The organism is Thalassococcus halodurans, assembly GCF_900108225.1.
GTDB classification, from domain to species: Bacteria; Pseudomonadota; Alphaproteobacteria; order Rhodobacterales; family Rhodobacteraceae; genus Thalassococcus; species Thalassococcus halodurans.
On record NZ_FNUZ01000002.1, the window covers coordinates 231,854 to 345,615 of the forward strand.

Here is a 113,762-nt window from a genome sequence, read left to right on the forward strand (position 1 = left end):
GTCTGATGCTGCGTGCGGGCATGATCAAACAGTCGTCCGCGGGGATCTATTCGTGGCTGCCGTTGGGCTACAAGGTTCTGAAGAACATCGAAAAGATCGTTCATGAAGAGCAGGTCAAAGCAGGGCACATCCCGATGCTGATGCCGACGCTGCAATCGGCTGATCTGTGGCGCGAAAGCGGACGTTATGATGACTACGGTCAGGAAATGCTGCGCATCAAGGATCGTCATGATCGCGACATGTTGTACGGTCCGACCAACGAAGAACTGATCACAGATATCTTCCGCAGCCACGTGAACAGCTACAAAGACCTGCCGCTGACGCTCTATCACATCCAGTGGAAGTTCCGCGACGAAGTACGCCCGCGTTTCGGTGTGATGCGTGGCCGCGAATTCCTTATGAAGGACGGGTATAACTTTGACCTGACCAAGGAAGATGCTCTGCACGCCTACAACCGCCATCTGGTGACCTACCTGCGCACGTACGAGCGCATGGGCCTACAAGCGATCCCGATGCGTGCGGATGGGGGCCCGATTGGCGGCGACTACACACACGAATTCCTTGTTCTGGCGGAAACCGGTGAATCCGAGGTCTTCTATGACAGCGAAATCACCGACCTGAAGTTCGGCAGCCGTGACATCGATTTCGACAGCGTCGAAGAGTGTCAGGCAGTGCTGGAAGAGTTCACGTCGCGCTATGCCCGCACGGATGAAACCCACGACGAAGCGGTGTTTAACGAAGTGCCCGAGGAACGTCGCCGCACCGCACGCGGTATCGAGGTTGGCCAAATTTTCTACTTCGGCACCAAGTACTCCGAAGCCATGAACGCAACCGTCGTGGACAACGAAGGCAATAAAGTGCCTGTTCACATGGGCTCGCACGGTATCGGTGTGTCCCGCCTGTTGGGCGCGATCATCGAAGCGTCCCATGACGAAAACGGCATTATCTGGCCGGAAGGCGTGACGCCGTTCCACTGTGGCATCGTGAACCTGAAGCAGGGCGATGCCGAAGCGGACGCAGCCTGTGATGCGCTTTATAAATCGCTGACAGCACTTGGTCTTGAGCCGCTCTATGACGATCGCAACGAACGCGCTGGCGGCAAGTTCGCAACGATGGACCTGATCGGTCTGCCGTGGCGCATTACTGTTGGTCCTCGTGGTCTGAAAAACGGTGTCGTCGAATTGACCTCGCGCCGCACGGGCGAAAGCGAAGAGCTACCGCCGGAACAGGCCGTCGAAAAGATCGCCCAGATTTACGCATCGCTGTAAGAGGCGGCTCTGGACGATCCCAAAATCAGCCGATCAACGTGATCCGGCAATGGCCTGACGCCTGACGCAATGCGTGGGTGTCGGCCAGTTCCGGATCATTGATCCAACCCAGTGCGGCCTCGCGATCCGGAAACGACAGCAATACGGCACGCCCCGGTGCATCGCCCGGACCCTCTAACAGGGTTGGCTCGGTCGACATAGCTGCCGGTTTGGCCCCGTATTTTGCCAATGCCTCGCCAGCCTTTTCACCGTATTTGGCAAAGCTGTCCGGATTGGTGACGGTTAATTCTACAAACGCGTAAATCATTGGAAGTCCTCTGCTTGTGTGTGACCGCAAGCTAGTTTGGCACGTGGTGCGAGAAAATGTGTGCTTTCGCGTTTGCCTTATGCGAAAACGTGCAGATGGACGCACATTGGGATGATCTGAAAACCGCATTGGCGTTGGTTCGCCACGGCACGCTCAGCGGGGCTGCTGATGCTTTGGGCGTGACATACACAACCGTTTCGCGTCGCATTTCCAGACTGGAAGAGTCGCTGGGGCAGGTGTTGTTCGAACGTCTGGCTGACGGCTATCGCCCGACAGATGCTGCCCAACTGATCGCTGCGAAAGCCGCGGAAATGGAAGTGTCGCAGGACAGCCTGTTCCGCCAACTATCGGCACAAGACGGGCGGTTAAGCGGCAAACTGACCGTCACTGCGCCCCAGCTGTTGATCGCCCATGTTATTGCACCGGCCTTGCGCATCTTTCGTGAAAAATACCCATTGATCGATCTGCATGTTCTGGCAACCAATGACCGCCTTGATTTGTCTCGGCGCGAGGCTGATGTGGCCATCCGTGTCAGCAACGCGCCCGGCGATAGCCTGAAGGGGTTGCGCCTGACCGGTCAGGACTCGGCCAGTTTTGCCACTCAGGAATGGGCGGACCGGATCGCGGAAGGGCCCGACGCGCCGCTTGATTGGATCTTGTTTTCCGGGCACTCGGACCTGCCAAAAACGGTGCGCGAAGGTTGGCCGAATTCCAAGGTGTGCTACCGCTTTGACGATATGATCGCCATTGGCGGTGCCGCGCAAGAAGGGCTGGGAATCGCGCGTATGCCTATGTTTTTAGGCCGTAAATTGCAGGGTCTGGTTCAAGTGCCGTGCATCCCGCCGCAGACTTACGCAGACCTGTGGTTGGTGGCCCATGCCGATGTCTGGGCAGGATCGCGCGTATCCGCGTTTCGCGATGTGATTGTCCCCTACCTGCGCGAACACAGGGCGCTTTTTGTGGCCTAATCTCTAGATTGATGCGGCTCGCGCTTGGCTGTGCTAAACTTCCCTCAAAACAAGATCGAGGTTGGGCATGATAGCGCGCACATTGGTGTTGGTCGCGGGGTTCGGCGGTGCCGTCGGGTTTTCGCAATTTCCCGAGTTTTCACAGCAGTACACGCAGCGTCTGGGTGGAACGGTGGATGAATTACAGCGCGTCGTGGCGGAATTCGATGCGGACGCCGCCAAACTGAACCTGACACGGGATGAAGCGATTGATCAATTGTCGCAAGGTGGCGCGTTCGGTGCGGCCCGTGCCGACAGCATGAGCGCGAATTTCCAAAGGTTGTCAGACCTGTCGGCTGACCTGAATGCATTGCAAGGGGCAGGGCCCTTTACCCGCGCAAGCCTGCTGCCACATCTCACGGACCCTGTTCTGATGGAACGGACATGGGACAGTTATAAACCGGCGGTGCCGGTAACCTTCGAAGGCGGTACATTCGCCGCTCTAGGTTTTGGGATAGGGGCCTTTATGCTGGCCATCCTCAACGGGTTTTCCCGTCGGATAGGGCGGCTCTTTCGCCGCCCCAAACCTGCTTAAGCTGCTGAAGACGCGATTTCAGCGACAATCCCGTCGACCACCTGTTCCAGCAACCCTTCGTCTTCGCATTCCGCCATCACGCGGATCAGGGGCTCGGTTCCGGATTTGCGGATCAACAAACGGCCTTTGCCGGTCAGCTGAGCCTCTGCCTCGGCGATCGAGGCTTTGACCGCCGCAACTTCAAGCGGGGTCTGGCCGGTTTCAAACCGAACGTTTTTCAAAAGCTGAGGCACGGGCTCAAAGCTTTGCGTCAGTTCCGAGGCCTTGCTGTTTGTCCGGACCATTTCCGCAAGGAATTGCAGACCCGCCATCAGCCCGTCACCCGTGGTCGCATAGTCGGTCATCACGATGTGACCCGACTGTTCGCCACCCAGATTGAAGCCATTTTTACGCATAGATTCAACAACATAGCGGTCGCCTACGCCGGTGCGTACCAGATTCAATCCGCGTCCCTGAAGGAACCGTTCCAAACCAAGGTTCGACATGACAGTGGCCACCAATGTGCCTTTGGCCAAGCGGTCTTCTTCCGCCCAACGGGCGGCCATCAGCGCCATGATCTGATCACCGTCAGCGACTTTGCCGGTCTCATCGATGATGATGACGCGGTCCGCGTCGCCGTCCAGGCAGATGCCAAGATCCGCGCCATGGGCGACCACAGTTTCCGCCGCAGATTGGGGTTTGGTCGAGCCACAGTTGTCGTTGATGTTCTTGCCGTTGGGCGTCACGCCCACAGCGATCACTTCTGCGCCAAGCTCCCAAAGAACCTCGGGGGCTGCGCGATAGGCCGCACCATTGGCGCAGTCGATCACGATCTTCATCCCGTCCAGACGCATTCCTGTGGGGAACGATCCTTTGACCCGTTCCTGATACCGGAAACGGCCATCGTCAATCCGTTGCGCACGGCCGATATTGCCAGCGTCGGCCGGCCGGACGCCTTCTTCGATCAGGGCTTCGATTTCTGCTTCTGCATCGTCCGACAATTTAAAGCCGTCGGGGCCAAAGAATTTGATGCCGTTGTCGTCAGCCGGATTGTGCGAGGCTGAAATCATGATGCCCAGATCGGCGCGCATCGACGGGGTTAGAAGGCCCACGGCTGGCGTAGGAACAGGGCCAAGCAGCAAAACATTCATGCCGGTGGACGTCAGACCAGCGGTCAACGCGTTTTCGAACATGTAGCCGGACAGCCGCGTATCCTTGCCAATGACCACACGGTGCACTCCACCGTGTTCGTTGCGGAAATAGCGTCCGGCCGCTGCGCCGATCATCACGGCCATTTCCACCGTCATCGGGAAAATATTTGCCGTACCACGGACGCCATCCGTGCCAAAAAGTTTACGCGACATCAAAATGTCCTCTCGTCACTGCCAGGTGCAGGTCTAATGCCTGTTTGGTTTCACTTACATCATGGACGCGCAGGATTTGAATACCCTGAGCCACCGCCGCCAACGCGACAGCAATAGATCCAGGAGCGCGTTTGTCCGCCTCGGGGGCATTGCCGATAGTTCCGATGAACCGCTTGCGCGAAACGCCCAGAAGAATTGGGCACCCCAAGCCATGAAAAATGCTGATGTTTTGCAAAAGCGCAAGGTTGTGGGCCTGCGTCTTGCCAAAGCCGATACCGGGATCGACGATAATCTTACCGCGGTCGAGGCCGAGGTTGACCAGTCGATCCACCTTGCTTTCAAGTGCGTCATACACATCCAGCACGACATCACTGTAGCGAGGGTCGTTTTGCATGGTTTCCGGTGTGCCCTGCGCGTGCATTACACAGATAGGCAGATCGAATTCAACGCAAAGGTCTGCCATGGCCGGATCGAAATCCAGACCGGATACATCATTCAGTACTGTCGCCCCGTCCAGAATGGCAGCGCGCGCCACCATGGATTTACGGGTGTCGATGGAAATCGCAGACAGCCCTTCTGCGGTCAGGCGGGCGATCACAGGGGCCGTGCGGCGGATTTCTTCTTCGTCTGGCACAAATTCTGCGCCGGGGCGGGTGGACTCGCCCCCGATATCCAGAAAATCGGCGCCTTCTGCCGACAACAACTGCGCATGCGCCACTGCGCGCTCGGCATCGTTGTGGCGACCGCCATCGGAAAAGCTGTCAGGTGTGACGTTCACGATGCCCATGATCGACGGCACGTCCATAGAAACGCCGGCAACGGGCGGGCGGCGGGCTGTCAGGCGGTGCAATACGTCAGCAGGAACGTCCTTCGCCGCGACAATGGCGCGATCGCCATCGCGTGAAAGCCGTTCTGCACGATCAAACCATAGGTATTCACTTCCCGCGACGGGGGCGGCTTCTGCCGGTTTGGCAGGGTCGTGTGAAACGATGGGACGATAGTAGACTGTCATGGCCTGTGATTGCGCCATGACGGCCATTTACGCAAGACTTCAGATAACGCTATCGCCCAATGCGACATGTCTGAGCGGCACTGAAGCCTGTTCTGGCGGTGTTTCGCCGATCACGACCAATTCGACCGCAGTCATTTCACCGGCAAACCAAGCCGCCAGCGCGACCGAGTCTCGTGGCTGCGATTGTGGGCCTTGCGTGGCATCCAGCACGATCTTGGACGGTGCCCAGACGCAAATCTGGCCGTTCTTCATCGCCCAATCCAGTTCAGTCCGTGTCGCCACCACTTTGCAGCGATCATCCCGCGCGGCGAGAACCCAACCGTTTTGTTCAATCGCCAAAAGGTCGATCCGGCGCTGCACCATTTTGTGCGGAGATTGCGGGCGGGGGGCCGGAATATCCGGTGCACCCACGCAGAAAATCAACGGGGCTTTACGGGACTGCAATTCGTCCAGCCAACCTGTCAGGCGCGGGTCTGCAATCGCTTCATTGCTCAGGTAAACGACACGCGGGTGAGGGCGCTCTTGCGCGACTTCGCCAAGGCGTTCGCCCAATTCCTTGCGCGAACGCACGATTTCGACGCCCAAAGCCCCCGGACCGCGATCCAGCTTTTCGATCCGTACAAACACGCGTAACGCTTGTGGTTCCAGAAGGATGCGTTCGGCAACACGCTCGGCCAGCGTTTCCAGCAGGTTCAGACGTTCCGCGGCCAGTTCTGCTGCGATGGCTTCGGTCACGCGGTCGTAGGACAGAATACGATCCACATCGTCATCCAGCGGGCCGGTGAAGGGCGTCACCTCAACCACAACATTGAAACAGATGCGCTGTGTCGTGCCGCGTTCCGCCTGAAAGGCACCGATTTCAACCTCGACGATATGATCGCGCAGGGAAATGCGGTCGCGCGGGTCATCGCCGGAGGTGGCAATGGCGCGTTCCGAGGGGTGCGAAAAGGCAAGACGGATTTCAGACGCCATGGTTTTTCCCGATCCGGTAATTGTCAGGGCCCCTGAATAACAAGAGCCCTGCGTTCATAGCCATAGCAACAGCGCCGTTTGGCAGCAAAAAGCGACCTATGTCTTAGTTTTGCGAAACGCGTACAGGCTGGCGGTAGAAGACATGCACGCCAATCTTTGCTGTCTTGGGGAAGACACGCGCCCAACGGGGGCTGACTGCAGTTGTGTGGTAGTGCGTTGCCCCATCGGTCAGGTTGCGCGGCGCACCGGACAGCATCAGTTTTGCAACCTTGCCCACACGACGATACGCGGCGGGTTCGGAAATGGTTTCCGGAATGCCGTCGCACGTGAAGGTGAACTGGCAAGCATACTTGCGGCCAGTGCCCTGATGGATCACGCCGCAGACCGAGTCAGGATAGCGGGCGCTGTCCACACGGTTCATGATGACCTCGGCCACAGCAAACTGGCCTTTGACCGTTTCACCGCGTGCTTCGAAATAAAGCGCCTCGGCCAGACACTGCCATTCTTTACCACCGGACGCGGTAGGTTGCGACGACAACCAATCTGCATCGTATTTGATAGAAGTGCTTGCGATGGCGGGTGCTTTTACCATACGCTTAAGATGATCTTCGGCAGCGGAATTCAGGTTGCGTTGCTCTTGCCGCATCAGTTCGCCCAGCTTTGAGGCGTTCAGTTCGGCGTGCAGGGGCGTCGCGGTTAACAGGGCCAAAGCGATACATGTAAGTGTGCGCTTCATGTTGCTTTCCTCGTACAATCACATCAAACGCCCTTCTGGGCATCCGCGCCGTTTAGAGAAAAAAGCGCTCGGCGTCCACCTACCCGAAAACACAGGTTTGTAATCCCAACGCTCGGCGGCTGGTTTTGGCCTACATATATGGGCTGATCAGCTTAACTGGTCGCTATCTTGAGGCGAATGGCCTCTTGGGCTGCGGCTAAACGTGCCACCGGTACCCGGAAGGGTGAACAGCTGACATAGTTGAATCCAAGGCCCCGACAGAAGGCGATTGATTCGGGGTTGCCACCATGTTCGCCACAAATCGACATCACCACATCGGGATTGGCAGCACGGGCGCGTTCGAAACCCACTGTCAGCAATTCGCCCACGCCGTCCACATCCAGAATATGGAACGGGTCTTCTTTATAGACGGACTGGTTGACATAGGCCGACATGAAGCGGCCCGCATCGTCGCGCGACAGGCCGTAGGTCATCTGTGTTAGGTCGTTGGTCCCGAAGCTCAGGAAATCGACGCTGCTTGCGATCTTGTCGGCCATCAGGCAGGCGCGGGGCGTTTCGACCATCACGCCAAGCCGGTAATCAAAGTCGCGACCATGTTCATTTCGAACTGCCGCGGCTACCGCATCAATGCGCGTTCGCACGATTTCCACCTCGCGCGGGGCCGAAACCAGCGGGATCATGATTTCCGGTACGACAGGATCGCCTTCTTTGCTGGCGGTCAGGGTGGCCTCGAAAATCGCACGCACCTGCATTTCGTAGATTTCAGGTACGGTCAGCCCCAAGCGCACGCCACGAAGACCCAGCATCGGATTGTGTTCTTCCATGCTTTGAACGCGTCGGGTGACGTCGGAAACGGGCAGGTCCAGCGCCTCGGCCAGATCGCGCAGACCTGCGCGGTCTGAGGGCAGGAATTCGTGCAGGGGCGGATCGAACAGGCGGATACACACGGGCTGGCCGTGCATGATGCGGAACAATTCGGTGAAGTCCGCGATCTGCATCGGCAGCAACTGATCCAGTGCAGCACGGCGGTCTTCCGGTGCATCGGCGAAGATCATTTCCTGCATCACGGTCAAACGACCCGGATCAAAGAACATATGCTCGGTCCGGCACAGGCCAATCCCGTGCGCATTAAAGCCTCGTGCAATGGCGGCGTCGGCAGGGGTGTCCGCGTTGGCGCGGATATCGATTTCACCTTCGGCGTCAGCCCAATCCATCAGCGTCTGGAAGCTATCATCCAGCCGTGCCTCAAGCATTTCAGGCGCACCCGAAAGAACCTCTCCGTTGGTGCCGTCGACGGTGATGATGTCGCCTTCTTGGAAAACACGGCCATCGCGGGCGATGATTTGGGCGCGCTTCGGATGGATACGGATACAGGCTGCGCCCACAACGCTGGGCAGGCCCAAACCACGGCCAATCACCGCAGCGTGGCTGGTCATGCCGCCCCGTTCGGTCAGAACGGCGACCGAGGCGTGCATGCCGCGCACATCCTCGGGCGAGGTTTCGCGGCGGACGAGGATACATGGCTCACCACGCGCGGCGCTTGCCTGCGCATCAGCGGCGGAAAATACGATCCGTCCGGTCGCAGCGCCGGGACTGGCGGCGATGCCGTTGGCGATTACGTCGCGCACGGCGTCCGGATCGACCTGACGGTGCAACAATTCCACAAGCGCACGGGGTTCGACCCGCATCAGCGCCTCTTGCCGCGTGATGATGCCGTCTTCGACCAAGCGCACGACAATCCGAACGTTCCCGCGTGCGCTCCGATCCACGCGGACGCCGTCCAGAATATGGACGCGACCGTTTTCAATGGTGAATTCGATCTGCATCTCGGCGCGCAGGCGCCGACGCATCAGTGCGGCGTGTTCTTTCAGTTCTTCAAAGGCTTGCGGTGCCAAGTCCTGCAAGGACGGCCCACGGTCATCTTGTTCCAGAAATAGCGATTTGGCACCAGCGGCCAGCGCCTCGCGGCCTTGGCTTTGGCTTAGATAGCGGCCCGTGATCTGTGGAAGGCCCGTATCTGAATTGACCAGCTGTAATACACCAGACCCGCATTCGCCGTGGCCCAGACCCAGCGCCATTTCCTGCACTACAAGGCCAAGGCCTGCATCTACTGGTGCGCCTTTTGCTTGGCGAAGCAATCGCGCCGAAGTGCCTTCCCAAGCGCGCGCCATCGACCGCAGAACCTCGGCCAGTTGCACGGCGGGTGACTGTGGAAAGGGCTCTTCTGCCTCCTCTTCATAGGCCATCAACGCGTCGGACAGACCTTGCTGACCTTGCGCGTCAATCTCTTCGAACACATCGGGATCAAGGCGCGCGACGTGGATTGCGTATGTCTGAACAAAGCGTTGGTAGATCGATGCGGCGGCCTCGGCGCCAAGCTTGTCGGACAGTTCCACGAAGCTGGCGTCATTCATGCCCACATTCAGGATCGCACCGGGGCCACCCCAGTCAGGATCCTGCGAAGAGGGCCGCACACAGAGCAGGGCAACGGGCTGAAACTGCGACAAAAGCTGATCAAGGTCCGGCATTTCGCCGTTGGCGATGTCGTGGACGGTGCCAAAAGAAAGGGCAACGGTGCGCGGCACCGGCAAGTCCAAACGAACCAGTCTTTGCAAACACTTAGCACGCCCGCCGTGGGTGGACGGCTGGATCGGCGCGGTGGGTGTTACAAGCGTAACAAAGGGTTCGTCTGGATTGAATTTCTGCACTGCAGCACCTTTTGACTGAGTGCAGAATACAAAGGACGCGCCGCGTGACAAGAAATCTTTACAAACGGCGCGTCTTTATCTGTTCAGCCTTCAAGCTGGGTCAGGTCTGCAACCTGCAAACAGATGCTGCGGATGCTGGACAGCATGTTCAGACGGTTGCGGCGCAAGATGTCGCTGTCGGCATTGACCTGCACGGCCTCAAAGAAACCATCGACCGCACCACGCATGGTGGCCATGGCCTGCATGGCGGCAGCGAAGTCTTCGCGCTCCATCGCAGGTTTGATCTGTTCCTCAGCCGCGTCAAAAGCCGCAAACAGCGCTTTTTCTTCGGGCGTGTCGGCAAATTTGGGATCAGCGCCAAAGCTGTATTCAACGCCGTCTTTCTCTTCTGCCTGCGTCAGAATGTTGTTCGCACGCTTGAAGCCCTGAACCATGTTTTCACCGTCTTCGGTTTTCAGAACGTCGGAGAGGGCGCGGGCGCGTTTGACCAGCAGGGTGATGTCGTCGTTGCCGGGCATTGCAAGGCAAGCGTCGATCACGTCATGGCGGATGCCATCGTCACGCAGGAAAACCTTCAGGCGATCATGGAAGAAGGACAGCAGATCAGTGGACCATTCCGCATCGCCAAAGACCTCGGACAGTGACATGCGGATGTCGTTGGTCAGAAGCAGGCGGATGACACCAAGGGCCGCACGACGCAGGGCGAAGGGGTCTTTGGACCCTGTGGGCTTTTCGTCGATGGCCCAGAAGCCGGTCAGAACATCCAACTTATCGGCCAGCGCGACAGTCACAGAAACGGGCGCTGTGGGTACATCATCGGACGGACCCAGAGGCGAGTAGTGTTCTTCGCAGGCATTGGCGATCTCAGCGGGCAGGCCGGCAGCCTCGCTATAGTAGCGACCCATAAGTCCTTGAAGTTCAGGGAATTCAAAGACCATCTCAGACGACAGGTCTGCCTTAACCACTAGCGCGGCCTTGGCCGACAGGTCGGCATCTGCACCGACGGAGGGCGCGATCTTGCGCGCCAGTTCCGCGATGCGGTCGATCCGGTCTTTCTGGCTGCCCAGTTTGTTGTGGAAGGTCACATTAGACAGCTTTGCGGTCCATGCCTCAAGGCCTTCGGATTTCGCGACGCGCAGGTCGTTTTCCCAGAAGAATTTGGCATCAGCCAGACGGGCAGACAAAACCTTAAGGTTACCGGCCAGAATGGTCGCGCCATTATCCGATGTTTCGCGGTTGGCCACGGTGATGAAACGTTCGATCCGGCCATTCGACGGATTTTTCACCGAGAAGAATTTCTGATGTTCTTTCATCGAGGTTTGCAGAACCTCGGGCGGCAGCGACAGATATTCGTCCGCAATCGCGCCCATCAACGTCACAGGCCATTCGACCAGACCTGCGTTTTCTGCCAGAAGACCGCGATCTTCGACGACCTCAAGGCCATTCGCGAAAGCGGCATTTGTGGCGTCGTTCCAGATCATTTCCGCGCGTTCTTCGGGATTGATCAGAACATAGGCGCGTTTCAGCTTGGTTGTGTAGTCGTCAAAGGACGACACAGTGAACGCATCGGGTGCCATGAAACGATGGCCTTCGGTGACGTTCGACGCCTGAATGCCGTCTACGTCCAGCGGAACAACAGTTGCTTCGCCTGCGTCGTCGGTCAGGATACACAGAATGCGGTGCAGGGGGCGGACCCAGCGCAGCGAACCGGTGCCCCAACGCATGGATTTGGGCCACGGGAAGGTGCGAATGGTTTTCTCAAGAACCTCTGCCACGATCTCGGCCGCAGGACGGCCCTGTTTCTCGATGATCGCGTACAGGATCGTGCCCTTTTTCTCTTCCCGCTCGATCAAATCCTCGCGGGAAACACCTGCACCGCGCAGGAAGCCTTCGATGGCCTTCTCGGGCGCGTCGGCGCGGGGGCCTTTGCGTTCTTCACGCACATCGGGGCTTTTGTCCAACAGGCCTTCGATCGTCAGGGTCAGACGACGGGGCGTAGCAAACGCACCTGCGTGGGCATAGGTCAGGCCAGCTTCGACCAGACCGTCGGTCACCATCTTTTTCAGGTCTTCGCTGGCGCGGGCTTGCATGCGCGCAGGAATTTCTTCTGAAAACAGTTCGATAAGCAGATCGGACATCATGTGTCTCCGTCGTTCAGGTTCCGCACAGGGCAATCTTCGCCCAAGGGGGAACCGTCATAAGTTTTGTCGCCGCAGTCGTTCACTTCGTGCCAGACAAAGCCGCGGCCATCGTCGGCCACAGCAACAACGCGGTCGATGCCGAATTCCATGTTGCGTTCCCCAAGAAAGACGACCGCGCGACCCTGATCGATCAGCGTGCCGATTTCTTCCGCGTCAAAGCATTCAAACCAGCCGGGCGCCACGCGAGGGGCGCCACCGTCATAGATTTCATATGTCTCGGTCAGCGTCGCAACGCTGGTCGGGGTCGTGAAACACGCGCGATAGCGAATAGGGGAGCTGTCGGCGTCAATGGCTTGAAAATCCTCATAAAGGATCGTTTCCGGCATGGACGTTCCGACCGGTGTCATCTGTACGTCGTCAACGCCAGATGCGGTGACTTCCGTGTAGTATCCATAGACTTGGAAGTAGTACATGGCACCACCGGCAGCGAGGGCAGACAGCACGATCATGGCGGCTAGAACCTTTCCCATCATTCTGCTGCAACCCATCCGCCCGCAGACGTCTGCACGAACGCATCAGCACAGGCTTTGGCAAGTGCACGGACGCGACCGATATAGGCCTGACGTTCGGTGACCGAAATCACGCCCCGCGCGTCCAGCAGATTGAACAGGTGGCTGGCCTTGATGCACTGGTCATAGGCAGGTTGCGCCATGACGATGCGGCGGCCTGTTTTCGGATCATCCGCAGGCTGTTCCAGAATGCGGGCGCATTCGGCTTCGGCATCTTCAAAGTGCTTCAGCAGCGTATCGGTGTCGGCCACGTCAAAGTTCCAGCGCGCGTATTGCGCCTCGGCTTCACGGAACACATCGCCATATGTCAGCGGAATGGGGGATGCCGGGTCGTTGAACGGCATTTCGTTGCCGTCATCATATCCCAGAACATACATCGCAAGGCGTTCCAGACCGTATGTCAGTTCGCCCGAAACGGGGTGGCAGTCGTGGCCGCCAACCTGTTGGAAATAGGTGAACTGCGACACTTCCATGCCATCACACCAGACTTCCCAGCCCAGTCCCCAAGCGCCCAGTGTCGGGCTTTCCCAGTCGTCCTCGACAAAACGGATATCGTGCACGTCCATGTTGATCCCGATCGCTTCGAGCGATCCAAGATACAAGTCTTGCAAGTTCGGCGGCGACGGTTTGATGATCACCTGATACTGGTAGTAGTGCTGCCAGCGGTTCGGGCTGTCACCATAGCGGCCATCTGTAGGGCGGCGGGACGGCTGCACATAGGCTGCTGTCCAGTGGGTCGAGCCAAGCGCGCGCAGTGTTGTCGCAGGGTGGAACGTGCCAGCGCCCACTTCCATATCGTAGGGCTGCAAGACTGCGCAGCCTTTCTCAGCCCAGTAGTTCTGGAGCCGCAGGATGATTTCCTGAAAGCTTTTGGGTTTTTCCGTTGAATTCGCCATGGTTCACCCTTCCGATCTTCGAGCGCCTGCTTATGGTGACACAGTCCAGTGGTCAATCTTCGCTTCACCATTATTTCACGTGCAGGCGCCTACGGATTTGGTAAACAGGGCCGATAGAAAAAGAAATGACCGACTACGAGGGATTGCTGCAGGTATGAAGCGAACATTATTGATGCTTTCGACGGCGCTGTATTTGACTGCCGGTACTGCATGGGCGCAGGACGCCTCTTACATTCAGATCGAAGCCCAGCCTTCATTGAAACGTGCAGAGGATCGCTTGCGCGATTACGCATCCTATCTGGCGGATGTAAACGGTTTTGCCCTTGGTGGCGGTTGGTACGGCATTGCGCTTGGGCCTTATACTGCAGATGACGCGGCAGCGCGGTTGCGCAGGCTTCGGGCAGACGGGCAGGTGCCCCGTGACAGCTATATCGAAGAGGGCGATCAATACGGTCAGCAGTTCTGGCCGATCGGGGCGACAGGCGCTGCAACACAAGAGCCGGTCGCCGCAGAAGAACCGACTGCTGAAACCGCAGAAACCCCAGTTGTCGAAACAACGCCCGAAGTGGTCGCAGAACCAGCACCCGAACCGGTGATTGAAGAGCCGGACGAAACACCCCGTCAGGCCCGCGCGTCCGAGGCTGAACTGACGCGCGAAGAGCGCGCAGACCTGCAAATCGCACTTCAGTGGGCGGGTTTCTACAACGGGGCAATCGACGCGGCGTTCGGACGTGGCACACGGAGTTCGATGGCGGCGTGGCAAGAGGCCAATAACTTCGAAGTGACGGGCGTTCTGACGACGCGCCAGCGCGCCGAGTTGAAGCGCCAGTACAATGCTGTGCTTGATGGTCTTGGTATGGGCCTTGTGACAGATGCGCGGGCCGGTATCGCGATAGATATGCCGACAGCCAAGGTCGCGTTTGAAAAGTATGAATCGCCCTTCGCCCACTACTCTGCGACCGATAATCTGGGCGCGCGTGTTCTTTTGATCTCGCAGCCTGGCGACCGTGACACGTTGTTTGGACTTTACGAGATCATGCAAACGCTCGAGATCGTGCCACTAGATGGTCCGCGTGAACGCAAACGTGACGGTTTTGTTCTGGTCGGCGAAAACAGCAAGATTGTCAGCCACACAGAGGTGTCGTTGGAAGACGGCAACATCAAGGGATTTACCCTGATCTGGCCCGCCAATGACGAAGAACGCCGCACGCGTGTTCTGGCGATGATGCAGTCCAGCTTTACGGTGTCGAATGCCGTTCTTGATCCAGCGGCAACATCTGGTGACGGGCAGGGCGTTGACCTACTGTCCGGTCTTCGTATTCGGACACCGCGCATGTCGGTGTCGGGTTTCTATGTGGATGGACAGGGCCATGTTCTGACAGCAAGCAATGCGGTTCAGAACTGCGGCCGCATTACACTTGATGAAACAACCGAGGCAGACATCCTTGCGCAGGATGAAACCTTGGGTGTCGCGCTTCTGACGCCGAAATCATCGCTCGCGCCGCGTATGTTTGCTGAATTCCGCACAGATGATCCGCGCATTCAAAGCGAAGTGGCCGTTGCCGGCTATTCGTACGGTGGCGTTCTGAGTGGTCCGACGATGACCTTTGGCACGCTGGAAGATGTCAAAGGTCTGTCTGGTGAAGACACACTGAAACGTCTGGCGCTGGCGTCTTTGCCGGGTGATGCAGGCGGCCCTGTTGTTGATGCTGGTGGTGCTGTTGTCGGCATGATGCTGCCCCGCGACACAGGTGCGCGCAGCCTTCCGGATGAGGTTAGCTTTGCAGCCAAAGCATCGGCGATTGAAACGCTGTTGCAGCAATCGGGTGTCCGGTTCAACAGCACATCAGGTGGCGGCGTCATCGCGCCCGAAGATCTGACAGAGGCAACAACAGCTATGACCGTTCTGGTCAGCTGCTGGGACTAAACGGATTAGGGGTTGGTTTTCCCAAAAAGGCGTCGAAGGGCGCCATATTGGCTAAGGCCGACCCCTGCCAAAATTAACAGCAACGCCCAGATTAGGGTGCTGTGCCAAGGTTCGTTCAGCACAATAACGCTAAGAAGGACCGACCAAACGGGAACCTGATAGTTGGTCAGGCTCATAAACACCGGACCTGCGCTGCGGATCACCAGAACCCGCAACAGGTTTGCGCCCGCCGTTGGTAACAGCCCAAGAACGGCCAGATAGAACAGTGTTTTGTCGTCAGGCAGGGGCGGTGCGCCCTCGGTGGCCCAAGCAAAGGGCACAACGATCACCATCCCGAAAGCCAAAGTGACCGCTGAAAGGCCGATTGGATCGACTGGCGGCAGTTTGCGCATGGTGACAGAGCTGATGGCGTAGCAGGCCGCAGCTGTCAGGCACCCCAGTCGTCCCCATGTCTCAAACGCGGCACCGGTGGATTGAAAGAACTGCCCGCCGATCAGGATGAAAACGCCCACAAAGCCGATCAGGAATCCCAACGTGCGGCGCACGGTCATTCGTTCACCCGGCACGAAGAAATGCGCCAAGGGCAGGACCATCAAGGCGACGGCTGCCATGGATACACCGGCAAAGGCGCTGGTGACTTGGGTTTGGCTCCAGCTCAGTAGGATGAACGGAATAGCAGAGCTAAGCGCCCCGATCAGAGCCAGTACCGCCCAAGGCCGGTCGGGGCCGAGAAACAGTTTGCCGCCCGCAAATCTCCAGATCGCGAATGTCAGCGCTGACGCAAAGGTAATTCGATAAGCCGCCAACCAACTTGGGGTAATCCCCGGCAACGCCAGCTCGATGACGAAAAATGTCGATCCCCAGACCACGCCCAAAGCGGCAACCATGATCCATGACATGGCAGTGATCTGTGGCTGGGACATTGTGGGACTCCGAAATGGGGGCGTTGATCTGGCCTAGGGTCAGCTGGCGGTCTTGTCCATATGGTCAAAAAGAAAACGCGCCGCTGCATAAATGCGCGGCGCGTTCCCTGTCATGTTCTGGTCAGAACTTAGTTCTTCGACTTGTCGACCATCTTGCCTGCTGAAATCCACGGCATCATGCCACGCAGTTTCTCGCCTGTGGCTTCGATCTGGTGTTCGTCGTTGTGGCGACGGGATGCTTTGATTGTCGGCTGGCCAACAGCATTTTCCAGCATGAAGTCGCGAACGAACTTGCCTTCCTGAATGTCTGTCAGAACCGCTTTCATCGCCTTCTTTGTCTGCTCGTAAGGCAGGATGCGCGGGCCTGTGACGTACTGACCGTATTCGGCTGTGTTCGAGATCGAGTAGTCCATGTTCGCGATGCCGCCTTCGTAGATCAGGTCAACGATCAGCTTCACTTCGTGCAGACACTCGAAATAGGCCATTTCAGGCGCATAGCCTGCTTCGACTAGAGTTTCGAAACCGCAACGGATCAGTTCAACCAGACCACCGCAGAGAACGGCCTGTTCGCCGAACAGGTCTGTTTCACACTCTTCGCGGAAGTTGGTTTCGATGATGCCCGAGCGACCGCCACCGATGGCCGAGCAGTAAGACAGGCCGATTTCCAGCGCTTTGCCGGATGCATCGTTATTTACAGCAACCAGGCAGGGCACGCCGCCGCCTTTGGTGTATTCGCCACGAACGGTGTGGCCCGGGCCTTTGGGGGCCATCATGATGACGTCAACGCCGGGCTTCGGCTCGATCAGGCCGAAATGTACGTTCAGGCCGTGTGCGAACGCGATTGCCGCGCCTTCGCGCAGGTTGTCGTGAACGTATTTCTTGTATGTTTCTGCCTGCAGTTCGTCGGGCATTGTGAACATGATCAGGTCACACCATGCGGCCGCTTCCGCGATACCCATGACTTTCAGGCCTTCGCCTTCGGCTTTCTTCGCCGAGGGGGAGCCTTCGCGCAGAGCAACAACAACGTTTTTCGCGCCGGAGTCACGCAGGTTCAGTGCGTGTGCGTGGCCTTGGGAACCGTAGCCAAGGATGGCAACGTTCATGTCTTTGATCAGGTTAATGTCGCAATCGCGGTCGTAATATACGCGCATCGATTCTTCCTTCCAGGTTATGTTCTGGCGACACCATAGAGATGGCAAAAGCGAAATAGCTTGCGTTTTTCCGGTAATTTTCTCATTTGGTGAAAAAATAATTCTCCAAACTTCGGTATGTGTGTAAATCTATGCTTGATGATACTGACAGACGCATTCTTCGCCAGTATCAGGCCGATCCTGATCTGAAGGGGCAGGAACTGGCCGAACGGGCAGGGGTGACGGCGGCGACATTGACCCGTCGCTTGGAGCGTTTGCGCGCCTCTGGCATCCTGAAAGGCGCTCAGGCGGTGATCGACTGGCAGGCGCTTGGCTATGCGGTCGAGGTGTCTTTGCGCGTCACCTTGGATAAATCCCGCCCCCAGGCGTTTGAGGAATTCACCGCCGCCGCTCGTAAGGTGCCTGAGGTTGTCGAAATCCAGACCTTCCTTGGTCAGGTCGACGTGCGCCTTTCGGTGATTGCGCGCGATCTAGGCCATTATCAGCAGCTGTACCGCGAAAAGATCTTGGCGCTTCCACACATGACCGATGTCGAGGCGCTGATGCACATTGCGCGCATCAAGTATGACGAAAGGCTGCCGCTGTGATCGAAATTGATGACACAGACCGCGCCTTACTCAAGGCCTTGTCGGATGACGCGGATGCCAGCGCTGGCGCTTTGGGCGCCAAGCTTGGGTTGTCCCAACCGGCCACATGGCGCCGGATCAAACGCCTGAAAGAAGCGGGGGCCATTTCCGGCACGCGGGTTCAGCTGGATGCGCAGGCTTTGGGGTTTGGCGTAACCGTCTTTCTGGGCGTCAAATTGGGCACAAAAGGGCAGGCGAGCCTTGGCGATTTCGAACGTGCCGTCAGCGCGATCCCCGAGGTTCAAACGGTCGAGCACGTTCTTGGTGCCTATGACTACCGGCTCCGCGTTGTTGCCCGTGACCTGTCCGACTTCGAGCGCGTCCTCCGTCGCCGGATCATGCTGCTGCCCGGTGTGGCCAGTCTGGATGCCAACGTTCTTTTGTCCGAAGAACGACTTTCCGGTCCGCTCTAGGCGCGGATGTGATAATCCGTTTCCCATGGGCAACGCGCTTGCGCCAAGATAGCGCAGGAATATCCCAAGGAATGACTTGCAGCGCCGCGCAAGGGCGGCAAATCTGCACCCATCCAATTCAGACAAGGCAGACAGACCATGGCCGCACTACTCGATACAGTTGATCCCACGGGGCTTGAGGAATTTTCGGTGGTCTTCACCGACCGTTCGCTGAACCACATGAGCGCCGCGTTCCAGCAAGTGATGCGCGATATCTCGTCCACATTGAAAGAGGTCTACAAGGCCGAAGGCGTGGCGGTGGTGCCCGGTGGCGGTACCTATGGCATGGAGGCCGTGGCCCGTCAGTTCGGGCAGGGCGCGGATGTTCTGGTCGTGCGTAATGGCTGGTTTTCCTACCGTTGGAGCCAGATTTTCGAAGCGGGTGGTTTCGGGGGCGATACCACCGTCATGAAGGCGCGCCAGACTGGAAACGAGGCGACAACCCCGTTTTCGCCCGCGCCGATTGATGAGGTCGTCGCCAAAATTCACGAGGTCAAACCGCAGGTCGTGTTCGCGCCGCATGTGGAAACATCCGCTGGTATCATCCTGCCTGATGACTACGTGGCCGCCTTGGCGAAGGCCGCGCATGATGTTGGCGCGTTGATGGTTCTGGACTGCATCGCATCCGGTTGTGCTTGGGTCGATATGAAGGCGACAGGCGTGGATGTGCTGATCTCGGCCCCGCAAAAGGGTTGGTCTGCCACACCGTCTGCTGGCCTGGTGATGCTGTCCGAACGCGCCATCGCGCGGATGGAAGAGACCACATCGAACAGCTTTGCCGTGGACCTGAAGAAATGGTTCCAGATTATGCAGGCGTACGAGAATGGCGGTCACGCCTATCACGCGACCATGCCGACGGATGGTTTGAAAGCGTTCCGCGATACGATGGCCGAAACCCGCGACTACGGTTTTGACAAGCTGCGCGATGCTCAGTTCGAACTGGGCGCGAAAGTACGTGCGATGCTGGCCGAGAAGGGCATCCAATCGGTCGCTGCGGAAGGCTTTGGCGCGCCGGGTGTGGTGGTCAGCTACACCAATGATCCCGAAATCCAGACAGGTCGTGCCTTTGCTGCGAAGGGCATGCAGATTGCAGCCGGTGTTCCGTTGCAATGTGACGAACCGCAGGGCTTCCAGACCTTCCGTTTGGGCCTGTTCGGTTTGGACAAACTGTATGACGTCGACGCCACTGTCGCGCGCCTGAAGCGTGTCGTAGACGACGTTCTGTAAGAAAGATCAGGGCTGGCGGGAAACCGTTAGCCCTTTCGTTTGATCATGCCGCGCGCAGGGTCATAACCCCACAGGGCCAGCGCCATAAAGATCGCGCCTGCAACGACCGTCCACAGCAGCGCCCATGGGTTCCATTCCAGATACAGCGCAAACCGGATCAGTTCGACCGCATGGGTGAACGGATTGACCGCGCAGATGTCGCGTAGCAGTGGCGAGCTTTCGGCCATTTTCCAAAGTGGATAAAGCGCGCTGGACAGGAAGAACATTGGGAAGATGACGAAGTTCATCACGCCAGCAAAGTTTTCCAACTGCTTGATAAAAGAAGACAAAGCCAGCCCGAGCGCGCCCAGCATCAGGCCCGACAGCATCAGCGCGGGCAGTGCTGCGATATAGCCCAATGGCTCCATCTCGATCCCGAAGAAATAGGCAATCAGCAGGAAGGTGTAGACCTGTAGGATGCTGATGGCTGTCGTGCCCAGAAGCTTGCAGAACAATAGCCAGCCACGGGGCAAAGGTGCTGTCAGCAGCAGGCGCATCGACCCTGTTTCACGGTCATAGACAAGACTGAGCGAGCTTTGCATGCCGTTGAACAACAGCACCATGCCGCAGAGACCGGGAACGATGTAGGTCTCGTACGTGATGTAGGTTTGATAGGGCGGGATGATCGACAGGCCCAATGCGGCGCGGAAACCGGCAGCGAAGACTAAAAGCCAGACCAAGGGGCGCACCAGCGCCGCGATAAACCGTTCCCGCTGATGCACAAAGCGCAGGGCTTCGCGTAAAACGATAGCGCGCAGGGCTGTCAGATAGCGCATCATTCTGCACCTCCTGTCTTGGCTAGGAAGTAGTCTTTGAGCGTTTGGTCCCCACGCAGGTCGGCGCATTCGCCATCAGCCAGTATCTGACCCTGATGCAAAACAACAAGCCGGTCCGAGTCGTAAACCTCATCCGTCAGGTGAGTCGCCCAAAGCACCGTCAGCCCATCATCGGCACATAATTGGTGGACGTGATCGGTGATCGACTGTCGCGCGGCGGCATCCAGACCGACTGTCGCCTCGTCCAAGAGTAGGACCTTGGGATTATGAACCAAGGCGCGGGCGATCTCGGTCCGGCGGCGGTGGCCACCGTTCAGGCCACGTGCTTTTTCACCGGCGCGGTCCTGAATGCCCAGCCGTTCAAGGGCCGAGTCGATCCTGATCGCGGCGCTTTTTCCGGACAGCCCGTGCAATGCCGCAAAGTAGGTCAGGTTCTGGCGGATGGTCAAATCAAGGTCCAATGTCTGCGACTGGAAAACTACGCCCATCTGGCCAAGAGCCTGTCGCGGATTGCGGGCAAGTTCCTGACCTGCCACGTAAATCTTGCCGTCAGATGAGGTGAAAAGACGGGTCAGAAGACCGAACAATGTCGACTTGCCCGCGCCATTTGGACCAAGCAGTGCTGCGAACCGTCCGGGAGCGATGTCAAAACTGACATTATTCAGGGCTTTTTTGCTGCCATACGAGAAAGTCAGGCTTTCTACACGCAACCCATTTGACACCTTGATGATCCTCCACAATCCTGAGGGGACCATAGACGCCACAATTACGGGTGACAATTGATGCAGAAGGGTCGGGGTAGGGCCTTCTGCGTTTCTAGGAAAATGGTCGTATATCGCGGCTCGGCTGCAACTCATACTGTTCTGTTAAAGGATGAGAGGACTTTTTTATGAAGATGAGCGATTCCAGAGAAATCGCAGCTTCGCCCGAGGTGGTGTGGGCCGCGATTTTGAACCCCGAGGTTCTGAAGGAATGTGTGCCGGGCTGTACCGAAATGTCCGGAACGCCCGAAGAAGGGTTCGAAGCAACCGTCGTCCAGAAAGTTGGCCCGGTTAAAGCGACTTTCAAGGGACAGGTGAATGTCTCTGACATGAACCCGCCGAACAGCGTTACACTGTCCGGCGAAGGTAAGGGCGGCGCGGCCGGCTTTGCCAAAGGTGGTGCGGTTGTAAACCTTGCACCGTCCGCAACAGGCACAACACTGACATATGAGGTCGAGGCGAACGTGGGCGGCAAGCTTGCCCAGCTGGGGTCTCGTATCATCGACGGCTTTGCCAAGCGTATGGCCGATCAGTTCTTTACCCGTCTGCAAGAAGCCATCGAAGGCCCGGCAGACGCGGATGCCGCGGAAGCCGCTGATGCGAATTCTGACGGTAAGAAGAAAGGCTGGTTCAAGCGACTGGTTTCGTAAAAACTTCGCTTGACGGACTCAGTGGGCTTGGCCCCACTGGGTCAAGGAAGAACAACACAAACGTCCAATGGGAGGATTGTATGTCTAAGGTAAGTATGACCGTGAACGGCAAAGCCGTTAGCGGCGATGTGAAAGGGAACACGCTTCTCGTAGAATTCCTGCGGGAAGATCTGCGTCTGACGGGCACCCACGTCGGCTGTGACACCAGCCAGTGCGGTGCTTGTACGATTCACGTGAACGGCAAGTCCGCCAAGGCCTGCACAATGTTCGCGGCAGAAGCAGACGGTGCGGACATCACCACCGTTGAAGGTATGGCAAACGCAGACGGTTCGCTGAGCGTGATCCAGCAGGCATTCCAGGACCACCACGGCCTGCAGTGCGGTTTCTGCACACCGGGTATGGTCATGACAGCGGCAGCGCTGCTGAAAGAAAACCCCAAGCCGACCGAGGCTGAAGTGCGCCACTATCTGGAAGGCAACATCTGCCGCTGCACAGGTTACCACAACATCGTCAAAGCCATCATGGCCGCGTCCGGTCAGGACGTCAGCGCGATTGCTGCCGAATAAAAACGATCGTTGCGCCCCGTTCGGCGCAATCAACTGAATTCTAGTTTCGGCAGTATCCCAGCGATCTGCCAGACCCAGGGAGGAAAACATGCCAAAGGATCAAGGCATAGGGGCCAGCACGAAGCGCCGCGAAGACGTGCGTTTTCTGACAGGCACCGGAAACTACACAGACGATATCAATCTGCACGGCCAGCTGTACGTGCATTTCCTGCGTTCTGATGTTGCACACGGCAAAATCAACTCGGTCGACACATCCGCCGCATCCGCGATGGACGGTGTTGTGCGCATCTTTACCGGTGCGGATTTCGAAGGCATCGGCGGTCTGCCCTGCGGTTGGCAGGTAACCGACCGTCACGGCGAGCCGATGAAAGAACCGGCACACCCCGTTCTGGCACAGGGCAAAGTGCGTCACGTAGGTGACCCGATTGCTGCTGTTGTTGCAGAAAGCGTGCAGGCTGCGCGTGACGCGGCTGAAGCCATCGAAGTCGACATCGAAGAGCTGCCCGCAGCCGTCGACATGAAAGAAGCGGTCAAAGATGGCGCGCCTCTGGTACATGACGATATCGGCACAAATCTTTGCTATGACTGGGGTTTTGTTGAAGAGAACAAGGCTGCGACAGACGAAGCGTTCGCAAACGCTGCGCATGTCACAACGCTTGAACTGAAAAACAACCGTCTGGTTGCAAACCCGATGGAACCGCGTGTTGCGGTTGGCGACTATAACCGCGCCAACGACGAATCCACGCTGTACACCACATCGCAGAACCCCCACGTGATCCGTCTTCTGATGGGCGCATTCGTTCTGGGCATCCCCGAGCACAAGCTGCGCGTTGTTGCCCCTGACGTCGGTGGCGGTTTTGGTACAAAGATCTTCCACTACGCGGAAGAGGCCTTCTGTACATTCGCGGCTCGTCAGCTGGCGCGTCCGGTCAAATGGACCTCCACACGTTCCGAGGCGTTCATGTCGGACGCGCACGGCCGTGACCACGTGACCAAGATCGAACTGGCGCTGGACGCAGACAACAACTTTACGGCTCTGCGCACAGAAACCTATGCAAACATGGGTGCTTACCTGTCGACCTTCGCGCCGTCGGTTCCCACATGGCTGCATGGCACGCTGATGGCGGGTAACTACAAAACGCCGCTGATCTACGTGAACGTCAAAGCTGTCTTCACCAACACTGTTCCGGTTGACGCCTACCGTGGCGCGGGTCGCCCCGAGGCGACATTCCAGATCGAACGTGTGATCGACAAAGCTGCACGTGAACTGAACGTCGACCCGATTGCCCTGCGTCGTCAGAACTTCATCACCGAGTTCCCCTACGCAACTCCGGTGGCGGTCGAGTACGACACAGGCGATTACAACGCGACCATGAACACGCTGGAAGAGATCGCTGATCTGTCCGGTTTCGCTGCCCGCCGCGCGGAAAGCGAAAAGCGCGGCATGCTGCGTGGTCTGGGTGTGAACTGCTACATCGAGGCTTGCGGCATCGCGCCGTCGAACCTTGTTGGTCAGCTGGGTGCACGTGCGGGTCTGTACGAATCCGCAACCGTTCGTGTGAACGCGACGGGCGGTATCACCGTCATGACAGGTTCGCACAGCCACGGTCAGGGCCACGAAACAGCCTTCCCGCAGGTCATTTCCGAAATGATCGGCATTCCGGAAGAGATGGTCGAGATCAAGCACGGCGACACAGCCAACACGCCGATGGGCATGGGTACCTACGGTTCCCGTTCGCTCGCGGTTGGTGGCTCGGCGATGGTTCGCGCGGCTGAAAAGGTCATCAACAAGGCCAAGAAGATCGCAGCGCACCTGCTGGAAGCAGCTGAAGCAGACATCGAACTGAAGGACGGCACGTTCTCGGTTGCAGGCACGGACAAATCCGTTGCTTGGGGTGATGTCACGCTGGCAGCCTACGTTCCGCACAACTATCCGCTCGAAGATATCGAACCGGGTCTGGAAGAGACGGCGTTCTACGATCCGTCGAACTTCACATACCCGTCGGGCGCGTACTGCTGCGAGGTCGAGGTTGATCCGGACACAGGTAAGGTCACAATCGAAAGCTTTGCTGCGGCAGATGACTTCGGCAACATCGTTAACCCGATGATCGTATCCGGTCAGGTTCACGGCGGTATTGCTCAGGGCATCGGTCAGGCGCTGCTGGAAAACTGTGCCTACGATGAAAACGGTCAGCTTCTGTCGGCGTCCTACATGGACTACGCGATGCCCCGTGCGTCGGACGTACCCTTCTATCAGGTCGACCACTCGAACGGCACACCCTGTACGCACAACCCGCTTGGCGTAAAGGGCTGTGGTGAGGCTGGCGCGATCGGTACACCGCCTGCAGTCATCAACGCGATTGTTGACGCGCTGCGTTCCGGTGGCCACGATCACGTCTACCACATCGACATGCCGGCATCCCCGTCCCGTGTATGGGCAGCGATGCAGAAGTGATGGTCTCGGCCCGGGGCACCGTTCCCGGGCCACTAACAGAATTGGCCTTTTACGAATGTCCGCATTCAAAGGTCTGAAAGGAGTAACGAAATGTACAATTTCGATGTAGTGCGCCCGACTTCTGTTGATGAGGCTCTCTCGGCCCTGTCTCAGGAAGACGCACAGGCACTGGGCGGCGGTCAAACGCTGATCCCGACGCTGAAACAACGTCTGGCAATGCCGACCACACTGGTCAGCCTGTCGGGTATCGACAGCATGAAAGGTGTGTCCGTTGATGGTGGTGTGATCACCGTTGGTGGCGCAACACCCCACGCGGTTGTGGCAGGTGAGGTTGCAGATGCATTCCCCGCGCTGGCACATCTGGCTGGCAACATCGGTGACCCTGCGGTGCGTAACCGCGGCACAATCGGTGGCAGCCTTGCCAACAACGACCCGTCCGCATGCTACCCGTCGGCAGCGCTGGCAACAGGTGCCACAATCGTCACCAACGCACGCGAAATCGCAGCAGACGACTACTTCCAGGGCATGTTCACCACAGCTCTGGACGAAGGTGAGATCATCACCTCTGTCAAACTGCCGGTTCCCGAAAAAGCGGCTTACATCAAGTTCGAACAGCCGGCATCGCGCTTCTCGCTCGTGGGTATCTTCCTTGCGAAGTACGCAGACGGCGTTCGCGTTGCTGTCACAGGCGCATCGAACAACGGTGTATTCCGTTGGGCCGAAGCCGAAGCAGCCCTGTCTGCCGACTTCTCGGTCGCGGCTGTTGAAGGTCTGTCCGCACCCAGCGGCGACGACATGATCTCGGATCTGCACGGTTCCGGCGATTATCGCGCGCATCTGGTCAAAGCGCTGACCAAAAAGGCAGTTGCACAGGCCAGTTAAGCTGAGCTGAAACACTTAAAAGGCCCCTCGATGCATTCGTATCGGGGGGCTTTTTCTTATTTGAAGGGGAGAGCCCCTTGGCCTTGATCGAAAAACCTGTTCCCTATGGCGCAAGGTTTTTCAAAAGGCACATCATGGCATATCTGTTCGATCCCGCACCCGTTATCGCGCTTCCTATCGTTGGCGATGACCGCAGCTTCCCCGTCCGTCGTGTCTTCTGCGTCGGCCGCAATTACGAGGCCCATGCCGCCGAGCTCGGGAATAAGATCGACCGTGATGATCCGTTCTATTTCACGAAATCTCCGCTCCACATTGTGGTTGGTGACGGCGAGGCCGCATTGGCCGCAGGAACCGACGACTATCACCATGAGATCGAATTTGTGGTCGCCTTGTCAGCCGACCTGAACAACGCAACGCCTGAACAGGCGATGGAGGCTGTGTTCGGCTATGGCGTGGGGCAGGACATGACCCGCCGTGATCTTCAAAACAAAGCCAAGGACAAACGCCGCCCTTGGGACACCGCCAAGGACGTCGAACAGTCTGCGATCCTGTCGGCGATCACGCCCAAAGCCGTGTTTGGAGAAATCGGCGATCAGATGATTACGCTGACCGTTAACGGCAAGATGCAACAGGAAGGCAAGTTGTCGGACATGGTCTGGTCGGTGCCAGAAATCCTGTCGCATCTGTCGACACTCTACACGTTGCGGGCAGGGGACATCATCATGACCGGCACGCCGTCTGGCGTTGGCCCGGTGGCTAAAGGCGATGTTCTGGTATCCCGTGTGGACGGCTGTGAACCGCTGACAACGACCATCGTTTGAACTGGGGGAATCGGTGTCTGGTAGGCCCGGCAGGACTTGAACCCGCAACCAAAGCGTTATGAGCGCTCTGCTCTAACCAATTGAGCTACAGGCCCTCCAGTCCGGTTTGAGTATCAGACGGTCACGCGTCGTCAAGTAGCTGATTGCATTGTCGTTGCAGTGGCCCCCGTATTGGGCTATCCGCGACGCCAAATCTGACATTTCGGGGGACCCCCAATGAGCAACGGCAAGAACGGCATCACCTATGCAGACGCGGGCGTAGACATTGACGCAGGCAATGCGTTGGTGGATCGGATCAAACCTGCAGCGAAACGCACGCAGCGTCCGGGAACGATGTCTGGTCTTGGCGGCTTTGGCGCGTTGTTCGACCTGAAAGGCGCAGGCTACAACGATCCGGTTCTGGTTGCGGCCACAGACGGTGTTGGCACCAAACTGCGGATTGCGATCGACACAGGCTATTTTGATGGCGTGGGTATCGATCTGGTGGCGATGTGTGTGAACGATCTGGTCTGTCAGGGTGCCGAGCCGCTGTTCTTCTTGGATTACTTCGCCACCGGCAAACTGGACACAGATCAGGCCGCGACCGTGATCGAAGGCATCGCCGAAGGCTGCGTTCAGTCCGGCACCGCGTTGATCGGTGGCGAAACCGCCGAAATGCCTGGCATGTATCCCGTAGGCGACTTTGACCTTGCGGGCTTTGCTGTTGGCGCGATGGAACGCGGTCAGGACCTGCCTGCGGACGTGCAGGTGGGTGACGTTCTGCTGGGTCTTGGTTCGAACGGTGTGCATTCCAACGGTTATTCGCTGGTGCGCAAGCTGGTTGAGATGTCCGGTCTTGGTTGGGAAGCTGCCTGCCCGTGGTCTGACAAGACGCTTGGTCAGGAACTGCTGACGCCCACACGTCTTTACGTGAAGCAAGCGCTTGCGGCTGTGCGGGCAGGGGGCGTTCACGCGCTGGCCCACATCACAGGTGGCGGTCTGACCGAAAACCTGCCGCGCGTTCTGCCCGAAGACATGGGCGCAACGATCGATCTGGATACATGGACGCTGCCCGCCGTGTTCGCTTGGATGCGTGAATTGGGCGGAATGAACGACGCAGAGATGCTCAAGACGTTCAACTGCGGCATCGGCATGATCCTTGTGGTTTCCGCCGACGAAGCCGAAGCGCTTGAGGCGCTGTTGACCGAGCAAGGCGAATCCGTCTTCCGCATCGGTACAGTCACCGATCAGCCCGGTGTGGCCTATTCGGGGAAACTTGCGTGACGAAACGCGTAGCCATCCTGATCTCGGGCGGCGGTTCCAACATGGTGTCGCTGGTTGAAAGCATGACGGGCGACCATCCCGCGCGTGCCTGTCTGGTCATGGCAAACAGCGAAAATGCGGGCGGTTTGGCCAAGGCTTCGGCGCTTGGCATGGATACGGATTTTGTCGACCACCGCCCGTTTAAAGGCGACCGAGCGGCGTTCGAAGAGGTGCTGCACGACCGCATCCTTCAGGCGCAGCCGGACATCGTCTGTCTGGCAGGATTCATGCGCGTGCTGACAGAAGGCTTCGTGTCCAAATGGCAGGGCCGGATGCTGAATATTCACCCGTCGCTTTTGCCGAAGTACCGCGGGCTACACACCCATGCTCGTGCTCTTGAGGCAGGGGATGCATATCACGGCTGCACCGTGCACGAAGTGACCCCGGAACTGGATGATGGACCGATCCTTGGTCAGGCGCGCGTTCCGGTGCTGGAGGACGATACCCCTGAGGTGCTGGCAGCCCGCGTACTTGAACAGGAACACAAACTTTACCCTGCAGTGCTTCGCAGATTTGCAGAAGGTGACCGGACCCCCGTTAAAATCGGTTTTTGATCAGCCGCTTTGCAGCAGGGGTGCTTTCCGCTAGGGTCGCCAAAACGACGCGCGCAGATTTTAATAAACAAAGGCCCCTATGAAGATCATTACACGGACCGACGACCTCGCTTCTTTTTGCCATCGCGCGAAAAATCATCCCTATATTACAGTGGATACCGAATTTCTGCGCGAACGGACCTATTATTCCAAACTGTGTCTGGTGCAGGTCGCCTATCCGGGTGATGACGATGACAGTGCAGTACTGATCGATCCGCTGGCTGATGGTCTGTCGCTTGATCCGCTGATGGAGTTGTTCAAAGACACGGACGTCGTGAAAGTCTTCCACGCCGCGCGTCAGGATCTTGAAATCTTCTACATCGATCATGGCGTCATTCCCGAACCACTGTTCGATACGCAAGTCGCTGCCATGGTATGCGGTTTTGGTGAACAGGTGGGGTATGAGACGCTGGTCAAGCGGATCGCCAAGTCCAGCCTTGATAAATCGTCGCGCTTCACAGACTGGTCGCGTCGCCCGCTGACCGATGCCCAGCAGAAATATGCGTTGGCCGACGTCACGCATCTGCGCCAGATTTACGAATATCTGAACAAGAAGCTCAAAAGCTCTAAGCGTGATCGTTGGGTCCAGGAAGAGCTGGCAATTCTGACCGATCCCGAAACCTATATCACGCGCCCGGATCAGGCGTGGCGGCGGATCAAGACACGCACGAACAGCACGCGTTTCCTTGGCATCGTGCGCGAACTGGCCCGCTTCCGCGAAGACTATGCGCAGAAGCGCAACATCCCGCGCAACCGCGTTTTCAAGGACGATGCCCTGGTCGAACTGGCATCCACCAAACCCCAGAACATGGAAGACCTTGGCCGGTCCCGTCTGTTGCTGCGTGAAGCGCGCAAGGGCGATATCGCGGATGGTATTCTTGCTGCTGTCAAAGCAGGTCTGGACTGTCCGAAAGACAAGCTGCCCGAGGTCAAAAACGACCGCGATAAGCTGAACGTGAACCCGGCGTTGGCTGATCTGTTGCGGGTGTTGCTAAAGGCCAAGACCGAAAGCTCGGGCGTCGCATCGAAGCTGATCGCGCCTGCATCCGATCTGGATGCGATTGCAGCGGGCATGCGCAATGTGCCTGCGCTGTCTGGTTGGCGCTATGAAGTGTTTGGTGAAGACGCGCTGAAGCTCTGCAAGGGCGAGATCGCCCTTGGTGCGAATGGCTCGTCTGTAGAAGTGATCGAACTGGAAGACGATTAACGGCGCGTGACCATCGTGTTTTCGCGTCCCACGACGCGAATGGTACGAATGCCCGCCAGCTCATTGTCTGTCAGCCAGTCAGCGACCGTTACTTTGCGCGCGTCCGGACCCGTATTGCGGGGGCCGGGCTGTTGCTTGGCTGCAAAGACGTAGCTGATCACTGTCGGATCTTCGCCGTCTTCAAGGATCAGTTCCGCTTCAAACGGGCCTGCGCGGTCGGCAACGCCTGTTGCCCGAATGATCGCGCCACCGGGGCGGCGTTCGATCAGCAATTCGCTGACTTGGGCAATCGGGTTGCCCGGAACGCGTTCTTTTTCTTTTTGCGTGACGAAAATCGACACCGCCTCGCGCCGCTGGGGCAGCAGGGGATTGGCGACATCCGTCGGAACCGAACGGGCAGAGCCGAACCAGTTGAACGGGTTCAGGCGCGACTCGCGCACTGTGCCACAGCTGGTTAAAACGAGCGTCGAAACGAGAAGAACCGCCACCGGTTTAAACATTGGTATCCTGCCCCTTGCCTGAACTACCAATGGACTAGCCTATCGGCGCGCAGTTGAAAAGCATGAAGGCAGGGCTGGACCTTTTTCCGATGTCTCCCTAGGTCTGTGTCAAAGACGTATGGAAGGTGAATTATGGCGCAGGCAGCGTTCGAAGAACTGGTGGAAGATTTCGAGTTTCTGGAAGACTGGGAAGACCGCTATCGCACGGTGATCGATCTGGGCAAGGATATGGAACCTTTGCCAGAAGCCTTGCGTGTGCCCGCGACCAAGGTTGACGGCTGCGCCAGTCAGGTCTGGCTGCACCCGCAGATCGACGGAAACACGTTCCATTTCAAAGGTGACAGCGACGCGATGATCGTGCGCGGCCTGATCGCTGTTCTGATCCGTCTTTATGATGGTTTGCCGCTGTCCGAGGTGGGCGCGGTGGATGCGCGTGCCGAGTTCGGTCGCCTTGGCCTGACCGATCACCTGTCAGCGCAGCGGTCTAACGGATTGCGCGCGATGATCGAACGCATCCGTCAGACAGCAGCCGAGGCCGCCTAAGCGCGGCCTTCGGGCTTTAATCGTTACCGGTGCCAGTGAAGCGCGCGGCATCCGCCGCCGCACGGCGGATCGCGTTCGATTTGTGAACGGTTTCCATGTATTCCGCCTCGGGGTCGCTGTCATAGACAACGCCACCGCCAGCCTGAATATAAAGCTTCTGATCCTTCACGATGGCCGTTCGCAGGGCAATACACATGTCCATGTCGCCACCGGACGAGAAGTAGCCAACACCACCGCCATAGACGCCACGCTTTTCGGGCTCTAGTTCGTCGATGATCTCCATTGCGCGCACTTTGGGCGCACCAGACACTGTGCCAGCTGGCAGACCGGCAAGCAGGGCAGACAGCGCATCCTGATCGTCGGACAGTTCACCCACAACGTTGGACACGATGTGCATCACGTGGCTGTAGCGTTCGATCACAAATTTTTCAGTCGGACGGACCGTGCCGATTTTAGACACCTTGCCGGTGTCGTTACGGCCAAGATCAAGAAGCATGAGGTGCTCGGCCAGTTCCTTCTGGTCAGCCAGCAGATCGGCCTCGTTCGCGCGATCCTCTTCCGGCGTCGCGCCACGGGGGCGGGTGCCGGCAATCGGGCGGATGGTGACTTCGTCGCCAAAGACCCGAACAAGAATTTCGGGGCTGGCGCCGATGACCTGAAAGCCACCGAAGTTGAAATAGAACATGAACGGCGATGGGTTCGTCCGACGCAGAGAGCGATAGAGCGCAAACGGCGGTAGGGGGAAATCCTGCGTCCAGCGCTGCGACGGCACGACCTGAAAGATGTCACCCTTGCGGATGTAATCCTTGGCCTTCTCGACGGCGTCTTTATAGCCTTCGTGCGTAAAGTTGCTGACAGGTGCGCCTGCCTCTTTCGCATCGCCCAGATCGCGGCTGGCTTGCGGCATGGCGCGTTCCAGATCGCGTACGGCGTCCATGACGCGTTCTGCCGCCTGAGCGTAGGCTGCACGCGCGGATTGGCCTTCAGATACCCATGCAGGGGAAACTACTGTGACTTCGCCCTTAACACCGTCCAGAACCGCAATGACAGACGGACGCATCATCAGCGCGTCAGGCAGGCCCAGCGGATCGGGGTTCACGTCTGGCAGATGCTCGACCAGTCGAATCATGTCGTAACCCAGATAGCCGAACAGACCGGCCGCGGCCTGAGGAAGGTCTTCGGGCAGCTCGATTTTGCTTTCGGCAATCAGCGCACGCAGGCTGGTCAGCGGATCGTCGTCCAGCGCGGTGAAACTGTCGGGATCAAACCGTGCGTGACGGTTGATACGCGACTGAGTGCCGTGACATTGCCAGATCAGGTCCGGCTTCATTCCGATGATCGAATAACGTCCACGAACTTCGCCGCCGGTCACGGATTCCAGCATGAAGGCGTCTTTGGCGGCGCCTGTCAGCTTGAGCATCAGTGAAACAGGTGTGTCCAGATCGGCCGCAAGACGGGCGTACACCACCTGATTTTTGCCTGCGGCGTATTCGGTTTCGAATTCCCGGAACTCGGGCGTCAAGGCAACCATAGTTAACTCACTGAATTTGCGCGTTGATCTGTCGCAACGCTGTTGGGTTTTCGGTCACGCCAGCGCGGGTCTGAATGTTCACGATGAACGCGCGATACAGGTCTTCGGCAAGGCTGCCGGACGCCTGATTGGTCAGTCCGTCGATCATGGCTTGCGCGTCTTCTGTGGTCAGATCAGCCGATGTCACGCCATCCAGTTGAAGAATGGCAACACGGGACACGCCACGCATCAGTGCCGCTTGATCGTCTTCCAGATCGAACACCTGAAGCACGCTGCCTGCTGGCAGGGCATCAAGGCTGGTCGAGCGCAGATAGCCTGTCTCGGATGTGGCAGTCAGACCCAAGTCTGCAAAGCTTTCGCCAGCATTCAGGCGTGCGACATATGCCTCGGCTTCGGCCTCAAGCGCGTTTGTTGTGGCTTCGCGTTCCCAGCCGAATTGTACGCGGTCGCGGACGTTTTCGAAGGGATAGGGGGCCTTTGGCTGGATTTCGTCGATACGCAAAGCGAACACACCACCGTCACCGAGCGCCGCAATTTCAGGGTAGTCATCCTGACTTGCTGCATTGGCGATTTCGCGGAATGCCGGATAGCCGGAAATACCGTCTTCGCTGTCACCGGCCCATTCGATTGTGCCCAGCTCGAGATCCGTGGTTTCAGCCAGTTCTTCCAATGTGGCACCCGCGGCCAGTTCATTGTCATACTCTTCTGCCTGACCCTCGATCACGCGGCGTGCGCGGTCCAGAACCAGTTCGTCGCGCAGCATCGGGATGGCATCTTCAAACGGTGTTTCCTGTGCCGCAAGTTCGGCGTTTACACGGAACAGCGCCGGACCCAGATCAGAACCCGCAGGCCCCGCGACAGCGCCGGAGGCGACGGCAAAGACCATATCGCCTGCCGCACCCAAATCTTCGACAGTCACAATGCCCAAATCAACGTCGGACAGCTCCAGACCGCGTTCGGCGACCAGATCGTCAAATGTGGTTTCGCCATTGGTGATTGCCGACGCCGCTGCCAATGCCTCGGCCTCAGAGCTGAAGACCAGACGTTCAACCAAGCGACGCTCGGGCATGTTGAATTCGTCGCGACGTTCCTCATAGGACGCGCGCAGCGTTTCTTCATCGACCTCAACGCTGTCCACGATCATGTCGGGTGTGACCCAAGCGTAGGTGATCACCTTGGTTTCAGGGCGTGTGAACTGGGCGATGTTTTCTTCGTAGTAGGCCTGTAGGTCTTCCTCGGTCGGGACGGGGACGCCGGTTGTCATGTCGGCGTCTGTCAGAACAGCCCATGTGAAATCGCGTTTTTCCTGCGCGTAGGCGACCAGCGTTTCGGCGTAGGTATCAGACATTTCGTTGCCAGATACGATTGCGCCTTGGACGATACTGCGGGCAGCTTCTTTGCGCAGATCCTCTTCAAAGTCCCGTTCGCTCATTCCAATGTTGCGCAGGGCAAAGCGGTAGGCATCACGATCAAAGCTGCCGTCAGCACCTTGGAACGCCGAAATTGCACCAAGTTGCTTGGCAACTTCTTCGTCACCGACCGAGATCGATGCCTCGTCCGAGGCCCAATCCAGAGATGCGTTCACGATCAACTGTGCCAGCACTTGACGATCAAGGCCAAGTTCTTGTGCTTCAGCAAATGTCACGGCGCGGCCCTGTTGGGCCTGCTGCGCGCGCAGTTCCTGCTGGATGGTGCGCACATAGGTGCTGGCGTCGACACCCTGGTCACCCACGCTGGCGACATCCTGACGACCGCCGGTAAAGCTTGTTGCGCCAAAGCCCAGCAGACCCACAAAGATAAAGCCCATGAGGATGTACAGGAAGACTCTGGATAACCGTTTCGCCTTAAGCGCCATGTGGAATACCACCCGTAGTTTTAAAGATTTCAGCGATGTTTACGCAGTGCGCGACGGGCCCGCAAGTGGCCAGTCCAATTGAGCCAGACGATCGAACAAAACAGCGATCCCGTCCGCGTTAATGTTGGCAAAGGCAAAGCGGAATTCGCGTGTGCCTGAGGCGTCTTCTGAAGGCCGGAACATGGTGCCGGGAAGCGCAAGAACAGACGCTTCTTTCACCAGCTTGACGGCCAGATCGGCAGAGCTGTCTGCAAATGGATGTTCAACATAGGCAAAGTACGCCCCGAGCCCCAAAAGTCGCCAGCCTTTGGCGGTCAGTTTAGGCATGTTTGCCTCGATTGCTGCGCGGCGGGCCAGAATTTCGGCGCGTTCGCCTGCCAGCCATTGATCAAGGTTCTCAAGCCCCCAAAGCGCCGCCTTCTGGCCCAGTTGGGGCGCACAGATCGCGACGGTGTCCTGAAACTTCTCGACCTCGCGCAGCAGCGAAGGAGAGGTCACAATTGCGCCCACGCGGTGTCCGGTCAGGCGGTAGGCCTTGGAAAAGGAATACAGCTGGATCAGCGTTTCATCGGCACCATCCTGATCAAGCAGGTCATGGGGTGCGCCTGTGCGGCTGTCGAAGTCGCGATAGGTTTCATCGACGATCAGCTTGATCCCGCGACGATGGCAGAGCGCGAAAAACTCGCGAAGCAGATCGGCAGGGTATTCAACACCAGCGGGATTGTTTGGCGAAACAATCGCTATCGCCTTTGTCCGGTCTGTGATCAAGGCCTCGGCCGCGTCAGGTGTTGGCAAAAGATCAGCACCAGTGTCCAGCGGCACAGCCGTTACGCCCGACAGGTCCAGCCACATTTTGTGATTGAAATACCAGGGGGTTGGCAGGATGACTTCATCCCCCTGGTCGGCAATGGACGAAATCACCGCGGCAAATGCCTGATTGCATCCTGCTGTAATTGCGATCTGGTCAGCGGACACTGTTGTTTCGTAGTGACGGCTCCAGTTTTTGGCCAATGCCTCACGCAGTGCGGGCAGGCCAAGGACTGGCCCATAAAGATGTGTGGTGCTGTCCAGAAGCGCGTCTGCCATGGCCTGACGCAGATTTTCAGGCGGGGGATCGATCGGGGCCGCCTGAGAAACGTTGATCAAGGGAAGGTTCGCAGGAAACTCGACACCCTCAATCCAACGTCGCGCCTCCATCACCGGGGGCGAAAATGTAGATTGGGTGCGGCTTGCCATCTGAGTACCTGCGAAATCTGGCTTTTACGTTTCGCCACGTTCTTGCAGTTCGCGCTGCAACGCAACGCGAAACAAGGATGTTTGATCAGTCGTCAGAGCCGTGGAACGGTTTTACGTACTGAAGGGCCATATCCCACGGGAAGAAGATCCACGTGTCCTGGCTGACCTCGGTGATGAACGAATCCACCATCGGACGGCCCTGCGGCTTGGCGTAAACAGTGGCGACATGCGCTTTGGGCATCGCCTTACGCACGACTTCCAGCGTTTTGCCTGTGTCGACCAGATCGTCGATGATCAGAATGCCTTCGCCATCGCCAACAACCGTCGCATCGGGGGATTTGATTATGCGCGGTTCGCTTTGTTCCTGATGGTTGTAGCTTTTGACGCTGATCGTATCGACGGTGCGGATGTCCAGTTCACGACTGATGATCATGGCAGGGGCCATGCCGCCACGGGTGATGGCGACAACGGCCTTCCAGCCGGATGCCGGCGCGGCATCCTGAAGACGCCATGCCAGTGCACGAGCATCGCGATGCAATTGGTCCCAACTGACGTGAAACCCTTTTTCGTGTGGCAGTCGATCCATGGTTTTGTCCGATCCGTTAGCTTTTCGACATGTCAGGCGCGTCGACGGCTTTCATACCGACCACATGATAGCCTGCATCGACGTGCAGAACTTCACCAGTGGTGCCAGCGCCCAGTTCAGACAGAAGGTATAGCGCAGAACCGCCAACGTCTTGAATGGTGACGTTCCGGCGCATCGGGGAATTATATTCGTTCCACTTCATGATGTAGCGGAAATCGCCAATGCCAGAGGCGGCCAGTGTTTTGATCGGGCCCGCGCTGATCGCGTTGACGCGGATACCGTCTTTGCCAAGGTCTTCTGCAAGGTAGCGCACAGAGGCCTCTAGCGCGGCTTTGGCGACACCCATCACGTTGTAGTGGGGCATGACGCGCTCGGCACCGTAATAGGTCAGCGTGATCGCGGAACCGCCATCGTTCATCATCTTTTCGGCGCGCTGCATAACGGCGGTAAAGCTGTAGACCGAGATATCCATAGACATCTGGAAGTTCGCGCGGGATGTATCGACGTACCGACCGCGAAGCTCGTTTTTGTCAGAGAAGCCAATGGCATGAACGATAAAGTCGATGTTGTCCCAGCGCTCTTTCAGGCCATCAAACAATGCGTCGATCGAAGCTTCGTCGCTGACGTCGCAGGGCAGAACAATGTCCGATCCCAATTCAGCGGCCAGAGGATCAACGCGCTTCTTCAGCGCTTCGCCCTGATACGAGAACGCCAGCTCGGCGCCTGCATCGCCAAGGGCCTTGGCGATACCCCATGCAATAGATTTGTCGTTGGCGAGGCCCATGATTAGACCGCGTTTACCTGCCATGAGATTATTTGACATTGTGCCGCTCCACCCGAAATGTGTCTAAGTTCCTTTAGGCGAAGGGCTTGCGACCATCAAGGGCAGGCTGAGCAGAATGGGCAGAATGGCCGTGAATACAGGAGTAAAGCGTCGATGAGCGACCGAAGTGGGATTTTTGCGGGTGACGATCCGTTTGAGATTGCCCGAAACTGGCTGGCCGAGGCTGAAGCCAGCGAAATCAACGACCCGAACGCCATTGCGCTGTCGACGGTCGATGCGAACGGAATGCCCAATGCGCGTATGGTGCTGTTGAAGGAAATCGAGGACGCGGCCTTTGTATTCTATACGAACTACGAAAGCGCTAAAGCTCAAGAAATCGAAGCGGCAGGGCAGGCGGCGTTCGTCATGCACTGGAAATCCCTGCGACGCCAAATCCGTGTGCGCGGGTTTACGCAACGGGAAGATGGCCCCCAGGCCGATGCCTATTATAAATCCCGTTCTCTCAAGAGTAGATTGGGTGCCTGGGCATCAAAACAGTCGCAACCTTTGGACAGCCGCGCGACTTTGATGGCTGAAGTGGCGAAAATCACAGCGACTAAGGGGCCGAATCCCGAAAGACCGCCGTTTTGGGGGGGCTTCCGTATCACCCCGATTGAAATAGAGTTTTGGGCAGATGGCGCATTTAGGTTGCATGACCGCTTTACGTGGAGGCGTAAGGATGTTCATAGTGACTGGGATGTGACTAGATTGAGCCCATGACTTTCACGTGACGTGAAATGTCGCCTAAGAACAAAAATGACTTGGAATCATGCTTGCATAGTAGGGGGCGCATGACGCAATAGTAGGACCGAGCAAAACGATGAGTATGTTGTGACTAAAGAAACGGAGCGACAAAGTCGCCAAGTGACCGGCAAGGTCAAATGGTTCGATCCCGCAAAGGGCTTCGGCTTCGTCATTGCTGACGAGGGTGGGCCGGATATTCTCTTGCACGGGAATGTCCTGCGCAATTTCGGCCTAAGCTCGATTGCCGATGGCGCCGGTGTGGTTATCTCGGTCAATGACACTCAGCGTGGTGTGCAGGCTGTCGAAGTACATAAGGTTGATCCACCGGAGGAAGAGGGGCTAGCTCCTCTTGCGGACTTTGCCGAAATGGATCCCGACGTTCTGGCCAATGCCCCGCTGGAACCTGCTCGTGTCAAATGGTTCGACAAGGCCAAGGGCTTTGGCTTTGCTAATCTGTTTGGCTGCAGTGAAGATGTGTTCGTTCACATCGAAGTGCTGCGCCGGTCGGGCCTGTCCGATCTTCAACCGGGCGAAGCGCTTGCGATACGGACGGTCGATGGCAAACGCGGCCGTATGGCCACCGAGGTACTTGCATGGGACAGCGCGGTTACGTCTGGGCGCTAACGTTCAGCCTGCTGTCCAGCACAGCATTTGCCGAATGTTCACAAGATACCCTGTCCATTAAAGGCCAGTTCGGGTCTGCCAAATTCGCTGTGTCCGTCGCGGATACCGCGGACGAACGCGCGCAGGGCCTGATGTTTGTCGAGCAGATGCCAAGAATGACTGGAATGCTGTTCGTATATGAACAGCCGTCGTCAGTGGCGTTCTGGATGAAAAACACGCTGATTCCCCTCGACATGATCTTTGCCGATGAAAACGGCGTGGTTCAGTCCATCCATGAAAATGCGATCCCTGGTGATCTGACAGCGATTCCGGGAGGGGACAACATCCAGTATGTTCTGGAGTTGAACGCAGGTGTCGCAAAGATGCTTGGATTGAAGCCCGAGAACGTCATGCAGCATCCAGCAATCGAAAAAGCGGCTTGGCCCTGCGAATAACCTGCAGATCGGTCTTTTCAATTTGATCCGAGGCGTTTAAACGGTCGCTCAGTCGGGGCGTAGCGCAGCCTGGTAGCGCGACGGTTTTGGGTACCGTAGGTCGTAGGTTCGAATCCTATCGCCCCGACCACTTCCTTAATAGCGATGAAATTCTAGGCGAACGGCCCGTTTGCATTCGGATCGGGCGTATCGAATCGCAGCGTTACCGGACATTTCACAAGAACTTGTGTCTCTTCTGCACTCGGGCTTTGTTTTTCGCGGAACACATTCCAATTCCAAACTACCTCAAGCTATGCGGAAAATTCTGTGGATAAGTCCATTGAAACGCATGTTTTCCTCGAAAGAGCGTCGTTTTCATCTTGTGGGTGAATCAGGGAGTGGATCGCAGGGAATGTGTTTGGGTAGGTCGTCAACGCTAAATATAGATAACTTTCTTCAAAAAATTCGTTGACCGGCAAAGGTCCAATGCGCCAATTTGTGCGGGCTTACTGCAAGCCCACCACATTTAGTGGTTAGGTCACGGGGTCAATTCGCATTGCCACATTTGGCACTCTACTCAACCGCGACATGGTCATGTCTCGGTACAGGCAGCGTTTACCCAATCGATCGGGCGCGGAAAGCGGACGGGAAGCAGCGATAAACAGGGCGGCGATCATGAGAATTGAAAGAAAGTTCACGCGTGAAGGGCAGGACGCGTACGCTGGATTAGAATTTGTTACCACGACATCTGAAATTCGAAACCCAGACGGGACCATCGTGTTCCGTCTTGATGAGGTTGAGGTCCCTGCATCTTGGAGCCAGGTCGCATCCGACGTCATCGCACAGAAATACTTCCGGAAGGCGGGCGTTCCGACAGACCTGAAAAAGGTCAAAGAAAAGGGCGTGCCCGAGTTCCTGTGGAAATCCGCACCGGCATCTTCGGACGTTGAAAAGACCGGCGAAACCTCGGCCAAGCAGGTTTTCGACCGTCTGGCGGGTGCGTGGACATACTGGGGCTGGAAGGGCGGCTACTTCACGTCCGAGGCTGACGCACAAGCCTACTATGACGAAATGCGCTACATGCTGGCCACTCAGATGGCTGCACCGAATTCGCCGCAGTGGTTCAACACAGGTTTGCACTGGGCATATGGCATCGACGGTCCGGGGCAGGGCCACCATTATGTCGATTACAAATCTGGCAAGCTGGTAAAATCCCAGTCGGCTTATGAACACCCCCAGCCGCACGCCTGCTTTATCCAATCCGTCTCTGACGATCTGGTAAACGAAGGCGGGATCATGGATCTTTGGGTGCGTGAAGCGCGCCTGTTCAAATACGGCTCTGGCACCGGCACGAACTTTTCGTCCTTGCGGGCCGAGGGCGAATCCCTGTCCGGTGGTGGCAAATCCTCGGGTCTGATGGGCTTCCTGAAAATCGGTGACCGCGCAGCTGGTGCGATCAAGTCCGGCGGCACAACGCGACGCGCGGCCAAGATGGTGATCTGCGATGCGGATCACCCCGATATCGAAGAATTCATCAACTGGAAGGTCAAGGAAGAGCAAAAGGTTGCGTCCATCGTCGCTGGTTCGAAAATGCACGAGCAGATGCTGAACGCTGTCTTTGACGCGATCCGTAGCTGGGATGGTGCCGAAGCCGACGCTTATGACCCTAAGGTCAACGACAGCCTGAAGCAGGCGGTCCGCGCCGCTAAAAAGGTCGCGATCCCTGAGACGTATATCAAACGCGTTCTGGACTATGCGCGTCAGGGCTATGCCTCGATCGAGTTCCCGACATACGACACCGACTGGGATTCGGAAGCTTACGCGTCTGTGTCCGGCCAAAACTCGAACAACTCGATCCGCGTAACCGACGCGTTCCTGAAAGCTGTCCGTGAAGACGCCGATTGGGAACTGATCCGCCGTACAGACGGCAAGGTCGCAAAAACGATCAAGGCCCGCAAGCTGTGGGAAGACGTCGGCCACGCGGCATGGGCGTGTGCCGATCCGGGTATCCAGTTCCACGACACGGTCAACGCATGGCACACATGCCCCGAAGACGGTGAGATTCGCGGTTCAAACCCTTGTTCCGAATACATGTTCCTTGATGATACGGCCTGTAACCTTGCGTCGATGAACCTGCTGACCTTCCTTGAGGATGGTAAGTTCAAGGCCGAGGAATACATGCACGCGACACGTCTTTGGACGCTGACGCTGGAAATCTCGGTTCTGATGGCGCAGTTCCCGTCCAAGGAAATCGCTCAGCTGAGCTATGACTTCCGTACGCTGGGTCTGGGCTATGCCAACATCGGCGGCCTGCTGATGAATATGGGTTACTCCTATGACTCGGATGAAGGCCGCGCGCTTTGCGGTGCATTGACCGCGATCATGACCGGCGTTGCTTACGCGACATCTGCTGAAGTGGCGGGCGAGCTGGGTACATTCGCGGGTTACGAGCGCAACAAAGAGCACATGCAGCGCGTCATCCGGAACCACCGCAATGCGGCCTACGGCGCGACAAGCGGATATGAGAAGCTGGCGGTGAAACCGGTCGCTCTCGACCATGCAAACTGCCCTGATCCGCTTCTGGTCGAGCTGGCGATGTCCAGCTGGGACGAGGCGCTGCGTCTGGGTGAAAAGAACGGCTTCCGTAACGCTCAGACAACTGTGATTGCGCCGACAGGCACGATCGGTCTGGTTATGGACTGTGACACAACCGGTATCGAGCCTGACTTTGCCTTGGTGAAGTTCAAAAAGCTGGCCGGTGGCGGTTACTTCAAGATCATCAACCAGTCCGTTCCGGCAGCGTTGGAAAAACTGGGCTACGACTCGTCCCAGATTGAAGACATCATCGGCTATGCGGTGGGTCACGGCTCGATTGCAGAGGCACCGGCGATCAACCACACGTCGCTGGTGGGCCATGGCTTTGGTCCGGCGCAGATCGAGCGTATCGAACAGGCGCTTGGTTCCGCCTTCGATATCCGCTTTGTGTTCAACCAGTGGACGCTGGGCGAAGAGTTCTGCACCGAAGTTCTGGGCATCCCGACCGAACGTCTGAATGACCCGAGCTTTGATCTTCTGCGCCACCTTGGCTACAGCCGCAAAGACATCGAAGCAGCCAATGACTATGTCTGCGGGACAATGACGCTTGAAGGTGCACCGCACTTGAAAGTTGAACATTATCCGGTGTTTGACTGTGCAAACCCCTGTGGCAAGAAAGGCAAACGCTTCTTGTCTGTCGACAGTCACATCTACATGATGGCCGCGGCGCAGTCGTTCATTTCGGGTGCGATTTCCAAGACGATCAACATGCCGAATGACGCGTCTATCGAAGACTGTCAGAAGGCCTATGAACTGTCCTGGTCGCTGGGTGTTAAGGCCAACGCGCTGTACCGTGATGGCTCCAAGCTCAGCCAGCCTCTGGCGGCGGCACTGGTCGAAGACGACGAGGACGCACAAGAGGTTCTAGAAACAGGCTCGATGCAGGAAAAGGCCGCTGTGCTGGCCGAAAAGATTGTCGAGAAGGTCGTCATCAAGGAAATCATCAAGTCCGAGCGCACCAAGATGCCGGAACGCCGTAAGGGTTACACCCAGAAGGCCGTTGTCGGTGGTCACAAGGTGTACCTGCGGACCGGTGAGTACGAAGATGGCTCCTTGGGCGAAATCTTTATCGACATGCACAAGGAAGGCGCGGGTTTCCGTGCGATGATGAACAACTTCGCCATAGCGGTATCCGTCGGTCTTCAGTACGGCGTGCCGCTGGAAGAGTTCGTTGATGCCTTCACCTTCACCAAGTTCGAACCGGCAGGCATGGTTCAGGGCAACGACAGCATCAAGAATGCGACGTCGATCCTTGATTACATCTTCCGCGAACTGGCCGTGTCCTATCTGGACCGCACCGATCTTGCGCATGTCAAACCCGAAGGTGCGACATTTGACGATATCGGTCGCGGCGAAGAAGAGGGCGTGTCCAACGTCAAGGAACTGAGTGAAAGCGCAGCTTCCAAGAGCCTTGAGGTTCTGAAGCAGATCAGCTCGACCGGTTACCTGCGCAAGCGTGTTCCGCAAGAACTGGTGGTTTTGCAAGGTGGGCAGGCGGCAACAGCCTTTGCCGCGCCGATGGATGCCTCTGCAGCGCTCAGCACGCTCGTTCCGGAAACATCGACGTCGACCACTGTTTCTGTGGCTGCGCGTGCAACGACGACAACGTCCACGGGCATGGATGCATCGACCAAAGCCAAAATGCAGGGTTACGAAGGTGATCCGTGTGGTGAATGCGGAAACTACACGCTGGTGCGCAACGGCACCTGCATGAAGTGCAACACATGTGGCGGCACCTCTGGGTGCAGCTAAAGGACAAGGGGCGCTGAGGCGCCCCTGACGCGACCGAGCCGCAGGCAAAAAACTAGGGCGGTGAAATGATGAGCTCAGGTTCGCGAGACTTGTAAGGGGGCGTTATCGCCCCCTTTTTTTATGTGCCTCAAGCCGGCTGGACCTGAAGTTTGACCAAGGTCTGGTTCAGCAGGATATACGCGATTTCACCAAAGGTGACCGGACCTGTGAACTTACCTGTCGATTGGCCCTCCAGCTCGCCATACAGATAGTTCAGGATACAGTTGCACGAATACTGGCTGGCGCCACCGCCACCCAGACGTTCGGCAAAGGCATCAGGATAGCTGTCGAGCGGCGCGGCCAGTTGGTATTCGACACCTGTCATCACCGGCGCGTAGAACGACACTTCGTCGTTTTCCAGATCAATCGCCTGAACCGACACATTGATCAGCGCGCCGCCATAGTTCGCAATCAGCGGCAGGCGGGTGTCGATTTCGTTGTCGGTCAGATAGTTGGCCAAGGACACAACCTCGCCGTTCACTGTCGCGGTTTTGGCCGAAAAACCATCGCTGTCGAATGTGAAAGTGGTTTTTTTATCATGCCCTTGCGAGAAGATGTTGACGATATCCACGCCGATCTTGTTTCCGGCAGGCACAGACACATGCATAACCGCAGCACCGTCTTCCAGTGCTTCGCCGGTTTTGCCGTCGAACACTTTGGGTTTCGCTGTCCCCAGTTCTTCCAGATGGACGCCGGAAATCCAGCCCACCAGAGGCTGTCCGAACACCCCAGCATAAGTCTGGCCTTCAACGGCGAACTTTGTGTGTGCGTCCGAGAAGGCGGGGATCAGGATGATGGTAAAGCCGTTCGGCTTGTAGCCATCCGAGATCGTAACCAAATCGGATGTCGGAACGGTGCGAACAGAAACGTCGCTGACGTCTTCAAATGTGGTGCAGAATACCTTGTCACGGACAACAGCGCCGCCTTCTTCTGTAACAAAATAAACGGATGTGCCGCCGACCCAATTTCCTTTTGGCAGCTTTGCAAGAATGGCTTCGTCGCCAGCCACTGTAATGACGTCACCACGTTCGATACGGGCGGATGCTTCTTCAACGGTCAGAAGTTCGTTTTTCATTTCAATTCTCCGCTCTTCAAATGGTGGTCAGTTCCGAAGCCGCGTATTCATTTTCGGCTGCGAATGCATAAAGCTCATCGGTTTTCGCTCCGAGAGCTCTGGGGGAGTTTTGGACTTCGATCCTCAACCGGCCAACAACAATCCGTGTCGCAAGCGACATGTGGGATAGGTCTTGGTCGGATTGGAGGAGTTGCTGTAGTTTGGCTTTTGAAACTGCCATTAGTACGTTCCTTCCAGTTGTGCAGCTCACTTGGTGTGCGCTTGAGCAGTTGGAACAACGTCTGGGTGAATGGTCAGTTTATGAAAAAAGCCGGCGTAAAAGCCGGCTTTCTTAACTCTTTGGGATAGGGGTTTATCCAGCGAGTGCTTTGTTCAGGTTCTCATCGAGTTTTTCGAGGAAGCCCATTGTGGTCAACCATTTCTGATCAGGGCCAACCAACAGTGCAAGGTCTTTTGTCATGAAGCCGGATTCTACCGTATCGACGACAACCTTTTCCAATGTTGTGGCAAAGTTCATCAGCGGGGTGTTGTTGTCCAGTTTGGCGCGGTGCTTCAGGCCACCTGTCCACGCAAAGATTGATGCGATCGAGTTGGTGGATGTCTGTTTGCCTTCCTGATGCTGGCGGTAGTGGCGCGTGACGGTGCCGTGTGCGGCCTCTGCCTCGACGATCTTGCCATCGGGGGTCATCAACTGCGAAGTCATCAGGCCGAGCGAGCCAAAGCCTTGCGCAACGGTGTCGGACTGCACGTCGCCGTCGTAGTTCTTACAGGCCCAGACGAAACCGCCGTTCCACTTCATCGCACAGGCGACCATGTCGTCGATCAGGCGGTGCTGGTACGTGATGCCTTTTTCTTCGAACTGTTTGGCAAATTCGTTGTCGAACACCTCTTGGAAGATTTCCATAAAGCGGCCGTCGTACTGCTTCAAAATGGTGTTCTTGGTCGACAGGTACACCGGCCATTCCAGTTGCAGGCCGTAGTTGAACGTCGCGCGGGCAAAGTCGTAGATCGATTTGTCGAGGTTATACATCGACATAAAGACACCGGCGTCGGGGGCGTCGAACACTTCTTTTTCGATCACCTGACCGTCTTCGCCAACGAACTTCATCGTCAGTTTGCCGGGGCCGGGGAACTTGATGTCGGTGGCTTTGTACTGGTCACCAAAGGCGTGACGACCGATCACGATGGGGCGTGTCCAGCCGGGAACAAGGCGCGGGACGTTTTTGCAGATGATCGGAGCGCGGAAGACAACACCACCAAGGATGTTGCGGATCGTGCCATTCGGCGACCGCCACATCTTTTTCAGGCCGAACTCTTCTACGCGCGCCTCATCAGGGGTGATGGTGGCACATTTGACCGCGACGCCGACCTCTTTGGTCTTTTCTGCGGCGTCGATGGTGATCTGGTCTTCTGTGCGATCGCGTTCTTCGATGCCCAGATCGTAGTACAGCAGATCAAGATCCAGATAGGGCAGGATCAGTTTCTGTTTGATAAAGTCCCACATGATGCGGGTCATCTCATCGCCGTCCATTTCGACGATGGGGTTCTCAACCTTGATTTTCGACATGGGAGGAGTCCTTCCTGGGCTGAATTTTCGCGTTTTCATAACGCGGTTCGCTCAGGAAGGAAAGCTTTGTATGCGAATGTATACTGAATTTCTTCAGCCTAGGATCACGATGTTGCTGCAGCTTCCTCAGCTTCACGACGTGACATAGTCTGCATCAACGCGAAGGCGATGATTGCAAGGCACAAGATGCCCGTAGCTAGGGGAACGGGCGTGCCGTCAAACATCAAACCCAGTGGTGCCGCGATCATCACAGCGGCGACCGTGGACACAGCGCCAATGACGCTGGATGCCAAACCGGCGATGTGTCCCATGGGTTCAAGCGCGATGGCGTTCAGGTTGCCGATGGACATGCCGATCATGAAGAAAACCGACGTTTGCCAAGCAACAAAACCAAAGAAGGTTGCCGTCGCGCCCAAGTCAGAAAAATAGACCAGAAGCATCGCCGAGGAGGCGAAAATCTGGAATGCGATGACAGCATTGATGATCCGGCGCATGCCCAGCTTGATCACCAGTCGTGCGTTCAGCAGTGATCCGCACCCCGACAACAAAGCCACCATAAAGAACCACAGGTGGAAATTCTCGGCCTGATCAAAGGTGATGTCGTAGATTTGCTGAACCGATGAAATCATCGCGAACAACATACCAAACACCAGACACTGAACAGCGATAGACAGGCGCACCATCGGGTGGGCGAGCATTTCTAGCAAGGCAGCCCAGATGGCGCGGAAACTGAAGGGACGGCGTTCCTCAATGGGCAGGGTTTCGGGCATCCGTACACCGAACCAGATGACGTTGATGATCGAAAACACAAGGAATGCGGCAAAGATTGCGTGCCATTCGCCGAAGATCAGGATGAAGGCACCAAGCGACGGTGCGACGGCGGGGAAGATGGTGAAAACCATCATGACAAACGACATCAGTCGCGCCATTTCACGGCCCGAGAATTGGTCACGGATGATCGCCAGAGACACGACGCGCGGGCCAGCGGCCCCAAGGCCCTGAATCAAGCGGGACACCAGCAGAAATTCAAGCGACTGGGCGTAGATAGATGCGGCCGCGCCCACACAATAAAGCGCCGCACCGCCGATCACGACGTTCTTGCGGCCCAGTGTGTCCGACAAGGGGCCGGTCACAAACGTGCCCAGACCCATGCCCAGAACAAAGCTTGTCAGAACAAGCTGCGCGGCGTTCGGATTGTCGGGGGATAGCTCTAATGCGATTTGGGGCAGGGCGGGCAGCATGGCGTCCATGGAAATCGCGATTGTCGCGAACATCATGGCAATCAGCGCTACCAATTCGACTCGATGCATTTTCAGGGGCACAGAGGGCTTCCTTTCTGGTCGGTACCAGCATTTTGAAATATTTAGATACCGTGCGGTTTCCTAATATTGGAATTTATTCCTATTCCGTCTTTTGGCAAGACAAGATTTCTGCAGATGCGAAAAATTTTGATTTTGTCTGTTTACGCGGCGGTGCGAAGTTCTTCGATGACTTTCAGCCAAAGTTCGGGCTGTTGTGCGCCGGGGACCGCGTGCTGGCCCGCAACCACGAAGGTCGGCACCGACGTAATACCCATCTGCCGCGCAGCCTCGTCGCGTTTCTTGATGTCTTCCACGTCGGCATCAGAGGCCAGAAGGCGATGGATCACACTGGCATCCAAACCGATGCTGTCGGCGATGTCGCACAGCACCTCGTGGTCACCAATATCGCGGCCTTCGACAAAGTAGGCTTTGAACAGCGACGACACGGCCGCTGTCTGGCGGCCTTCGATACCGGCCCAATGGATCAGACGATGCGCGTCCAGCGTGTTTGGCGTTTTTTGGATCGCATCCAGATTGATTGTGATCTTCTGCGCCTCGCACATTTCAACCAAGGGCATGTAAGCCGCTACTGCCCCTTCTTGGCCGTTGAACTTTCCTTCCAGATAAGCACGACGGTCCATGCCTTCGCGGGGCATAGTGGGGTTGAGCTGAAAGGGGTGCCATTCGATTTCGAACGGGTGATCCGGCGATTGTTCCAAGGCGCGATCTAAAAGCGTTTTGCCAACATAGCACCAGGGGCAAATCGGGTCCGACATGATATCCAGTTTGACCATAGTTGATGCCTTTCCTTTGTAGGACAATGCTAACAGCAAAACGTCGAAATAAGCCCGAGCCTTTAGTGGGTGTTTCGCGGAATGTCACGAAGCGCTTTGCGAAGTAATTTGCCATTGGGGTTCTTTGGCAATGCATCTAGTTGAACAAAGATGCGGGGCTGTTTGTAGCGGGCCAGATGTTCTGCGCACCAGTCTTGCAAGTCGCTTTCACTAAGCGGTTCGGAAGACACGAAAAACGCGGCGATCAGGCGGACGTCTTCTTTGACTTCGATGTCCGTGGCGCCAACTTCCGAAATCGCCGGATGTTGTAGCAGCGCGTTTTCGACCTCGACAGGCGAGACGCGGAAACCGCCCGCGTTCATCATGTCGTCATTGCGGCCAAGAAAGCGGATGCGACCGTCTGATTCCATTGCGCCCAGATCACCGGTGGTAAACCAGTCACCTTGAAAGCGGCTTTTGGTTTCTTCCTCTGCGCCGATGTAACCCAGCATCAGACCGGGGTCGGATTTATGGATCGCGATCTGGCCGGGTTCGCCAAGCTCGACAGGGCCGTCATCGCCCAGAATAGCTATCCGGCGTCCAACCTGCGGTTTGCCGAGGTATCCGTCCGACAGATCGGTTGTCGTTGGTTCGGTCGAGATAAACGTTGAACATTCGGACATTCCGTAGGCTTCGAAAATCGGCGTGCCGGTTGCTTCCTGCCAAGCGCTCAGGATGGACTGGGGCAGTTTCTCGCCTGCCGAAAGCCCATGCCGAAGTTTCGGAAAGGACAGGTTCGGTTGTTTCAGGATCTGGCGATAGACGCCCGGAACAGCGGCGAAAATGGTAGCCTCATTCCGTTTGATCAGCAGTGGCAATTGGTCAGGCGTGACATTGCTGGCTGGCACCAGAGCCGTGGCGCCCATGGTCCATGGGTCCATCAGCCCAGTGCCCAAGGTGAACGTCCAGTTGAACGCCCCCGCATGGCACAGACGGTCGTCCGGTGTCAGGCCGTACCAGCCCTCCATCATCATCTGACGCGCCCAGATCGCACGATGTGCATGGCCCACGGCACGAGGGACGCCAGAGGTGCCGGATGTAAACACGATATAGCCAAGGCGTTCAGGATCGCCGAAATGGTAATCAGCCGCTGGCAGGTCGCGCCACAGATGCAGTGTCTCTTGATCGAATGCTGGGATACCCAGTTCGGGGCAGGGCGTGGTTTCATCCCTGACAACACAGGCCAGATCCAGAACCTTGGACATCTTTTCGATCTCGGGCGCTGTCAGCTGGGCCGAGGTGGGCACAGGCACCAGACCTGCTGCCAAAGCACCGAGAAACGCGATTGGAAAATCAACGGTATTGCCCAGCCGCATCAACACGTGTTGGCCCGGTGTCAGGCCCTGATCCAGAAGGCCACGTGCGGTGCCCAGAATGGCCGCTGTCAGCTTGGCATAGCTCCACCGTTCCGCACCTGTCGGCTTTAGAATGGACAGGGCGATTTTGTCAGGTGTGGCTTGGCCCGCTGCCAGAACATGGGCGGCCATATTGAACGGGGTCGGGCAGGGCGCGAAGGGCCCTTTATCAAAAACAGACAGCATGGCGCGGACTTAGGTCCAAACCATCGATCTTGCAAGCTACGAGGAGCGCGCCTATAGCTTTGATATGAGTGAAGGTGATCCCAAAAGTCTGATCAAAATTGCCCGTGAAAACGGTCAAGACGGCGAAATCGAAGCCCTGAACCTGGGTGAACGCGTGCGCGATTTGCGCAAAGCACGCGACTGGACGCTTGAACAAGCGGCCAAACAGGCAGGGCTTGCCCGGTCTACGCTGTCCAAGATTGAAAATGGTCAGATGTCGCCGACTTACGACGCCTTGAAGAAATTGGCCACGGGGCTTGAGATTTCGGTGCCCCAGTTGTTCACGCCGCCCAAGCGTGACCAGATCAACGGTCGTTTGGCTGTGACGAAGAACGGTAACGGCCAGCAGCAGGCGACAGCCACTTACGAACATGAACTGCTCGCAGAAACGCTGACCAAAAAACAGATGCTGCCGTATCGTGCGCGTGTTCGTGCGCGGTCGATGGATGAGTTTGACGGTTGGGTGCGCCATGACGGCGAAGAGTTTCTGTATGTGCTTACCGGTGTGATCCAGCTATACACAGAATTCTATGAACCCATCGAAATGCGCCGTGGCGACAGTGCCTATTACGACGCCACGATGGGCCATAATGTTGTGTCTATCAGCGACGAGGACGCGACCATCCTGTGGGTCACGTCGCTCGCCTGATCTGATCAGAACCAGCCTTGGACTGTTCTGGAAGCAGACGAGATATCCTCGCCTGCGCCTTCGATTGTGCCGCAGCTTGCCAGCATGAGTGTTGCGGCCAGAAAAATGCTGATGCGCATTCCTATCACTCCTCTTCCCACCACCAGACATCCGGTTGCCAACCGATCCAGTCACCGTAGATCGGCAGTGTCTCGGGATATTTCAGTTCCTTGACGTGGGCAATCCGGCTGGACGAGAAATCATAGATCGGAATGACATAGCGGCCACTGGTCAGGATACGGTCCAATGCCTTGGTCGCGGCGACAAAGTCGTTCTGGTCGGTCGAGTTCAGGATCGTATCGATCATCGCCTCGGCCGCGGGGGAATTCATGCCCATCAGGTTACGCGAACCGGGTTCGGTCACGCCTTTGGAACCCCAGTACAGATGCTGTTCGTTGCCCGGAGATAGCGACAGGCCACGGCGGTAGTAGGTCATGCCAAAGTCATAGGCATTGACGCGTTCCTTGTACTGGGCGCTATCGATCATCGTCACTTGCGGGGTGATCCCCATGCGGGACAGGGCCTCGACATACAGGTCAATGATCGATTGCGCCTCGCCCGAACCTTGGCTGAGAACGATTTCAAAGGTGAACGGCGCACCATTTGCGTCGGCCATGACACCGTCCTGAATGGTCCAGCCCGCCTGCTCCATCAAATCAATCGCCGCGCGTAGGTTTTTGCGGTTGCGTTCCGATCCGTCGCTGACGGGCAGGGCATAGCCCTCGATCGCGCCGGGAAGCAGATCATCGGCGAAGGGTTCAAGAAATTCCAGCACGCGGCCTTTCGCGGGACCATTGTCCATACCGAGTTGCGAGTTGCTGAAATACGACCCGATCCGCGCCTGACGGCCGCCAGTCATCGCGTCGTTGATGTATTCAAAGTTGAACGCCTGAATAAGCGCCTCGCGTACGCGCCAGTCTTTGAAGGTGGGCAGGCGGGTGTTCATGACAAAGCCCGTCATGCCGGTGGGGCGCTGATGCGGGATCAGGGATTTAACGACATCACCGTTTTGGACGGCTGGGAAGTCGAACTGTGTTTCCCACTTTTCGGCGTTGGTTTCACGATGGGAGTTCAGGATGCCCGCCTTGAAACCTTCGAACATGACCTGCGCATCGCCGAAGAACTCCATGCGGATTTCATCAAGGTTGGCGACGCCTTGCATGAACGGCACATCTTTGCCCCAGTAATCGGGGTTGCGCGTCAGGGTCACATAGCGACCGGCTTCGAAATCCGAGATCGTGTAAGGGGCCGTTGTGATCGGGATGTCTTCCAGTCCGGATTCCGCGAAATCCTTGCCGTCCCACTGTGCCTTTTTAAGGATCGGACGCATGCCAAGGATGAGCGGTAGCTCACGGTCTTCGACGTTAAAAGTGAACTTGACCTTGCGGTCGCCTGTTTTCTCCATCGTGGCGATCTTTTCCCACGATCCGCGATAGCGTGGGTGGCCGACAGTGCCCAAGGTTTCATAGGACCACATGACGTCTTCGACGGTCACAGGCGTACCATCCGAGAACTTGGCTTCTTCACGAAGCGTAAATTCTACCCAGCTACGGTCGTCCGGCACCTCGATCGATTCGGCCAGAAGGCCGTACAGCGCGAAGGGTTCGCCATAGTTGCGGGCCATCAGGCTTTCGTAGGCCAGAAAACGAAGCTGCCAGGGAACCGACCCTTTCAGGATATGGGGGTTCAGGCTGTCAAAGCTGCCGACCTCGCCAGTGACGATCCGGCCACCCTTGGGCGCTTCTGGATTGGCGTAGGGTAGGGACACAAAATCGGGTGGAAGCGCGGGCTCGCCGTACATAGCTATGCCATGCTTTGGTTCGGCTGTCGCAGAGGCCGCAATTGCCGCCAATGCAAGGCCCCCGAGAACGCGGCGGAAACGCCCGTTTAAATTGCTGCTCATGTTTGAATTTCCTTTGGTCCCAAACCGTTTCTTTGCGTGAACGATACGGGGGGATTCCGGCATTTTCAAACTTTTAGCTTGGATTCATGATGCGAAAAGCTTATGAACTAAGCACTGCTCGATAGGTTTCTTGCCTGTATGAAACCTGCCTCAATAACTGAACGCCAGCCTTGTGCTGGCGTTTTTTTTTGTCCTTCAAAATCCTCAGAGCCATGAAAATAAGGGGGATTCACAGGTAGTGGCGCATGATCCGGCTGGTCAGAGCTTTGCGACTCGTTCAGGTCGTTCGCGATTCCGCAGTTCTATCTGGGCACGAATCTGCCAAGAATCGGGGGGATATCTTAACGCCCCGCGCCGGAGGGTAGATTGATCGTAACAGCGCGTTGTTGCGCAGGCATGGATTTCATGTCCAATTCAGCCAAGATTGTCGCAATTTCGGAACGAATGCCCGAAAAATGCGTTTTCTCGCAAGTGCAGAATGTTATGCTGCAAAAGCATTATGGATGGAGATGATATGACCCTTTCAGGAAAAACAGCGATTATTACCGGTTCCAATTCGGGCATCGGTCTGGGTGTGGCCCGAGAACTTGCCAAAGCCGGTGCCGACGTCGTCTTGAACTCCTTCACAGATAACGAAGAAGACCACGCTCTGGCCGAAGAACTTGGCAAGGAATTCGGCGTGAAAGCACGCTACATCCAAGCCGACATGTCCAAGGCCGACCAGTGCCGCGCCCTGATCGAAAAGGCAGGCGTTTGCGATATTCTGGTGAACAACGCGGGCATCCAACACGTGGCCCCGATTGACGAGTTTCCGGTCGAGAAATGGGACGCGATCATCGCGATCAATATGAATTCGGCGTTTCACTGTACTGCCGCCGCGCTGCCCATGATGCGCAAAGCCGGATGGGGCCGTGTGATCAATGTTGCCAGTGCCCACGGCCTGACCGCGTCGCCCTATAAATCAGCCTACGTCGCGGCCAAACACGGTGTTGTCGGCATGACCAAGGTGGTCGCGCTGGAAACCGCAAAGGAAAAGATCACAGCGAACGCGATCTGTCCGGGCTACGTTCTGACCCCGCTGGTGGAGGCGCAGATCCCCGATACCGCGAAAAAGTACGACATGACCGAAGAGGAAGCCAAAGAGAAGGTGATCCTTGAGCGTCAGCCGTCCAAGGAATTTGCTACCACCGAACAGATCGGCGGAACGGCGGTCTTCCTTTGTTCGTCGGCTGCGGATCAGATCACCGGCACAACGATCAGCGTCGACGGTGGTTGGACGGCGCTCTAATCCGTTGACGGCCTGAAAATCGAAATTACACAGGGGCCCTTCTGGTTTTCCGGAAGGGTCACGTCTATGTGACCCTGTAATCAGGAGAGCCCCATGCGCAGCAGCACTGCAGACATCACCGCCCAAGACCGTCGCTCCGGATGGGAGATCATCAAAAAGGTGGCACCTTACCTGTGGCCCGAGGGCCAAACATGGGTAAAGCGCCGCGTTGTGATCTCGATGGCGCTGCTTATTCTGGCAAAGGTCATCGCAGTCAGCACGCCGTTTTTCTACAAAGCTGCCATCGACAAGCTGACAGGCGACAGTGTCGATCCTGCGTGGACGCTTGGCGTTGGTGCGGTAGGTTTGACCGTCGCCTACGGTATGGCGCGGGTGCTGAATTCTGGTTTCCAGCAACTGCGTGATGCGGTCTTTGCCCGCGTTGGGCAACGCGCTTTGCGCAGGCTGGCGCTTCGGACCTTCCGGCATATCCACCAGCTTTCGCTGCGCTACCACATCACGCGCCGCACGGGCGGTCTGTCGCGGATCATTGAACGTGGTGTGAAGGGCGTCGAATTCCTGCTGCGCTTTATGCTGTTCAGCATCGGCCCGTTGTTGTTGGAGCTGATCCTGGTGGCCGGCGCGCTCTATTTCGCGCTGGATGTTTGGTATCTGGTAGTCGTCGTTCTCACCATTGTTTTGTACGTCACCTTCACGTTCAAAGTCACCGAATGGCGGGTCAAGCTGCGTCGGGTGATGAACGAACAGGACACCGACGCGAACCAGAAAGCCATCGACAGTCTTCTGAACTTTGAAACGGTTAAATACTTCGGCGCCGAGGATCGCGAAACCGAACGGTACGATCAGGCGATGCGCAAATACGAAAGCGCTGCGGTCAAAACGTCTACCTCGCTCGCGATGCTGAACTTCGGTCAGGCGCTGATTATTACCAGCGGTCTGGTCATTGTGATGGTTATGGCGGCCGTCGGCGTTCAGAACGGGTCGCTGACCGTTGGTGATCTGGTCATGGTCAACGCCCTGATGATCCAGATTACGATGCCTTTGAACTTCCTTGGCACGGTCTATCGTGAAATCCGTCAAAGCCTTGTGGATATGGGCGAGATGTTCGACCTGCTAGAGCAGCCAGCCGAGGTGTCCGACAAGCCGAATGCACCTGCCTTGAACGTTTCCGGCGGCGTGGTCGAGCTGGGCAATGTCGTCTTCGGGTACGAGGCCGAACGCCCCATTCTGAAAGGCGTGTCGGTTACCGTGAACGCAGGCGAGACTGTTGCCTTGGTCGGCCCGTCTGGGTCGGGCAAGTCCACCATCGGGCGTCTGCTTTTCCGTTTCTATGACGTCAAAGGCGGCGCGATCAAAATCGATGGGCAGGACATCCGTGATGTCACGCAGGAAAGCCTGCATAAGTCGATCGGCGTGGTTCCTCAGGACACAGTGCTGTTCAATGACACCATCCGATACAACATTGCCTACGGACGCGCAGATGCGACCGAAGCCGATATTGTCGAAGCCGCGCAAGCCGCCCAGATCCATGACTTCATCGTGTCTTTGCCAGACGGTTACGACACCACAGTTGGTGAGCGCGGGCTTAAGCTGTCTGGCGGTGAAAAGCAGCGGGTCGGGATTGCGCGCACATTGCTTAAGAACCCGCCAATCCTGTTGCTGGACGAGGCGACCTCGGCGCTGGATACCGAAACCGAACAGGGCATTCAGTCGGCACTGGCCCGCGCGGGTGAGGGGCGCACCGTTCTGACAATCGCGCACCGTCTGTCGACCGTGGCGGATGCGGATAAGATCATTGTTTTGGAAGCGGGCGAGATCGTCGAAAGCGGCACGCATGACAATCTGCTGGCCAAGGGCGGGCGCTATGCCAGCCTATGGGCGCGTCAAGCCGCAGATCGTAACGCGGCCTGATCTAGGTTTCTCGGGCCGCTTATTCGGCGGCCCTAAGCGGCATTCCCGATTTCGGCTTGTCCGGTGTCGAAGACGTCTCGCCCCCGTCATCCCACAGGATTGTCGGCACCTCGACATGGCGGGATTCACGGCGCATTGCCCAATCCCGAGCGATTTCGCTGCCGCGACCGAAGGACAGACGTGCCAGCAAACGGCCCAACCATTGCGCGTATTTGACCGTCCAGATCCGCAGCGCCAGCATCGACGGCGTAAACACAAGCGTCAGAACCGTCGCAATGCCAAGGCCAAAGACTACCGCTGTCGCCAGCTGTTTCCACCACAGCGATGTCGGGCTGTTCAGCGCATAGCTGCCGCCGAAGAAATCAAGGCTGAGACCGAACATCATCGGCGCAAGGCCGGCCATTGTGGTGATCGTGGTCAGCAAAACAGGACGGATGCGCGATTCAGCCGTGCGGATGATCGCCTCGATCCGCGGCATGTGGACCTCGTATTCCTGATAGGTATCGATCAGAACGATGTTGTTGTTCACCACGATCCCCGCAAGCGCGACGATGCCGGTGCCGGTCATGATGATCGAGAATGTCTGACCCATCAGAAGCATCCCGATCAGAACGCCTGCGGTGGACAGGATCACAGCCAGAAGAACCAGAACCGAGTTGTAGAACGAGTTGAACTGAGCGAGCAGGATGATGAACATCAGGCCCAAAGCGGCTGTGAAGGCGCTGCTGAGAAAGGCGGCGCTTTCCTCTTGGTCTTCTTGGTCGCCGGTCCATTCCCACTCGATGCCAGCGGGGAAAGGCTTGGTATCAAGCCATTCCGTCAGCACCTCGATCCGTTCGTTCGGGTTCACGGACACTGCCGCCAGTTTAAAGCTGTCCGGCAGGGTGGCAGTGAAATCAGCGACACGGGTTTCGAACTCGGCAAAGCTCGGAATGTCTGAGGCGATGAGACCGTTCTCCTCCGCAGTAGCGATCAAAGCATCGTACTGACCACGCCAGAACTCGGTGTCACGATCCATCGCGTCAAAGGTGAAAGAATAGCTTTTATCACCGATCTTAACCGCGCCGTCTTCGTCCGCCAAAGCGTAGCCAAGGATCGCGCCATCCGCATTCGCGCGGATTTTGAACAGATCGGCTGTAACATCGGCTTTCACGTCGAAATACCGTTTCTGATCCACGCGGCTGATTTCGGCCAGTTTGGCGACCGGTTCACGCGTGATGAAGTTCGACAGTGGCACAAGGCCTTCGTTCGTGCGGACCTTAAGGGAATCCAGCGTTGAAAGCAGGCGGTCTTTTTCCGGCAGACGCACACGGATGTCGATTTCTTCATCCGATGTATCGACGCGCATCGTGTCCAGCAGAATGCCGCGTGTCACAAGCTGAACCATCGCGCCGACGGCCGCCACGTTGGCGCCATAGCGACCGGCCTTTTCAACATCCACGTCGATCTGCCAGTCAATGCCGGGCAGGGGGAGCGTGTCTTCAATCAGGCGCAGACCTGCGGTTTCTTCGAACTGGGCGCGGGTCAGTTCCGTTGCTGTGATCAGGTCATCCCAGTTGTCGCCTTTGACCCGCAGGTGCACAGGCTTGGCCGAGGCCGGACCCATCGCAAGGTTCAGGATCTCGGTGCGGACGCCGGGGATGGTCGACAGTTCTTCCGTCAGTTCGGAAATCACCGTGTCGCCATCAAGCGCGGGGTTCTTCACGTCGATCTCAAAACCGAAGTCGAGGAAGGGCAGCGGCTTCCAGATCTCGCGCGCGTCAGGGCGTTCTTCCCATGGAATGGTTTCGAACTGAATCTGACCGATGGTGTCTTTGGGTGGTTGCGCACCACCTGTGTTGGACGACAGGCCACCGTCGCCCGCAAAGGAAAAGGCCGTCTGTACGCCCGGATGGTTCAGAACCACCTGTTCCGCACGCCGCACCAGCGCGTCTTTTTCAGCAAGGCTCAGGTTGCCACGCGCCATGACGTAAACCAGCGCCTGTTCGGGCTCGGTTTCGACAAAGAATTCGGTGCCGTTGTTGTTTTCGCCAAAGTAGCTGAAGGTCGACATGACGAACATCACCACGGCGGCAATTGTCACCAATGGCATAATGGGGTTGCCGACGATGAACGACATGAAGCGCCCGAACATTGTGCGGCGGTACCCTGCGTCCACACGGTCTTTCTTGCGATGGATCGCTGCTGCATCCATGACGATGGATGTCAGCGATGCGAAAATCAGGAAAACGACGACGCCCGGCATGTAAGCCATAAAGCCGGTGCCGATTGGTTCAAACAGATACGCAGGGTTCAGCAACATCATCGCGCCAACGAACATTCCGAACAGTACGACAGGAACCAAAGCCGCGCGAACAGCCCAAGGCGTCGAGGCGCGCAAAGCGTCTGTCGCGTTGTTCAATGTGCGCGAAAAACGGCCCGAAACACCGCCCATGACAGGCAAATAAATCAGGGCAACGATCAGCGATGCAGACAGAACGAAAATCAAAGTGACTGGCAGCATGCCCATAAATTCGCCCGGAACACCCGGCCAGAACAGCATTGGCAAGAAAGCACAGAGCGTTGTTGCCGTCGAACTGATCACCGGCCAGAACATCCGTTTCGCGGCCTCGACATAGGCCGACATCGGGCCAGAACCCTCTGATATGCGTTTGTCGGCATATTCAACAACGACAATCGCGCCATCAACCAGCATCCCGACCGCAAGGATCAGGCCGAACATCACAATGTTCGAAATGGTGATGCCCATGAGGGCCAAGAGCACGAAGCAAAGTAGAAAAGATGTCGGAATAGCGAAACCGACCAGCAGAGCGGGGCGCGTGCCCAGCGATGCCAGAACAACGATCATCACAAGCGCAATGGCTGTAAGGACCGACCCTTCAAGCTGGCTGACCATCGAGGCCACGGTACGGCTTTGATCGTTTGAAGTGCCCAGTGAGACCACGGCCTTAAGCTCGTCCGGCCATTCAGCGCGGGCCTCTTCCACCACGCGGCGGACCTCGGCGCTGGTGTCAATCAGGTTGAAACCCTTGCGCTTGACCACCTGAAGCGCCACAGACGTTTCACCGTTAAAGCGCGCGGTCGAGGTGCGGTCGACGAACGTCAGGTTGATCCGCGCCAGATCGCCAAGGGTGATCACGCGGTCGCCATTGGTTTTGACGGGCAGGTTATAGACGTCCTGCGCATCATCAAAGGACGACGGAATCTTGACCGAAAACGCGCCGGTTTCGGTTTCAACTTCGCCCGCAGCAATCAGTTGGTTGTTGTTTTGAACAACGTCGATCAGTTCGCCTGCGGTCACATTGTAGGATTCCAGACGCAGAGGATCGATGATGACTTCAAGCATTTCATCGCGGTTGCCAGCGATGCCGGCCTCAAGCACTGCGTCCAGACCTTCGATTTTATCCTGAAGATTTTTGGCGATTTGTACCATCGTCCGTTCCGGCACCGGGCCGGTCAGGTTGACGATGACAATCGGGAACAGGGAAAAGTTGATTTCGTTGATCGAGTACTGCTCGGCCCCGTCGGGAAACTTGGCTTCTGCATTGTTCATCGCGTCACGGACGTCGGCCATGACCTTGGTCTTGTCCCAACCGAATTCGAACTCCAGCGCGACACCAGCATAGCCTTCGGCAGCGGTGGACGACATGGTTTTCAGCCCATCAAGGTCCGAAAGCTCGGTCTCCATCGGCTTGACGAGCAGGGTCTCTGAGTCTGTCGCAGAGATGCCGGGGAAGGGAACGGATACGAAAAGAGCCGGAATTTCGATATCCGGCTCGCCTTCTTTCGGCAACGACACGTAGCAATACGCCCCGACGGCAATCGACAGGATGATAAAGGCTATGACCATCCGCGCCCGAGAGGCGGCCCAATCTACGATACCGGTCATTGGAGAACGTCCTCATAGGATGGAATGACAGGCACGCCGTCTGTGACAAATTCCTGACCGACTGTGATGATGTTCACTGTCTCGGGCAGGTCCGCGACCAGCATACCTTCCTGAGTGTCGCGCAGGATTGTGACGCCCATGAATTGCGCGGTCATATCGTCCGAGACTGTACGCACGCCAATGTCGCCCTGATCGTTCAGGGTCAGCGCAGATTGCGGAACCAGATGCGCAGGCGCGCCTTCGGCTTGGATGCCGATTTCAACGGTTTGGCCCGCGCTGATCTGCAGGGCTGTGTTCGGTACATTGATTTCGACACGGAACGTGCGTGTCAGGGCATCGGCGCGACGGGAAACAAAGGACACACGTCCTGTGATGGTCGACCCGTCGGTGAAACGCGCACCGGCCGGAGAGCCCACTGCAATCTTGCCTACTTGCGTTTCCGGCACAAAGCCCACCAGTTTGATCGGGTCCAACTGAAGGATCGATGCGCAGTGGCCGCCAGCAGTTAGAAGCGCCCCGAGCTCGGCAGTGTCTGTTTCCAAAAGGCCCGCGAACGGTGCTTTGATGTCCAGCTTGGCGATGTCATCCTTGGCACGGGCCACGCCAGCCTCGGCGGCTTGAATGGCCGCTTGGGCGCTTTCCAACCCGGCCTTGGCCGCTTCGACACCTGCCTGCGCCGACACAACCGCCGCTTCGCTGCTGCGCAACTGGGCTGTGGCCGCCGCAACGCGGGTTTCCGAGGCAAAACCACCTTCGCTCAGGCGGCTTGCGGCTGTTTCGTTGATCTTGGCTTCGCTAAGCGCTGCATTGGCTTCTGCCAATCGCGCCTCGGCCTCGGGTACGCGTGCTTGTGCTTCGGGGACGCCAGCGAGCGCATTCGCATAGGCTGCTTCGGCTTCGGCAAGCGACGTCTGGCGCGTGCCCGGGTCCAGTTTGCAGAGCAGTTCGCCCTCCTGAACAAAGGCACCTTTCCGCAGCGGTTCCGAAATAACCTTGCCTGCGGTTTCCGCCATCACATCCACTTCGCGCATGGCTTCTGTTTCGCCGCGCAGGATTATCTGCGTATCGACCAACTGCGCCGTGCTTTTCATCGCCATGACCCGAACCTTGGCTTCTGCTGCCGGTTTCTCGGCCTCAGCTTCGGCGGTTTCGACCGGTGTATCGCCCTCGGTGCCCTGTTCTGTTTGCTCTGCCGGGGCTGTGCCGGTTGCAAATGCCATGACTTCATCCCGTTTCAGAACGACGCCATACAAAATCAGAGCGACCACAATCGCTGTTATCAACGGAACAATTCGCATTCAGTCAGGTCCTGTCGTCTTGGCCGGTCACGGCGGTCTTTGCATGAAAACAAGAAAATTTTAGGGCCGGTTCAATTTCGGTCCCGAAAACTTGGTCGAGCCAATCTGTGTCATGCTGCACTTGCAATGTAAACTAATCAGTTCAAATTCACTTTGAAAGCGATATTTAAATCGGAGAGAAAAGTTTCAACCCCTTCGCTGCTCTTGGCTTGTGTTTTCTCAGCAGGTAAGAGGGGACAACAATTCTTTCGGCACGAGGTTCGGTGTGAGCAATCCTGATAGTTTCATTGATGAGGTGACCGAAGAAGTGCGTCGCGACCAGATGTACGCGTCACTGCGCAAATACGGCTGGATCGGCGTGCTGGCGGTTGCTTTGATCGTTGGCGGCGCGGCATGGCGCGAATATCAAAAAGCTCAGGAAACGGCAGCGGCACAGGCCTTTGGCAATGCGCTGGTTGCGGCCTTGGAATCAGAAACGCCCGAGGATCGCATCGCCGCGTTGTCCGAGGTTGATGCACCGACCGGCGCAGCCGAGTCAGTTCGGGCCATGTTGTTGGGCGCTGAGCAGGCCGCATCAGATCAGGATGCAGCGGCTGCAGATACCATGGCGCAAGTCGGCGCAAATACGGATGCCCCCGAGATCTATCGCCAAATCGCGACCTTCAAGGCACTAAGCAAGAACGACAGCAATCTGTCCGCAGAAGACCGCCGTGCCGGTTTTGTCGCGATGACACAGCCGGGCCATCCGCTGCGTTTGCTGTCTGAAGAACAAATCGCCCTGATCGAGATTGACGCAGGCGAAACCGAGGCCGCGATTGCGCGCCTTCAGGCAATTCTTGTTGATGATGAGGCCACGCAGGGCTTGCGCCGTCGTGCGACACAGTTGATTGTGTCGTTGGGCGGTTCGTTGGTCGCTGGAAGTTAATGCGACAAAAAAGAAACGGGAGCGGGGCAACTATGACAACAGGACTTAAGATTTCCGTTGCAGTTTTCGGGCTTGGCCTGCTGTCGGCATGCTCTCAGAGCGATCCGATCCTGCCGGGCGAACGTTTGGCATTGCGCGCGGGCGACACAGCCGCAGCGACAGAGGTGGAAAACCGCGCTGTGGCAGCCAACCTGCCCGCAGCGGTATCCAACGGCCAATGGGCGCAAAGCCCTGTCAGTCCCTTTGCACGCACCACCCATGCCGCACTGCAACTGCCGCTGCAGCAGGTTTGGTCCACGTCCATCGGCGATGGTGACAAGCGCCGCAAGCGTTTGAACACGACGCCGGTATCGGATGGCGCGCGTATTTACACGATGTCCTCTGATCTGCGCATCACAGCGACCGATACTTCTGGTGCTGCGGTCTGGACACATCAGCTTGAAACACCGCGCGACAGTGCTGCCAGCGTTCAGGGTGGCGGTCTAGGTGTTGCCGATGGTGTTCTGTATGCGACGTCAGGCTTGGGTCAGTTGACTGCGCTGGAAGCAGCGACAGGGTCCGTTGTCTGGACACAGGATCTGGACACGGTTGCCACAGGCGCGCCGACGATTTCTGGCGGTCTGGTGTATCTGACGTCGGGCGATAACATCGGCTGGGCGATTGAAACAGACAGCGGTCGTGTCCGTTGGCAGACCGAAACTGTGGCCGATATCAACAACGTGGCCGGTGCTCCTGCGCCTGCGCTGGAAGGTGACCGTGTCGTGTTCGGCTTTGGCAACGGTCAAATCCAGACGACTTTCCGCCAAGGCGGCTTGTCCTTGTGGTCCAGCGAAATTGCAGGCCAGCGCAAAGGCCGCGCAGTGAACACAGTCGGCGATATCACGGGTGATCCTGTGATTGCAGACGGTAGCCTGTATGCCGGCAACCACTCTGGCAGCATGGCAGGTTTCGATCTGTTCTCGGGCGATCGCAAATGGACTCTTGCCGAAGGTGCGCTGCACCAGCCTTGGGTCGCGGGCGGCTCCGTGTACTTTGTGTCAGACCTAAATGAACTCAAGCGTGTCGACGCAGAGACCGGCGAACAGATCTGGTCGGTCGAACTGCCCGGCTGGGTGCCTTCCGCACGTCCGCACAAACGCCGCGATCGGTCGTACGTGAACTACGGCCCGATCCTGGCCGGTGGTCAGTTGATCGTTGCATCCTCGGATGGCGCGATCCGCATGTTCAACCCAGAAGACGGCGCGTTGACTTCGCAGGTCGACATTCCGGGCGGCGCAACCACATCGCCCATCGTTGTAAACGGCACGCTTTATGTTGTGTCGAAGAAGGGCACACTTTTCGCGTATCGTTGATTGCCCGCAACCTGAACGGCCAGCCCATGTGATTGGGCTGGACATGGTTCCGGCAACGACGTAAACGCTGCGCCTTGATCAAGCTACGGAACCGAAATGTCATTCACACTCGCCATCGTTGGACGGCCCAATGTCGGAAAGTCCACATTGTTCAACCGACTTGTCGGCAAAAAGCTGGCGTTGGTGGATGACCAGCCCGGTGTCACACGTGACTTGCGTGAAGGTGCCGGCAAACTGGTGGATCTGCGCTTTACCGTGATCGACACCGCCGGTCTGGAAGAAGCGACGGATGAATCCCTGCAAGGCCGGATGCGCAAGCTGACCGAACGCGCGGTGGATATGGCCGACATCTGCCTGTTCATGGTGGATGCCCGCACGGGTATCACCCCGACCGACGAAGTCTTTGCCGAAATCCTGCGCAAGCGTGCCGATCACGTTTTGCTGGCTGCGAACAAGGCCGAAGGCCGCGCGGCTGAGGGCGGGGTGCTTGAAGCATGGAACCTTGGTCTGGGCGAACCGATCCCGCTGTCTGCGGAACACGGCGAAGGCCTAAACGAGCTTTATTCCGCTTTGCTGCCTTTGGCCGAAGCCTATGAAGAGAGCGCCGCGGAAGCAGAGGAAGAAAGCCCAGAGGTTTCCGTTGAACTCGACGACGATGATTTCGAGGATGAAGACAACATCCCCATGCCGACGGCGAAAAAGCCGTTGCAGGTGGCGGTCGTCGGGCGTCCGAACGCGGGTAAATCCACACTTATCAACCAGTTGCTGGGCGAAGACCGTCTGCTGACCGGTCCCGAGGCCGGGATCACGCGCGACGCGATTTCGCTGAATTTGGATTGGAAGGGTGTTCCAACCCGTATCTTTGACACCGCCGGTATGCGCAAACGCGCGAAGGTTCAGGAAAAGCTGGAAAAGCTGTCGGTCTCTGACGGTCTGCGTGCCGTCAAGTTTGCCGAAGTTGTTGTCGTTCTGCTGGACGCAGCCATCCCCTTTGAACAGCAGGATTTGCGGATTGCGGATCTGGCCGAACGGGAAGGCCGCGCGGTTGTCGTGGCGGTCAACAAATGGGATCTGGAAGACGAGAAAAATGAAAAGCTGAAGGCATTGAAGGAAGCGTTCGAGCGCCTTCTGCCGCAGCTGCGCGGTGCACCTTTGGTGACGGTCTCTGCTCGGACCGGCCGCGGAATGGACCGCCTCCACGAGGCGGTGATGCGTGCGTACAGAACATGGAACGCACGTATTTCGACAGCACGTTTGAACCGCTGGCTGGAAGGGATGATTTCATCCCACCCGCCGCCTGCGCCGCAAGGCAAGCGGATCAAGCTGCGCTACATGACGCAAGTGAAAACGCGTCCGCCGCATTTCGTGGTGATGTGTTCTCATCCGGACAAGTTGCCGGATAGCTATTCGCGTTATCTTATCAATGGCTTGCGTGCCGACTTTGACATGCCGGGCACACCCATTCGCCTGACCATGCGCGGCCAGTCGGACAAGAACCCGTACAAGGGCCGTCGCAAGACGAACGCCGGTGCGTTGACCAAGCATTTGGGTAAGAAGAAGTCGTGAGTTTACGTTGCAAGTAAGCTACGCAGGTTAGAGGGCTTTGCCCTCTCTTGTGTCTTCGGCACAATTCACTCCCAAGGTATTTCGGGAAAGAAAATACTGCTATTCAGTGTCCGTCCCGCGCACTGCGAGGATCGCAAGAATGCCGATGACGCACAGGCCGGATACGGCGATGTTCAATGGCTGGCTGTTGGACACGATGATGCCGACCAGCGCCCAGATCACAGCGAGGCCATACTCGGGCGCTCGGTGCAGTGAGAATTGGATGAAAAGCGCGATGGTCAGGGCGAGAGACAAAGAGACCAAAGCGGCCAGCGTGCCGTTCAGGATGCCATAGCCTGCCAGCATGAGGCCCACGGAAACGCAGGACGCCGCTGTCAGCCAGCCCGCGTAGATGGCGACAGGAGACAGTTGTAGCCAACGATCTTCGTCACCCAGTTTGTAAAGCGCCATGACAGCTGTGCCCAGCATCAGCCAGATCATCACAGTGGCGACAGGGACCGACAGATTGGCAGCAGGGATCCACGCGGTGCCAATGACAAGGCTTGCGGCCAGCCACGGACGGGCAGGTGCCCAGTCTTCGTCTGTTGCGCGGCGGAGCAGGCCGAAACCGGTTCCGATGATCAGCCAGAGGTAAATCAACCCCCAGATGGAAAACGCATAGCCCGCCGGTTGGACCGGCGGGTTGTCTTGCGGGACAGGAAACTGATCCGGTGAGAACCCGTTAAAGCCGTCTGACAGAAAGGGCGACGCCGCAAAGGCGAGCGCCGCTAATGCCGTCACAAAAGCCCAGAGTACTTTCGGAAAGTCCTGTTTGATCATTCAAGATGCCCCTCGGGTGTCAGGCGTGTTTTGCCACGCAACCAAGGATGCAACGCTTCAGGAAGCAAAACGGATCCATCTTCTTGTTGGCCGTTTTCCAGAACCGCGATCAGGCAGCGACCGACCGCAAGGCCGGAACCGTTCAGCGTATGGACAAACTCGGGTTTGCCACCGGCAGAGGGCTTAAAGCGTGCATTCATACGGCGCGCCTGGAAATCACCACAGACCGAGACCGAGCTGATTTCGCGGTATTTGTCCTGACCGGGCAGCCAAACCTCGATGTCGTGGGTGCGGCGCGCGCCAAAGCCCATATCGCCTGTGCACAGAACAACGGTGCGATAGGGCAGGCCCAGCTTTTCCAGAATGCCCTCGGCGCAGCGCGTCATGCGGTCCAGTTCTTCGCGGCTTTTGTCCGGATGCGTGACCGACACCATCTCGACCTTTTCGAACTGGTGCTGGCGCAGCATACCGGATGTGTCGCGACCCGCGCTGCCCGCCTCGGAGCGGAAACACTGGGTGTGAGCCACATAGCGGCGGGGCAAGTAGTCTTCTTCGATCGTCACGCCGTTGACAATGTTGGTCAGTGTGACCTCGGCCGTGGGCACCAGCCACCAACCTTCGCGGGTCTGATAGCTGTCTTCACCGAACTTGGGCAACTGGCCTGTGCCGTACATCATTTCGTCCAGCACGAGGACAGGTGTCCACGTCTCGGACAGGCCATTTTCTTCGATATGCGTGTCCAGCATGAACTGGGCCAACGCACGGTGCACGCGTGCGACGCCACCCGACAGCACGACAAAGCGCGAACCGGACAGTTTGGCGGCAGTTTCGAAATCCATTCCCGGCTTAACGCCAGTGATTTCAAAGTGTTCCTTAGGCGCGAAATCAAAGCTGCGCGGTGTGCCCCATGTGTGCATTTCGACGTTGTCGTCTTCATCTGCGCCCTCTGGGACTTCGTCGTAGGGCAGGTTGGGGATGCCCATCAGCAGATCGTTCAGCTTTTCATCGAGCGCTTTGGCGTTGGCCTGCATTTCGGCGACCTCGGCCTTTTTGGCGGCAACCAGTGTGCGAAGGCGTTCGAATTCAGCCTCGTCACCGCTGGCTTTGGCCTTGCCAATTTCCTTGGAAGCGCGGTTCTGATCGGCTTGTGCGGTTTCGGCGGCGTGGATCGCTGCGCGGCGCTCTTCGTCAATCGCGATGATTTCAGAGGAGACAGCGGCATTCCCACGACGAGACAACGCAGCGTCGAACGCAGCGGGGTTTTCGCGGATGGCACGGATGTCATGCATAGTCTTGCTCCTCTGACATGGTTGATGCGGCGCGGTATGCCCCGAATCCATCAGGAATAGAAGCGGTTTCAGCAGGCGGGAATTTGATGGTTTCAGTCCTGCAACAGAGGGCTGCATCGGGAAACCGCGATATAAGTTGGTTCGCCGTATGCGGGAAAGCGTGCCAAGCAAGCAGAACAGGGGTCAGGCGACCTTGCAAAGCGCTAACGCAGCCCATAGGTTCCCCGCAAAATTGAGGCGGCCGCCTCTGACCAACTAAAGGAGTCGCCCCATGGAAGGCAACGCATTCGCGCAATTCGTCCCCCTTATTCTGATCTTTGCGATCATGTATTTCCTGCTGATCCGTCCGCAGCAGAAAAAGATGAAAGAACATCAGAAGATGGTCGAGGGTCTGCGCCGTGGTGACGTGGTTGTCACCCAAGGCGGCCTGATCGGCAAAGTGGTCAAAGTGAAAGAGGCCAACGAGGTCGAGGTCGAACTGGCCGAAGGCGTGAAAGTTCGCGTGGTTCAGTCCACCATTTCTCAGGTCATGTCCAAGACCGAGCCGGCGGATAGCTGATCTTTCCCTGATCCAATAACAAAAGGCGGCATTTATGTTGCAAATCGATACATGGAAACGCGTCCTGATCTGGAGCGTTCTGGTCATCGGGGTGATCCTGTCACTGCCCAACGCGTTTTACACCCGTGTCGAACAGCATAATGACGCCGTTACGGCCATTGAACGTCAGGGCGAGACGGAAGAACGTCTTGCCGCTGCCGAAAGCTGGCCGTCTTATGTGCCCTCAGGTCTGGTCAATCTTGGTCTGGACCTGCGTGGCGGTGCGCACCTTCTGACAGAAGTGCGTGTTGGAGACGCATACGCGTCGCGGATGGAGGCCCTGTGGCCCGAAGTTCGCGATGCGCTGCGTCCGCTTCGCTCCGAAATCGGTACTATCCGACTTCAACAGGGCGATCCTGCTGAGCTGCGGGTCAAAATCTCTCAGCCGGAAGGAATGGCCACCGCTTTGGCCGAGGTTCGCAAACTGGCTGCGCCTGTTGTGTCCGTTGCTGCAGCTGGTGAAACCGATATCGTTGTAACGGGTGAAGAGGACGATCTGGTCGTCCGTTTGTCCGAGGCTGAACAGCGCGCGACAGATGATCGTACACTTAGCCAGACGCTGGAAATCATCCGTCGCCGGATTGATGAGGTAGGCACACGCGAACCGACGATTCAGCGTCAGGGCTCTGACCGCATTCTTATTCAGGTGCCGGGCATTGGGTCTGCGGCAGAACTGAAAGAAATCATCGGCACAACCGCGCAACTGACCTTCCAACCGGTCGTTCGCCGCGCCGCAAACGCCGAGGCCGACGCGGGCGTTGGCAATGAAGTCCTGCCGTCTCTGGATGAAGGCGATGGCTTCTATGTGGTCGAGAAAGCGCCAGTTGTGACGGGCGAGGAACTGGTTGATGCACAGCCGAGCTTTGACCAGAACGGGCGTCCTGCGGTCAACTTCCGCTTTAACACATCGGGTGCACGGAAATTCGGCGATTACACAGCTGAAAACATTGGCGAACCCTTTGCCATTGTTCTGGATAACGAAGTAATCAGCGCGCCTGTCATTCAGGCGCACATCGCGGGTGGTTCCGGCATTATTACCGGTAACTTCAATGTCGAAGAAAGCACAAAGCTGGCCGTTCTGCTGCGTGCAGGTGCGCTGCCTGTTGGTCTGGATTTCCTTGAAGAACGGACGATTGGCCCGGAACTGGGGCAAGACAGCATCGATGCGGGTAAAGTCGCCTGTATGGTGGCAGGTGTCGCCGTCCTGGCCTTTATGTTCTTCAGCTATGGTCTGTTCGGTTTCTTCGCCAACATCGCGCTGATCCTGAACATCGCGATGCTGTTTGGTCTGCTCAGCCTGATTGGCGCGACGCTGACGCTGCCGGGTATTGCAGGTATCGTTCTGACAGTCGGTATGGCCGTCGACGCGAACGTGCTGATTTTCGAACGTATCCGTGAAGAACTGAAAACCGCCAAAGGCCCTGCGCGTGCCATCGAACTGGGGTACGAAAAGGCGCTGTCGGCGATTGTGGATGCGAACATCACAACGATCATCACGGCGATCATCCTGTTTGTGATGGGCTCGGGCCCTGTGCGTGGTTTTGCCATCACCTTGGGCTTTGGCATCATCACATCCGTGTTCACAGCCATCTACGTAACACGTCTGTTCGTGACCATGTGGTTCGAACGCAAGCGTCCCAAAGCCATCGTCGTATAAAGGATCAAACACATGATGCGTATCAAGCTTGTTCCTGAAGAGACGAAATGGGACTTTTTCTCGAAGTCGAAAATCTGGCTCGGGATTTCAATGTTTATGATCGTGATCGCCTTTGCGTCGTTCATGATTCAGGGCCTGAACTTTGGGATCGATTTCCGCGGCGGTACAACCGTCCGGACAGAAAGCACCGAAAACATCGACGTTGGTCAATACCGCGCGGCACTGGCAGAACTGGAGCTCGGCGATGTTGTCATTTCCGAGGTCTTTGATCCGTCTTTTCGGGAAGACCAGCACGTCGCCATGATCCGGATCGAGGCGCAGGATGATCAGGAAGCGGTGCAAAGTGATGTCATCGCCGCCATGTTGGCCGCGCTGCAAACCGTGTCGCCGGACATCAAATTCACATCGGTCGAAAGCGTTGGCCCGAAAGTCTCCGGTGAATTGATCAAGACGGCGGCTTTGGCCGTTGTCGCAGCGATTGGCGCGGTTCTGGTGTATATCTGGCTGCGGTTCGAATGGCAGTTTGCCTTGGGCGCGGTTCTGGCGCTTGTGCACGACGTGGTGCTGACGATTGGTGTCTTTTCGGAACTGCAAATCCGGTTCGATCTGGCCATCATCGCGGCGCTTCTTACCATCGTGGGCTATTCGCTGAACGATACTGTGGTCGTGTTTGACCGCGTTCGTGAAAACCTGATCAAGTACAAAAAGCTGGACCTGAAAGAGGTCCTGAACATGTCGATCAACCAGACACTCAGCCGGACCTTGATGACCTCGGTCACAACGCTGATCGCGCTTATTGCTATGTTCGTTCTGGGCGGGGACGTGATCCGTGGTTTCATCTTTGCGATGATCTGGGGCATTTTCGTCGGTACATATTCGTCGATCTTCGTGGCGTCTGCGCTTCTGAACGTCCTTGGCGTCAAGCGCGACTGGACAAAGACCGACGGAAACGCAGGCACGCAGTTCTCGGGTATCGATGCTTGATTGGATGCCAGCGGCGTTATCGCCGCTGGATCTATCCTTGCTTGTGGCCCTTATGGGGGGCGCAGGTGTGGTCTACGGATTTGCGGGCTTTGGATCGGCGCTAATCTTTCTGCCGATCGCCGCGATCCTTATGCCGCTGGAAACAGCGATTGTTGCCTTTAATATCGGTGCATTGGCCTCGGTCGTCTCGGTCTTTCCGGCGGCAGTAAGGCAGGTCGATAAAACGGCAGTGTCCATTCTGATCGGCGCGTCCCTAATCACGGTTCCCATTGGTCTGATATTCCTAAAGGCAGGCGATCCCATTGCGTTGCGTTGGGGCGTGGTGATCGCGACCTTTCTGACGCTCGTGGCGCTTGTCTCAGGTTGGCGCTATTCCGTCACGCCAACCAACGGTGTGCGCGCGGCCATTGGTGCGGCAACCGGGCTTTTGGGTGGGGCAACAGGCCTGATGGGACCCATTATGATTCTCTTTCAGCTGTCCGGACAGTCGGGCGCGGCGCAGGCACGGGCGAACACGCTGGTGTTTCTGACCACCACGAGCTTTCTTGTGCCGCCGATTTACTGGCTGAACGGTCTTTTGACAGCCGAGGCGCTATATCTGGGCGCGATCTTATGGGTGCCCTATGCAATTGGCACCCGAATTGGGGGCAAGATATTCAACCCCATGCATGAGCGACTTTACCGATGGGTGGCCTATGTGGTTATTCTGTTGGCAGTGATCGTGGGTCTGCCAGTAGACATCGGGGGTTTCTAGAATGCGGTTGAACGAAATTACCTACACCGACGCAAAGCCGGTCGATGGTTACGGCCCAGGCTTTTTCCGTGTCGCAGGCAAAGTCCAAGAAGGGAACCTGTTGCTTTCACAATCCGGAGTGGCCACGTGGGGCGGCTTGGATGATGTTGAAGCCTTGCTGCCTTTGGCGGGCCAGATCGACGTTTTGTTTGTGGGCACAGGCCAGGAAATCCGCCATCTGCCCGCAGCCGTTCGCACCGCGCTTGAACAGGCGGGCATTGGCGTTGAAACGATGAATTCGCCGTCCGCCTGCAGAACGTACAATGTGCTTTTGTCCGAAGGTCGCCGCGTCGCGCTGGCTGCCGTCGCGGTGTGATAAAGGGGCGCAACATCCATATGCTGCTTTCGCTTTGCGCATAGCACGGGTAAGCCTTGGCGTATGATCCTGACGGCCAACAATCTTAGCGTATCTCGGGGTGGCGTGACCTTGCTGGAAAACGTGTCTTTCACGTTGTCCGAGGGGCAGGCGTTGATTGTCCGCGGCCCGAACGGGTTGGGGAAAACGACGTTGTTGCGCACCGTGTCCGGATTGCAGCCGGTCGAGGAGGGATCGGTCGAGGGCGAAGACAACATCGCTTACGCGGGCCACGCTGACGGGTTGAAGGCGACGTTGACCGTTACGGAAAACCTCCGGTTCTGGGCGGCGATTTTTGGGACATCCGATATTGAACCGGCATTGGAAGGGTTCGACCTTATCCAACTGCGGGACCGTCTGGCGGGTAACCTGAGTGCGGGGCAAAAGCGCCGCTTGGGGCTGGCGCGCTTGATGGTAACGGGACGCAAGCTGTGGGTTCTGGATGAACCTACGGTGTCGCTGGATACAGCCTCGGTCGCATTGTTTGCAGATGCGGTGCGCCGTCATTTGGCAACCGGCGGTGCGGCCTTGATGGCGACCCATATTGATTTGGGTATTCCAGAAGCAGAAGTGTTGGACCTGTCGCAGTTCAAGGTTAAGGCCCCGAAACTCAGCCAGTCAGATGAGGCGTTCCTGTGATTGCTCTGCTGATCCGTGATCTTCGTCTGGCCGTGCGTGCCGGTGGCGGCTTTGGCCTTGGTCTATCGTTCTTTCTGATCGTTACAGTGCTGGTTCCGTTCGGCGTTGGGCCGGAAACAGGACTATTGGCAAAGATCGCACCGGGCATTTTGTGGATCGGCGCACTTCTGTCCTGTTTGCTGTCGCTTGATCGTATCTTTGCGCTGGACTTCGAAGATGGCAGTCTGGATTTGCTGGCCACCGCACCGGTGCCACTAGAAGGCGCTGTGTTGGTCAAGGCGATTGCCCATTGGCTGACCTCGGCGTTGCCTTTGGTCGTTGCAGCCCCTTTGCTGGGCATCTTGCTTAGCCTGCCTGCCGAAGGATTTCTGTGGGTTTTCGTGTCGCTGCTGCTAGGCACGCCTGCATTGTCGGTGATCGGCACATTCGGTGCTGCGCTGACCGTCGGGATCAAGCGTGGCGGATTGCTGCTGTCTTTGCTGGTGCTGCCCTTGTATGTGCCGACGTTGATTTTCGGAGCCGAGGTGGCGCGCCGCGGGGCAGAGGGGTTGGCTGTCGAAACGCCATTGATGCTGCTTGCCGGCATCAGCCTTGGTGCCTTGGCCTTTTTGCCCTTTGCGGCGGCAGCAGTGCTGCGGATGAACCTGAGATGAGCCGTTTTCGTGGACAAAACCCGCGTGGATGTGATTTGTAACCACCCGATACAGGGAATATGAGACGCCTATGTCGATCTGGGAATACGCCAATCCGGTCAAGTTCTTACGCTTGACCGATAAGCTCTTACCACCGCTCGCGATTTTGTCGATCGTGACGCTGATAATCGGTTTGGTTTGGGGCTTCTTCTTTACACCTGATGACTTCCGCCAGGGATCTACGGTTAAAATCATCTATCTGCACGTGCCAGCCGCTTTGATGGCGATCAATGCGTGGCTGATGATGCTGGTGGCCTCTTTGGTGTGGATCGTGCGCCGTCACCATGTGTCTGCTTTGGCGGCCCGTGCCGCAGGGCCCGTGGGCGCCGTGATGACGATCATTGCGCTGGCAACCGGCGCGATCTGGGGCCAGCCGATGTGGGGGACGTGGTGGGCGTGGGACCCGCGCCTGACGTCGTTCCTGATCCTGTTCCTGTTCTATCTTGGGTACATCGCCCTGTGGGAAGCGATTGAAGACAGCGATACTGCCGCTGACCTGACATCCATCCTGTGTCTGGTGGGATCGGTTTTTGCGGTTCTGTCGCGCTACGCGGTCAACTTTTGGAATCAGGGCCTGCATCAAGGCGCGTCTGTCATGCGTGCTGGCGCCATTGCCGGTGACACCGAGGAACGGGTCAGCAACGTTTTTGCCATCCCGCTGTTTGTCAGCATGGCAGGGTTCTTTCTGTTGTTTTTGACTTTGGTTCTGTTGCGCACACGTACAGAAATTCGGTCGCGCCGGATCAAAGCGCTGTTGGCGAAGGAGCGTGCAGCATGATGCCCGAACTTGGTAAATACGCAGGCGCTGTTCTGTCGTCCTACGCTGTATCCTTGGTCTTGCTGGCCGTTTTGGTTCTTCTGAGCCTGATGCGTGCACGCAAGGTGAAAGCAGAACTTGATCAGATTGAAAATCGGAGCAAATCCAATGGCTAATGGCCGCTTGTTGATGTTTTTGCCGCCGCTCATTTTTGCGGGGTTTGCAGGGCTGGCCTACTTCGGAATGCAGCGCGATGACCCTCAGGGGCTACCGTCAACACGCGAAGGCCAGATTGCCCCCGCAATCACGTCCGAGGCGCTTCCGGGCTATGATGCCGTGACAGAAGACATGCTGAAATCAGGCGAGGTGACGCTGGTCAACTTCTGGGCCAGTTGGTGCCCGCCGTGCCGTGCCGAACACCCCAAGCTGCTTGAGATGCAGGAACAAGGCGTGCGGATCATCGGCGTGAATTTCAAGGATCAGGCCGAGCCTGCGTCGTCCTACCTACAAGACAGTGAAAACCCGTTCATCGCAGTGGCCTATGACCCGCGTGGTCGTACAGCGATTGATTGGGGCGTCACAGCGCCGCCAGAGACGTTCATCGTAGACGGTGAAGGGAAGGTGGTCCTGCGTTTCACGGGGCCACTGGTCGGGACAGATTTCGAAACGCGGTTCTTGTCCACGCTTGAAGCGGAACTGGCCGCTCAGTAGACGGTTGTCTGAGACTCGCACACGGCATCGACGTGATGCGTGCACAACGGGTTCAAAGGCTCTGGCCGGATATCACTGGCCAGTGCAGCACCCACTGCCAAAAGCAGTAATACGACACCCTGTAGAACCGTCAAAAGCTTCATGCCTGTCTTCATCCCGTTTTGTTACCGGTACCATTTGGGTAGTTTTTCCCGGATGTGAAGCTGTTGGTTCTAAAGATCAGCAGAAAAATCAGCCGGTGAGCAGTTAATTGCCTGCGGGACGATTGCGATTTCGATGAAACGTCGAAGAAATAGGCACTCATAATATAATAAGGGCCGCGCGTAATGCGCGGCCCCTTCTTTTCATTGGTGGCGCCCCGTAGGACGCCCCATTTGACTTACGACGCAGCCAGGTTGCGCAGCACGTAGTGCAGAACGCCACCGTGTTCGACGTATTCTTTCTCGATCGCTGTATCGATGCGGCACTTCAGATCGATGGTCTTGGTCGAGCCATCTGCAAAAGTGATTTCGCACGGTACGATCGCGCCGGCTGTCACTGTGTCCAGACCTTTGATCGAAACAGTTTCGTCACCTGTCAGACCCAGAGATTTCCGTGTGTCGCCGTTGGTGAATTCGAACGGGATAACACCCATGCCAACCAGGTTGGAGCGGTGGATACGTTCGAAATTTTCAGCGATCACAGCCTTAACGCCCAGCAGAGCTGTACCCTTGGCCGCCCAGTCACGGGACGAACCCGCGCCGTACTGTTCACCACCAAAGATCACCAGCGGTGTGCCCGCTGCCTGATATTCCATCGCGGCGTCATAGATCGACGTCTGTTCGCCGTTCGGGCCTTTGGTGTAACCGCCTTCAACGCCGTCCAGCATTTCGTTCTTGATGCGGATGTTGGCGAAGGTGCCGCGCATCATGACTTCGTGGTTACCACGGCGCGAACCGTAGGAGTTGAACTCACGCACCGGAACCTGACGGTCGATCAGGTACTGACCCGCGGGTGTGGTTTCCTTGAAGGAACCAGCAGGCGAGATGTGGTCGGTTGTGATCATGTCGCCCAACAGCGCCAGAACGCGTGCACCTTCGATGTTTGTGATAACACCGGGTTCCTTGGACATGCCTTGGAAGTAGGGCGGGTTCTGAACGTATGTGGACGATGCCGGCCAGTCGTATGTTTCAGCGTCTGTGGTTTCAACCGACTGCCATTTTTCGTCGCCTTTGAAGACGTCCGCGTACTTGGACTGGAACGCTTCGCGTGTGACGGTCTTTTCGACCAGCTCTGCCACTTCTTGCGTTGTGGGCCAGATGTCTTTCAGGAAGACGTCTTTGCCGTCAGCAGTCTGTGCGATCGGATCGTTGGCCAGATCAATGTTCATTGTACCAGCGATTGCGTAGGCAACGACCAGCGGCGGGGATGCCAGGTAGTTTGCACGTACGTCGGGCGAGATACGACCTTCGAAGTTACGGTTGCCGGAGAGAACCGATGTCGCCACCAGATCGCCTTCGGCAATCGCTTCGGAGATCTCTTTCTGAAGCGGGCCGGAGTTACCGATACATGTGGTACAGCCGTAACCAACAAGGTTGAAGCCAACCTTGTCCAGATCTTCCTGCAGGCCAGCGGCCTCAAGGTAGGCGGAAACAACCTGCGAACCCGGTGCCAACGATGTTTTGACCCAAGGCTTGCGATCCAGACCCAGAGCCGCGGCTTTGCGCGCCACCAGACCCGCGCCGATCATGACGTAGGGGTTGGATGTGTTGGTGCAGGATGTGATCGACGCGATCACGACCTTGCCGGATTCCATGGTGTAGTCTTCGCCAGCGACGGGAACTTCTTTGCCCAGCGGGCGCTTGAAGGTTTCTTCCATCTCTTTGGCGAAAGCCGCTTTGGCGTTGTCCAGCGCAACGTAGTCTTGCGGACGCTTCGGACCGGAGATCGCCGGAACGATTGTGCCCATGTCCAGGTGCAGCGTGTCTGTGTAGATCGGTGCATAGTCCGCACCACGCCAGAAACCGTTTTCTTTCGCGTAGGCTTCGACCAGTGCGATACGGTCTTCTTCACGGCCTGTGTTACGCAGGTAACGCAGTGTTTCGTTGTCGATCGGGAAGAAGCCACATGTCGCACCGTATTCCGGCGCCATGTTCGCGATTGTCGCACGGTCGGCCAGCGGCAGACGATCCAGACCTTCACCGTAGAATTCGACGAACTTGCCAACAACGCCCTTGGCGCGCAGCATTTCAACGACTTTCAGAACGAGGTCGGTACCTGTGGTGCCTTCGACCATCGAACCTGTCAGCTCGAAGCCGATGACTTCGGGGATCAGCATCGAGATCGGCTGACCCAGCATCGCCGCTTCGGCTTCAATACCGCCAACACCCCAGCCCAGTACGGCCGCGCCGTTGACCATGGTTGTGTGGCTGTCTGTACCAACCAGCGTATCTGGATAGGCAACTGTTTCGCCGTTCTGGTCAGTGTCTGTCCAAACGGTCTGCGACAGGTACTCAAGGTTTACCTGGTGACAGATGCCTGTGCCCGGGGGAACAACGCGGAAGTTGTTGAACGCGTTCTGGCCCCACTTAAGGAATGTGTAACGCTCGAGGTTGCGTTCGTATTCGCGGTCAACGTTCATCTGGAACGCGCGCGGGTTGCCGAATTCGTCGATCATGACCGAGTGGTCGATGACCAGATCAACGGGGTTCAGCGGGTTAATCTTTTGTGCGTCGCCACCCAGCGCCTTGATGCCGTCGCGCATCGCTGCAAGGTCAACAACCGCCGGAACGCCGGTGAAGTCCTGCATCAGAACGCGGGCAGGGCGGTATGCGATTTCGCGTGCGGTTTTACCGCCGTTCGCGGCCCAGTCGGAAAACGCCTTGATGTCGTCGACGGAAACGGTTTTGCCGTCTTCGAAACGCAGAAGGTTTTCCAGAACCACTTTCAATGCGGCGGGCAGTTTCGAAAAATCACCAAGTCCCGCTTCCTGAGCTGCTGGGATCGAGTAATAGGCGACACTCTGAGTGCCGGCCGTCAGCGTCTTACGCGTCTTGGCGGTATCCTGGCCTACTGTGATGGGCATGAATTGCCTCCTGGCTTGGGGTGGATGGTATTGGCTTGGATGCTATCTGCATCAAGCCGGCGATGCGTTCAAGAGGGTGAATGGTAAAATGTATACCATTGCACACTGAAAAATGCAGTTTCTTTCTGACGGGCTTCGTTAAAGTCGATCAAACACCATCGCAAAACCTTGATTGGTTATTTCAATCGGCTTCATCTAGGAAAGTTCCGACCAATACAGGACCGAATTAATGCGCTTTGTCAGACATGCTATTGCGGCTGCCGTGATGTCCCTTGCCGGAGTGGCTCAGGCGGACGACTCGATGGTGGTTGTCGAACTGTTTACGTCACAGGGGTGTTCATCCTGTCCTCCAGCGGACGCGTTGCTGAAAGAGCTTTCCAAACGTGATGACGTCATCGCACTGGCTCTTCATGTGGACTACTGGGACTATATCGGCTGGAAGGATGACTTCGCTGATCCCAAGCATGTTGAGCGTCAGAAAGGCTATGCGCGGGTCGCTGGCCGCCGGTCTATTTACACACCACAGATGATCATTGATGGCACGAACGATGTTGTTGGCAACCGCGCCAAGGACGTCGAAATGTTGATCAATCGCCACAAAACCGATCAGGCAACAGTGGCCTTATCGGTGGATCGGTCCGGCGATACGGTGACTGTTCAGGCAAAACGTTTGTCGGGCAGTGGCGCGCTGGACTTGCACTTTATCCGCGTCGATCCCGGCGAGACGGTTCAGATCAAGCGCGGAGAAAACTCCGGTAAAACAATTGATTACAGCCAGATTGTGACGGATTGGACCGCACATTCCGGTTGGTCCGGCACAGGCAGCTACACGGTCGAATTTTCCGCAAAAGGCGATGATGCCGTGGTTGTTCTGGCACAGGAGCCGGATCACGGCTCCATCTTGGCGGCGGCCCGTTTGCGCTGACGCTTGGGTTTCCAGCGGCGGTGAATCCAGAACCACTGTTTCGGATCTTTATAGATCCGCGCTTCCAGACGCTTGGTGACTTCTTCCATCATGGCCACCGGATCGCCGTGTGCGACGGGAGCTTCGAACACCACATCGAAACTGACGCCGTCTTTCTTGCGGATACCAAAAAACGGCACCAGCAATGCGCCGGTTTTCACCGCGATCTCGGCAGCAGAGGTGAGCGTCGGGGCGGGGCGCCCGAGAAAGTCGATCTTGGCACCGGCGCTGTCGTAGACATCGAATAACAACACGGCCATTCCGCCTTCGCGCACGTGCTTGACCAAGCCCATCGTTCCGCGACGGCCCTGTTCAAAAACGGGGCCAGAGAGCGCGTGCATGTTCTTTGCATAGTGGTCATTGAAGAAGGCGTTTTTCATCGGACGGTAGAGACCGCCGATCTGAAAACCGCGCGAAACCAGTGCCGCTCGGGGCGCTTCGAAGTTGCCGTAGTGGCCTGTGACAAATAGTACCGGCTGACCTTCGGCCTTGGCTTTTTCCACTGCGGCCAGTCCATCGCCCTTGATTTCGGCGTTGGACATGCGGCGCAAAAGCCCCTTCACATCGTAGTTTTCGATCATGGTCCGACCGGCGTTATCGGCGACGGCATCCGCGATATGGCGTTTCTGGGCCATGTCCATTTCGGGCCAGACGTGGGTCAGATTGTCGATGGCGCGTTTGCGGTATCCGGCCAGAGGGGCCACGACTTTGGACACAAGTTTGCCCATGACGAACAGGCGGAACCGCAAAGGCAGGCGTAGGGTCAGCCAGATCAGACTGCGCATCACGCGGTCCACGGCCCAGTCCTGCCAAGTGCCGGTTGGTTTATCTGCCTCTGATTGCGTCACGTCCTGCATCCGAATTGAAGCGCGGTCAGGTGGTGATAGGTGTAACAGCAGTCCAGCACAAGGTTAGGGCGGCGGGCGTCAGGTTTCCACGGCGCGGAATTTGATCTCGCCTCGGTTTGCCATTTGCTTGATCGCCGCAACAACCAACATCTGCGCTTGCTCGGTCTCTTCTTCGGACGGTGTTCCCAGATCGACCATTTCCTCGCGAATAGATTCCGACATGCGCTTGGAAAGGTTCGACAAAATAAAGTCGACGCTTTGTCTGTCTGCATCCGATTTCGCACCGGCCAATGCGACGATGAGCCTTTCAGCCTCCACATCGCGGGTGATTTTCGATGCATCCATGGGGTCAAGCCGTTCTGCGATATGCGCAAACGTAAAGATTGATTGCCGTACTTCTTCGGCGAAATCCCGATCCATTTCCTCGATCCCGCTGAGCAGACTGCTGCGCGTGTCGTTTTTGGTGATGTTCAGGATGTCGCCCAACCGTGCACCGGGATCACGGGCAAAGGCGCGGGGGCGTTCTTTTTGCGCTTCTGCCATCAGGGTCTGGCCGATGCGGCGCACGGTATCAGGGGTGATGTCTTGAGTGCGTGACACTGCTAGCGAAACGGCACGGGCGCGATCACCGGGAAGCGACGAAACGAACTCGGCGGCCTTCGTGATTTCAAGTTTCGACAGAACGACCGCGCAGACCTCAATGCTTTCCGAAACTAGAAGCGTTTTCAGATTCTCGATGGGCATTTCGTTGATCGCGACCCATGGATCCTCGGATACATCGAACCCCATGGATTGCCGCACGCTGCGGGCAGCACCGTCGCTGATTTTGCCCTGAAGTGACTCCATCGCCTGTTGCATTCCATAGGGAAACGACAGCCCGACCGAATCCAGTTCTTCTGCAAATTCGCGCATCACTGCATGCAGCGTATCACGGCTGATATAGCGCATTTTGCCCAGTTGTTGGGTCAGTTGAGCCTGCAGACTGTCGGGCAAGCCGGACAGGGGCACATCGGCACCTTCATTGACCAGATATTGCACGACAATTGCTGCCTTCGCCTTGCGCGATAAAATCGGCCGGTTGGCAGGTTGGATCGGGGTGGGGGCCGATGGATCAGGTCGGCCAAGTTGTGCGGCTTGGGTCATTCGTGCGCTCCTGTCTTGTGGTCAAGCTAGGAGCGGTCGGTTAATTTTTACTGATAGATCGTGATACAAGCGCACGAAAAAGGCGGCCTGTCGCCGCCTTGATCTGTCAAATTTTAATTAGCTGCTGATGACCTTGCAGCTTCCGGATTCAGCGTCGTATTCCGATCCTTCCGCGCAGGTCATAGCCTGATCCGAATGGCCCGAGCAGGCCGCAAAACCGGCGACCGTGGTAGAAAGTAACAAGGCAAAAGCAGTAAGTGTCGTTCTGAACATTTATTGAAGCCTCCATGCTGATCCTGAAAAGGTAGCACGAAGGTTCAATTCTTCACAATCACAAAGACGGGCAGTTGGCGGCGGGACTTACAAGCCTGCTTTTTCGTCCGCGCCGATCATCAGGTTCAGGTTCTGAACAGCGGTGCCGGACGCGCCTTTGCCAAGGTTGTCCAGTGTCGCTGTCAGCGTGATGATGCCTGCCTGTTCATTGCCGTGCACCGCAATTTCCATGCGGTTGGTGTTGTTCAGGCGCGTGGCGTCGATGCGGTCGGGGGCAGGGATCACAGACACAAAAGCGGCGTCAGCATAGAATGCAGCGCAGATATCATTGATCTCGGCCATTGTTACCGCTTTGGGCAGGTTCGCGACGTGCAGGTGAAGTTGCACGATCATACCTTGGGCATAGTTGCCAACAGCAGGCTGGAACGCTGGCTGACGGGTCAGGCCGCCGTACTGCATGATTTCCGGCACGTGCTTGTGGCTTTGGCCCGCTGCATAGAGGAAATGATCCGCAGCTGTGCCGTCTTCGAACTCCGCAATCAGGCTTTTGCCGCCACCTGTGTAACCGGATACACCGGTCAGAACGACGGCCGTGTCGGCGTCCAGAACACCTGCATCCCGAAGGGGACGGATCAGCGAAATCGAGCCCGTGGCATAGCAGCCGACGTTGGCGATCCGGTCGGATTTGGCGATCAGATCTTTTTGGCCCGGAAGCTCCGGCATGCCATAAACCCAGTCGGGGTTAATCCGGTGGGCGGTCGACGCGTCGATAATCCGGGTGTTGCCACCGGCCAGTTCGACGGCCTCAATCGCGGCCTGATCGGGCAGGCACAGGATAGACACGTCAGCCGCTGCAAAGGCCGCAGCCCGCGCTTCGGGATCTTTCCGAAGGTCATGTTCAACCGAAACCAGTTCAATGTCCGAGCGGTTTTCAAGACGCTCGCGAATTTGCAGCCCAGTTGTGCCTGCTTCGCCGTCAATGAAAACCTTAGCCATTGTTCCTGTCTCCGTTTGAATAAAGCGCGCCCGACAATCAGGGCGCACTTGTGGGCGTCTTTACTCGCCAAACACCCGTTTGAAAATAGTGTCGACGTGTTTGGTGTGGTAGTCCATGTCGAATTTTTCGTTGATGCCGTCTTCGCCAAGCGCTGCAACAACGTCCGTATCAGCCAGAAGCTGTTCACGGAAATCAACACGTTCTTCCCATACTTTCAGCGCGTTACGCTGAACCATCGAGTAGGCGTCTTCACGGCTGACACCTGCTTGTGTCAGGGCCAGAAGCACGCGCTGGCTCATCACCAGACCCGGGAACTTGTTCATGTTGTCCAGCATGTTTTCGGGGAATACGAGCATCTTGTCGATCACGCCTGTCAGACGGGCAATCGCAAAGTCCAATGTGATGGTCGCATCAGGGCCGATAGCGCGTTCAACCGACGAATGGCTGATGTCACGCTCGTTCCAAAGCGCGACGTTCTCCATCGCCGGAATAACGGCCATGCGCACCAGACGGGCCAGACCTGTCAGGTTCTCGGTCAGAACGGGGTTTTTCTTGTGCGGCATCGCCGACGAGCCCTTTTGACCCATCGAGAAGAATTCAGCACCTTCCAGAACCTCGGTCCGCTGCATGTGGCGGATTTCGATGGCGACGTTTTCGATCGAAGACGCGATCACGCCCAGTGTCGCAAAGAACATCGCGTGACGGTCGCGCGGGATAACCTGCGTGCTGATCGGCTCGGGCTTCAGGCCCAGCTTTTCGCAGACGTGCTCTTCTACACGCGGGTCGATGTTGGCGAACGTGCCAACCGCACCGCTGATCGCGCCTGTTGCGATTTCTTCGCGGGCCAGTTTCAGACGCGCAAGGTTGCGGTCCATTTCGGCGTAGAAGCGGGCAAAGGTCAGACCCATTGTTGTGGGCTCGGCGTGGATGCCGTGGCTGCGACCGACACGAACAGTGTTCTTATGCTCCATCGCGCGCTTTTTCAGCGCGGCCAGCAGGCCTTCCATATCCTTGATCAGGATATCGGCGGCGCGCACCAGTTGAACGTTCAGACATGTGTCCAGAACGTCAGACGATGTCATGCCCTGATGGACAAAGCGCGCTTCTTCGGAACCTACGTGTTCCGCAAGGTGCGTCAGGAAGGCGATGACGTCGTGCTTGGTGACGGCTTCGATCTCGTCGATACGGGCCACGTCGAATTCGACGTCCTTGGCTTTCCAGACGGCATCAGCGTTTTCCTGCGGGATCACACCAAGGGCAGCTTGTGCATCGCAGGCGTGTGCCTCGATCTCGTACCAGATTTTGAATTTGGTTTCTGGGGCCCAGATGGCCACCATTTCCGGACGGGAATAACGAGGGATCATTGCGCGAGGCCCTTTCCTGACTTGTCATGACGTTTGCGCGGGTCATAGACTGCAAGTGCAGCATCGACAAGAGAGGCCTTACTTTTGGGGGCATCAGAAACCAAATCGCGACCACAGCAAACCGACGTTCCGACGTCTCTTGGCGATTTTGTGGGTCGTTGGGTGCTTAGCCGGCGCATCAATGACAGGCTGACCGGTCAGATCGGGCGCGTGTCCGGCGTATTGATCATGTCCGAATGCCCTGAGGGGCTGTCCTACCGCGAAGAAGTGACCGTTCAAATTCCCGGTCAACCAGCGATGGACGGAACGCGGGAATACCTTTGGAAGGATGCGGGCGACAGTGTCGATGTGCATTTCTCTGACGGGCGTTTTTTCCATCGCTTCAAACTGGGACAGGCGACGCCACATGCCGAACACTGGTGTGATCCCGATCAATACGATGTCGAATATGACTTTAAGGACTGGCCTGTATGGGGCGCGACTTGGATCGTGAAAGGCCCGCGCAAGGACTATAAAATGTCGTCGCTTCTGGTGAAAGAAGCGCGGCGAAAGGAAGCGGGTGGCACCTAAGGCGGGTTGCTCGTTTGACTTTTGTGGTGCACATAACGCCACAACCGTTTGAAAATGGTAGGTAGGAGACTTCTAATGAATACTGCTCTGAACCGGAATGTCCTTGTAGACATGTTCGGCGCCACAGAAGGTACCGCACTGCGCGCAAAGCAGGCTCTTCTGGTCGTTGCGGGCATCGCAATGCTTGCGATTGCTGCAAAAATCAAAATCCCGATGTGGCCGGTTCCGATCACAATGGGCACATTCGCTGTTCTGACAATCGGTGCGGCCTACGGTGCACGCCTCGGCTTTGTCACCATTCTTGGCTACATGATCATCGGTGCGCTTGGCTTTGATGTCTTCGCCGGTTCCTCGGCTGAAAAATTCGGCCTCGAGTACATGATGGGCGGCACAGGCGGCTATCTGGTCGGCTACGTTCTGGCAACTGTTGCTCTGGGCATGTTTGCCCGCGCCGGTTGGGACCGTTCCGCCGGTCGCATGGGCATCGCGATGCTGGTCGGTAACGCGCTGATCTACGTTCCGGGCCTGATCTGGCTGGGCATGCTGTACGGCTGGGACAAGCCGATCCTGGAATGGGGTCTGACACCCTTCCTGGTTGGTGACGCTCTGAAACTGGCTCTGGCAGCGATCATTCTGCCTGCCGCATGGAAGCTGGTTGGTCGCGCACGCGGCTAATTCTTCAGAAATTTCTGAAAAGGGCGCGTTGGCAATCGCTTACGCGCCCTTTTTGTGTCTAGTCTTAAACTATGACCGCGACTCATATCTTTCAGAAATCGATCCCCTACGACCCGCGTGTGCACCGCAAATTACCGGGTATCCAGCCGTTGAACGATGCGCCGTGGTTGATGGTGGATGACGCCTATGCCGCGCAGATGGCTGAACGGGATCGTCTGATTTCTGAAGCGCCGGATGTCGTCATCGCGCGTGTCGATGGCTTTGAGGCGGAAGAACAGGAACTTTTCGACGCCGTTCTGAACAATCTGCCAGAGGGATTTCAACGGAACGATGACAGGGTTACTCGACCCGATGGCGTGACCATCACGCTGGATCGTAGCGCACCAATCCGAACGTTGGGTCAGATCGTGCAAGAGGATCTGTGCCTACTGACAAAGCCGGAAGGAGCAGAGGAGCACATTCTGATATCGGCTGTCCTGTGCTTTCCCGCGCGTTGGAGCATGCGCTCAAAGATTGGCAAACCGTTGATCCCGATCCATGCGCCTGTGGCCGAATACGATGGTGACATTGCCAAGCGGGTACAGCGGCTGTTCGACGGGATCCAGCCGGGTCGCCCAATCTGGCGCTACAACAAACTGTGGGATGAAGACCCCACATTGCATCAACCCATTCCCAGCAAGGAACACCCGAAATGGGTTCGTGAATCAGCACCCTTTTTGCGATCTGAAAGACAGTGTCTGATACGGCTGCCGGAAACCCGCGCCATTCTGTTTTCGATCCATACCTTTGTGATCGAGCGCGCGGGTGTTGAGGCCCAATGGGGCAGGAATGTGACGAAATTTACTTAAATTAGCTCTTTCGGATACGACGAAAGGCTCGTTTCATCAGCGATTTCTTTGACGTGTCAGGTGATTCCTTCCCGCCGGTCGACGCCCACGATTCGCTGTGTGTCCCGCTAGTTTCACCAGCATCTGCATCACCCAGATCGGTTTCACGGAAAAGACGGGCAAGGTTTTCTTCGACTTCGTCGACCTCGGCGGATTGGCCTTCCATCTCATGCTGCTGGATGTTGATCCCGCGTTTCGGGGACACGTAGCGCATGGAATTCTGGAACTCTTGCGGTGCCAGCTTGATCGACGGTTGAAGCCATTCAACGGCGCTAACCTCGACCAATGTCGATGCGCGCAGAACAATGTCCGCCAGGATGCGGGCCATTGTTTCTGGATCGGGTGATTTATGGCCGCGACGACGCCCCATTTGAAAGCTGACATGTGCGCCTTCACCAGGAATTTTCTGGATTTCGACCTTTACCATCAACCGTTCGCTTGCGACGGCCCCATGCGTAACAGACGCTTTTGCGCTGCCGCCGTCACGTTCCGAAAGAACGACTTTAGCGCAGCGCAAAAAACGCTCGAGGGTCACACCCTCGGCAGTGGGAATGTGGAGTCCGGCGAACGGACGAGATGGCGGTTGCATGGCGGTCTCGCGAGCAAAATAAGACGAAGACCAGAATTTTGTACGTTACAAATATGGCCTTAACTGTCGATTTTAATGTCAAAAAACGGGCAGTTTAGCCGTCGATACGTGCCGCCATGTTTGCGATTGCCTTTTGGTAGACGCCAGCTGCGTTCCATTCCTGAATAACAGCAAAGTTCGGTTGTCCTTGTTGGTAACCGACACCCGGCCGCCAACCTTTCTGCCGTAGGAAATTCGCGGTCGAAGCCATCGCATCGGTAATGTTGTAGAAATCGACAACCCCGTCACCATTGCCATCGACACCATAGCGCAATGCATTGCCGGGCAGGAATTGTGTATGTCCCAGCTCGCCGTGCTTGGCGCCCTTGGTCGCGATCGTAATGGATCCCTGATCAACCAGCTTCAAAGCACCGATAGCATGAGGAATAAAGAACTCTGATCGGCGGCAGTCGAAGGCAAGGGTTGTGATCGACGATACCACGGACGAGTCGCCCATGAACCCGCCAAAGCCTGTTTCCATGCCATGGATCGCCAAAAGAATACCTGCGGGCACGCCGTACTGTTTTTCCAAAGACCCGTAGAAATTCGGGTTCTTCGCTTTCTTCCTGCGGGCCTGAGCGACGATCGTGTCAGCACCGCGAATTTGCATGAACTTCTCGAAGCTCAGCTTGAAGCTTTTCTGGTTCCTGTCTGCGTTGATCGTGCTTTGCGAATACTTGGTCGATTGAAGCGCTTGAAGGCCTCGTTTTCCCACGCCCGCTTTTTGGGCTTGCTTCGCAAAATCTGCCTTCCAGGCATCAAAGCCCGCGCTTGTGTTGCTGCAAGGTGCAGCAGATGCGGTGGCTGCAAATAGGCTAAATAAAATTGCCGAGACCGAGGCTTTCATAAACAACTCCCCTAAAAGGTGTGGGTTGATGGTTTATACAGCTTAAGCCAGAAGGCAATGCTGGCGATCCAGGAAAGTGATTATGCAAAGCTCATAAGGCTGGAAATTGTGCCTTGCACGTCCAGGGTAGCAAACAAACCGACCAGACCCAATGTCAATGATGCTACACGAACGTCTTCACCGCGTGCAACGTTGTAGATCACAACGGGCGCTGCCAATGGGAGCGAGAAGCTGGCAACGGCAATCGACACGGCCCATGCGGAAAGGCGTGCCTCTGTGGATTGATCCTGAACGTCGCCTTCGAATTCCGCCAATTCATTTTCGCTCGCGTTGCGCAGCATCATGTCACGGATGTTCGCCTCGTAGGCCTGGATATGGGCATCGTGTTTTTGCGGCGCATCCGGAGAGTTGTTGACGTTTGCGGGAAGCGACGCCTGAGCTGTCTGAGTTGGGCGAGGGCGCTTGGATTCGCCTTGGGCTGTCACACGGCGCGGCTGTTGTGCTTGGGGTGTTTCAGGGGCCATGGCGTCAAGGAAATCAGCCGTGGGGATGCGGATGTTTGTATCCAGCCACACGATGGATTCCGGTTCGTGACGTTCGGCTACAAGTGCGGTTACACGGGCCAAAGTCAGCTGCATCTGGGCCACGTCCGATGGTTTGGACGGTGTCAGGTGCACGGTGATCAGCGTTTCGCCAGCAAAGATTTGCGGTACAAAATCAAGGGAATAGTCTGCGCAGCTCAGGCAAACGCCACTTATTGTCTCGATGGTGTCGATCTTTAGCTGACCCACGGAATACATCGCCTTCTTGGCCGAGATCATCAGAACGTCAGTAGAAGGCAGGACAGTGTTTGGCAGAACCAGAGTGGCAGTGAATGTGGCAGACATTGTATTTCCCCGAGACTTCTTATCTTGTTTCTGAGGTATATATTTTTCGGAATTTATGTCTTTAATTTGCCCCTTTACGGCTATTCAGTCCGCAATTCTGAGCGTTCCAAGGTTATTTCGTGGCGAAAAAAGGTAACGACGTACCGTCACTTGCCAGATTTTACAGGTTTTTGTTTTGGATTTTGTCACTAACCGATGGGCGATCGGGCCGCGTTCTGATCTTTTGCAAATCGCGACGCAAAAAAGGGGCGCATGAAGCGCCCCTTTCTTAAATTTGACCAACAGAAGCTGATTAGCAGCTGTAGTACATCTGGTACTCGACCGGGTGCGGAGTGTGCTCGTATGTTTCGAGTTCTTCCATCTTCAGGTCAATGTAGCCGTCGATCTGGTCTTTTGTGAACACGTCGCCTGCCAGCAGGTACTCGTGATCTGCTTTAAGCTCGTCCAGAGCTTCACGCAGCGAGCCACATACTGTCGGGATACCTGCCAGCTCTTCCGCGGGAAGATCGTACAGGTTTTTGTCCATGGCTTCGCCCGGATCGATTTTGTTCTTGATGCCGTCGAGGCCGGCCATCAGCAGAGCTGCGAAGCAGAGGTAGGGGTTCGCGGACGGATCCGGGAAACGTGCCTCGACGCGCTTTGCTTTCGGGGATTCTGTCCACGGAATACGTACACAACCCGAACGGTTACGTGCAGAGTAGGCGCGCAGAACGGGTGCTTCGAAGCCCGGGATCAAACGCTTGTAAGAGTTTGTCGACGGGTTGGTGAAGGCGTTCAGCGATTTCGCGTGCTTCAGGATACCACCGATGAAGTACAGAGCTTCCTGAGACAGGTCTGCGTATTTGTCTCCAGCAAAGAGCGGCTTGCCGTCTTTCCAGATCGACATGTTGCAGTGCATGCCTGTGCCGTTGTCGCCGTAGATCGGCTTCGGCATGAAGGTTGCGGATTTGCCGTACGCGTCTGCCACGTTGTGGATGACGTACTTGTACTTCTGCAGGTTGTCGGCTTGCTCCGTCAGCGTGCCAAAGATCATGCCCAGCTCGTGCTGACAGGACGCCACTTCGTGGTGATGCTTGTCAACTTTCATGCCGATGCGCTTCATTGTGGACAGCATCTCGTTACGGATGTCCTGAGCAGCGTCTGTCGGGTTGACCGGGAAGTAACCGCCTTTGACACCAGGGCGGTGGCCCATGTTGCCCATTTCGAACTCGGTGTCTGTGTTCCAAGCTGCGTCGATTGCGTCAACTTCGAAGGACACTTTGTTCATCGAGTTTGAATACTTGACGTTGTCGAACAGGAAGAATTCAGCTTCCGGACCCCAGTAGGATACGTCACCGATGCCCGAGGACTTCAGGTACGCTTCCGCTTTCTGCGCTGTGCCGCGCGGGTCACGGTCGTATGCTTCGCCTGTATCGGGCTCAACAACGGAGCAGTGCAGACAGATTGTCTTTTCCGCGTAGAACGGGTCGACGTAGACAGAGTCTGTGTCGGGCATCAGTTTCATGTCGGAAGCTTCGATCGACTTCCAACCTGCGATGGAGGAACCATCGAACATGAAACCTTCTTCCAGGAAGTCTGCGTCAACCTGGTCTGCCATTACTGTTACGTGCTGAAGCTTGCCACGCGGATCGGTGAAGCGGATGTCGACATACTCGACGCCCTCGTCTTCGATCATCTTGAGAACTGCGTCCTTGCTCATTCCCTTAGTCCCTTTCTGTCTTCTGGGTCTGGTGTGTTGTTGGATTTAAAGCGCGTCGGAACCGGATTCACCGGTACGGATGCGGATCGCCTGTTCAATCGGCGATACAAAAATTTTGCCGTCACCGATTTTGTCGGTTTTAGCTGCGTTGATGATAGCGTCGATGGCGCCGTCAACCTGATCGTCGTCCAGAACGACTTCGATCTTCACCTTGGGAAGGAAGTCGACGACGTATTCAGCACCACGATAAAGCTCTGTATGGCCTTTTTGACGTCCAAAGCCTTTAACCTCGACAACCGAGAGACCCTGAATGCCTGCATCCTGCAGAGCTTCTTTAACTTCGTCCAATTTGAAAGGCTTGATGATCGCTTCGATCTTTTTCATGCCTTGCCTCCTTCCGATGTGTTTGAAACGCTCAGACCACGTTGCTTTCCGGGCTACAATGAACGGATGACCAAAATTGCAGCGATTCACGAGGTGATTTCTGCTTCGGGATTAAAAAATAGTCAATGCGACCAAAAAATAGGCAAAAGTGAATCGCGAGAGAATGGCAAAAAATGACCTAGTCACAGCGTCCCAGATGCGGACGATGGAAAAACGGGCAATGGATGCCAACGAGGTGTCTGGTCTGACCTTGATGGAACGTGCGGGCAGGGGCGTTGTCAGTGCTATTCAGCACAAATGGCCCGGCGGTCAGGCAATCTTTGCCCAGGCTGTTGTTTTGTGCGGGCCGGGCAATAACGGCGGTGATGGCTATGTTATTGCGCGTTTGCTGAAAGAAGCCGGCTGGAATGTATTGGTTTTTGCATTGGGCACGCCGACATCGTCGTCACCGGACGCTTTGGCCAATCGCCAGCTATGGGATGGGTTGGGCAGTGTATCGTCTCTGTCGGAGGCCTTAGATTTGCCTGCTGGTCAGACGTTGCTGATTGACGCGCTGTTCGGCACTGGGCTGACGCGGCCGGTTGCTTTGCCGATGAACACATGGGTGGCCAATGTGCGTGACACCGGTGGCGCAGTCGTCGCGGTCGATATCCCAAGTGGCCTTTGCAGTGATTCTGGGCGTGTCATCGGCGAACAGGCATTGCAGGCCGACCTGACGGTCACTTTTCATAAGCGCAAACTTGGGCATTTTCTGGCAGAGGGGCCTGCAACCTGTGGATCGCTGGTTTGCTCTGGCATTGGGCTGCGAACCGATAATTGGGATGAACCGTTGTGCAAGTTGGTTGTTCGACCAGATCGGAATCGAATCCTCAAATCGACCGGCCACAAATTTTCTTACGGTCATGCTTTGGTGCTTTCCGGTAGTGCGGGCAAAAGCGGCGCCGCGCGACTTTCGGCGATGGGGGCGCTGCGAATCGGGGCAGGGCTGGTGACCATCGGTGCCGCAAAAAGCAGCCTGTCTGAAATCGCTCAGGCGATTACGTCTTTAATGGTGACTGAAATTGATGACGCTCGCGATCTTGGCGAAACGCTACAAGATCCACGTTATTCGTCTGTGTGCCTAGGTCCGGGATTGGGTTTTGAACGGGCCAGAACTTTGGTTCCTACTGCTTTGGCCTCAAGGCGCCCAACTGTTCTGGACGCAGATGCACTCAGCGCGTTTGCGGATGCGCCTGGTGACCTTTTGTCTGGCCTTCACAAAGACTGCATTCTGACACCTCATGGCGGCGAATTTGCCCGGTTGTTCCCTGACTTTGCCTCGAAGCTTTCAGAGGCGGCGACGTCAGGACCAGCCTACTCCAAGGTTGATGCCGCACGCGACGCTTCGCAAACTGCCGGATGCATGGTGTTGATGAAGGGGCCTGACACCGTGATTGCTGCGCCCGATGGGCGTGTTGCTATCTGCGCGTCTGTCTATGAGTACACCGCGCCTTGGTTGGCGACGGCTGGGTCTGGCGACGTTCTGACAGGCTTTATTTGCGGGCTTTGGGCGCGTGGGGGCGATCTGTTTCAATCCGCCTGCGATGCGGCGTGGTTGCATGCAGAGTGCGCGCGGACATTCGGGCCGGGATTAATCGCCGAAGATATTCCAGCCATGATTCCAAGGGTGTTGAAAGAATTAGGGCCCCAGTGAGGGGCCCGATCCGTTACGCGTCGACTGTTGCTAGTTCCGAGGATGCGACCTCGATCCCGTCGGCATAAACGATGTGGGGGGTGTCGAAGATCAGCTCGCACAGCGTCATTTCAACGTCACCCAGATTGCTGACAAATTCGCCATCAACCAGACGCGATGCAGGAACCAGTGCCTGAGCGCGACCAAAGATCGCCTTGGCGCGCCAGTCGCGGATCAGAATATTCTGGGACGCGGGAAACACAGCGTCACGGTCAGGGCGGGAATTACCCAGTGAACCTGCGCGAATACCCACTGCGGGAACTTTGCGCTTGGTGACTTTGATGTCGACCAGCTTGGCAAAGCCGCTGTCACGGGTGATCACACGATCGCCGGGGGAAAGGAATTCAACGGGCAATGCACCATCAAGCGTCAGGACAACTGTCCCCGCAGTAAGCGCATTTGGGCGTTGGATAGATTCGTGGCGCGTGGGGGAATCCCCATCTGCGCACCGGACCGTTTTCGGTTCCATAGGTGCATTCCTGTCTGTTCTGCCTCATTTTTTCGTCACAATACGGCAAGAATGCGTAAATGTCGCGTTCTTTGTTAGCTAATTTTTCCTCTCGCATCCTCTTTCCTCCTTTGCTAGAGAACGCCGGAACAGGGGCTGTGCCATTGCGCAGCCCCGACAGGTTTATGCGGGTGTGGCGAAATTGGTAGACGCACCAGATTTAGGTTCTGGCGCCGCAAGGCGTGGGGGTTCAAGTCCCTCCACCCGCACCAAAGGACGAGAAAAGGATCGGAACATGCAGGTCACTGAGACCCTGAACGAAGGCCTGAAGCGTGAATACGCCATTACAGTGACGGCTGACGAGCTTGAGGCGAAGGTCAACGAGAAACTCGCCGAAGCGCAGCCCGAAGTGGAAATGAAGGGCTTTCGCAAAGGCAAGGTGCCGATGGCGCTTCTGAAAAAGCAGTTCGGTCAGCGCGTACTGGGCGAATCGATGCAAGAAGCCATCGACAACGCCATGAGCAAACACTTCGAAGAATCGGGTGACCGCCCTGCGATGCAGCCTCAGGTCAAAATGACCAATGAGGACTGGAAAGAAGGCGACGACGTCAACGTCGAGATGAGCTACGAAAAGCTGCCTGAAATTCCCGAAGTCGATTTTTCCAAAGTCGAAGTCGAGAAGCTGGTTGCGAAAGCAAGCGAAGACGAAGTCACAGAAGCCCTGAAGAACCTTGCTGAAACAGCGCAAGACTTCCAGGACCGTAAGAAAGGCACCAAGTCGCAGGACGGCGATCAGGTTGTCATCGACTTCGTTGGTAAAGTTGACGGCGAAGCGTTCGACGGTGGTTCTGCCGAAGATTACCCGCTGGTTCTGGGTTCGAACTCTTTCATCCCCGGCTTTGAAGAGCAGCTGGTTGGTCTGAAAGAAGGCGAAGAAAAAGCTGTCGAAGTGACGTTCCCGGAAGAGTACGGCGCGGAAAACCTTGCTGGTAAGCCCGCTGTTTTCGACGTGACCGTCAAAGCTGTGAAAAAGCCCGTTGCTGCGGAAATCGACGACGAGCTGGCCAAGAAATTCGGCGCGGACGATCTGGAAGCACTGAAAGGCCAACTGCGTGAGCGTCTGGAAGCCGAATACGTTGGCGCAGCACGCGCTGTCATGAAGCGTGGCGTTCTGGATGCGCTGGACGGTCTGGTGACCTTTGAACTGCCGCCGAGCCTGGTTGAAGCAGAAGCAGGTCAGATCGCGCACCAGCTGTGGCACGACGAAAACCCTGACGTTCAGGGCCACGACCACGACAAGATCGAGCCGACAGACGAGCACAACAAACTGGCCGAGCGTCGCGTGCGCCTTGGCCTGCTGCTGGCAGAAATCGGTCAGAAGGCCGAGGTTGAAGTGTCTGATGCAGAGCTGACACAAGTCATCATGCAACAGGCGCGTCAGTACCCGGGTCAGGAACGCCAGTTCTTTGATTTCGTTCGCCAAAACGCACAGATGCAGCAGCAGTTGCGCGCGCCGATCTTCGAAGATAAGGTCATCGACCACATCGTAGAAGGCGCGAAAGTGACTGAAAAAGAAGTCTCCAAAGACGAACTTCAGGCAGCTCTGGACGCTCTGGAAGACGAATAAGATCCAAGCAGGATCTAAGAATAAAGAAGGCCGTCCAATTGGGCGGCCTTTTTCTTTTGTCGGGTATGATCAGAAGTCTGCGGCTATTCTCAGGTCGCGAAGGGGCCGAACAACCGAAATGCATTCCTGATAGATCGGATGCGCATGATAGGCCTTTAGCGCGTCTTCATCGTCGAACTCGGCGTACAAAACGATGTCGACATCGTCAGAAAACCTGTCCGCACGAAGGTTTTTGCGCACTTCGAAGTGACGAGCGCCTGGAATGTTTTTTAGCATCTCTAGGCCTGCCATGATCCGATCGACGTCCTGCTTATCCTTGCCGCTGAAAAACACGACGTGACGAATGAAATCACGTTCGGGGGTATGTGCCATGTTTCACTCCATTCGGTCACTGCCTGTGTGTCAGGCTCGGCTTACCCTGTGATTCAATGGACGGCCAGAGGGACGAAAGTGACAGTTTGGCGCATCAAAAAAGCCGCGCAAATCATTGCGCGGCTTCGAAATTTTAAAAAGAGAAGGGCCTGATTAGGCGTTGTCTTCTTCTTCAGCGGCTTCCGCAGCGGGGGCTTCCTCGCCGTCGTCGTCCATCTGAGCAGCACCGATATCGTCGAACAGTTCGGAGATTTCGAATTCTGCCTGTGCTTCTTCTTCAGCAGCCAGTTCCTGGATGCTTTTGCCGGACGCCTGCAGTTCGGCCTCTTCCTCGGAACGTGCAACGTTCAGAGAAATTGTGACCATAACTTCGGGGTGCAGGTGAACTTCTACTTCGTGCAGACCCAGTTCTTTGATGGGCGCGCGGATCAGAACCTGCTTGCGGTCGAGGGTGAAGCCTTCGGCTGTTGCAACGTCGGCTGCGTCACGTGTTGTAACGGAACCGTACAGGTTGCCACCGTCGGACGCCTGACGAATCACAACGAACTGCTGACCGCCAAGTTTTTCAGCCAGTGCTTCGGCTTCTTTCTTGGTTTCCAGGTTGTTCGCTTCCAGCTGCGCTTTCTGTGCTTCGAACTGAGCGATGTTCTCTTTCGAAGCTGTCAGCGCTTTGCCCTGCAGCAGCAGGTAGTTGCGTGCGTAACCGGGCTTCACGTCTACGACGTCGCCCATCTGGCCAAGCTTGGCCACGCGTTCAAGAAGGATAACTTGCATTGATCAGTCTCCTTATTTCACGGCGTAGGGCAGCAGAGCCAGGAAACGGGCGCGCTTGATAGCACGTGCCAGTTCACGCTGTTTCTTGGCCGATACGGCAGTGATGCGGGACGGAACGATTTTGCCACGCTCAGAGATGTAGCGCTGCAAAAGTTTTGTGTCCTTGTAGTCGATCTTGGGCGCGTTCTCACCAGAGAACGGGCAGACCTTACGACGGCGGAAAAATGGTTTTGCTGCCATGTCTTAGCTCCTTTTCTCGGGCTTAATTGCGGCGCTCGCGACGGCCGTCGCGTTCGTCTTTTTTCTGCATCTGAACCGACGGGCCTTCTTCGTGCTCTTCGACCTTGATGGTCAGAACACGCATGACGTCGTCATGCAGGCGCATCAGGCGTTCCATTTCCTGAACAGCGTCCGCGGGGGCGTCTGTTTTCAGGAAAGCAAAGTGGCCTTTGCGGTTCTTGTTGATCTTGTATGCGAGGGTCTTAACACCCCAGTACTCGTTCTCAACGACCTTACCGCCGTTGTCTGTCAGTACTGTGGAGAAGTGTTCGATCAGACCTTCAGCCTGCGCGTTGGACAAATCCTGACGCGAGATAAAGACATGCTCGTATAGCGGCATGTGAACTCCGTTCATTTTCAAGCGCATTTCATAGGGCAGGCTACTCATCCTTCCGCACCTACCCACGAGAGACTGCGCGGTTCATAACGTTCCGCGAAAGGACGCCCCGATATACATGTATATGACCGGAAGACAAGCCTGTTGTTGGCTGTTGGGCCGCCTCAATCGGGCCTACGAGATTCCATCCGACCGCCCAAGTTTCGACGCCATTTTTAATAAAGGTTTAAGAAACAACAAAACCACGAGGTGGGTCAGATGAGTGCAGTAGATCACGGCTTTGAAACAGCGCAATCCCGCGAATACACCGGCGTGAACTGGATCAAAGCGTGCGCCGCGTTTTTCGGCGCTGCTTTATGTCTTGCGGGTGTCGGGATGTGGATTGTGCCCCAAGTCGAACCGACATCGTCTATGCTGTTGATGAAATTCGGTGTGACAGTGGTTGAAATTTCAGCAGGAATTGGCTTTTTGTTGATTGCGCGCACAGAAGATTAAAGTTCCGTTCATTGGCGCACAGATCATGTTGGAAAACCTAGAATTGTAGGTTGGCCCGATTGCGCACATCTCTGGGGCATAACTTTTGTTTCGGAGTAAACGATGAAAAAATCTGTTGCATTCGCACTCGCACTGATGGCGGCACCGGTCGCAGCCTTTGCTGCACCTGAAAAGTACGAACTTGATTCCAGCCACAGCCAGATCCTGTTCGAATACAACCACTTGGGCTTTTCCACGACCTACGGCATGTTCTCGGGCTTCGGCGGCGAAATCATGTTCGATCAGGAAGATCCTGCGAACTCTTCTGTAAACGTATCTTTTCCCGTCCGCTCGATGCTGACAGGCTGGGAAGAGCGTTTCCAACACTTCATGGCCGATGACTTCTTCGGCGCGGATGAAGATGAAATGGTTACTTTCACGTCCAAGTCGATCGAGGTCACAGGCGACAATACTGCCCTGATCACCGGTGACCTGACACTGAACGACGTCACGAAAGAAGTCGTTTTGGACGCCACGCTGACACAAGCAATGGACCACCCGATGGCGAACAAGCCTTGGGCGGGTTTCACAGCGACAACAACGCTGCTGCGCACCGACTATAACCTTGGCATGTTCGCCCCCTACGTGGGTGACGAAGTTAAGGTGAACATCTCCATCGAGGCGATGAAAGCTGAGTAACGAGTAAGCGTATCACTCACGCTGTGCCCGTCATCCTTAGGGATGGCGGGCTTTTTCGTTTATCAGCGTCTGAATATGGTTTTCCGAATGACCCTCGAATGAACCATGGCCAAAGACTGCTACGGTTGTTGGCTCAGGAAGGTCAGGGAAATGGTACACAGCGTTGCTGGAAAACGGCCCACTGCCGGAATGCCCAATCGCACGACCGACGTTGCCCATTTCCCCCGACATCACGCCCAATCCGTACCGGCAGCGTGTCCATGGTCGACCCTCTAGCGCACCGCCAAGGTCGACACAGGTGTTCATCGTTCTGAACTGATCAGGTGACAAAAGGCGGCCAGTGGCGATGGCATCCATCATCAAAGCGGCCTCAGCGGGCGTGCCGACAAGGCACCCGTGATAGACCCACTTGGGATCGTATCGTTTGGCTTCGGGCCAATGCACCTTCGAAAATTCATTCATTGTTTCGGCAAGGAAAACGGTGTTCAGCCCCAAATGATTGGCCAATGCCTGCATATGTTCGGCCAAGGTTTTGCCGCTCAGGTTTTCGATCCTGCGGCGGGCCAACGCGTAGCCATAATTCGAATAGCGCCAAGCTGGTTGTTCTTTTGGGGGCAGGGACATGACCCGCGCTTCCATGTCGTCAAAGCCCCAAGCGGTTTCGCCTGCCGCGACCGCGCTATGGTATTCCGGCAGGTCACAGTAACATGGAAGACGGGCGGTATGGGTGAGTAGCTGGTGCAGTGTGTACGTGGCGTTGGGAAGCGGCAGGTTCAGATCGACACCTGCGCGAAGGGCGATAGCGGCCAGAACGGTTTTGCTGAAACTCCACCACGGGAAAAGTGCATCAGGCCGCCCTTGGGTAAGGACGACCTGACCATTTTTCACAATGCACGCGTGAAAGTCCGAGGATAGCTTGGCCTGTGTCATCAGGCCAAGGTGGGGTTAATCCGCTTTCTCGGCAACCAGTTTCACCGACACATCAACCCGCAGTCCAAGCTGCGTGCCATCCGCCATGTTTTCACCGACGCCATAGTTTAGGCGTTCTAGCGTCGTGCGGCCTTCCATGGTGGCGATCCCGTCCTGAATGGTCATCTGGAATGGCATCGTCACCGGCATGGTCACGCCTTTCAGCGTCAAGGTGCCCTCTGCCGCATAGCCATCGGCCACGTTCAGGATATCGGCCTGAAAGACTGCGGTCGGGAAGGTTTCAACCGCCAGAAAGTCGCTGCCGACCGCCTGCGATGTCACCGATCCCAAAGCGATCGAACCGGTTGCGATTTCGACCGTCACTTCGCCGGTCTTGCCGGGGGCGTCCTGTTCTTCGAACGCGATATCGGCTGTCCACTGTTCAAATGTACCCTCAACCGCGCTGCCCATCTGCTGGATCGTGATGGCCAGTGTGCCGTCCTGTACCGTCCATTGGCTATCGACCTCTGCCAAATCGGCGGCGTCAGTCGGACGTGGTTCCCGTTCTTCGAACATGCCCATCGCTGTGCCCGCTGACAGCATTACCGCCCAAACGCCAAGCGCAAGCGTGGCGCTGAACGCGTGGCTCGTTTTAGGGGCTTCGGTCGTGCCCGCAGGAACACCCTTGGTCATACGCGACAGCGTCGGGTCCTTATCGACAACCTGGTGCTTCATTGCGCCCGCCACATGCAGCGCAACAGACGCCCAAAGAACCCAGTTCAGCACTTCATGCAATGTCGACGCCACATGCGCGAGGCTTTCGGACTTGGGAACAAACGGCAGGGATTGACCGAAAGGCCACCAGATCGGCGCAAAGCCCGACGTTGCCGCGTGATAAACCCAGCCGGACAGCGGAACCAACAGGATTGATCCGTAAAGCAACCAGTGCACGGTTTCCGCGGCCAGCGTTTCCAGCTTGCGCTCAGGATGCAACGGGGTAGGGCGCGGCTGTGTCAGGGCCCACAGGATACGGGCCAAGGCGATAAAGAAGATCAGCACGCCGATTGTTTTGTGGGTCGAGAACAACGTCACTTTGGTCGCCAGTTCGGATTCGGTGCCATACGGCCATTCCTCGGCAATCAATCCGCTCGCGATCAGGAAAAAAATTCCCAAAGCAGTCAGCCAGTGAAACAAACGTGCGACAGCGCCGTATTGAAATGCGGTGTTTTGGGCTGGCATGCGATTCCTCGTTAAAAATAGGGGCAAAGTGACCTTGGGTCAGGTTTTGCAGTTAGTCCTGAGATAGTTCAACGCATCAAGGACAGGAATTGTTTCAACCACACAACCCCTGTGCATCTGTGCAAAGCGTTGCGCCTCGGGGTCACTGCCGATATTGGGGTTAAAACAAATTCGAAGAGGACACGATGAGCCGAGCTTTCGTTTTTCCCGGTCAAGGGGCGCAAACTGTAGGAATGGGCCGCGATCTGGCCGATGCATATCCGGTGGCAAAGGCCGTTTTTGACGAAGTCGACGATGCTCTTGGCGAAAAGCTGAGCGATCTGATCTGGGACGGCGACATCGAAACCCTGACCCTGACGGCAAACGCGCAGCCTGCGCTTATGGCGACCTCTCTGGCAGCATTCCGCGCGCTGGAAGCCGAAGGTGTAACTATCTCGGCGGCATCCTTCGTTGCTGGCCATTCGCTGGGGGAATACTCGGCGCTGGCCGCTGCTGGTGCTCTGACCGTGTCTGACTGCGCTCGTCTGCTGCGGACCCGTGGCAAAGCGATGCAAGAGGCAACGCCCGTTGGCACAGGTGCCATGGCCGCCATTCTGGGCCTTGATCTGGATGCCGTGCGCGAAGTGGCCGAGGCCGCTGCACAGGGTGACGTGTGTCAGGCTGCGAATGACAACGATCCTGCACAAGTTGTCGTGTCTGGTGACAAAGCCGCCGTTGAACGCGCGGTCGAGATCGCCAAGGAAAAGGGTGCGAAACGCGCGTTGCTTCTGCCTGTGTCCGCACCGTTCCATTCGGCTTTGATGGCACCTGCTGCGGAAGTGATGAAATCGGCATTGGCCGAGGTTGCGATTAGCGCACCTGCCGTGCCTGTTGTTGCAAACGTCCGCGCCGAGGCGGTGAACGATCCTGAAACCATTCGTCAACTGTTGGTCGAACAAGTCACGGGCTCGGTTCGCTGGCGTGAATCGGTTCAGTGGATGGCAGCGCAAGGCGTGACAGAGGCGTGGGAAATCGGAGCGGGCAAAGCACTGTCCGGCATGATCAAGCGTATTGACCGTTCGGTCGCGACACGTGCCGTGGGCACGCCCGCTGATGTGACCGCTGCTGCAGAAGCTTTGGCGTAAAGAATTAAGATCCGCGCTGAACGCGCAGGGAAGGAGAAAATTATGTTCGACCTGACAGGAAAATGCGCCCTGATCACCGGCGCGTCCGGTGGTATCGGTGGCGAGATCGCAAAATCGTTGCATGCAGCTGGCGCAACCGTTGGTCTTTCGGGCACCCGCGAAGCGCCGCTTCAGGAACTGGCCGCGACCCTTGGCGATCGTGCACATGTCCTGCCGTGCAACCTGTCTGACGCAGATGCGGTCAATGCGCTGCCCAAACAAGCGGCTGAGGCGATGGGTGCTGTCGACATTCTGGTGAACAACGCAGGCATCACCCGTGACAACCTGTTCATGCGCATGTCCGAAGACGAATGGAACGCTGTGCTTGAGGTCAACCTGACCGCCACGTTCCGCCTGTGCAAAGGCGTTCTGCGCGGCATGATGAAGTCACGCTGGGGCCGCATCGTGAATATCTCGTCCGTGGTTGGCGCAACCGGCAACCCTGGGCAGGGCAACTATGCGGCCGCGAAAGCCGGTATGGTCGGCATGTCCAAGTCGCTGGCATATGAAGTTGCATCGCGCGGTATCACTGTGAACTCTGTCGCACCGGGTTTCATCGAAACCGCGATGACTGACAAACTGAATGATGATCAGAAATCTGCCATCCTTCAGCAAATTCCGGCGGGCCGTATGGGCACGTCAGAAGAAATCGCCGCTGCTGTTCTGTATCTTGCAAGCCCCGAGGCTGGTTATGTGACCGGCTCGACCTTGCATGTGAACGGCGGGATGGCGATGTTGTAACAACGCTGGCCGCTTTGTCGGTCCCGCAATGTCGGGAAAGCGTTTGCCAAACTGAGCGCTTGTGCTATAGGCGCTCGCAGTTTCAAAGCCCGATGGGGGTGGGGGCTTCGGCCTTTGTCTTTTCGGGGGACAACCGCCCGCAAGGGTAAATCGCTCCAGCCCATTTGGGTTTTGGGCAACATGGGCGACACGGCCCAAACGAAATGTGAGGAAAGAACATGAGCGATATCGCAGATCGCGTGCGTAAGATTGTGGTCGAACATCTCGGCGTTGAAGAAGAGAAAGTCGTCGAAAGCGCTTCCTTCATCGACGATCTGGGCGCAGACAGCCTTGACACTGTTGAGCTGGTTATGGCGTTCGAAGAAGAATTCGGCATCGAAATCCCCGACGACGCGGCTGAAACCATTCAGTCCTTCGGCGACGCGGTAAAGTTCATCAAAGAAGCGGCCTAAGCCACTCTTTGATCCGAATAGAAACGGCGCTCTGGTTTCAGAGCGCCGTTTTTCTTTGTCTGTTGGTTTTCTGTCAGGTCGTCGGTTCGCCGTCGGGCAGGGTATCGGCCTTAACAGCGCCCCGTTGGCCCAGAATACGTTCGTCGCCCACGGTAGTGTCCGGACGTGCCTGATGCTCCATCTCGGCATTCAGGGTGGCCCCCAGAAGAACGATGTAGGCCGACATCCAAAGCCACGTCAGCAGTACAATAACACCACCCAACGCCCCATAGGTTTCGTTGTAGGTGCCAAAGTTCTGCGCATAGACCGAAAAGGCGTTTGTGGCGATCATCCACAAAACCGTCGCTATCAGCGCGCCGGGAGATACCCAGCGCCACTTTGCACTGCGCCGTGACGGCGCGAAGCGGTAGAGAAACGAAAATCCCCCGACGATCAGAATAGTCACGATCAGCAAGCGGCCCAGCGTGACAGCCATTTCAACTTCGGGCGGGATCCAAAAGAACTTTAGAACGACGGGCAAAACGATCATCAGGCCCGTCGACACCAAGACGCCAAAAATCAGTCCCAGCGCCATACCAACGGCTGTCAGGTTCAAAACCAGAAAGCCGCGCTTTTCCTTTTCGCCGTAGGCCACATTCAGGCCCGACATCAACGTTTTTACGCCCTTTACGGCGCCGTAGTAGGCCAGAAGGAACGACACCAGCGCTGCCAGCCCTGTGCGCGTCGCGTCGCCACCAGCCACGTCCAGCACCTGTTCCTGAAGGATGCCCGCCGCGTCGGGCGGCAAGACCTCTGCCAGTTGGTCCAACTGGTTGGTCACATCGACAGGATCAAGGAAAAAGCCCGCAATGGACACCAAGGCGGTAAATGAGGGGAATATCGCAAGCAGCCCGAAGAAGGCAACACCAGCCGACACAACCGACACATGGTCTTCGGTCACGCGCTGAAAAAGGCGTTTCACAATCTGGAACCACCCCTGTCGCGGGATGTGATGCGGTTTTCGTGCGTCGTGTCCGTTCACGGGCCTGCCTTGTACAATGATCCTTCTGATCAACGTATCACACGGCTGTGAGTTCCAGCGGAAGGAAAAACGCACAGAAAAAGCCGCCGGTCAGTGTGCTGACCAGCGGCTTCTGGGGACTTCGCTGCTAAATCAGCCGTCGAAGTTGATTTCTTCCATGATCTTCAGGGCATCTGCACGCAGCGCAGCCAGATCCATCAGGTTCACTTGGTCTGTAGTGAAATCACCCCAGGACTGAACCAGTTCGGAACGATCTACACCGGCTTTGACCGGGAATTCATAGTTGGTTTCCGCGTAAACATGCTGCGCTTCGTCGGAAGCGAGGAATTCCATGAAGGCTTTTGCGTCTTCTGCGTGCGGAGCCGCTTTGGTCATTGCAACGCCGGATACGTTCATGTGTGTGCCGCCGTCAGCGAAGGACGGGTACACAACGTTGACCGAGTTCGCCCATGCTGTCTGCTCTTCGTCTGCCAGCATTTTGCCCATGTAGTAAGTATTGCCGAGCGAGATATCGCATTCGCCCGCCCAGATCGCCTTAACCTGTGCGCGGTCATTGCCTTGGGGCTTGCGTGCCAGATTGTTTTTCAGGCCCTGCGCCCATTCCTTGGCCGCGTCATAGCCGTGGTGATGGATCACAGCGGACAGCAGAGCAAGGTTGTAGGGGTGTGTGCCGGAACGGGTGCAGATTTTGCCTTCCCACTTGGGGTCTGCCAGATCTTCGTATGTTGTGATTTCCGCCGGATCGACGCGATCCTTGGCCGCGTAAACGATACGGGCACGTGTTGTAACGCCGAACCACTGGTTGCCTGGATCACGGAACTCTGCCGGGATAGCCGCGGCCAGAACATCGCTTTCAACCGCTTGTGTGACGCCAGCGTCTACTGCTTGGCTCAGGCGGGAAATGTCGACGGTCATGATGATATCGGCGGGGGAACGGTCACCCTCAGCCTGAAGGCGTTCGGTCAGCCCCTTGTCGAGGTACACAACGTTGGTTTCGATGCCTGTCGCCGCGGTGAAAGCATCCGTGATAGGCGCGATCAGCTCAGGCTGACGCTGAGAGTAGATGTTCACTTCCGCAGAGGCAGAGGTTGCAGCCATAACAAGGGCCAGAGCTGTCATCGAATAACGGGTCATCGGGTAACTCCAATTGGGTGTTAGATTACCTCGCCTAATGCCCGACTAAAAAACTCAGGTCAATACCCGAATAAATTAATCGGAAATATTTTGCCCAGCCTTATCCAGCGCTTTTGCTTCGTCCCAAAGGGCGTCCATTTCCTCGAGCGTACTGTCCGAAGGATGCCGTCCGTCAGCGGCCAACGATTTCTCTATGTACTTGAAACGACGCGTAAATTTGGAATTGGCGGCCCGAAGTGCTTTTTCCGGATCGACATCCAGATGGCGGCCCAGATTGGCCATCACAAACAACAGGTCCCCGAATTCTTCTTCCAGATGTTCAGGGTTATTGGCTTGAGCCACTTCCTGCGCTTCTTCCACAAGCTTGTCCAAAACCATCGAGATTTCCGGCCAGTCGAATCCTACGCGGGCCGCGCGTTTTTGCAGTTTCACCGCGCGCATCAGCGCCGGCAGGCCCATGGCGACACCATCAAGAACGCCGCCTTCGGACTTCGCTGCGCGTTCGGCGGCTTTGACTGCTTCCCAGTCTTTCGTTTGCTGCTCTGCGGACTTTTGATTTGATTCATCGCCAAACACATGGGGATGGCGCGACACCATTTTGTCCGAAATGGCATTCACAACGTCATTGAACGCGAAAAGCCCCATGTCCTGTGCGATCTGCGCGTGAAAGACCGACTGAAACAGAAGATCGCCCAATTCATCCTTCAGCTCATCATAGGCCTTGCGTTCGATCGCATCGGACACTTCGTGCGCTTCTTCAATTGTGTAGGGGGCGATGGTTTCAAAGCTTTGTTCCACATCCCATGGACAGCCGGTTTCCGGATCACGCAACCTGCGCATGATCTCAAGCAGACGTTCCATGCCGGCATCAGAGTTGTGAACCAAATTTTCGCTCATGGCGATTGCCCTTCCTTCATCGTCATGACAAGCCTGAACCACGACCCAAGGAGTGTCCAGACATGGCCGTAGTGAATCGCATCGCCGCGTATCAGGAAGAGATGAAGGGATGGCGCAGGCATCTGCATCAGTACCCTGAATTGGGGCTGGAATGTTATGACACAGCGGCGTTTGTCGTTGAGCGCCTTAAAGAATTCGGTGTCGACGAAATCCATACCGGCATCGCGGAAACCGGCGTCGTGGCCTTGATCCATGGACAGGAAAAAGGCGGTGTGACAGGGCTTCGTGCCGATATGGATGCCTTGCCGATGGAAGAAGAGACTGGCGCTCAATATGCGTCGAAAATTTCCGGTAAAATGCATGCCTGTGGCCATGATGGTCATACGACGATGCTTTTGGGGGCGGCCAAATACCTTGCCGAGACGCGCAAGTTCTCGGGCACGGTCGCACTGATTTTCCAACCGGCAGAAGAAACCATCGGTGGCGGCGGCCTTATGGTCGACGAGGGCATGATGGAACGCTTCGGCATCGAAGAGGTTTACGCCCTACACACAGACCCGAACGGCGAGGTCGGGACGTTCAGCACCTGTCTGGGGCCAATCATGGCCGCTGTAGACGACTTTGACATCGTTCTGCGCGGGAAAGGCGGGCATGCGGCCCATCCTAATGAAAACATTGATCCAATTCCTGCGGCACTTAGCATCGGTATGGCATTGCAGACGATCAGTTCGCGTAATGCAGATCCTTTGGGGGCAATTGTCGTGTCTCTGACGCAGGTGCAGGCGGGCTCGGCCAAGAACGTAACGCCGGAAACGGTGCTGTTGGCGGGCACGGTCCGAACCTTTGATCCTGCAATTCGGGAAATGGCCGAAAAGCGTCTGCGAGAAATCGTTCAAGGTCAGGCGGCAAGTTATTGTTTAACGGCGGAAATCGATTATCAAAAGTCCTATCCGCCAACCATCAATCACGCGGCTCAAACAGAATTTGCCGTCGCGGTCGCGTCCGAGGTCTGCGGTTCCGAAAACATCATCGACGACATTAAACCCTCTATGGGCGCAGAAGATTTTTCGTATATGCTGAATGCACGACCGGGGGCATATTTGCAGATCGGACAGGGGCTCGGTCCGTCGCTGCATCATCCGAAATTCGACTTCAACGACGAAATCGCGCCAATCGGGGCAAGCTTTTTTGCCCGCCTCATTGAAACACGCCAGCCGCTGAATAAGGACTGAATGAATGGCACTGGAAGACGCAAAAAACCAGATTGATCATGCGTTTACACGTGAAAGTGCACGTGGTTTAAGCTATGAGAACGCCTTTGCTGGCGCGCCATCTTTCCTGCGTCGTCGCTATACCAAAGACCTTTCTGGCGTCGATCTGGCTGTCACGGGTATTCCGTTTGATCAGGCGGTGACAAACCGGCCTGGTTGCCGCTTTGGCCCACGCGCGATCCGCGAGGCGTCGAGCCTGCAACCCTATGATCCGCCTTACGGTTGGGATTTCGATCCGTTGTCAGAATTTTCCGTTATTGATTATGGGGATATGGCGTTTGATTACGCAAAGACATCAACTGTTCCGGCTGGCATCACGAGCCACATCAAGACCATCTTGGATGCTGGCGCTGCGTCTCTGACTTTGGGCGGTGATCACTTCATCACTCTGCCGATCCTGCGTGCCTACGCTGAGAAATATGGGCCGCTCGCAATGGTTCAGTTCGATGCGCATTCCGACAGTTGGATCGACGATGATCCGGACAGAATTGATCACGGGACGTTTGTTTACAAGGCCGTGAAAGAAGGACTGATCATCCCGGAACGCTCTGTATCTATCGGTATTCGAACAACAAATCCTGATACGATGGGCGTGAACATCATCGACGCGCCCGAAGTGCATCGCGCAGGCCCCGATACAGTCGCTGCCAAAATCAAGAATATCGTCGGCGATACCCCGTGCTATCTGACCTTTGACATCGATTGCCTTGATCCGGCCTTTGCACCGGGTACGGGCACTCCGGTCTGGGGCGGATTAACTTCGGGTCAAGCGGCGTTGATCTTGCGGGAAATCGCCGGTTTGAACGTTGTGGGTGGTGATGTGGTTGAAGTATCACCAGCTTACGATACGACTGGTGCGACGGCTGTCGCCGGAGCGCATGTGGCGATGGAAATCCTGTGCCTCTGGGGCTGGACGCGTCGTGGTTCTGAATAAGTGACACTGGTTTTTCGATAACACCGGGACAACAGGTGGGAAGAGTTGAAAGTGTTCTTTTGGGTGATAATCGCGGTCGTCATCGGCGGCTTGGCCTATATTCGGCTTGCGCCGTCCGATCCTGCTGTCTGGAACACAGATCCACAGGTTCTGTCGGATCAGGATCTTCGTGATGGCGTGCGCCGTCGTTTTGAGGGCGACGAAGAGATGATGGCGCGTCTTGAACGCATCATCCTTTCATCGCCTCGTACCGACAAGCTTGCTGGTTCTGTCGAAGAAGGCCGCGTGACCTATATAACGCGGTCCAAGTGGATGGGCTTTCCGGACTACACTACCGTTCAGCTGGTCGACGGGGATATCGAGCTGTACGCCCGCCTTCGGTTCGGGCGCTCAGACCTCGGGGTCAATAAGGCGCGTGTCGATGGATGGCTTGAGAAGCTCGGGCAGTAGGCGCGACGATACGCATCCTTCGTGCAGTTCCCGCCACATGGGCACGTTCAGCGACATCTGACATTGCGCCGTAAAGCTGCGCCCATCGACATGAAGGCAAATCTTGTCCCCCAGTTCTACGCGTCCGCCCGTGCTGTCTGTGCAGTAACATGGGATTGTCGTTCCATTAGGTGTGACAACATCCGCCGCAACCGGGACCAGCGGCACCGTGCAAAGGCACGTTATCAGGATGATGCCAGCGCGTAACATTCTTTGATCCTAGCACACGAACAGCCCTTGACCAAAACCACACGGTCATGAACAGAACATCCTATGGTTCCTGAAGATAGACTGATCCAAATCCTGCAACGCTTCGAATTTGTAGAAGCCAGCATGTCCTCTGGGGCAGGCGATATCGCCGCCCTTGGTCGCGAGTATGCCGAGTTGAAGCCTGTCGTTGATCAAATCCGCGACTGGCAAGCGCTGGAAGAAGGTATTGCCGAAGCACAACAAATGCTGGACGATCCGGAAATGAAGGATCTGGCGCAAGAAGAACTGCGTGAATTGCAGGCCGCACGCCCTGAGGCAGAGCACAAGCTGAAGATCGCACTGCTTCCCAAGGATAAGGCCGATGCGCGCCCAGCCATTCTGGAAATTCGTCCGGGCACTGGTGGCGACGAGGCTGCGCTGTTCGCCGCGGATTTGCTGCGCATGTATCAGCGTTATTCCGAAAGCCGTGGCTGGACGTTCGAGATGATCGAAGAACAGATGACGGAACTGGGCGGCGTCAAAGAGGTGATCGCGCGGGTCACCGGCGATGCGGTTTTCGCCCGCCTGAAGTTTGAATCCGGCGTGCACCGCGTGCAGCGTGTTCCGGCCACAGAATCCGGTGGACGCATCCATACCTCTGCCGCGACGGTTGCCGTTCTGCCCGAGGCGGAAGACGTTGATATCAAGATCGAGGCCAATGATATCCGGATCGATACGATGCGGTCGTCCGGCGCCGGCGGGCAGCACGTGAATACCACAGACTCGGCCGTGCGTATCACGCACCTTCCCACGGGCATCGTTGTCACCAGCTCGGAAAAATCCCAGCACCGGAACCGCGAAATCGCGATGCAGGTTCTGCGGACGCGCCTGTTTGATTTGCAGCGCCAGCAGGTCGATTCCGAACGTTCCGCTGACCGCAAGGCGCAGGTGGGAAGCGGGGACCGGAGCGAACGCATCCGGACCTATAATTTCCCGCAGGGCCGTATGACGGACCACCGGATCAACCTGACGCTTTATAAGCTTGATCAGATCATGCAGGGCGACCTCGATGAAATCATTGATGCGCTGACTGCAGACGCGCAGGCCAGCCTATTGGCGGATTTGGGTACATGACCGGATCCGAAATTCTGGCAGAAGCGACCAGAAAGCTGGTCGATGCGGGGATTCCAGATGCAGGGCGCGATGCCAGACGGCTTTTGGCCCATGTCCTGAAAGTGCCGATGGGGCGTCTAACCCTATTTTTGCCCGAGGATGTCGATCCGGAACTGACCGTTATTTATCGCGTCCTGATCGAACGCCGTACCGAACGCGTGCCGGTGTCACATCTGACGGGCCGCCGGATGTTCTATGGCCGTGATTTTATCGTTTCAAAAGATGTTCTTGATCCGCGTCCTGAAACCGAAACGCTGATTGAAACGGCACTGGCCGCGCCTTTCGGTCGTGTTCTTGATCTGGGCACCGGTTCGGGCTGTATCCTGCTGACGTTGCTTCTGGAGAATGAAACGGCCGAAGGTGTTGGCGCAGATTTAAGCTCTGATGCACTAAATGTTGCCTATTGGAACAGCAACGCCTTGGGATTGGAGCCGCGTAGTACGCTGCTTGCCGGATCCTGGTACGAAGCGTTGGGCCCGGATGAACAGTATTTCGACCTGATCGTTTCCAATCCGCCTTACATTGCACTTAGCGAAATGTTCGGGCTTGAACCCGAGGTGCGCGATCACGAACCGCGCATGGCGCTAACCGATGGCTCTGACGGTCTGAGCGCCTACCGAGTCATCACCGCAGGCGCCCCGCATCACCTGCTGGAAGGCGGACGCCTGATTGTCGAGATCGGGCCAACACAGGGGCAGGCTGTATCCGATATGATGCGCACGGTCGGCTTTAACAATGTTCAGATCACGTGCGATCTGGATGGTCGGGACCGCGTCGTTCAGGGCGTCTGGGCCGGTTAGTGTGCGACTTATTGCTAAAAGACGCTCTAAAACCATGTTTTTTGCTTGTTAAAACGTGTCTGACATGTTTACTCAGTACTTGTTAGGTTGCCGGACGATCTCGATATGTCCCGCCTGACAGCAAGCCAGACAAGTGGTGTGATCCGGTAAGGCGCTATTTACGCCTGCGAACGGGGACACAATAACAGTCAAAACAGGACTGAAGCACAAAGATGCGATCTTCCAAATCACGCTCGCGGTCGAAGTCGAACCGCAATCGTTCTTCGGTGGGCAATGTAGTTAACCGAGTATTCGACTCGTCCGGTCCGGACGGTAAGGTTCGCGGGACACCGCAGCAGATCATCGACAAATACAATCAGCTGGCGCGGGATGCTCAGTTGGCCAACGACCGTGTTGCCACTGAAAACTTCCAGCAGCACGCTGAACATTACATGCGTCTTCTGTCCGAAGCGCAGCGCGAACAAGAGCAGCGCCGCGAACAGCAAGAGCGTGAGAACCGCGAACGTCAGGCACAGCGTGATCGTGAACGTGGCGACAACAACCAGTCCTCAGATGATGCGCAGCCTCAGTCCGATGAGCAGCCGTCAGCCGATCAGGGCAAAGAAAACGCTCCGCGCCAGAACAACCGTCGCAACAACCGCAACAAACCTGCGATTGAGCAGGACGTTCTGGATCTGAGTGACGACGACGACTCGAACCTTGTCGAGACACCGGAAAGCGCCGCTGAGGCCGAGCCTGAGCCCAAGCCGAAGGCCAAGCGCAAGCCGCGCAAAAAGCCCGAGCCGAAAGAGACAGACGCGTCCGATGCGCCTGTTGCAGACGCGGCCGACTAAGTGATTTAGGCCCGTGCGTCTTTCAATGCGCGGGCCAAAGCACAAAACTGCTCCAGTGACACCTGTTCGGCGCGCTCTGTTGGCGAAATGCCCGCGCGGGTCAGCAAATCCTCGATATCCGGATGAACACCTTTCAACGCAGCGCGCAGCATCTTGCGACGCTGGTTGAACGCTTTCGCCACGACGTACTCTAATGTCTTGGCATCGGCCTCGTACCGCGGCGCGGGTAGGGCTGTTAGATGGACGACAGCAGACGATACCTTGGGCGGCGGTGTGAAGGCACCGGGTGGCAGGCTGATCGCGATCCGCGCATCGCTGCGCCACTGGGACAGCACAGCCAAACGGCCATAGGCCTTTGATCCGGGCGTTGCGACGATGCGCTCGGCGACCTCGCGTTGGAACATCAGCGTCATGCTGGACCAGAACGGCGGCCATTCTTTCGGCGTCAGCCAGCGCACCAACAGCTCGGTCCCCACGTTGTAGGGCAGGTTCGCCGCAATGCGGATCGGCGGTGTAAGGTGTTCCAGTGGATTGATTTCCAGCGCATCACCTTCGATCACTTCCAACCGACCGGGATAGGCCGCTGCGATTTCGGCCAAGGCGGGCAGGCAACGATGGTCTTTTTCAATCGCCAGAACCTTGCGTGCGCCTTCGGCCAAAAGCCCACGGGTCAGCCCACCGGGGCCCGGGCCAATTTCAAGCACATCGGTTTCGGTCAGATCACCTGCCTGACGCGCGATTTTTGCGGTCAGGTTCAGGTCCAACAGAAAGTTCTGGCCCAAAGATTTGCGCGCAGACAGCCCATGTGTCGCGATCACGTCCCGTAGCGGGGGAAGATTGTCGATACCAGCCATGTGTCTGTCCTACCTGATGCGCGCGGAATGGATCAGAACGATCCACCTGCCATGTGCCACGCCATCTTAAGCGCCTCAATAGTCGAAGACGGATTAGCGAACCCTTTGCCCGCAATATCAAAGGCAGTTCCGTGATCCGGAGAGGTCCGGATGAACGGCAGGCCCAGCGTGACATTGACGCCTTTGTCGAAATCCAGCGTCTTAATCGGGATTAGCGCCTGATCGTGATACATGCAGATCGCAGAGTCGTAATGGCGGCGTGCCTCGGAATGGAACATCGTATCTGCCGATATCGGACCAGTGATAGCCATGCCTTCGTCTTCCAGTTTCTGGATCACCGGCAGGATCATATCCAGATCCTCGCGCCCCATGCGTCCGCCTTCGCCCGCATGCGGGTTCAAACCGGCCACAGCAAGCCGCGGGTCAGCAATGCCGAACTGATCTTTCAACGCGCGGTGGGTGATACGGATACGTGTTTCTAGCAAGTCCGCTGTCAGTGCGTCGGGCACATCTTTAATGGGAATGTGGATGGTCACAGGAACCACGCGCAATTGCTCGGACGCTAGCATCATCACGACATCGGCGCCGCCGGCCAAGGCGGACAGAAACTCGGTATGGCCGGGGTAGGCAAAACCGGCACCTTCCTGCAGGGCCTGCTTGTGAATGGGCAGCGTACAGATGGCCGATGCGTCGCCAGACTGTACAAGGCGCACAGCGGTTTCGATGGCGTCAATGACGCCCTGTGCCTGTTTCGACTGCGCCTTGCCCGCGACCCTTGGCCCGTCAAATGCGATGGGCAATACTGGCACACCTTGCGTGACAGCGTCAGGCACTTCGGACAGGTCACTGATGATCTGAACAGGCGTATCTTCCGGCAGATGATCGGGCGCACCCAGATAGGCAAAGGGAATGTGCCCGCCCAGCAGACGCCACGCGGCAACGGCCAGTTCAGGGCCGATGCCAGCAGGTTCGCCGCAGGTCAGGGCAATAGGCTTGGGCAAGGTCACTCTGTGATGTAGGCGTCGGCACGCAGCTGTGCGAGGTAGCCATCAGCCAAGGAACCAAGGCGACGGTTACGCAGGCCAAGCGCCAGAGTTTCACGATCCGCGTCTTCTGCAATCGCATTGGTCCGGCCACACAGCATCAGAACCATCAGTGTCTGACCGTTCGACCGTGTCAGCGCTGTGGAAATTTCGCCGGGATCAAGCTTGGACAATTCAAACGCAACATCGGTGGGCAGCTCAGATGGCGGCAGGCTCTGACGATCCAGAACTTCAGCCGGTTGGGCTTTGGCGATGCCATACAGGTCGTCGCAACGATCGACCTTGGAGGCTACCACACGCGCTTTGGCCAGTGTTTCGGCTGTCCGACCACCGGGGATGTAGTAGGCGGCGTATTCGACAGCGGCCACTTCCGGTGCGGTATAGCCTGTTTCCTCGATAGCACGTAGCTGGAACAGCGCGATGCCATTCGGGATGGGCAGCGGATCAGACACTTCACCCGGTGCCAGGCCCAACAGGATCGGACGCAGGGCAGGAGGCAGTTCGGTCAACTCGCGCCACGGCAGGCGGCCACCGGCGCCACGGCTGGCTGTCGCGGAATATTTGCGCGCTGCGGCGGAAAACTCGCCCTCAGATGTGTACTGCGAAATCTGTTCTGCACGGGCGCGCACGGCCTCGGCCTGCTGCGGCGGAGCGGGCATGATCAGTTCCGAGATCAGCACGCGCACGTTCGAGCCGTTCGCCGAGCTGGAAAGCGCGCGGGAAATTTCCGCTTCCGACACGTTCGATTCACCGCCGAACCGTGCCTGCACGTAGTTGCGCCAAGCGACGCCTGCGCGCACGAAATCGCGGAACGTGGTGACATCAACACCAGCACCAGCCAGCGCTTTGGTAAACTCTTCACGAGTCAGATTCGCGCGACCAGCGAATTCCTCCATTGCGGCCAGAATTTCCTCTTCCGATGGTGCGAAACCGGCGGCGGACGCAGCCTGCAGACGCAGACGGTCGTCGATCAGCTGTTCACGTGCCAGTTTGTTAATATCGCCCGGGGCATTCAGAACTTGCAGCATGCGTGCGCGTTGCTGCAATTCAAAGCCGGTGATCGCCTGTTCGTTGACCTTGATGACCGGCGAAAACAGCCCCTGCTGTGCAAATGCGCCGGCTGCCATCAGACACAAACCGGTCACCAATCCCGCTGTCAGCAAGGCGCGTGCGCGGTTTGATACTGCAATTGCGGTGCTTGCTTTGCGGTGGTTTTTCTTGCGGTTCAAAAGCTCGAACATGTTCGACGATACTCCTTGGCGCTGCCGCCTGTACTAAATCCCTTTAGCGCAACGGTGAGCCCGAAATCTGTAGATGGCTCAACGTTAGCGGAAGAGGCAAAGCGGCGCGAGACCGAAAAATTCACACCGACGCATTCTGTGCTGTAAGTCAGGCCTAAACCTGCCTTGGCCAGACGATCGTCGGCAACATCATAACGCATGTAGCTGCTGCCAGCCCAACTGGGATTGAACTGGTATTCGCCGTCAAAACTCCATTCCGATTGCGCCGCGTCACGCTCTTCCAGCGCGTCTTCGATCAACAGGATATAAGATGCAGACAGGTCAATGCGATCACTTTCCCATGTGCCGCGCAATTCCGCCTTGTTTAGGCCCGAACCGTCTTCGTTGATCAGGCCGCGTGCGCCGAACATCAAACCGTCGGAATGGCGGACAAAGCCCGACACAAGCAAATCGGATGATGTGCCCGCAAGGCCGGAGGAGCGTGAGAAGACGTCGTCTTCGTCTGCGCGGAAAATCTTGCCCATGGTCAGTCCAGCCGACCAACCAACCGATGTGTCACGCAACCAGCGAACGCCAATGGCTGTTATGCGCCCACGTTCGCGGCGATCTTGGGCAGGAAAGCGCGACAGGGCCAGTAGGTTGCCTTCATCAAATTCGACGCGCGTGGATTCGTCGATGGCAACATTTAAGTTTTCGCCACCGACCCAGGCGGCCTGCGCTACCGGTTCAATCAGATAGCGCGCACCGTCAGCACCTGTTTTCCGCCAAGGCCAGCGCAGCTCAACTGCGGCGGCAGGCGTGATCTGTTGCGCGTCGGACAGCGACGTTGCATCTTCAGCGACCATATAGCGATCAGCCCAAAGATAGGTGGACACCCCAGCGCGAAGACCTCCGGCCAGTGTCCAGCGACGATGCCATGACATCTCGGTCGAGATGCGTGTCATGTCACGGCCATCAACCAACGTATCATCGTCATTGCCATCTACATCCAGAGTAGAAGTGCGATAGTGGTGGTGCGCGTTGAACCCGAGACGGATTTCCCCACCCAGCGCCTTGGGATGCAGCCGCTTTTCGTATTCGACGTCGAAAATCAGGGCAGGCTGGGTATCATCGTCTTCGGAAACGCGCAGGGATTCATAGCGAATGACGCCTGCACTGAAATATTCGTCCAGACGTGTTCGGCTGACTTCGATTGAGGACTTTAGCCGGTCGGCGCCGGAATAGCCGTAGGTGTCCAGATAGGAATCGTCGCTGGTCGTTTGGAAGTCGAACTTCAGCTTGAAGTCCTGCGGCAGGCGGAACAGGCCGGTCCCAAACACATATCCACGCCAGTTGTCAGACGTCAGGTCATCCTGACTGATGGCGGAGTTGATTTCGATGTCGCCAGACCGGAACGCACGGCGGTAGCGCGTTTCTAGCGTGCGGGTATTGGGCGACAGATAGGGTGTGAACGTCAGGTCCTGATGATCGCCCAGCGGCACAAAGTAAGGCAGCTTGATCCCCACGCCCAAAAGGCTGGAGGACCGGATCGACGGGGTCAGAAAGCCACGCGCACGTTTCAGACTTGGATCGGGAATGCGAAGTCGCGGCGCGTAAAACACCGGAATCTTGTGGATGTGAAAGGTCGCTTCATCGAAGTAGATTTGTTTTTCAACTTCATCGTGGATCACACGACGCGCGCGAATTTGCCAAAGAGGAACCTGATCGCGCCCGCAGACCTGACAGGACGTCACTGCCACTTTGGACATCTGCGTATAGCGCCCGTCGACACGTCGCGCCTCAAGTGAAGCAAGCTGTAACTGTTCATCCAGTACGACACGCGCTCCGCGCAGCAGACCGTTTTT

Annotated in this window: 109 protein-coding genes and 3 tRNA genes (2 of these 112 running past the window's edge); 55 read left to right on the forward strand and 57 right to left on the reverse strand. The window is 56.9% G+C overall.

Features of this window, described 5'->3' with window-relative positions; all coding sequences use genetic code 11:
* Window positions 1-1,268, forward strand: partial view of a proline--tRNA ligase gene (proS, locus tag C4S59_RS06125; protein WP_103909606.1) — the 3' portion only. Its footprint begins 70 nt before the window's first position; 1,268 of the gene's 1,338 nt are visible here — the last part of the coding sequence; the start codon falls outside the window, past its left edge; its stop codon occupies window positions 1,266-1,268.
* Window positions 1,269-1,293: 25 nt separating this feature from the next.
* Here the strand turns inward: proS and C4S59_RS06130 are convergent, their stop codons facing one another.
* Window positions 1,294-1,575 carry a DUF1330 domain-containing protein gene (locus tag C4S59_RS06130; RefSeq protein WP_103909607.1) on the reverse strand — a complete coding sequence of 94 codons (282 nt, stop codon included), beginning with the start codon at window positions 1,573-1,575 and terminating at the stop codon, window positions 1,294-1,296.
* Between the two features lie 95 nt (window positions 1,576-1,670).
* Here C4S59_RS06130 and C4S59_RS06135 point away from each other — a divergent pair, with 95 nt between their 5' ends.
* Window positions 1,671-2,543, forward strand: a complete 873-nt coding sequence (locus tag C4S59_RS06135; RefSeq protein WP_103910293.1) for a LysR family transcriptional regulator — start codon at window positions 1,671-1,673, stop codon at window positions 2,541-2,543.
* Between the two features lie 67 nt (window positions 2,544-2,610).
* Complete coding sequence (locus tag C4S59_RS06140; RefSeq protein ID WP_103909608.1) at window positions 2,611-3,117, forward strand: DUF2937 family protein; 507 nt, start codon at window positions 2,611-2,613, stop codon at window positions 3,115-3,117.
* Here the strand turns inward: C4S59_RS06140 and glmM are convergent.
* The 8 genes from glmM to C4S59_RS06180 form a co-directional block, all read right to left on the reverse strand.
* Entirely contained in the window at window positions 3,114-4,460 is a 1,347-nt protein-coding gene (glmM, locus tag C4S59_RS06145) for a phosphoglucosamine mutase (RefSeq protein WP_103909609.1), read from the reverse strand. The two genes, C4S59_RS06140 and glmM, sit on opposite strands and share 4 nt — an antisense overlap.
* Window positions 4,450-5,472, reverse strand: a complete 1,023-nt coding sequence (folP, locus tag C4S59_RS06150; RefSeq protein ID WP_103910294.1) for a dihydropteroate synthase — start codon at window positions 5,470-5,472, stop codon at window positions 4,450-4,452. Before folP ends, glmM begins: the two co-directional genes overlap by 11 nt.
* Window positions 5,473-5,511: 39 nt before the next feature.
* Window positions 5,512-6,444 (reverse strand): dihydroneopterin aldolase, encoded by a 933-nt coding sequence (locus tag C4S59_RS06155; RefSeq protein ID WP_103909610.1) that lies wholly within the window; start codon window positions 6,442-6,444, stop codon window positions 5,512-5,514.
* A 103-nt stretch (window positions 6,445-6,547) separates the two neighbouring features.
* Entirely contained in the window at window positions 6,548-7,036 is a 489-nt protein-coding gene (locus C4S59_RS06160; RefSeq protein WP_407703045.1) for a cell wall hydrolase, read from the reverse strand.
* 296 nt (window positions 7,037-7,332) lie between these two features.
* The gene (locus C4S59_RS06165) at window positions 7,333-9,888 is read right to left on the reverse strand and encodes a putative PEP-binding protein (RefSeq protein ID WP_103909611.1); all 2,556 of its coding nucleotides are present in this window, start codon (window positions 9,886-9,888) and stop codon (window positions 7,333-7,335) included.
* 83 nt (window positions 9,889-9,971) lie between these two features.
* Window positions 9,972-12,026 carry a glycine--tRNA ligase subunit beta gene (gene glyS / locus C4S59_RS06170; protein WP_103909612.1) on the reverse strand — a complete coding sequence of 685 codons (2,055 nt, stop codon included), beginning with the start codon at window positions 12,024-12,026 and terminating at the stop codon, window positions 9,972-9,974.
* Window positions 12,026-12,562, reverse strand: a complete 537-nt coding sequence (locus tag C4S59_RS06175) for a DUF6446 family protein (protein ID WP_200813174.1) — start codon at window positions 12,560-12,562, stop codon at window positions 12,026-12,028. Before C4S59_RS06175 ends, glyS begins: the two co-directional genes overlap by 1 nt.
* A complete protein-coding gene (locus tag C4S59_RS06180; RefSeq protein WP_103909614.1) occupies window positions 12,559-13,494 on the reverse strand; it encodes a glycine--tRNA ligase subunit alpha in 936 nt (311 codons plus the stop codon). Before C4S59_RS06180 ends, C4S59_RS06175 begins: the two co-directional genes overlap by 4 nt.
* A gap of 154 nt (window positions 13,495-13,648) precedes the next feature.
* Between C4S59_RS06180 and C4S59_RS06185 the strand changes: the two genes are divergently transcribed.
* Window positions 13,649-15,421, forward strand: a complete 1,773-nt coding sequence (locus C4S59_RS06185) for a serine protease (protein ID WP_103909615.1) — start codon at window positions 13,649-13,651, stop codon at window positions 15,419-15,421.
* A 5-nt stretch (window positions 15,422-15,426) separates the two neighbouring features.
* Here C4S59_RS06185 and C4S59_RS06190 read toward each other — a convergent pair whose 3' ends face one another.
* Both C4S59_RS06190 and ilvC read right to left on the reverse strand, forming a co-directional pair.
* A complete protein-coding gene (locus tag C4S59_RS06190) occupies window positions 15,427-16,344 on the reverse strand; it encodes a DMT family transporter (RefSeq protein WP_234994698.1) in 918 nt (305 codons plus the stop codon).
* Between the two features lie 128 nt (window positions 16,345-16,472).
* On the reverse strand, window positions 16,473-17,495 hold the full coding sequence (gene ilvC, locus C4S59_RS06195; RefSeq protein WP_103909616.1) for a ketol-acid reductoisomerase: 1,023 nt from the start codon (window positions 17,493-17,495) through the stop codon (window positions 16,473-16,475).
* 131 nt (window positions 17,496-17,626) lie between these two features.
* On the opposite strand from ilvC, the gene C4S59_RS06200 reads away from it, so the two are divergent.
* From C4S59_RS06200 to C4S59_RS06210, 3 genes are all read left to right on the forward strand, one after another.
* Window positions 17,627-18,082, forward strand: coding sequence for an Lrp/AsnC family transcriptional regulator (locus C4S59_RS06200; RefSeq protein ID WP_103909617.1), 456 nt, complete (start codon window positions 17,627-17,629; stop codon window positions 18,080-18,082).
* On the forward strand, window positions 18,079-18,534 hold the full coding sequence (locus C4S59_RS06205) for an Lrp/AsnC family transcriptional regulator (RefSeq protein WP_103909618.1): 456 nt from the start codon (window positions 18,079-18,081) through the stop codon (window positions 18,532-18,534). The genes C4S59_RS06200 and C4S59_RS06205 overlap by 4 nt, the downstream gene beginning before the upstream one ends.
* Before the next feature lie 138 nt (window positions 18,535-18,672).
* Window positions 18,673-19,800, forward strand: a complete 1,128-nt coding sequence (locus C4S59_RS06210; RefSeq protein WP_103909619.1) for an aminotransferase class V-fold PLP-dependent enzyme — start codon at window positions 18,673-18,675, stop codon at window positions 19,798-19,800.
* 26 nt (window positions 19,801-19,826) lie between these two features.
* Here C4S59_RS06210 and C4S59_RS06215 read toward each other — a convergent pair whose 3' ends face one another.
* On the reverse strand, window positions 19,827-20,618 hold the full coding sequence (locus C4S59_RS06215) for an ABC transporter permease (RefSeq protein ID WP_103909620.1): 792 nt from the start codon (window positions 20,616-20,618) through the stop codon (window positions 19,827-19,829).
* Window positions 20,615-21,337, reverse strand: a complete 723-nt coding sequence (locus tag C4S59_RS06220; protein WP_234994699.1) for an ABC transporter ATP-binding protein — start codon at window positions 21,335-21,337, stop codon at window positions 20,615-20,617. Before C4S59_RS06220 ends, C4S59_RS06215 begins: the two co-directional genes overlap by 4 nt.
* Before the next feature lie 167 nt (window positions 21,338-21,504).
* On the opposite strand from C4S59_RS06220, the gene C4S59_RS06225 reads away from it, so the two are divergent.
* The 5 genes from C4S59_RS06225 to C4S59_RS06245 all read left to right on the forward strand — a co-directional run bounded on the left by C4S59_RS06225 (window position 21,505) and on the right by C4S59_RS06245 (window position 26,750).
* A complete protein-coding gene (locus tag C4S59_RS06225; RefSeq protein WP_103909622.1) occupies window positions 21,505-22,026 on the forward strand; it encodes a CoxG family protein in 522 nt (173 codons plus the stop codon).
* Between the two features lie 80 nt (window positions 22,027-22,106).
* Window positions 22,107-22,592 carry a (2Fe-2S)-binding protein gene (locus tag C4S59_RS06230; RefSeq protein ID WP_103909623.1) on the forward strand — a complete coding sequence of 162 codons (486 nt, stop codon included), beginning with the start codon at window positions 22,107-22,109 and terminating at the stop codon, window positions 22,590-22,592.
* A gap of 88 nt (window positions 22,593-22,680) precedes the next feature.
* Window positions 22,681-25,047 (forward strand): xanthine dehydrogenase family protein molybdopterin-binding subunit, encoded by a 2,367-nt coding sequence (locus C4S59_RS06235; protein ID WP_103909624.1) that lies wholly within the window; start codon window positions 22,681-22,683, stop codon window positions 25,045-25,047.
* A 90-nt stretch (window positions 25,048-25,137) separates the two neighbouring features.
* Window positions 25,138-25,929 (forward strand): FAD binding domain-containing protein, encoded by a 792-nt coding sequence (locus C4S59_RS06240; protein WP_103909625.1) that lies wholly within the window; start codon window positions 25,138-25,140, stop codon window positions 25,927-25,929.
* 134 nt (window positions 25,930-26,063) lie between these two features.
* On the forward strand, window positions 26,064-26,750 hold the full coding sequence (locus tag C4S59_RS06245) for a fumarylacetoacetate hydrolase family protein (protein ID WP_103910297.1): 687 nt from the start codon (window positions 26,064-26,066) through the stop codon (window positions 26,748-26,750).
* Window positions 26,751-26,768: 18 nt separating this feature from the next.
* On the opposite strand, the gene C4S59_RS06250 is transcribed toward C4S59_RS06245, so the two are convergent.
* A tRNA-Ile gene (locus tag C4S59_RS06250) sits at window positions 26,769-26,845 on the reverse strand.
* 121 nt (window positions 26,846-26,966) lie between these two features.
* Here C4S59_RS06250 and purM point away from each other — a divergent pair.
* From purM to rnd, 3 genes are all read left to right on the forward strand, one after another.
* A complete protein-coding gene (gene purM, locus C4S59_RS06255; protein ID WP_103909626.1) occupies window positions 26,967-28,013 on the forward strand; it encodes a phosphoribosylformylglycinamidine cyclo-ligase in 1,047 nt (348 codons plus the stop codon).
* Window positions 28,010-28,606 carry a phosphoribosylglycinamide formyltransferase gene (purN, locus tag C4S59_RS06260; RefSeq protein ID WP_103909627.1) on the forward strand — a complete coding sequence of 199 codons (597 nt, stop codon included), beginning with the start codon at window positions 28,010-28,012 and terminating at the stop codon, window positions 28,604-28,606. Before purM ends, purN begins: the two co-directional genes overlap by 4 nt.
* 79 nt (window positions 28,607-28,685) lie before the next feature.
* A complete protein-coding gene (gene rnd, locus C4S59_RS06265; protein WP_103909628.1) occupies window positions 28,686-29,852 on the forward strand; it encodes a ribonuclease D in 1,167 nt (388 codons plus the stop codon).
* Here rnd and C4S59_RS06270 read toward each other — a convergent pair.
* Complete coding sequence (locus C4S59_RS06270; protein ID WP_103909629.1) at window positions 29,849-30,352, reverse strand: hypothetical protein; 504 nt, start codon at window positions 30,350-30,352, stop codon at window positions 29,849-29,851. The two genes, rnd and C4S59_RS06270, sit on opposite strands and share 4 nt — an antisense overlap.
* A gap of 132 nt (window positions 30,353-30,484) precedes the next feature.
* Here C4S59_RS06270 and C4S59_RS06275 point away from each other — a divergent pair, with 132 nt between their 5' ends.
* On the forward strand, window positions 30,485-30,895 hold the full coding sequence (locus tag C4S59_RS06275; RefSeq protein WP_103909630.1) for a SufE family protein: 411 nt from the start codon (window positions 30,485-30,487) through the stop codon (window positions 30,893-30,895).
* Between the two features lie 16 nt (window positions 30,896-30,911).
* Here C4S59_RS06275 and trpE read toward each other — a convergent pair whose 3' ends face one another.
* From trpE to fabI, 5 genes are all read right to left on the reverse strand, one after another.
* On the reverse strand, window positions 30,912-32,426 hold the full coding sequence (trpE, locus tag C4S59_RS06280) for an anthranilate synthase component I (RefSeq protein WP_103909631.1): 1,515 nt from the start codon (window positions 32,424-32,426) through the stop codon (window positions 30,912-30,914).
* Window positions 32,427-32,433: 7 nt separating this feature from the next.
* Window positions 32,434-34,281, reverse strand: coding sequence for a peptidylprolyl isomerase (locus C4S59_RS06285; RefSeq protein WP_103909632.1), 1,848 nt, complete (start codon window positions 34,279-34,281; stop codon window positions 32,434-32,436).
* A gap of 39 nt (window positions 34,282-34,320) precedes the next feature.
* Complete coding sequence (locus C4S59_RS06290) at window positions 34,321-35,517, reverse strand: aminotransferase (protein WP_103909633.1); 1,197 nt, start codon at window positions 35,515-35,517, stop codon at window positions 34,321-34,323.
* An 85-nt stretch (window positions 35,518-35,602) separates the two neighbouring features.
* Window positions 35,603-36,103 carry a xanthine phosphoribosyltransferase gene (gene gpt / locus C4S59_RS06295; protein ID WP_103909634.1) on the reverse strand — a complete coding sequence of 167 codons (501 nt, stop codon included), beginning with the start codon at window positions 36,101-36,103 and terminating at the stop codon, window positions 35,603-35,605.
* Window positions 36,104-36,119: 16 nt separating this feature from the next.
* The gene (gene fabI, locus C4S59_RS06300; RefSeq protein ID WP_103909635.1) at window positions 36,120-36,926 is read right to left on the reverse strand and encodes an enoyl-ACP reductase FabI; all 807 of its coding nucleotides are present in this window, start codon (window positions 36,924-36,926) and stop codon (window positions 36,120-36,122) included.
* A 114-nt stretch (window positions 36,927-37,040) separates the two neighbouring features.
* Here fabI and pdxH point away from each other — a divergent pair, with 114 nt between their 5' ends.
* The 5 genes from pdxH to C4S59_RS06325 all read left to right on the forward strand — a co-directional run bounded on the left by pdxH (window position 37,041) and on the right by C4S59_RS06325 (window position 43,054).
* Window positions 37,041-37,646: a pyridoxamine 5'-phosphate oxidase gene (pdxH, locus tag C4S59_RS06305; protein WP_103909636.1), complete on the forward strand. Its 606-nt coding sequence runs from the start codon at window positions 37,041-37,043 to the stop codon at window positions 37,644-37,646.
* Between the two features lie 111 nt (window positions 37,647-37,757).
* Window positions 37,758-38,294 carry a cold-shock protein gene (locus C4S59_RS06310; RefSeq protein WP_103909637.1) on the forward strand — a complete coding sequence of 179 codons (537 nt, stop codon included), beginning with the start codon at window positions 37,758-37,760 and terminating at the stop codon, window positions 38,292-38,294.
* Window positions 38,264-38,728 (forward strand): DUF192 domain-containing protein, encoded by a 465-nt coding sequence (locus tag C4S59_RS06315; protein WP_103909638.1) that lies wholly within the window; start codon window positions 38,264-38,266, stop codon window positions 38,726-38,728. Before C4S59_RS06310 ends, C4S59_RS06315 begins: the two co-directional genes overlap by 31 nt.
* 53 nt (window positions 38,729-38,781) lie before the next feature.
* A tRNA-Pro gene (locus tag C4S59_RS06320) sits at window positions 38,782-38,858 on the forward strand.
* A 524-nt stretch (window positions 38,859-39,382) separates the two neighbouring features.
* A complete protein-coding gene (locus tag C4S59_RS06325) occupies window positions 39,383-43,054 on the forward strand; it encodes a vitamin B12-dependent ribonucleotide reductase (RefSeq protein ID WP_103909639.1) in 3,672 nt (1,223 codons plus the stop codon).
* Window positions 43,055-43,181: 127 nt separating this feature from the next.
* Here the strand turns inward: C4S59_RS06325 and C4S59_RS06330 are convergent, their stop codons facing one another.
* From C4S59_RS06330 to C4S59_RS06355, 5 genes are all read right to left on the reverse strand, one after another.
* On the reverse strand, window positions 43,182-44,168 hold the full coding sequence (locus tag C4S59_RS06330; RefSeq protein WP_103909640.1) for a DUF6976 family protein: 987 nt from the start codon (window positions 44,166-44,168) through the stop codon (window positions 43,182-43,184).
* 352 nt (window positions 44,169-44,520) lie between these two features.
* A complete protein-coding gene (locus C4S59_RS06340; protein WP_103909642.1) occupies window positions 44,521-45,735 on the reverse strand; it encodes an NADP-dependent isocitrate dehydrogenase in 1,215 nt (404 codons plus the stop codon).
* Between the two features lie 104 nt (window positions 45,736-45,839).
* Window positions 45,840-47,045: a multidrug effflux MFS transporter gene (locus tag C4S59_RS06345; RefSeq protein WP_103909643.1), complete on the reverse strand. Its 1,206-nt coding sequence runs from the start codon at window positions 47,043-47,045 to the stop codon at window positions 45,840-45,842.
* Between the two features lie 152 nt (window positions 47,046-47,197).
* Window positions 47,198-47,830, reverse strand: a complete 633-nt coding sequence (locus tag C4S59_RS06350; protein ID WP_103909644.1) for a DsbA family oxidoreductase — start codon at window positions 47,828-47,830, stop codon at window positions 47,198-47,200.
* 62 nt (window positions 47,831-47,892) lie between these two features.
* Complete coding sequence (locus tag C4S59_RS06355; RefSeq protein WP_103909645.1) at window positions 47,893-49,410, reverse strand: class I adenylate-forming enzyme family protein; 1,518 nt, start codon at window positions 49,408-49,410, stop codon at window positions 47,893-47,895.
* A 64-nt stretch (window positions 49,411-49,474) separates the two neighbouring features.
* On the opposite strand from C4S59_RS06355, the gene C4S59_RS06360 reads away from it, so the two are divergent.
* The gene (locus C4S59_RS06360; RefSeq protein ID WP_103909646.1) at window positions 49,475-50,098 is read left to right on the forward strand and encodes a helix-turn-helix domain-containing protein; all 624 of its coding nucleotides are present in this window, start codon (window positions 49,475-49,477) and stop codon (window positions 50,096-50,098) included.
* Between the two features lie 5 nt (window positions 50,099-50,103).
* Here the strand turns inward: C4S59_RS06360 and C4S59_RS06365 are convergent, their stop codons facing one another.
* Both C4S59_RS06365 and C4S59_RS06370 read right to left on the reverse strand, forming a co-directional pair.
* Window positions 50,104-50,217: an entericidin EcnA/B family protein gene (locus tag C4S59_RS06365; RefSeq protein ID WP_103909647.1), complete on the reverse strand. Its 114-nt coding sequence runs from the start codon at window positions 50,215-50,217 to the stop codon at window positions 50,104-50,106.
* Between the two features lie 5 nt (window positions 50,218-50,222).
* On the reverse strand, window positions 50,223-52,040 hold the full coding sequence (locus tag C4S59_RS06370; RefSeq protein WP_103909648.1) for an extracellular solute-binding protein: 1,818 nt from the start codon (window positions 52,038-52,040) through the stop codon (window positions 50,223-50,225).
* A gap of 514 nt (window positions 52,041-52,554) precedes the next feature.
* Here C4S59_RS06370 and C4S59_RS06375 point away from each other — a divergent pair.
* Window positions 52,555-53,328, forward strand: a complete 774-nt coding sequence (locus tag C4S59_RS06375) for a 3-hydroxybutyrate dehydrogenase (protein WP_103910298.1) — start codon at window positions 52,555-52,557, stop codon at window positions 53,326-53,328.
* Window positions 53,329-53,421: 93 nt separating this feature from the next.
* Window positions 53,422-55,239: an ABCB family ABC transporter ATP-binding protein/permease gene (locus C4S59_RS06380; RefSeq protein ID WP_103909649.1), complete on the forward strand. Its 1,818-nt coding sequence runs from the start codon at window positions 53,422-53,424 to the stop codon at window positions 55,237-55,239.
* 19 nt (window positions 55,240-55,258) lie between these two features.
* On the opposite strand, the gene C4S59_RS06385 is transcribed toward C4S59_RS06380, so the two are convergent.
* A complete protein-coding gene (locus tag C4S59_RS06385; RefSeq protein ID WP_103909650.1) occupies window positions 55,259-59,128 on the reverse strand; it encodes an efflux RND transporter permease subunit in 3,870 nt (1,289 codons plus the stop codon).
* Complete coding sequence (locus C4S59_RS06390) at window positions 59,125-60,426, reverse strand: efflux RND transporter periplasmic adaptor subunit (RefSeq protein WP_103909651.1); 1,302 nt, start codon at window positions 60,424-60,426, stop codon at window positions 59,125-59,127. Before C4S59_RS06390 ends, C4S59_RS06385 begins: the two co-directional genes overlap by 4 nt.
* A 265-nt stretch (window positions 60,427-60,691) precedes the next feature.
* Between C4S59_RS06390 and C4S59_RS06395 the strand changes: the two genes are divergently transcribed.
* From C4S59_RS06395 to der, 3 genes are all read left to right on the forward strand, one after another.
* On the forward strand, window positions 60,692-61,351 hold the full coding sequence (locus C4S59_RS06395) for a hypothetical protein (RefSeq protein ID WP_103909652.1): 660 nt from the start codon (window positions 60,692-60,694) through the stop codon (window positions 61,349-61,351).
* Window positions 61,352-61,383: 32 nt separating this feature from the next.
* Window positions 61,384-62,703 (forward strand): PQQ-binding-like beta-propeller repeat protein, encoded by a 1,320-nt coding sequence (locus C4S59_RS06400; RefSeq protein ID WP_103909653.1) that lies wholly within the window; start codon window positions 61,384-61,386, stop codon window positions 62,701-62,703.
* A gap of 96 nt (window positions 62,704-62,799) precedes the next feature.
* Window positions 62,800-64,269, forward strand: a complete 1,470-nt coding sequence (gene der / locus C4S59_RS06405; RefSeq protein WP_103909654.1) for a ribosome biogenesis GTPase Der — start codon at window positions 62,800-62,802, stop codon at window positions 64,267-64,269.
* Between the two features lie 99 nt (window positions 64,270-64,368).
* Here der and C4S59_RS06410 read toward each other — a convergent pair whose 3' ends face one another.
* Together C4S59_RS06410 and serS are read right to left on the reverse strand one after the other, a co-directional pair.
* Window positions 64,369-65,088 (reverse strand): hypothetical protein, encoded by a 720-nt coding sequence (locus C4S59_RS06410; protein WP_103909655.1) that lies wholly within the window; start codon window positions 65,086-65,088, stop codon window positions 64,369-64,371.
* Complete coding sequence (gene serS / locus C4S59_RS06415; RefSeq protein WP_103909656.1) at window positions 65,085-66,377, reverse strand: serine--tRNA ligase; 1,293 nt, start codon at window positions 66,375-66,377, stop codon at window positions 65,085-65,087. Before serS ends, C4S59_RS06410 begins: the two co-directional genes overlap by 4 nt.
* Window positions 66,378-66,648: 271 nt before the next feature.
* On the opposite strand from serS, the gene yajC reads away from it, so the two are divergent.
* The 10 genes from yajC to C4S59_RS06465 all read left to right on the forward strand — a co-directional run bounded on the left by yajC (window position 66,649) and on the right by C4S59_RS06465 (window position 73,563).
* Window positions 66,649-66,936: a preprotein translocase subunit YajC gene (gene yajC / locus C4S59_RS06420; protein ID WP_103909657.1), complete on the forward strand. Its 288-nt coding sequence runs from the start codon at window positions 66,649-66,651 to the stop codon at window positions 66,934-66,936.
* A gap of 34 nt (window positions 66,937-66,970) precedes the next feature.
* Window positions 66,971-68,632: a protein translocase subunit SecD gene (gene secD / locus C4S59_RS06425; RefSeq protein WP_103909658.1), complete on the forward strand. Its 1,662-nt coding sequence runs from the start codon at window positions 66,971-66,973 to the stop codon at window positions 68,630-68,632.
* A gap of 15 nt (window positions 68,633-68,647) precedes the next feature.
* Entirely contained in the window at window positions 68,648-69,616 is a 969-nt protein-coding gene (secF, locus tag C4S59_RS06430; RefSeq protein ID WP_103910299.1) for a protein translocase subunit SecF, read from the forward strand.
* A 43-nt stretch (window positions 69,617-69,659) separates the two neighbouring features.
* Window positions 69,660-70,370: a sulfite exporter TauE/SafE family protein gene (locus C4S59_RS06435; protein ID WP_234994728.1), complete on the forward strand. Its 711-nt coding sequence runs from the start codon at window positions 69,660-69,662 to the stop codon at window positions 70,368-70,370.
* A 1-nt stretch (window position 70,371) separates the two neighbouring features.
* The gene (locus C4S59_RS06440) at window positions 70,372-70,725 is read left to right on the forward strand and encodes an Mth938-like domain-containing protein (RefSeq protein WP_103909660.1); all 354 of its coding nucleotides are present in this window, start codon (window positions 70,372-70,374) and stop codon (window positions 70,723-70,725) included.
* Between the two features lie 63 nt (window positions 70,726-70,788).
* A complete protein-coding gene (gene ccmA / locus C4S59_RS06445; RefSeq protein WP_103909661.1) occupies window positions 70,789-71,403 on the forward strand; it encodes a heme ABC exporter ATP-binding protein CcmA in 615 nt (204 codons plus the stop codon).
* Window positions 71,400-72,056 (forward strand): heme exporter protein CcmB, encoded by a 657-nt coding sequence (ccmB, locus tag C4S59_RS06450; RefSeq protein ID WP_103909662.1) that lies wholly within the window; start codon window positions 71,400-71,402, stop codon window positions 72,054-72,056. The genes ccmA and ccmB overlap by 4 nt, the downstream gene beginning before the upstream one ends.
* Before the next feature lie 70 nt (window positions 72,057-72,126).
* Window positions 72,127-72,873 carry a heme ABC transporter permease gene (locus tag C4S59_RS06455; protein WP_103909663.1) on the forward strand — a complete coding sequence of 249 codons (747 nt, stop codon included), beginning with the start codon at window positions 72,127-72,129 and terminating at the stop codon, window positions 72,871-72,873.
* Window positions 72,870-73,028, forward strand: coding sequence for a heme exporter protein CcmD (gene ccmD, locus C4S59_RS06460; RefSeq protein ID WP_200813175.1), 159 nt, complete (start codon window positions 72,870-72,872; stop codon window positions 73,026-73,028). The genes C4S59_RS06455 and ccmD overlap by 4 nt, the downstream gene beginning before the upstream one ends.
* Complete coding sequence (locus C4S59_RS06465; RefSeq protein WP_234994700.1) at window positions 73,021-73,563, forward strand: DsbE family thiol:disulfide interchange protein; 543 nt, start codon at window positions 73,021-73,023, stop codon at window positions 73,561-73,563. Before ccmD ends, C4S59_RS06465 begins: the two co-directional genes overlap by 8 nt.
* Here the strand turns inward: C4S59_RS06465 and C4S59_RS19575 are convergent.
* On the reverse strand, window positions 73,557-73,706 hold the full coding sequence (locus C4S59_RS19575) for a hypothetical protein (protein ID WP_160006770.1): 150 nt from the start codon (window positions 73,704-73,706) through the stop codon (window positions 73,557-73,559). The two genes, C4S59_RS06465 and C4S59_RS19575, sit on opposite strands and share 7 nt — an antisense overlap.
* 236 nt (window positions 73,707-73,942) lie before the next feature.
* Window positions 73,943-76,627, reverse strand: coding sequence for an aconitate hydratase AcnA (gene acnA / locus C4S59_RS06470; protein ID WP_103909664.1), 2,685 nt, complete (start codon window positions 76,625-76,627; stop codon window positions 73,943-73,945).
* A 229-nt stretch (window positions 76,628-76,856) separates the two neighbouring features.
* Here acnA and C4S59_RS06475 point away from each other — a divergent pair, with 229 nt between their 5' ends.
* Complete coding sequence (locus C4S59_RS06475; RefSeq protein ID WP_103909665.1) at window positions 76,857-77,552, forward strand: DUF1223 domain-containing protein; 696 nt, start codon at window positions 76,857-76,859, stop codon at window positions 77,550-77,552.
* Here the strand turns inward: C4S59_RS06475 and C4S59_RS06480 are convergent.
* The 5 genes from C4S59_RS06480 to purB all read right to left on the reverse strand — a co-directional run bounded on the left by C4S59_RS06480 (window position 77,516) and on the right by purB (window position 82,216).
* Entirely contained in the window at window positions 77,516-78,439 is a 924-nt protein-coding gene (locus C4S59_RS06480) for a lysophospholipid acyltransferase family protein (RefSeq protein WP_268810621.1), read from the reverse strand. The two genes, C4S59_RS06475 and C4S59_RS06480, sit on opposite strands and share 37 nt — an antisense overlap.
* Before the next feature lie 78 nt (window positions 78,440-78,517).
* On the reverse strand, window positions 78,518-79,582 hold the full coding sequence (locus C4S59_RS06485; RefSeq protein WP_103909667.1) for a FliG C-terminal domain-containing protein: 1,065 nt from the start codon (window positions 79,580-79,582) through the stop codon (window positions 78,518-78,520).
* A gap of 117 nt (window positions 79,583-79,699) precedes the next feature.
* Window positions 79,700-79,855, reverse strand: a complete 156-nt coding sequence (locus C4S59_RS06490) for an adenylosuccinate lyase (protein WP_103909668.1) — start codon at window positions 79,853-79,855, stop codon at window positions 79,700-79,702.
* A gap of 87 nt (window positions 79,856-79,942) precedes the next feature.
* Window positions 79,943-80,851 (reverse strand): N-acetyl-gamma-glutamyl-phosphate reductase, encoded by a 909-nt coding sequence (gene argC, locus C4S59_RS06495; protein ID WP_103909669.1) that lies wholly within the window; start codon window positions 80,849-80,851, stop codon window positions 79,943-79,945.
* A 60-nt stretch (window positions 80,852-80,911) separates the two neighbouring features.
* Entirely contained in the window at window positions 80,912-82,216 is a 1,305-nt protein-coding gene (gene purB, locus C4S59_RS06500) for an adenylosuccinate lyase (RefSeq protein WP_103909670.1), read from the reverse strand.
* A gap of 84 nt (window positions 82,217-82,300) precedes the next feature.
* Here purB and C4S59_RS06505 point away from each other — a divergent pair, with 84 nt between their 5' ends.
* From C4S59_RS06505 to C4S59_RS06515, 3 genes are all read left to right on the forward strand, one after another.
* Window positions 82,301-82,786 carry a DUF6314 family protein gene (locus C4S59_RS06505; RefSeq protein ID WP_103909671.1) on the forward strand — a complete coding sequence of 162 codons (486 nt, stop codon included), beginning with the start codon at window positions 82,301-82,303 and terminating at the stop codon, window positions 82,784-82,786.
* Between the two features lie 75 nt (window positions 82,787-82,861).
* Window positions 82,862-83,461 carry a biotin transporter BioY gene (locus tag C4S59_RS06510; RefSeq protein WP_103909672.1) on the forward strand — a complete coding sequence of 200 codons (600 nt, stop codon included), beginning with the start codon at window positions 82,862-82,864 and terminating at the stop codon, window positions 83,459-83,461.
* Window positions 83,462-83,532: 71 nt separating this feature from the next.
* Window positions 83,533-84,309: a heme-dependent oxidative N-demethylase family protein gene (locus tag C4S59_RS06515; protein WP_103909673.1), complete on the forward strand. Its 777-nt coding sequence runs from the start codon at window positions 83,533-83,535 to the stop codon at window positions 84,307-84,309.
* A 1-nt stretch (window position 84,310) separates the two neighbouring features.
* Here C4S59_RS06515 and C4S59_RS06520 read toward each other — a convergent pair whose 3' ends face one another.
* From C4S59_RS06520 to C4S59_RS06540, 5 genes are all read right to left on the reverse strand, one after another.
* Window positions 84,311-84,937, reverse strand: coding sequence for a hypothetical protein (locus tag C4S59_RS06520; RefSeq protein ID WP_146064512.1), 627 nt, complete (start codon window positions 84,935-84,937; stop codon window positions 84,311-84,313).
* A gap of 94 nt (window positions 84,938-85,031) precedes the next feature.
* The gene (locus tag C4S59_RS06525; protein ID WP_103909675.1) at window positions 85,032-85,823 is read right to left on the reverse strand and encodes a lytic murein transglycosylase; all 792 of its coding nucleotides are present in this window, start codon (window positions 85,821-85,823) and stop codon (window positions 85,032-85,034) included.
* Between the two features lie 80 nt (window positions 85,824-85,903).
* On the reverse strand, window positions 85,904-86,710 hold the full coding sequence (locus tag C4S59_RS06530) for an alpha/beta hydrolase family protein (RefSeq protein ID WP_103909676.1): 807 nt from the start codon (window positions 86,708-86,710) through the stop codon (window positions 85,904-85,906).
* A 292-nt stretch (window positions 86,711-87,002) separates the two neighbouring features.
* Window positions 87,003-88,409: a type I glutamate--ammonia ligase gene (gene glnA / locus C4S59_RS06535; protein ID WP_103909677.1), complete on the reverse strand. Its 1,407-nt coding sequence runs from the start codon at window positions 88,407-88,409 to the stop codon at window positions 87,003-87,005.
* Between the two features lie 45 nt (window positions 88,410-88,454).
* The gene (locus C4S59_RS06540; protein WP_103909678.1) at window positions 88,455-88,793 is read right to left on the reverse strand and encodes a P-II family nitrogen regulator; all 339 of its coding nucleotides are present in this window, start codon (window positions 88,791-88,793) and stop codon (window positions 88,455-88,457) included.
* A 163-nt stretch (window positions 88,794-88,956) separates the two neighbouring features.
* Here C4S59_RS06540 and C4S59_RS06545 point away from each other — a divergent pair, with 163 nt between their 5' ends.
* Window positions 88,957-90,486, forward strand: a complete 1,530-nt coding sequence (locus C4S59_RS06545; RefSeq protein ID WP_103909679.1) for an NAD(P)H-hydrate dehydratase — start codon at window positions 88,957-88,959, stop codon at window positions 90,484-90,486.
* A 13-nt stretch (window positions 90,487-90,499) separates the two neighbouring features.
* On the opposite strand, the gene C4S59_RS06550 is transcribed toward C4S59_RS06545, so the two are convergent.
* The gene (locus C4S59_RS06550; RefSeq protein WP_103909680.1) at window positions 90,500-90,994 is read right to left on the reverse strand and encodes a Hint domain-containing protein; all 495 of its coding nucleotides are present in this window, start codon (window positions 90,992-90,994) and stop codon (window positions 90,500-90,502) included.
* Between the two features lie 166 nt (window positions 90,995-91,160).
* Between C4S59_RS06550 and C4S59_RS06555 the strand changes: the two genes are divergently transcribed.
* Both C4S59_RS06555 and tig read left to right on the forward strand, forming a co-directional pair.
* Window positions 91,161-91,245: transfer RNA gene (locus tag C4S59_RS06555), tRNA-Leu, on the forward strand.
* Window positions 91,246-91,268: 23 nt separating this feature from the next.
* Window positions 91,269-92,600, forward strand: coding sequence for a trigger factor (tig, locus tag C4S59_RS06560; protein ID WP_103909681.1), 1,332 nt, complete (start codon window positions 91,269-91,271; stop codon window positions 92,598-92,600).
* 69 nt (window positions 92,601-92,669) lie between these two features.
* Here the strand turns inward: tig and C4S59_RS06565 are convergent, their stop codons facing one another.
* The 4 genes from C4S59_RS06565 to rpsF form a co-directional block, all read right to left on the reverse strand.
* Window positions 92,670-92,972 carry a Dabb family protein gene (locus C4S59_RS06565; RefSeq protein ID WP_103909682.1) on the reverse strand — a complete coding sequence of 101 codons (303 nt, stop codon included), beginning with the start codon at window positions 92,970-92,972 and terminating at the stop codon, window positions 92,670-92,672.
* 153 nt (window positions 92,973-93,125) lie between these two features.
* Window positions 93,126-93,746 carry a 50S ribosomal protein L9 gene (rplI, locus tag C4S59_RS06570; protein WP_103909683.1) on the reverse strand — a complete coding sequence of 207 codons (621 nt, stop codon included), beginning with the start codon at window positions 93,744-93,746 and terminating at the stop codon, window positions 93,126-93,128.
* 12 nt (window positions 93,747-93,758) lie between these two features.
* A complete protein-coding gene (gene rpsR, locus C4S59_RS06575; protein WP_009805008.1) occupies window positions 93,759-93,986 on the reverse strand; it encodes a 30S ribosomal protein S18 in 228 nt (75 codons plus the stop codon).
* Window positions 93,987-94,008: 22 nt separating this feature from the next.
* Entirely contained in the window at window positions 94,009-94,365 is a 357-nt protein-coding gene (rpsF, locus tag C4S59_RS06580) for a 30S ribosomal protein S6 (protein WP_103910302.1), read from the reverse strand.
* 255 nt (window positions 94,366-94,620) lie between these two features.
* Here rpsF and C4S59_RS06585 point away from each other — a divergent pair, with 255 nt between their 5' ends.
* On the forward strand, window positions 94,621-94,857 hold the full coding sequence (locus tag C4S59_RS06585; RefSeq protein WP_103909684.1) for a hypothetical protein: 237 nt from the start codon (window positions 94,621-94,623) through the stop codon (window positions 94,855-94,857).
* Window positions 94,858-94,959: 102 nt separating this feature from the next.
* Window positions 94,960-95,535, forward strand: a complete 576-nt coding sequence (locus C4S59_RS06590) for a YceI family protein (RefSeq protein ID WP_103909685.1) — start codon at window positions 94,960-94,962, stop codon at window positions 95,533-95,535.
* Window positions 95,536-95,571: 36 nt separating this feature from the next.
* Here C4S59_RS06590 and C4S59_RS06595 read toward each other — a convergent pair whose 3' ends face one another.
* Window positions 95,572-96,465, reverse strand: a complete 894-nt coding sequence (locus tag C4S59_RS06595; protein ID WP_103909686.1) for a serine hydrolase domain-containing protein — start codon at window positions 96,463-96,465, stop codon at window positions 95,572-95,574.
* Between the two features lie 15 nt (window positions 96,466-96,480).
* Window positions 96,481-97,683 carry a cytochrome b/b6 domain-containing protein gene (locus tag C4S59_RS06600; protein WP_103909687.1) on the reverse strand — a complete coding sequence of 401 codons (1,203 nt, stop codon included), beginning with the start codon at window positions 97,681-97,683 and terminating at the stop codon, window positions 96,481-96,483.
* Window positions 97,684-97,868: 185 nt separating this feature from the next.
* On the opposite strand from C4S59_RS06600, the gene fabD reads away from it, so the two are divergent.
* From fabD to C4S59_RS06615, 3 genes are all read left to right on the forward strand, one after another.
* Window positions 97,869-98,807: an ACP S-malonyltransferase gene (gene fabD / locus C4S59_RS06605; RefSeq protein ID WP_103909688.1), complete on the forward strand. Its 939-nt coding sequence runs from the start codon at window positions 97,869-97,871 to the stop codon at window positions 98,805-98,807.
* A gap of 42 nt (window positions 98,808-98,849) precedes the next feature.
* Window positions 98,850-99,587, forward strand: a complete 738-nt coding sequence (fabG, locus tag C4S59_RS06610) for a 3-oxoacyl-ACP reductase FabG (protein WP_103909689.1) — start codon at window positions 98,850-98,852, stop codon at window positions 99,585-99,587.
* A gap of 218 nt (window positions 99,588-99,805) precedes the next feature.
* On the forward strand, window positions 99,806-100,039 hold the full coding sequence (locus C4S59_RS06615; protein WP_103909690.1) for an acyl carrier protein: 234 nt from the start codon (window positions 99,806-99,808) through the stop codon (window positions 100,037-100,039).
* Between the two features lie 73 nt (window positions 100,040-100,112).
* Here the strand turns inward: C4S59_RS06615 and C4S59_RS06620 are convergent, their stop codons facing one another.
* From C4S59_RS06620 to mazG, 3 genes are all read right to left on the reverse strand, one after another.
* Entirely contained in the window at window positions 100,113-101,000 is an 888-nt protein-coding gene (locus tag C4S59_RS06620) for a YihY/virulence factor BrkB family protein (RefSeq protein ID WP_160006772.1), read from the reverse strand.
* Between the two features lie 192 nt (window positions 101,001-101,192).
* A complete protein-coding gene (locus tag C4S59_RS06625) occupies window positions 101,193-102,194 on the reverse strand; it encodes a Fe(3+) ABC transporter substrate-binding protein (protein WP_103909692.1) in 1,002 nt (333 codons plus the stop codon).
* Between the two features lie 75 nt (window positions 102,195-102,269).
* Window positions 102,270-103,091: a nucleoside triphosphate pyrophosphohydrolase gene (gene mazG / locus C4S59_RS06630; protein ID WP_103909693.1), complete on the reverse strand. Its 822-nt coding sequence runs from the start codon at window positions 103,089-103,091 to the stop codon at window positions 102,270-102,272.
* Window positions 103,092-103,153: 62 nt separating this feature from the next.
* Between mazG and C4S59_RS06635 the strand changes: the two genes are divergently transcribed.
* The 6 genes from C4S59_RS06635 (at window position 103,154) to C4S59_RS06665 (ending at window position 108,780) form a co-directional block, all read left to right on the forward strand.
* Entirely contained in the window at window positions 103,154-104,323 is a 1,170-nt protein-coding gene (locus C4S59_RS06635; protein ID WP_103909694.1) for a M20 aminoacylase family protein, read from the forward strand.
* A gap of 4 nt (window positions 104,324-104,327) precedes the next feature.
* Complete coding sequence (gene speB, locus C4S59_RS06640; protein ID WP_103909695.1) at window positions 104,328-105,296, forward strand: agmatinase; 969 nt, start codon at window positions 104,328-104,330, stop codon at window positions 105,294-105,296.
* Between the two features lie 51 nt (window positions 105,297-105,347).
* Window positions 105,348-105,746: a DUF1499 domain-containing protein gene (locus C4S59_RS06645; RefSeq protein ID WP_327346268.1), complete on the forward strand. Its 399-nt coding sequence runs from the start codon at window positions 105,348-105,350 to the stop codon at window positions 105,744-105,746.
* A gap of 312 nt (window positions 105,747-106,058) precedes the next feature.
* Window positions 106,059-107,108 carry a peptide chain release factor 1 gene (prfA, locus tag C4S59_RS06655; RefSeq protein ID WP_103909698.1) on the forward strand — a complete coding sequence of 350 codons (1,050 nt, stop codon included), beginning with the start codon at window positions 106,059-106,061 and terminating at the stop codon, window positions 107,106-107,108.
* Window positions 107,105-107,947 (forward strand): peptide chain release factor N(5)-glutamine methyltransferase, encoded by an 843-nt coding sequence (gene prmC / locus C4S59_RS06660; RefSeq protein ID WP_103909699.1) that lies wholly within the window; start codon window positions 107,105-107,107, stop codon window positions 107,945-107,947. The genes prfA and prmC overlap by 4 nt, the downstream gene beginning before the upstream one ends.
* A 212-nt stretch (window positions 107,948-108,159) precedes the next feature.
* Window positions 108,160-108,780: a DUF4167 domain-containing protein gene (locus tag C4S59_RS06665; protein ID WP_103909700.1), complete on the forward strand. Its 621-nt coding sequence runs from the start codon at window positions 108,160-108,162 to the stop codon at window positions 108,778-108,780.
* Between the two features lie 5 nt (window positions 108,781-108,785).
* Here C4S59_RS06665 and rsmA read toward each other — a convergent pair whose 3' ends face one another.
* From rsmA to C4S59_RS06685, 4 genes are all read right to left on the reverse strand, one after another.
* Window positions 108,786-109,634: a 16S rRNA (adenine(1518)-N(6)/adenine(1519)-N(6))-dimethyltransferase RsmA gene (rsmA, locus tag C4S59_RS06670; protein ID WP_103909701.1), complete on the reverse strand. Its 849-nt coding sequence runs from the start codon at window positions 109,632-109,634 to the stop codon at window positions 108,786-108,788.
* A gap of 32 nt (window positions 109,635-109,666) precedes the next feature.
* The gene (gene pdxA, locus C4S59_RS06675; protein ID WP_103909702.1) at window positions 109,667-110,635 is read right to left on the reverse strand and encodes a 4-hydroxythreonine-4-phosphate dehydrogenase PdxA; all 969 of its coding nucleotides are present in this window, start codon (window positions 110,633-110,635) and stop codon (window positions 109,667-109,669) included.
* Between the two features lie 2 nt (window positions 110,636-110,637).
* A complete protein-coding gene (locus tag C4S59_RS06680; RefSeq protein ID WP_234994730.1) occupies window positions 110,638-111,804 on the reverse strand; it encodes a peptidylprolyl isomerase in 1,167 nt (388 codons plus the stop codon).
* 98 nt (window positions 111,805-111,902) lie between these two features.
* A protein-coding gene (locus C4S59_RS06685; protein WP_103909704.1) for an LPS-assembly protein LptD crosses the window boundary here: on the reverse strand, window positions 111,903-113,762 show its 3' portion. It continues 315 nt past the right edge of the window; 1,860 of the gene's 2,175 nt are visible here — the last part of the coding sequence; the start codon falls outside the window, past its right edge; it ends in the stop codon at window positions 111,903-111,905.

Bases quoted from the DNA above. Each gene is read 5' to 3' on its own strand.
- C4S59_RS06130 (WP_103909607.1), bottom strand. From the start codon at position 1,575: ATGATTTACGCGTTTGTAGAATTAACCGTCACCAATCCGGACAGCTTT.
- C4S59_RS06135 (WP_103910293.1), top strand. From the start codon at position 1,671: ATGGACGCACATTGGGATGATCTGAAAACCGCATTGGCGTTGGTTCGC.
- C4S59_RS06140 (WP_103909608.1), top strand. From the start codon at position 2,611: ATGATAGCGCGCACATTGGTGTTGGTCGCGGGGTTCGGCGGTGCCGTC.
- glmM (WP_103909609.1), bottom strand. From the start codon at position 4,460: ATGTCGCGTAAACTTTTTGGCACGGATGGCGTCCGTGGTACGGCAAAT.
- folP (WP_103910294.1), bottom strand. From the start codon at position 5,472: ATGACAGTCTACTATCGTCCCATCGTTTCACACGACCCTGCCAAACCG.
- C4S59_RS06155 (WP_103909610.1), bottom strand. From the start codon at position 6,444: ATGGCGTCTGAAATCCGTCTTGCCTTTTCGCACCCCTCGGAACGCGCC.
- C4S59_RS06160 (WP_407703045.1), bottom strand. From the start codon at position 7,036: ATGGTAAAAGCACCCGCCATCGCAAGCACTTCTATCAAATACGATGCA.
- glyS (WP_103909612.1), bottom strand. From the start codon at position 12,026: ATGTCCGATCTGCTTATCGAACTGTTTTCAGAAGAAATTCCTGCGCGC.
- C4S59_RS06175 (WP_200813174.1), bottom strand. From the start codon at position 12,562: ATGATGGGAAAGGTTCTAGCCGCCATGATCGTGCTGTCTGCCCTCGCT.
- C4S59_RS06180 (WP_103909614.1), bottom strand. From the start codon at position 13,494: ATGGCGAATTCAACGGAAAAACCCAAAAGCTTTCAGGAAATCATCCTG.
- C4S59_RS06185 (WP_103909615.1), top strand. From the start codon at position 13,649: ATGAAGCGAACATTATTGATGCTTTCGACGGCGCTGTATTTGACTGCC.
- C4S59_RS06190 (WP_234994698.1), bottom strand. From the start codon at position 16,344: ATGTCCCAGCCACAGATCACTGCCATGTCATGGATCATGGTTGCCGCT.
- ilvC (WP_103909616.1), bottom strand. From the start codon at position 17,495: ATGCGCGTATATTACGACCGCGATTGCGACATTAACCTGATCAAAGAC.
- C4S59_RS06200 (WP_103909617.1), top strand. From the start codon at position 17,627: ATGCTTGATGATACTGACAGACGCATTCTTCGCCAGTATCAGGCCGAT.
- C4S59_RS06210 (WP_103909619.1), top strand. From the start codon at position 18,673: ATGGCCGCACTACTCGATACAGTTGATCCCACGGGGCTTGAGGAATTT.
- C4S59_RS06215 (WP_103909620.1), bottom strand. From the start codon at position 20,618: ATGATGCGCTATCTGACAGCCCTGCGCGCTATCGTTTTACGCGAAGCC.
- C4S59_RS06225 (WP_103909622.1), top strand. From the start codon at position 21,505: ATGAAGATGAGCGATTCCAGAGAAATCGCAGCTTCGCCCGAGGTGGTG.
- C4S59_RS06230 (WP_103909623.1), top strand. From the start codon at position 22,107: ATGTCTAAGGTAAGTATGACCGTGAACGGCAAAGCCGTTAGCGGCGAT.
- C4S59_RS06235 (WP_103909624.1), top strand. From the start codon at position 22,681: ATGCCAAAGGATCAAGGCATAGGGGCCAGCACGAAGCGCCGCGAAGAC.
- C4S59_RS06240 (WP_103909625.1), top strand. From the start codon at position 25,138: ATGTACAATTTCGATGTAGTGCGCCCGACTTCTGTTGATGAGGCTCTC.
- C4S59_RS06245 (WP_103910297.1), top strand. From the start codon at position 26,064: ATGGCATATCTGTTCGATCCCGCACCCGTTATCGCGCTTCCTATCGTT.
- purM (WP_103909626.1), top strand. From the start codon at position 26,967: ATGAGCAACGGCAAGAACGGCATCACCTATGCAGACGCGGGCGTAGAC.
- rnd (WP_103909628.1), top strand. From the start codon at position 28,686: ATGAAGATCATTACACGGACCGACGACCTCGCTTCTTTTTGCCATCGC.
- C4S59_RS06270 (WP_103909629.1), bottom strand. From the start codon at position 30,352: ATGTTTAAACCGGTGGCGGTTCTTCTCGTTTCGACGCTCGTTTTAACC.
- C4S59_RS06275 (WP_103909630.1), top strand. From the start codon at position 30,485: ATGGCGCAGGCAGCGTTCGAAGAACTGGTGGAAGATTTCGAGTTTCTG.
- trpE (WP_103909631.1), bottom strand. From the start codon at position 32,426: ATGGTTGCCTTGACGCCCGAGTTCCGGGAATTCGAAACCGAATACGCC.
- C4S59_RS06285 (WP_103909632.1), bottom strand. From the start codon at position 34,281: ATGGCGCTTAAGGCGAAACGGTTATCCAGAGTCTTCCTGTACATCCTC.
- C4S59_RS06290 (WP_103909633.1), bottom strand. From the start codon at position 35,517: ATGGCAAGCCGCACCCAATCTACATTTTCGCCCCCGGTGATGGAGGCG.
- gpt (WP_103909634.1), bottom strand. From the start codon at position 36,103: ATGGATCGACTGCCACACGAAAAAGGGTTTCACGTCAGTTGGGACCAA.
- fabI (WP_103909635.1), bottom strand. From the start codon at position 36,926: ATGTCAAATAATCTCATGGCAGGTAAACGCGGTCTAATCATGGGCCTC.
- pdxH (WP_103909636.1), top strand. From the start codon at position 37,041: ATGAGCGACCGAAGTGGGATTTTTGCGGGTGACGATCCGTTTGAGATT.
- C4S59_RS06315 (WP_103909638.1), top strand. From the start codon at position 38,264: ATGGGACAGCGCGGTTACGTCTGGGCGCTAACGTTCAGCCTGCTGTCC.
- C4S59_RS06325 (WP_103909639.1), top strand. From the start codon at position 39,383: ATGAGAATTGAAAGAAAGTTCACGCGTGAAGGGCAGGACGCGTACGCT.
- C4S59_RS06330 (WP_103909640.1), bottom strand. From the start codon at position 44,168: ATGAAAAACGAACTTCTGACCGTTGAAGAAGCATCCGCCCGTATCGAA.
- C4S59_RS06340 (WP_103909642.1), bottom strand. From the start codon at position 45,735: ATGTCGAAAATCAAGGTTGAGAACCCCATCGTCGAAATGGACGGCGAT.
- C4S59_RS06345 (WP_103909643.1), bottom strand. From the start codon at position 47,045: ATGCATCGAGTCGAATTGGTAGCGCTGATTGCCATGATGTTCGCGACA.
- C4S59_RS06350 (WP_103909644.1), bottom strand. From the start codon at position 47,830: ATGGTCAAACTGGATATCATGTCGGACCCGATTTGCCCCTGGTGCTAT.
- C4S59_RS06355 (WP_103909645.1), bottom strand. From the start codon at position 49,410: ATGCTGTCTGTTTTTGATAAAGGGCCCTTCGCGCCCTGCCCGACCCCG.
- C4S59_RS06360 (WP_103909646.1), top strand. From the start codon at position 49,475: ATGAGTGAAGGTGATCCCAAAAGTCTGATCAAAATTGCCCGTGAAAAC.
- C4S59_RS06365 (WP_103909647.1), bottom strand. From the start codon at position 50,217: ATGCGCATCAGCATTTTTCTGGCCGCAACACTCATGCTGGCAAGCTGC.
- C4S59_RS06370 (WP_103909648.1), bottom strand. From the start codon at position 52,040: ATGAGCAGCAATTTAAACGGGCGTTTCCGCCGCGTTCTCGGGGGCCTT.
- C4S59_RS06375 (WP_103910298.1), top strand. From the start codon at position 52,555: ATGACCCTTTCAGGAAAAACAGCGATTATTACCGGTTCCAATTCGGGC.
- C4S59_RS06380 (WP_103909649.1), top strand. From the start codon at position 53,422: ATGCGCAGCAGCACTGCAGACATCACCGCCCAAGACCGTCGCTCCGGA.
- C4S59_RS06385 (WP_103909650.1), bottom strand. From the start codon at position 59,128: ATGACCGGTATCGTAGATTGGGCCGCCTCTCGGGCGCGGATGGTCATA.
- C4S59_RS06390 (WP_103909651.1), bottom strand. From the start codon at position 60,426: ATGCGAATTGTTCCGTTGATAACAGCGATTGTGGTCGCTCTGATTTTG.
- C4S59_RS06400 (WP_103909653.1), top strand. From the start codon at position 61,384: ATGACAACAGGACTTAAGATTTCCGTTGCAGTTTTCGGGCTTGGCCTG.
- der (WP_103909654.1), top strand. From the start codon at position 62,800: ATGTCATTCACACTCGCCATCGTTGGACGGCCCAATGTCGGAAAGTCC.
- C4S59_RS06410 (WP_103909655.1), bottom strand. From the start codon at position 65,088: ATGATCAAACAGGACTTTCCGAAAGTACTCTGGGCTTTTGTGACGGCA.
- serS (WP_103909656.1), bottom strand. From the start codon at position 66,377: ATGCATGACATCCGTGCCATCCGCGAAAACCCCGCTGCGTTCGACGCT.
- yajC (WP_103909657.1), top strand. From the start codon at position 66,649: ATGGAAGGCAACGCATTCGCGCAATTCGTCCCCCTTATTCTGATCTTT.
- secD (WP_103909658.1), top strand. From the start codon at position 66,971: ATGTTGCAAATCGATACATGGAAACGCGTCCTGATCTGGAGCGTTCTG.
- secF (WP_103910299.1), top strand. From the start codon at position 68,648: ATGCGTATCAAGCTTGTTCCTGAAGAGACGAAATGGGACTTTTTCTCG.
- C4S59_RS06440 (WP_103909660.1), top strand. From the start codon at position 70,372: ATGCGGTTGAACGAAATTACCTACACCGACGCAAAGCCGGTCGATGGT.
- ccmA (WP_103909661.1), top strand. From the start codon at position 70,789: ATGATCCTGACGGCCAACAATCTTAGCGTATCTCGGGGTGGCGTGACC.
- C4S59_RS06455 (WP_103909663.1), top strand. From the start codon at position 72,127: ATGTCGATCTGGGAATACGCCAATCCGGTCAAGTTCTTACGCTTGACC.
- ccmD (WP_200813175.1), top strand. From the start codon at position 72,870: ATGATGCCCGAACTTGGTAAATACGCAGGCGCTGTTCTGTCGTCCTAC.
- C4S59_RS06465 (WP_234994700.1), top strand. From the start codon at position 73,021: ATGGCTAATGGCCGCTTGTTGATGTTTTTGCCGCCGCTCATTTTTGCG.
- C4S59_RS19575 (WP_160006770.1), bottom strand. From the start codon at position 73,706: ATGAAGCTTTTGACGGTTCTACAGGGTGTCGTATTACTGCTTTTGGCA.
- acnA (WP_103909664.1), bottom strand. From the start codon at position 76,627: ATGCCCATCACAGTAGGCCAGGATACCGCCAAGACGCGTAAGACGCTG.
- C4S59_RS06475 (WP_103909665.1), top strand. From the start codon at position 76,857: ATGCGCTTTGTCAGACATGCTATTGCGGCTGCCGTGATGTCCCTTGCC.
- C4S59_RS06485 (WP_103909667.1), bottom strand. From the start codon at position 79,582: ATGACCCAAGCCGCACAACTTGGCCGACCTGATCCATCGGCCCCCACC.
- C4S59_RS06490 (WP_103909668.1), bottom strand. From the start codon at position 79,855: ATGTTCAGAACGACACTTACTGCTTTTGCCTTGTTACTTTCTACCACG.
- argC (WP_103909669.1), bottom strand. From the start codon at position 80,851: ATGGCTAAGGTTTTCATTGACGGCGAAGCAGGCACAACTGGGCTGCAA.
- purB (WP_103909670.1), bottom strand. From the start codon at position 82,216: ATGATCCCTCGTTATTCCCGTCCGGAAATGGTGGCCATCTGGGCCCCA.
- C4S59_RS06510 (WP_103909672.1), top strand. From the start codon at position 82,862: ATGAATACTGCTCTGAACCGGAATGTCCTTGTAGACATGTTCGGCGCC.
- C4S59_RS06515 (WP_103909673.1), top strand. From the start codon at position 83,533: ATGACCGCGACTCATATCTTTCAGAAATCGATCCCCTACGACCCGCGT.
- C4S59_RS06520 (WP_146064512.1), bottom strand. From the start codon at position 84,937: ATGCAACCGCCATCTCGTCCGTTCGCCGGACTCCACATTCCCACTGCC.
- C4S59_RS06525 (WP_103909675.1), bottom strand. From the start codon at position 85,823: ATGAAAGCCTCGGTCTCGGCAATTTTATTTAGCCTATTTGCAGCCACC.
- C4S59_RS06530 (WP_103909676.1), bottom strand. From the start codon at position 86,710: ATGTCTGCCACATTCACTGCCACTCTGGTTCTGCCAAACACTGTCCTG.
- glnA (WP_103909677.1), bottom strand. From the start codon at position 88,409: ATGAGCAAGGACGCAGTTCTCAAGATGATCGAAGACGAGGGCGTCGAG.
- C4S59_RS06540 (WP_103909678.1), bottom strand. From the start codon at position 88,793: ATGAAAAAGATCGAAGCGATCATCAAGCCTTTCAAATTGGACGAAGTT.
- C4S59_RS06545 (WP_103909679.1), top strand. From the start codon at position 88,957: ATGGCAAAAAATGACCTAGTCACAGCGTCCCAGATGCGGACGATGGAA.
- C4S59_RS06550 (WP_103909680.1), bottom strand. From the start codon at position 90,994: ATGGAACCGAAAACGGTCCGGTGCGCAGATGGGGATTCCCCCACGCGC.
- tig (WP_103909681.1), top strand. From the start codon at position 91,269: ATGCAGGTCACTGAGACCCTGAACGAAGGCCTGAAGCGTGAATACGCC.
- C4S59_RS06565 (WP_103909682.1), bottom strand. From the start codon at position 92,972: ATGGCACATACCCCCGAACGTGATTTCATTCGTCACGTCGTGTTTTTC.
- rplI (WP_103909683.1), bottom strand. From the start codon at position 93,746: ATGCAAGTTATCCTTCTTGAACGCGTGGCCAAGCTTGGCCAGATGGGC.
- rpsR (WP_009805008.1), bottom strand. From the start codon at position 93,986: ATGGCAGCAAAACCATTTTTCCGCCGTCGTAAGGTCTGCCCGTTCTCT.
- rpsF (WP_103910302.1), bottom strand. From the start codon at position 94,365: ATGCCGCTATACGAGCATGTCTTTATCTCGCGTCAGGATTTGTCCAAC.
- C4S59_RS06585 (WP_103909684.1), top strand. From the start codon at position 94,621: ATGAGTGCAGTAGATCACGGCTTTGAAACAGCGCAATCCCGCGAATAC.
- C4S59_RS06590 (WP_103909685.1), top strand. From the start codon at position 94,960: ATGAAAAAATCTGTTGCATTCGCACTCGCACTGATGGCGGCACCGGTC.
- C4S59_RS06595 (WP_103909686.1), bottom strand. From the start codon at position 96,465: ATGACACAGGCCAAGCTATCCTCGGACTTTCACGCGTGCATTGTGAAA.
- C4S59_RS06600 (WP_103909687.1), bottom strand. From the start codon at position 97,683: ATGCCAGCCCAAAACACCGCATTTCAATACGGCGCTGTCGCACGTTTG.
- fabD (WP_103909688.1), top strand. From the start codon at position 97,869: ATGAGCCGAGCTTTCGTTTTTCCCGGTCAAGGGGCGCAAACTGTAGGA.
- fabG (WP_103909689.1), top strand. From the start codon at position 98,850: ATGTTCGACCTGACAGGAAAATGCGCCCTGATCACCGGCGCGTCCGGT.
- C4S59_RS06615 (WP_103909690.1), top strand. From the start codon at position 99,806: ATGAGCGATATCGCAGATCGCGTGCGTAAGATTGTGGTCGAACATCTC.
- C4S59_RS06625 (WP_103909692.1), bottom strand. From the start codon at position 102,194: ATGACCCGTTATTCGATGACAGCTCTGGCCCTTGTTATGGCTGCAACC.
- mazG (WP_103909693.1), bottom strand. From the start codon at position 103,091: ATGAGCGAAAATTTGGTTCACAACTCTGATGCCGGCATGGAACGTCTG.
- C4S59_RS06635 (WP_103909694.1), top strand. From the start codon at position 103,154: ATGGCCGTAGTGAATCGCATCGCCGCGTATCAGGAAGAGATGAAGGGA.
- speB (WP_103909695.1), top strand. From the start codon at position 104,328: ATGGCACTGGAAGACGCAAAAAACCAGATTGATCATGCGTTTACACGT.
- prfA (WP_103909698.1), top strand. From the start codon at position 106,059: ATGGTTCCTGAAGATAGACTGATCCAAATCCTGCAACGCTTCGAATTT.
- prmC (WP_103909699.1), top strand. From the start codon at position 107,105: ATGACCGGATCCGAAATTCTGGCAGAAGCGACCAGAAAGCTGGTCGAT.
- C4S59_RS06665 (WP_103909700.1), top strand. From the start codon at position 108,160: ATGCGATCTTCCAAATCACGCTCGCGGTCGAAGTCGAACCGCAATCGT.
- rsmA (WP_103909701.1), bottom strand. From the start codon at position 109,634: ATGGCTGGTATCGACAATCTTCCCCCGCTACGGGACGTGATCGCGACA.
- C4S59_RS06680 (WP_234994730.1), bottom strand. From the start codon at position 111,804: ATGGCAGCCGGCGCATTTGCACAGCAGGGGCTGTTTTCGCCGGTCATC.